A 115,343-nucleotide genomic window follows, 5' to 3' on the forward strand; every position below is an offset into this window, starting at 1 on the left:
GCGGGCCCCGGTGTGCCGCACGGCGTTCCCGACGAGTTCGGAGACGAGCAGGACGACGTCCTCGGTGAGCTTCGCGGAGAGGTGCCAGTGGCGCAGGACGACGACCTGGGCGAGGCGGCGCGCGATGGCGGCCGACTCCGGGCGCGAGGGCAGCGGCACTTCCGCGTCCGTCGGATTGCCGAACAACTCCAGCGCTTTCAGCGCGTGTTCGTCCTCCACCGCCGGCGACCAGCGTCCCGCGGTCGCACTCGGCTGCCGCCGCGGCCGTTCGTAACCCTCCAGCCCCGCCATCCCCCCATCATGGCCGCCCGGCGTGCCCGCCGGGGCCGTTCCGAAGGAATAAGCCCCCCGGAACCAACCGTTCCGGGGGGTTGAGTAGGCATATGCCAGCGGCAGAAATGAGCCGCGAGAGCGGCCCTGACCTGCGGCGACCGCCGCTCCTGGGTGATCCCTCGCGGCCTGGGCCGGAGGGAGAGGAGTTTTCGTCAGGGCACCCGCGAACCGCCCCTTAGAGGGACGGCCCGAGCTGACCGGGAAGACCCAACTGGGCGTAACAGAAAGGCAGTTCGAACGAAACCGCTCAGAGGAACTTCGCCTTGCCCGGCCCCTCCTCGACGAAGCTCCGCATGCCCCGCTCCCGGTCCTCGGTGGCGAACAGACCGGCGAACCACGTGCGTTCGATGGCCAGGCCCGTGTCGATGTCCGCCTCGAGACCCGCGTCGATGGACTCCTTGGCGGCGCGCAGCGCGATGGCCGGCCCGCGCGCGAGCCGCGCGGCCCAGGCGTGGGCCTGCTCGTACACCTCGGCGGCGGGCACCACGCGGTCCACCAGGCCGATGGCGAGTGCCTCGGCGGCCTTGACCTGGCGGCCGGTGAAGATGAGGTCCTTTGCCTTGGCCGGGCCGACCAGGCGGGCCAGGCGCTGGGTGCCGCCCGCGCCGGGGATGAGGCCGAGCAGGATCTCCGGCTGGCCGAGCTTGGCGTTGTCGGCGGCGATGCGGAAGTCCGCGCAGAGCGCCAGCTCGCAACCGCCGCCGAGCGCGTAGCCGTTGACCGCGGCGACGACGGGCTTGGGGATGCGGGCCACGGCGGTGAAGGACTCCTGGAGGGCCCCGGAGCGCGCGATCATCGCCGCGTGGTCCATGGCCTGCATCTCCTTGATGTCCGCGCCGGCGGCGAACACCTTCTCCCCGCCGAAGATCACCACGGCGCGCACGTCGTCACGGCGCGTGGCCTCGGCGGCCAGCTCCTTGAGGCGGTCCTGGGTGGCGATGTCCAGGGCGTTCATCGGGGGGCGGTCGAGGCGGATCGTGCCGACGCCTTCGGCGACTTCGAGGTGTGCAGTCATGACAGGCACGTTAGCGGCAGTTAACGCCGAGGGACCCGGTGCACTTGGTCACAGTGCGCCGGGCCCTCACTCACTCCGTAACGGGGGTGGCGTCAGGCCTTCCACTGCTCCCACGGCATGTTCCAGCCGTTGTAGCCGTTCTCGGGCTGGATGGTCTTGTCCGCGGAGTTCTTCACCACGACGACGTCACCGATCAGCGAGTTCTCGAAGAACCATCCGGCGGGCGTCTTCTTGCTGTAGCCGCCGCGCACGTCGCTCAGGCCGATGCAGCCGTGGCTGGCGTTGGTGTTGCCGAAGGCGCCGCCCGACCAGTAGTTGCCGTGGATGAACGTGCCGGAGGTCGACAGGCGCATCGCGTGCGGGACGTCCTTGATGTCGTACTCGCCGCCGAAGCCGACGGTCTCCCCGTTCATCCGGGTGACCTGGAGCTTCTCGCTGATGACCATCTGGCCGTTGTACGTGGTGGTGCCGGGCGCGCCCGCGGTGATCGGGATCTTCTTGATCTGCTCGCCGTCGCGGACGACCCTCATCTGGTGCGTCTTGGCGTCGACGGTGGAGACCTGGCTGCGGCCGATGGTGAACTTCAGCGTCTTGGTCTGCTCGCCGTAGACGCCGGGGCGGCCCTCGACGCCGTCGAGGTTGAGCTTGACGGTGACCTTCGTGCCGGCCTTCCAGTACTTCTCCGGGCGGAAGTCGAGGCGGTCGTTGCCGAACCAGTGGCCCTCGACCGGCACGGACGGCTCCGTCTTGATCTCGATGGCCTTCTCGACGGCCTCCGGTTCGGTGATGCCGCGCGTGAAGTTGACCGAGAACGGCATTCCGACGCCGACCTTCGAGCCGTCCTCCGGTGTGAACTGGCCGATGAAGGTGTTCTGCGGGGTGAGCGTGGTGAAGGTGGTGTCCTTGGCCGACGCGCGGCCCTCGGAGTCCTTCGCCACCGCGTGGACCTTGTACTTCGTGGCCGCCGCGAGGTGGTGCGCGGGCGTCCAGGCCGTGCCGCCCGAGGTGATCTTGCCGGGGACCGGGTTGCCCTTGCCGTCCTCGACCCGGACCTGGGAGAGCTTGCCCTTGTCGGCGGCTATCTTCAGGGCGCCGCTGGTGGCCACCGACTTCGAACCGTCCTTGGGGGCTATCGTCACGACGGCCGTCGACGGCGCGTTCTTGTCCGCCGCGTCCTTGCCGTCGCCGCCCGCGTCCGAGCCGCCTCCCCCGCCGCACGCCGCCACCATCAGCAGCGCCGCCCCCGACAGCGCCACCGTCAGGCCCCTGGCGCCCCTTCGCCGCGCGCGCGTGCGCGCGCCAACCGACGTCCCCGATATCGGTCGCCCGTTCACGATGTTGTCTCCCCTCGCACGGCCTGGATCCAGGCCCGCACCCCAGTGCACCTGCGCGTTTCGGACACGCGCAAGCGATAGATAACCACACGGCTCCGGGCGATGACTCCCCGCCAATGTCACCGTTGCGTTCCAACTGCGCGTGGGGTGCGGAGGGACCTCGTTCAGCCGTTGTTCACCCAGTCCTTCCACTCCATGTTCCAGCCGCCGAGGCCGTTGTCGGGAGCGACTTTCTTGTCATCGCTGTTGACCACCTCCACGACGTCCCCGATGAGGGTCCGGTCGAAGAACCAGCCCGCGGGGGTCTTGGAGCTGCCGCCCTTCACGTCGCGCAGGCCGACGCAGCCATGGCTGACGTTGGTCTCGCCGGGGGCCTCGGGCGCCCAGTAGTTGCCGTGCAGGAAGGTGCCGGAGCTCGTCAGGCGGATGGCGTGCGGCACGTCGGGGATGTTGTACTCGCCGCCGAAGCCGACGGTGCGGCTGTTCATGCGGGTCACCTCCAGCATCTCCGTCACCACCATCTTCCCGTTGTACGTGGGTGTCTTGGGGGCGCCCGCCGTGATCGGCACCGTGGAGATCAGCTCGCCGTCGCGGCGCACCTCCATGGTGTGCTCGGCGGCGTCGACCAGGGACTCCTGGTGGCGGCCGACGGTGAACGTGAACGTCTTGTCCTGGAGGCCGTAGACGCCGGGCGCGGCCTGGACGTCGCGCAGCCGCAGGCCGACGGTCACCTTGGTGCCGGGCTTCCAGTACTTCTCGGGGCGGAAGTCGACCCGGCTCCTGCCGAACCAGTGCGGGCGGATGTCGACCGCGGGGCGCGCGGTGACCTCGATGGCGCGCTGGACGGCCGCGCGGTCGACGACCTCCTGGTTGAACTCCAGGGAGATGATCATGCCGGTGCCGACCGTGGAGCGGTTCTCCGGCGACGCGTACGCGACGAAACGCTCGGCGGGGACGGCCGTGCGGAAGGTCGTGTGGCGCGCGGCGCGGCGGCCGTGGCCGTCCAGGGCGACGGCGTCGACCTTGTAGGTGGCGGCGGTCGCGAGCGGGCCCTTGTCCAGGGGCCGCCAGGTGGTGCCGTCGGCGTCGATGCGGCCGGGCACGTCGAACTGCCGCGCGTCCTGCGTCCGGACCACCTTGACCGACTCCAGGCGGCCGCCGGGCACCCGCACCTGGAGCCGTTCGTCGGGCTTGACCCCTTTGCTCTCGTCGTCGGGCGTCACCCGGATCACGTCCGCGGGCGAGCGCGGTTTGCCGAGGACCTCGTCGAACCCGCCGGCGCAGCCCGCCGCCCCGGCCAGCAGGCCTGCCCATGTCACCGCCGCGGCCAGCGCGGCCCCTGCGCGCCGTGCGCGCCTCGCAACCTGTCTCACGTGGGGCCCAACGACCGGCGCCGCCCGGGGAAACGTGAGTGCGACCCGCGCGCTGGGCAGAACAGTGGGGAGGACGACGTAGGGGGAGCCGCGGCCGGGACGCCGTATGCCCTTCTTCGAGCGTCGGCCGACGAGGCCGCGGGAGGCTGACAGGTGTCGAGCGCATCCGAGCAAGGGGCAGTGCGGGAGGCACGGGCGAAGGGGCGCGCCGCGCCCGAGCGGCCGGCGCCGGCGGTGAACGGGAACCGGCGGCCCACCGCGCGCGCGGTGCCCGCGCGGCCGGTGTGGCCGGGGGCGCCGACGCCGCTCGGTGCCCGGTTCCGGGTGGGGCCGGACGGGGTGGCGGGCACCAACTTCGCGCTGTGGGCGGGCGGGGCGGAGTCGGTGGAGCTGTGCCTGTTCGACGCCCGGGGCGGTGAGACACGCTGCCCGCTGACCGAGCTGACGCACGAGATCTGGCACGGCTTCGTGCCGGGGGTGCGGCCCGGGCAGCGGTACGGCTACCGGGTGCACGGCCGCTGGGACCCGTGGACGGGCGCCCGCTGGAACCCGGCGAAGCTGCTCCTGGACCCGTACGCGCGTGCGGTGGACGGGGACTTCACGCTGCCCGCCGAGGTGTACGGGCATGTGCGCGACTGGCCCCAGCAGCATGTGGCGGACACCGTGCGCGACGAGCGGGACTCGGCCCCGTACGTCCCCAAGGGCGTGGTGGTGCACGACGACGCGCCGGACGACGAGTGGGCGGACGACCGCCGGCCGAAGACGCCGTGGGCGGACTCGGTCATCTACGAGCTGCACGTACGGGGCTTCACCAAGCTGCATCCGGAGATTCCCGAGGAGCTGCGGGGCACGTACGCGGGTCTGGCGCACCCGGCGGCGCTGGAGCACCTCGTACGGCTCGGGGTGACGGCGGTCGAGCTGCTGCCCGTGCACCAGTTCGCGCACGAGGACCATCTGCTCCGGCGCGGCCTGCGGAACTACTGGGGCTACAACTCCATCGGCTACTTCGCGCCGCACGCGGCCTACGCGGCGTCGGGGACGACGGGGCAGCAGGTCGGCGAGTTCAAGCGGATGGTGCGGGCGCTGCACGGGGCGGGGATCGAGGTGATCCTCGACGTGGTCTACAACCACACGGCGGAGGCCGGTGAGCTGGGCCCGACGCTGTCGCTCAAGGGCATCGACAACCGCGGCTACTACCGGCTCCGGCCCAGCGACGCCCGGCGGTACACGGACTACACGGGCTGCGGGAACACGCTCCAGGTCGTGCAGCCGCACGTGCTGCGGCTGATCACGGACTCGCTGCGGTACTGGGTGACGGAGATGGGCGTGGACGGCTTCCGCTTCGATCTGGCGGCGGCCCTCGCGCGGTCCTTCCACGACGTCGACATGCTCTCGCCGTTCCTCGCGGTGATCGCGCAGGATCCGGTCCTGCGGCGCGTGAAGCTGATCGCCGAGCCGTGGGACGTGGGTTCGGGCGGCTACCAGGTGGGGGCGTTCCCTCCGCTGTGGACGGAGTGGAACGACCGTTACAGAGGTGCGGTGCGGGACTTCTGGCGGGGCGCGCTGCCCGACGTACGGGATCTGGGGTACCGGCTCTCGGGCTCCAGCGACCTGTACGCGTGGGGCGGGCGCAGGCCGTACGCGTCGGTGAACTTCGTGACGGCGCACGACGGTTTCACGCTGCGGGACCTGGTGACCTACGAGCGCAAGCACAACGAGGCCAACGGCGAGGGGAACCGGGACGGCTCCGACGACAACCGCTCCTGGAACTGCGGGGCGGAGGGCGAGAGCGACGACGCGGACGTCACCGCGCTGCGGCGGCGGCAGCTGCGCAATCTGATGACGACGCTGCTGCTGTCCACCGGGGTGCCGATGTTCGTCGCGGGCGACGAGATGGGGCGCACGCAGGCAGGCTCGAACAACGCGTACTGCCAGGACAACGCGACCAGCTGGGTGGACTGGGGGCTGCGGGAGGAGCCCGGCTGGCGCGAGCTGTTCGCGCTCACCGCCCGGCTGATCGAGCTGCGGCACCGGCACCCGGTGCTGCGGCGGCGGGCGTTCTTCTCCGGGCGCGCGCACTCGGCGGACGGCCTGCGGGACCTGGCCTGGTTCACGCCCCGGGGCACGGAGATGACGGAGGCCGACTGGTTCGCGCCGGCCGCGACGCTCGGCATGTATCTGTCCGGGCGGGACATACCCGGCCGGGACGCCCGGGGGGCGCCGGTGGTCGACGACAGCTTCCTGGCGGTCCTGCACGCGGGGGAGCGTCCGGCGTGCTTCGTGCTGCCGGGGCCGCCGTGGGCGTCGTCGTACGAGGTCGTCGTGGACACGTCGCTGGAGGAGCAGGGGGCGCCGCCGGGCACCGTGCACCGGGCGGGGGCCGCGGTGACGGTGCCGGGGCGGGCGGTGTGGCTGCTGCGGGTCCGCCCCACCTGACAGGGCTGGTCCGGACCTACGTATTGCCCAGGCGTCGCCCGCGCCCCCAAGCTCGGCTCATGGACCTGGAGTTGCGGCACCTCAAGACGATCCGGGCGATCGCCGACGCGGGCAGCCTCACCAAGGCGGCCACCGCGCTCGGGCTGGCCCAGCCGGCGCTGAGCGCCCAGCTGAAGCGCATCGAGCGCGCGCTCGGCGGGACGCTGTTCGAGCGGGGGCGGCAGGGGGTGCGGGCCACCGCGCTCGGCGAGTTCGTGCTGGCGCGGGCCCGGGTCGTGCTGCCCGCCGTGAGCGGGCTGCGGGAGGAGGCGCAGCGGCTCGCGCGGGCCTGGGAGGGCGGCGCGGGGTTCCGGCTCGGCGGGACGCACGGGCCGCTGCTCGGCGCCCTGGTGGACCGGCTCGCCGCCGCCCACCCCGGGGCGGCCCTCTCCACGCACACCTCCTGGTCGGAGCGGGAGATCGCGGCCCGCGCGGTGGCCGGGCGGCTGGACTTCGCGCTGGTGGGCACGTGCGGGGCGGCCGCGCCGCCGCAGAGCGAGCTGCTGAGGTGGCGCGAGGTGGGGCGCGATCCCGTCTTCGTGATGCTGCCCACCGGCCATCCGCTGGCCGGCCGCCCCGAGGTCGAGCTGGCGCAGCTCGCCGGCGAGGCGTGGACGGACGTGCCGGGGGACGGCTGCTTCGGGGACTGCTTCACCGCGGCGTGCGCGCGGGCGGGCTTCACGCCCTCGCGGGTGTACGAGACCGATGTCGCGTCCTGCGTCCATCTGGTGCAGGTGGGGCGGGCGGTGGGACTGTGCCGGGCGACGTTCCCGCCGACGCCGGGCCTGGTGACGAGGGCGCTCGCGGGTACGCCGCTGTACTGGCGTCATGTGCTCGGCTGGCATCCGGCGGGGCCGGCGCATGACCGTGCGGCGGGTGTCTTCGCGGAGGCGCGGGCGGCGCATGGGGAGGCGGTGGCCCGCAGTGACAGCTACGCGGCGTGGCTGGCGGCGCCGGCCCCTCGGGCGGGGGGCGGGGCGGGGTAGCCGGCCTCGCGCCGGGGCGGTTGGGCGGGTTGGCCTCGCCCCGGGGCGGTTGGGCGGGTGCCCTGGCCTCGCCCCGGGGCGGTTGGGCGGGTGCCCTGACCCGCCGCTTCGCGGCGGATATTTCCCACGCGGGCCGTCTCCGGGGGTGCGGGTGTCCCTGGCCCGCCGCTTCGCGGCGGATGTTTCCCACGGGGGCCGTCTCCGGGGGTGCGGGTGTCCCTGGCCCGCCGCTTCGCGGCGGATGTTTCCCACGGGGGCCGTCTCCGGGGGTGCGGGTGCCCCTGGCCCGCCGCTTCGCGGCGGATGTTTCCCACCCACCCACCCGTTGCTCCGCGTCGGGGGGTGGGCGTAGGGGCGGGGGGTTTTCCTGTGCTGGTTGATGCGGGGTAAACGGGTGGGTGGGTGGGAGATTCTGCCGCGGAGCGGCAGCAGGGCGGGCTCCCAGCCGGGCGGGAGGGGCATACGGAGCGGGGGCGGGACGGGCGCTCCCAGCCGGGCGGGAGGGGCACACGGAGCGGGAGCGGGGCGGGGGTCATAACGTCGGGTACCGGGGGTGATTGGCAGCTGGGCCAGGGAAGTTGAGCGCTCTACGGTGTGGGGCGAACCCCCGCACCCCCCTCCCCCCTCGCCCCGAGGAGTCCGCATGCTCCCCCTCCCCCACAGACGCGCCGCGACGGCCCTCGCGGGCACCGCCCTGGTGATCGCCGGCCTGCCCGGCCTCGCGGCCGCCCGGTCCGCTCCCGCCACCTCCCCGGCGTCTTCCCCCGCCGCGAGCGCCGCCGTCGGCACGACTTCTCCCGGCGTCCTGACGGCGATGCGGCGCGACCTCGGCCTCACGTCGGCGCAGGCCGAGGCCCGGCTGGCCCACGAGGCCGAGGCCGGCGCCGACGCGGGAGCCCTGCGGCTCGCACTCGGCCGCTCCTTCGCGGGCGCCTGGGTGCACGGCGCCACGTCCCGGACGCTCACCGTGGCCACCACCGACGCGGCGGACGTCCCCGCCATCGAGGCACGCGGGGCACGAGCGAGGGTCGTACCGCACTCCACCGCCGAACTCGACGCCGCGAAGGCCGCGTTGGACCGGGCCGCGAAGAAGAAGGACACGCGGGACGCGCCCGTCTGGTACGTCGACGTGCGTTCCAACGCGGTCGTGGTGCGTGCCGTCAGGACCGCCGCCGCCACCTCCCTCGTCTCCGCCGCCGGCGTGGACGCCGACCTCGTACGCGTGGAGAGGACCAAGGAGCGGCCCCGCCCGCTGTACGACCTCGTGGGCGGCGACGCCTACTACATGGGGGGTGGCCGCTGCTCCATCGGCTTCCCCGTCACCAAGGGCACGCAGCAGGGTTTCGCGACGGCGGGCCACTGCGGGCGCGCCGGCACCGCGACGACCGGCTACAACCGGGTGGCTCAGGGCACGTTCCAGGGGTCCGTCTTCCCCGGCAGGGACATGGCCTGGGTCGCCACGAACACCCAGTGGACCGCCACCCCGTACGTGAAGGGCCCGGGCGGCCAGCGGATCGGCGTCGGGGGCTCCACGCAGTCCCCGGTGGGTGCGTCGATCTGCCGGTCGGGCTCCACCACGGGGTGGCACTGCGGCACGATCTCGCAGCACAACACGAGCGTCACCTATCCCGAGGGCACCATCAACGGGGTGACCAGGACGACGGTCTGCGCCGAGCCCGGCGACTCGGGCGGCTCGTACATCTCGGGCAGCCAGGCGCAGGGCGTCACCTCGGGCGGCTCGGGCGACTGCTCCAGCGGCGGCACGACCTTCCACCAGCCGATCAACCCGCTGCTCCAGCAGTTCGGGCTCACGCTGCGGACCACGGGCGGCGGCGACCCGGGCCCCGGGCCCGGCGATCCCGAGCCGGGCGGCACCTGGGCGGCCGGGGAGGTGTACGCGGCGGGTGACACCGTCACGTACGGCGGCTCGACCTACACGTGCCTGCAGCCGCACCAGGCCCAGCCGGGCTGGGAGCCGCCGAACACGCCGGCGCTCTGGCAGCAGGCCTGAGGGCCGGCGGGGGCGTCGGACCCACCGGACTAGGACCAGCGAAGTAGCCGGTCCGGGCCGAAACTCGGTGGGCGCCGTCAGTGGCGATCCGTAGGCTCGCCCCTGATGCCGAAATCAGATGCCCCCACCACGGAACGCTCCGAACACTCCACCGTCCGGACGCTGTTGCGGCTGTGGCCGTACGTGCGACCGGTCCGGACCCGCCTGATCGTCGCGGCGCTCGTCGCGGTCGTCGCCTCCTGTACGGGACTGGTCTTCCCCCTCGTACTGAAGTGGCTGGTCGACGGCCCGGTGGCCGACGGCGACGGGGCGGGGGTGTGGTTCGGGGCGCTCCTGCTGCTCGGGCTCGGCGTGGCGGAGGCGCTGCTCTTCGGGCTGCGGCGGTGGCTCGTCGCCCGGCCGCTGGCGAGCGTGGAGGCGTCGATGCGGGCGGATCTCTACCGCCACCTCCAGCGGCTGCCGGTGGCCTTCCACGACCGGTGGCCCTCGGGGCAGTTGCTCTCGCGCGGCACGACGGACCTGATGCTGCTGCGCATGTTCCTCGCCTTCCCGCTGACGTTCCTGCTGGTCAACAGCGTGACGATTGTCGTCGGCGTGATCATCCTGCTCGGGCAGGACTTCACGCTCGGACTGGTCCTGCTCGCGCCCGTGGTGCCGATGGTCGTCGTCTGCGCGTACTACGAGGGGCGCTACACCGCGGTGGCGCGGCGCGCGCAGGACCAGGTCGGTGATCTGACGACGGTCGTCGAGGAGAGCGTGCTCGGCATCCGGATCATCAAGGGCTTCGGGCGCCACCGCAGTCAGGCGCGGGCGTTTCGCGAGCTGTCGCACACGCTGCGGGGCACGGAGCTGGCCAAGGCGCGGATCCTCGCGGCGATCTACGCGGTGATCATGTCGCTGCCCGAGGCCGCGATCGGGGCGGCACTCGTGCTCGGCACGGTGCGGGTCGCGGACGGCGACCTGTCGACGGGCACGCTGGTCGCCTTCCTGTCGACGGCGCTGGCGCTGCGCTGGCCGGTGGAGTCGATCGGCTTCCTGCTGGCGATGAGCCAGGAGTCGGCGACGGCCACGGAGCGGTACTTCGAGGTGATGGACGCCGAGCCGGAGGTGCCGGTGGCCCCGGAGCGGCCTTCCCCGGCGACCGCCGCCGCCCCTTCCCCTCTCCCCCCGCGCGCGTCCTCGGACGGGGGCGGGATGCGGTTCGAGGGGGTGGAGTTCCGGTATCCCGATGCCCCGCCGGACGCGCCCCCGGTGCTCAGCCGCGTCGACCTGCACATCCGGCCCGGCGAGACCATGGCCCTGGTCGGTGCGACGGGCAGCGGCAAGACGACGCTGACCGCGCTGGTGCCCCGGCTGCACGAGGTGAGCGGCGGGCGCGTGACGCTGGACGGCGAGGACATCGCGGCGATGGACCGCGAACGGCTGCGCACCCTGGTGGCGGTCGCCTTCGAGGAGCCGACCCTGTTCTCGGCGACCGTCGGGGAGAACGTCCTGATGGGGGCCGAAGAGGGCGCCGGTGACGCCGAGTTGCGCCATGCGCTGGGTGTCGCCCAGGCCGACTTCGCGCACGCCCTGCCCCAGGGCGTCGACACGCAGGTCGGTGAGCAGGGGCTGAGCCTGTCCGGCGGTCAGCGCCAGCGTCTCGCCCTGGCCCGCGCGGTGGTGGGCCGGCCCCGCTTCCTGGTCCTGGACGACCCGCTGTCCGCGCTGGACGTCCACACGGAGGCGCTGGTGGAGGCGGCGCTGCGGCGGGTCCTCGCCGACACGACCGCGCTGATCGTCGCCCACCGCCCCTCCACGGTGCAGCTGGCCGACCGGGTCGCCCTGCTGTCCGGCGGGCGCGTCGCCGCCGTCGGCACCCACCAGCAACTGCTGCGGGACAACGCGGAGTACGCCTGGCTGATGTCGGGCACCGAGGCCGGGGAGCCCGGCGCGGGCGCCGATGCGGCGTCCGGTACGCAGGCCGGTGCGGGAGACCCCGCGGAAACCGGCGGCAGGACCGTAGGGGAAACCCCGACAGACCCCGGCGGGAACCATGCCGACCACCCCATCGGCCACACTGCCGAGGAGGCTGCCCGATGACCACCTCGTCGACGTCCACGTCACGCGGCGCCGAGCCGGACCCGGAGGAGACACCGACACCGGGTCGGGCGGAACCCCAGCCGCAAGAACAGCCACAGTCACCAGCACAAGCCCAAGCACAGTCGCGGTCCTGGCCGCGGATTCGGCCGCGGGGCCGGGTGAAGGCACCGGCGTCCGGGACGGGCGGCGGCACCGGGGATCCCTTCGACCAGGACGACCTGCCCACACCGCCCCACGCCACCCGCGCGCTCCTGCGCTCCCTGCTCGCGCCGCTGCGCGCCCGCGTCGTCCTCGCCGCCGTGCTGCTGGTCGTACAGCAGGCCGTCGTGCAGGCGGGGCCGCTGCTCGTCGCGTACGCCATCGACCGCGGCGTACCGGCGGTGCGCGACGGCGACCACGGCCCGCTGATCGCGGTCGCCGTCGGCTATCTGCTCTGCGCGGGCGCCGCCGGCGCCCTCCAGTACGCCTTCATCGTCGCCTCGGCCCGCGTCAACCAGGACGTACTGCTCGACCTGCGGGGCCGCATCTTCCGGCACGCGCAGGCGCTCAGCGTCGACTTCCACGAGCGGTACACCTCGGGGCGGCTCATCTCCCGCTCGACCACCGACGTGGAGTCGCTGCGCGAACTGCTCGGCGAGGGGCTCCAGGAACTGGTCACCACCCTGCTGTCCTTCCTCTGCATCTCGGCGATGCTGCTCTGGCTGGACCTCGGTCTCGGCGCGCTCGCGGTGGCGTCGTTCGTGCCGCTCTACCTCCTCATCCGGCTCTACCAGCGCCGGGCCGGGGCGATGTTCCGCGTCCGCTCGACCGCCATCGCCGCCGTCATCGTGAAGTTCGCGGAGACCATGAACGGCATCCGGCCGGTGCGGGCCTTCCGCCGGGAGCGGGCCAACGACGCGGAGTTCGCGGTGCTCAACCGCCGCCACGAGCGGGCCAACGGCGACGCCATCCTGGAGATGGCCCGCTACGTCATCGGCTCCCGGCTCGTCGCGAACATCGCCGTCGCCGCGATCGTCCTGTGGGGCGCGCACCGCGTCGCGGACGGCGGGCTCGCGCTCGGTGTCCTCGCCGCGGCCGTGCTGTACCTGCGGCGGCTCTACGACCCGATCGACCGGCTCGGCATGTTCCTCAACTCCTACCAGTCGGCGGCCGCGTCCCTGGAGAAGATCGCGGGTCTGCTCGCCCAGACCCCGACCGTCCCCGAGCCGCCGGCGTCCCTCGCGCGTCCGCTGCCCGCGCTGCGCTCCGCGCGGCCGGGCCGCGAGGTCCGCTTCGACGGGGTGCGGTTCGCCTACCGCACCGGCGGCGAGGTGCTGCCCCGCTTCGATCTGACGCTGCCGGCCGGGCAGACGGTCGCGGTGGTCGGCTCGACCGGCGCGGGCAAGTCCACGCTGGCCAAGCTGCTCGCCCGGTTCTACGACCCGACGGAGGGCAGCGTCCTGCTCGACGGCGTGGACCTGCGGGAGCTTCCGGTCGCCGAGCTGCGGCGCGGGGTCGTCATGGTGACGCAGGAGGCGTTCCTGTTCTCCGGGACGGTCGCCGAGAACATCGCCATCGGCCGCCCCGACGCCACCCGCGAGGAGATCGAACGCGCCGCCGAGGCGATCGGCGCCCACGACTTCATCACCGCGCTGCCGGACGGCTACGACACCGACGTACGCAAGCGGGGCGGCCGCATCTCGGCCGGGCAGCGGCAGCTGGTGGCCTTCGCGCGGGCGCTGCTCGCCGACCCTGCGGTGCTGATCCTCGACGAGGCGACCAGTTCCCTGGACATCCCCGGCGAGCGGGCCGTGCAGCGCGCCATGCACACGGTGCTGCGCGGCCGCACCGCCGTGGTGATCGCCCATCGCCTCTCCACGGTGGAGATCGCCGACCGGGTGCTCGTCATGGAGCACGGCCGCGTCGTGGAGGACGGCACCCCGGACCAGCTCATCGCGGGCACGGGCTCGTTCGCGGACCTGCACCGCGCCTGGCGGGAGAGCGTGGTGAGCTGAGCGGCGGTCCGCGTCCCCCGCTCGCCGCGGCCGCTCCTCACCCCGGGGGCGGGGGCGGGAGCAGGCGTACGGCGATGGCGACGGTGTCGTCGTCGTGGAGGGTGTCGGCGAGCATGTCCGCGGCGATCGCGCTGGGCACGAGGCCGGTGGGGTGCGGGTGGTGGCGGCGGGCGGCCTCGACCAGGCGCACTTCTCCCTCCAGGGGGTCCCGTCGGCTCTCGGTGAGGCCGTCGGTGTAGAGCAGGAGCAGGTCGCCGGGGTGCAGCGTCGTGGTCAGGACGCGGTCGCTGCCCGGCGAGGGGTAGCCGACGCCGCGTCCGCGCACCTCCAGGTACTCGGCCGTCAGGTCCTCGCGGACGAGGAGCGCCGGCGGGTGGCTGCCGTTGGCGAGGCAGAGACGGCCGGTGGCGGGGTCGAGGCGGGCGAGGAGGAAGCACCTCCGGCGCCCCGTACTCCGCCGCCCCCGGCGCCCCGTACCGCACCGCCTCCAGCAGCGCCTCCTTCAGTGCCAGCACCGCCAGTGCCGTGGCCGTCGGCGTCGCTCCGGCTCGCACACGGCGCAGCGACAGCTCGGTCACCGCCTGCCGCAGGCCCGGATGCTCGGTCACCACCCGGTCCGCCGTCAGGTCGGTCTCGAGGCCGGCGCGCAGCTGGTCGACCAGCGCGTCCGCTTCCTCCCGAAGTTCGCCCTCGGTTATCCCCGAGCCCGGCATGGCCTGCTCCAGCTGAAGCTGCACCCAGTGGTCGGTGACCTTGTCGGCGTGCTCCCGCAACGCGGTGCCCACCTGCCGGCGGGCTGCACGCTCGTCGATGCGCATCCCCAGCCTCCACGATTATTGCCGTGCGGCAAATGTTAGCCGAGGGTAAATGAGCGACGGAAGGTCCGTCCCGCGTATGCGGTCGTCCGGGCGGGGCAGCAGCGAGAGGAAGAACACCCCGCACCCACGCGAAAGACCATGGGCGATACCGAGGCGGCACCACCACGCACGAGCGACCACACCATCTCGACGGAGGAGCAGCACGCCGCCGAGGTGGCCGCCATCCTGGTCGCCCTCACGGAGCGGGCCGCGCTGCGCACCCCCGACATGCCGCGCCTGACGGCGCTGGCGCTGAACACTGTCGAGGAGCGCGACCGCCCCTCCCTCGGCGAACTCGCCCGCGCGCTGCGCATCACGCCGGCCACGGCGAGCCGCCTGTGCGGACGCCTGGAGGCCACCGGCCTGCTCACCAAGCAGACCGACAGCCGCGATCACCGAAGGCTCGTCCTGGCCCTCACCCCCCGGGGCCGCGAGCGGCTGCACACCCACCGGACACAGTCCCTGCACGCCGTCGCCACGGCGCTGCGGCTCCCGGCGGGACGCCACGCCCCCCTCCTGCGGGCCCTCGCCATCCTGCGCGAGGAGCTGCTGCACCATCTGGACACCGGTGAGCCGTGACCCGAACCGCACTCGGTCCAACTTTTGCCTTCCGGCAATACTTTCCGTTTGACAACTGTGGAGGTCAGGAAAGAGTCTGATCCGGGCGCCGGCGGGCCGACCGGAGCCCCTGAAGCGCACTCAGGCCGTCACGCCGAAAGGAACGGTGCAGGTTGAACAGGCTGTCTCGCGGTCGAAGGGCCGGTCACGCGGTCCCCTGCGACCTGCCCGTTTCCCGTGTACGCGGCGCGAGGCGATCGGCGGCCCTGCCGAAGTCGACGAGGCCGCGGGTGAGGCTCGCACGGGCGGCGGGGTCCATGGCGGAGATCAGCTCGGTCAGCGCCGCTTCGCGGCGGGCCTGCAGGTCGGCCAGATAGGTCCGCCCGCGGCCCGTCAGGCGCAGGGTCACCTCACGCCGGCTGGTCGAACTGAGCGAACGCTCGATGAAGCCCAGCGCCTGAAGGCGGTCGCACATCCGGCTGGCCGACGAGGGCGCCGAGCCCAGCACCTCGCCCAACGTGCGCAGATTGATGCCCCCGGCGTGATCCAGCACATAAAGGGCTCTCAGCTGCGATGATGAAACAGGGGCCGTCGACACGGAATCCCGGCCCCGGTTCCAGAGCACTTCGAGCAGTTCGGTGACCTCGCGGACCATCTGGGCGGCGGCCTCCCGGTCATCGCCCACGGATTCGGAATGCGCGCTTTCCACTGGGATATCTGACAGCGGCCCCGTCAGACGCTGCGACATATGAGTCCGGCCCCCTCTTTTTACTTGCTTCCCGAATAGGCGGTAACCCGACGGTGGACAGAACCAGGGACATGGAGCGCGCACTGCGCAGAGCGGAGCCGCACGCTCTTCTCGAAGCGGCGCACGACCTGATCACCGACCTTTATGCTGCGGTCTCCGTCAACCTGCTCATGGCCGACTACGCGATGACCATACTGCAACCGGTCAATGCGCTCCCCTACACGGTGGAACCGATCCCCGTGAACGCCAGCGCCCCCGGCCGCGCATTCGGCGCGCAGGAGCCCTATGCCGAGACCGACCCGCTCTCCGCCCTGGTGAGCGTGCACCTGCCGGTCAGCGTGCGCGGGGACCGCATAGGGGTGCTCACCGTCCGCGTGCCCGCCGAACGCCACACTCCCGAGGCGGTGGCGGAGCTGCAGGACATCGCCGAGATCCTGGGGCACGCGATCGTCGTCGCCGAGCGGGACACCGACCTGTACCTCCAGGCCCGGCGCGCCAACCGGCTCACCCTCGCCGCCGAGATGCAGTGGCAGCTGCTCCCCGGGCGCTCCTGCGCCCGCCCCGCGTACGCCCTGGGCGCCCAGTTGGAGCCCGCGTACGCGATCTACGGCGACAACTTCGACTGGTCGGCGACCGCGAACCACCTCACCCTCACCCTCACCGACGGCATGGGCGAGGGCATCGAGGCCTCCTTGCTCACCAACCTCGCGGTCAACGCCCTGCGCAACGCCCGCCGCGCCGGACTCTCCCTGTCCGACCAGGCCTACCTGGCCGACCAGGCCGTCTACGGGCACTATCACGGCGCCGCCTACCTGGAGACGCTGCTCCTGCGCTTCGATCTCACCACCGGGGAAACCGAGATCGTCGACGCCGGCTCACCCAAGATGTGGCTCCTGCGGCAGGGGAAAGCCGAGCAGCTCGAACTGGAAGCGCAACTTCCGTTGGGGATGTTCGAAGACACTCCCTATAACGCCCAGCGCTTTTACGTCCAGCCCGGGGACCGTCTGCTCTTCGTCAGTGACGGCGTCTACGACGTCACCTCGCCCGGCGGGGAACGCTACAGCGAGAAAGCCCTCGTCCGCGCGATCCACGACACCCGGCTCCTGCCGCCCTCCCAGGTGCCCCGCGCCATTCTCCAGGAAGTGGTCGGACATCGCGCCTCTCCCGACGCCGAGGACGACGCCGTGGTCGTCTGCCTCGACTGGCACGGCCGACCGTGATCCGACCCAGCCGACCACAATCCCGCACGGCTGACCGTAATCTGACACGGCGACTGGTAACCCGAGCGGTCGACCGAAATCGGGGGGCGGCGGGCCGGAATCCGGGGTGACCGGCCGGAATCCAGGGCGGCCAGCTGAAATCCAGGGCGGTCAGCCGTAATCGGGCCACCGCAGTCGACGGGCCCCCGGCGCCGGACAACCCGGAGTGATATCGACGCGGGCGGATAACCGCCCGCCCTCACGCCCACGGCACAAGCCTCGGTGCGCCCACGGCACAAGCCCCGGTGCACGCACGGGCCGCGCGCCGCCTGACCCTCCCCCGCCGCCGGCGAGCCCCGCGCGCCCCGGCACACGGGGGACGCCTCCGCGCTCGTACGCCCGACAGGTCCCAGCCCCCGGCTGCACTCGGGCGCCGATCTTCGGCCACGGGAGCGGCTGATTCAAGCCGCTCCCGGGAAACCGTTTTCCCCCGGAGACCCCAAGGTCCGCCCCCACTCCGGATAGCGAACTCGCGCCACCGGCCAACGGACTGATTCCAGCCAACTCTTGATGCGCTCCTGACAGGAACCGGGCTCCGGTGTCACTCTTCCCCTCGACCGCCGCACGGCTTTCAACAAGGCGACGGTCTCTCTTCACGCAATACCTCTTGTGCACCGCCCAGTTCTGCGTACCGCCCCCGCACTGCCCGGACGGCGATCCAGCCGCCCGGTAGCTCTGGCCGCGCAACCCGCGGCCGCGCAGAAGGAGTCCGTGTTGCGAAACACCTCCCGCAGATCCGCTTCCCCCCGCCGCTCAGTCCGTACCCGCGCGACCGCCGTGGGCGCCCTCTCCGCCGTCGCCGCCCTGCTGGCCGTCGCCGTCCAGGCGGGCCCCGCCTCGGCCGACGACCCGCGGACGGCCGCGGCCAAGGCCCCCGTCCAGAAGCTCGGCAAGGTCGACCCCGGCGCGCTCGCCGTCAAGCTCTCCCCCGCCCAGCGCGCGGAGCTCATACGCACCGCCAACGCCACCAAGGCGGCCACCGCCAAGGACCTGGGCCTCGGCGGCAAGGAGAAGCTCGTCGTCCGCGACGTCACCAAGGACCGTGACGGCACGGTCCACACCCGCTACGAGCGCACCTACGCGGGCCTGCCCGTCCTCGGCGGCGACCTGGTCGTCGACACCGCGAAGTCGGGCAGGACCGAGGGCGTCACCAAGGCCGCCAAGGCGCAGCTCAAGGGCATCGACATGAGCGCCGAGGTCACGGCGGCGGCCGCGAAGAAGCAGGCGCTGAGCGCCGCGAAGGCCGAGGGCTCCAAGAAGACCGACACCGACCGGGCGCCGCGCAAGGTCGTGTGGCTGGCCAAGGGCGAGCCGGTCCTCGCCTACGAGACCGTGGTCGGCGGCCTGCAGCACGACGGCACGCCGAACGAGCTGCACGTCGTCACGGACGCCGCCACCGGCAAGAAGCTCTTCCAGTGGCAGGGCATCGAGAACGGCACGGGCAACACGCAGTACAGCGGCCAGGTCACGCTGGGCACCGCCCAGTCGGGGTCGAACTACACCCTGACCGACACCGGGCGCGGCGGCCACAAGACGTACAACCTGAACCACGGCACCTCCGGCACCGGCACCCTCTTCTCGGGCGCCGACGACGTGTGGGGCAACGGCTCGCCCTCCAACCTGGAGACGGCCGGCGCCGACGCCCACTACGGTGCCGCGCTGACCTGGGACTACTACAAGAACGTGCACGGCCGCAGCGGTATCCGCGGTGACGGCGTCGGCGCGTACTCCCGGGTCCACTACGGCAACAATTACGTCAACGCCTTCTGGGACGACGGCTGCTTCTGCATGACGTACGGCGACGGCTCGGGCAACTCCAAGCCGCTCACCTCGATCGACGTCGCGGCGCACGAGATGACGCACGGTGTCACCTCGGCGACCGGCAACATGACCTACAGCGGCGAGTCCGGCGGCCTGAACGAGGCCACCTCGGACATCTTCGCGGCGGCCGTCGAGTTCAACGCGAACAACGCGACGGACAAGGGCGACTACCTCGTCGGCGAAAAGATCGACATCAACAGCAACGGCACGCCGCTGCGCTACATGGACAAGCCGAGCAAGGACGGCGGCTCCAAGGACTCGTGGTACTCGGGCATCGGCAACATCGACGTCCACTACTCGTCCGGTGTCGCCAACCACTTCTACTACCTGCTCAGCGAGGGCAGCGGCCAGAAGGTGATCAACGGCGTCTCGTACGACTCGCCGACCTCCGACGGCCTGCCCGTGACCGGCATCGGCCGGGACAAGGCGTCGCTGATCTGGTACAAGGCGCTCACCACGAAGTTCACCAGCACGACGAACTACGCGGCGGCCCGCACCGGGACGCTCGCGGCGGCCGGTGAGCTGTACGGCACGACCAGCACCGAGTACAAGGCGGTCGCCCACGCCTGGGCCGCCGTGAACGTCGGCGCCCGCCCCGGCGGCGAGGAGCCCGGCGGCACGTCCTTCGAGAACACCGCGGACGTGGCCATCCCGGACAACGGCGCCGCGGTGACCTCGCCGGTCACCGTCACGGGCCGCACCGGCAACGCGCCGAGCACCCTGAAGGTCGGCGTCGACATCGTGCACACCTGGCGCGGTGACCTCCAGGTCGACCTGGTGGCCCCCGACGGCTCGATCTACCCGCTGAAGGCGACCAGCAGCTCGGACTCCGCCGACAACGTCAAGGAGACCTACACGGTCAACGCCTCCTCGGAGGTGGCCAACGGGACCTGGAAGCTGAAGGTCCAGGACAAGGCCGCGCAGGACACCGGCTACATCAACAGCTGGAAGGTCACCTTCCCGTAAGCCCTTCCCCCGCGGAGTGAGACTCCGCGTCGCACCGTGACACGCCGCCGCCCCGGGTGATCGACTCCCCGGGGCGGCGCGCGTGTTCCGGGCCGCACTTCGTCACGTTCTGTTCGCATTACGTATGTTGACCATCGCTCAACGGACGATTTCCGGCCAACATCCAGGCAGACCACTGACATGTACCTGGCCCAAATGGCACGCTTCGTGCCCTGGGGGGCCCTCCATGCCACCCAGGTCCCCACAGAAGGAGCCTGCGTGACATCCCGGATATCCGTTAAGCGTTCGACACTCGCGATCGCCACCGCCGTGGCCGCCGGAGCGCTGCTCACCACCGGACTGACCACCGGTGCCTCCGCCCAGACCGACCAGGACACCAAGTCCTCCGGTGCTCCCGGCGCCCTCTCGGCGTCGGCCCGCGCGGGCCTCCTCGCGGACGCGCACGCCGACAGATCGGCGACCGCCGAGCGGATCGGTCTCGGCGCCAAGGAGAAGCTCGTCGTCCGCGATGTCGTCAAGGACCCCGACGGCACCACCCACACCCGCTACGAGCGCACCTACGACGGCCTGCCCGTCCTCGGCGGCGACCTCGTCGTGCACACCGCCGCGAGCGGCAAGGTGAAGGGTGTCACCAAGGCGACCGAGGCGTCCGTCAAGGTCGCCTCCACGGACGCGCGCCTCAGCCGCTCCACGGTCGCCAAGTCCGCCGAGTCCACCGCCGCCAAGGCGAAGACGGCGCAGGCCGACGCGGGCACGCCCCGCAAGGTGATCTGGGCCGCGACGGGCAAGCCCGTCCTCGCGCACGAGACGGTCGTCACCGGTGTGCAGAAGGACGGCACGCCCAGCAGGCTGCACGTCATCACGGACGCCGCGACCGGCAAGAAGCTGTACGAGTACCAGGACATCGAGAACGGCACCGGCAACAGCCAGTACAGCGGCAAGGTCACCGTCGGCTCCAAGAAGACCGCGAGCGGCTACGAGCTGACCGACAAGGCCCGCGGCGGCCACCGCACCTTCGACCTGAAGCACGCGGAGAGCGGCGGCGGCAAGCTGTTCAAGGACGCCAACGACATCTGGGGCAACGGCAAGCCCACGAGCACGCAGACCGCGGCCGTCGACGCCGCCTACGGTGCCCAGCTGACCTGGGACTACTACAAGTCGGTGCACGGCCGCAGCGGCATCAACGGTGACGGCAAGGGTGCGACCTCGCGGGTCCACTTCAGCAACAACTACGTCAACGCCTTCTGGGACGACAGCTGCTTCTGCATGACGTACGGCGACGGCGAGGGCAACAAGAAGCCCCTCACCTCGATCGACGTCGCGGCCCACGAGATGACGCACGGCGTCACCTCGGCCACCGGCAACATGGAGTACAGCGGTGAGTCCGGCGGCCTCAACGAGGCCACCTCGGACATCTTCGCCACCGCCGTGGAGTTCAAGGCCAAGAACCCCAAGGACGTCGGCGACTACCTCATCGGCGAGAAGATCGACATCAACGGCGACGGCACGCCGCTGCGCTACATGGACAAGCCGAGCAAGGACGGCGGCTCCCTGGACAGCTGGAACTCCCGCGCCGGGAACGTGGACGTCCACTACTCCTCGGGCATCGCCAACCACTTCTTCTACCTGCTGTCCGAGGGCAGCGGCAAGAAGCGGATCAACGGCGTCACCTACAACTCGCCGACCTTCGACGGCTCCAAGGTCACGGGTATCGGGCGCGCCAAGGCCGAGAAGATCTGGTTCCGGGCTCTGACCAGGTACTTCACCTCGACCACCAACTACAAGGCGGCCCGCAAGGGCACGCTGAGCGCCGCGAAGGACCTGTACGGCGCGACCTCCACCGAGCACAAGCGCGTGGCGGCGGCCTGGGCCGGCGTCAACGTCAAGTAGCACTCCGGTGAACGGGGGCGGCATCCGGCGGGATGCCGCCCCCTTCCGCGTCACCTCACCTGCTTCCCCTCACCGCAGCAGGACCCCGGCCGCCTCGCCCGTGGCCTGCGAGGGCACCGCGACCAGCCCCAGCTCGGCGCCGCTCGCCAACAGCGGATGCGCCGGCAGGATGCGCACCGTGTAGCCGAACGAGCCCGTGCGGTCCAGGGCGAGCGGCCCTTCGTAGACGTGGCGGCCCTCCGTGTCGGTCCCGCCCGCCGGCTTCAGCGGCACCGGGGTGGCACCGGTGATGCGGTCCTCGGGGTCCACCCGGCCGGCGACCGCCTGGACCTCCACGTCCTCCGGGGCCAGCTCGCCCAGGTGCACGCGCACGCGCAGGGACAGGGTGGCGCCGAGCTCGGCGGTGGCGCCGCTGGCCGTCGCCTCCACGTGGTCGACGGCCACGCGCGGCCAGGCGGCGCGCACGCGGGCCTTCCAGGCGGCCAGTTCGGCGGCGGCCGTGAGGTCGAGCGCGCGGTGGGCGCGGGCGGCGGGGGCGTACAGCTCCTCGACGTACTCCCGGACCATGCGGCCCGCCAGGACCTTCGGGCCGAGCCGGGTGAGCGTCCTGCGGACCATCTCGATCCACCGGTCGGGCAGCCCGCCCGGGCCCCGCTCGTAGAAGCGGGGGGCGATGCGGCGCTCCAGGAGGTCGTAGAGCGCGGCGGCCTCCAGGTCGTCGCGGCGGTCCTCGTCGGTGGCGGCGCCGTCCGCCGTGGGGATGGCCCAGCCGAAGTCGGGCTCGAACCACTCGTCCCACCAGCCGTCCAGGACGGAGAGGTTGAGGCAGCCGTTGAGCGCCGCCTTCATGCCGCTCGTGCCGCACGCCTCCAGGGGCCGGAGCGGATTGTTCAGCCACACGTCGCAGCCCGGGTAGAGCTTCTGCGCCATCGCCATGCCGTAGTCCGGCAGGAACACCACGCGGTGGCGCACCCGGGGGTCGTCGGTGAAGCGCACCAGCTCCTGGATGAGCCGCTTGCCGCCGTCGTCCGCCGGATGGGCCTTGCCCGCGACGACGATCTGCAGGGGCCGCTCGGGGTGCAGGAGCAGCTCCATGAGCCGGTCCCGGTCGCGCAGCATGAGCGTCAGCCTCTTGTACGAGGGCACGCGGCGCGCGAAGCCGACGGTGAGGACGTCGGGGTCCAGGACGTCGTCGATCCAGCCCAGTTCGGCGGTGGCCGCGCCGCGCTGGCGCCAGGAGGCGTGCAGGCGCCGCCTGACCTCGTCGACGAGCTGCCCGCGCAGGGTGCGGCGCAGCTCCCAGATGTCGCCGTCCCGGATGTCGGCGACCGCGTCCCAGCGGTCGGAGCCGCCCACGGACAGGGCGTCCTCGGTGCGCCGTTCGCCGATCTGGCGGGCGCCGAGCGCGAGGACCTCGGGGGCGACCCAGGTGGGGGCGTGCACACCGTTGGTGACGGAGGTGATCGGGATCTCCTCGGGGTCGAACCCCGGCCACAGGCCCGCGAACATCTCGCGGCTCACCGCGCCGTGCAGGGTGGAGACGCCGTTGGCGCGGCTGCCCAGACGCAGGCCCATGACGGCCATGTTGAAGAGGTTGGGCTCGCCCCCGGGGTAGGTCTCCATGCCCAGGCGCAGGATGTCGCCGACGTCGATGCGGGGCAGTTCGGCGCCGGGCCCGAAGTGGCGGGCGACCAGCTCGCGGTCGAAGCGGTCGATGCCGGCGGGCACGGGGGTGTGGGTGGTGAAGACGGTGCCGGCGCGGACGGCTTCGAGCGCGGTGTCGAAGGCGGCGCCCTGGAAGGACAGTTCGTGGATGCGTTCGAGGCCGAGGAATCCGGCGTGCCCCTCGTTGGTGTGGAAGACCTCCGGCTCGGGGTGGCCGGTCAGCCGGCAGTACGCGCGTACGGCGCGTACGCCGCCGATTCCGAGGAGCATCTCCTGGAGCAGCCGGTGCTCGCTGCCGCCGCCGTAGAGCCGGTCGGTGACGTCGCGCTCGCCGGGCCCGTTCTCCTCCACGTCGGAATCGAGCAGCAGCAGGGGCACGCGCCCCACCTGGGCCTGCCACACATGGGCGAGGAGCGAGCCCCCGCCGGGCAGGGCGAGCGCCACCCGGGTGGGTGTGCCGTCGGCCTCGCGGAGCAGGGAGAGGGGCAGTTCGTTGGGGTCGAGGACCGGATAGTGCTCCTGCTGCCAGGCGTCGCGGGACAGGGTCTGGCGGAAGTAGCCGTGCCGGTAGAGCAGCCCGACGCCGATGAGCGGTACGCCGAGGTCGCTGGCGGCCTTGAGGTGGTCGCCGGCGAGGATGCCGAGGCCGCCGGAGTACTGGGGCAGGGCGGCGGTGATGCCGAACTCCGGTGAGAAGTAGGCGACGGCGCGCGGGAGCTGGTCGCACGCCCCCGCCCGCTCCTGGTACCAGCGCTCTCCGGTGACGTACTCGCGCAGCTCCTCGGCGGCCTCGTCCAGCCGGCGCAGGAAGTCCTCGTCGCGGGCCAGCTCGGCGAGCCGGGCCGGGGGAACGCCGCCGAGGAGGCGCACCGGGTCGCAGCCGGAGGCCTCCCACAGCGCCGGGTCGAGGGACCGGAACAGTTCACGGGTGCGCGGGTGCCAGGACCAGCGCAGATTGCGGGCCAGCTCGGCGAGCGCGCCGAGGGGGTCGGGAAGGACGGGACGGACGGTGAAACGACGGATTGCCTTCACGGTCTCCACCTTCGCGGGGATTCTCTGGGATGCACGGAGATACACGGGGATGGGGCACATGTCGACCTGCGCGACACGAAGGTAGCGGCGGCCCGCCGTGCACCACCACGGCGCAGGGGGCGCACGGAGCGGCGGCCCCCCGGCCGCGGGGCGGCGCCCGTGGTGATCCGCGGCCTGGTCGCGTCCTGTCTCTCACCCGCCCGGCCGATCGCCCGCGCGGGCGCCGACGCGTCGGGCCCCGAGGCCCCGGCACGGCCGTCGCGGACCGGCCCGATGGCCGCCGGTCCTGCCGCTCGGCGCCCCCGCCCGTTCACACCGCTGAACCCGAGGGTGCGTTTTCGGCCATCACGGACGCGTGCGCGCCGACCTGTCCCGAGCGGCCGAACACCCCTTCGGACAACCGCGCACGGCCACCCCTCCCCCGACCGGATGCGGCCGTTCAGGGCTCTCCCGCCCCTGGAATACCCGGGGCATATGCGCCTGGCCCGTACCAAAGAGTGTGTTTTCGGACCCGGTCCGCTCCGTCAGCCGAGGCCGGTCTTGCCCGTGCCGTTACGCACTAGTAGTTAACAAAGCGCCGGATTGCCCACCCGGAAGGGGTGGGAAGGCTCCTGCGGTACGCACTCCGGCCCACGCGGCCGGCACGCACCGCGGAACCTCTCCCCACCCCCGTATCCGTGCACGCGGACAGGAGCGGTCAGACATGCCACTTGGCTCGACCCCGCAACCCACCATCCCCGTTCTGGACGTCCGGCCGGCCGTCCACTGCGGCCGGAAACCGGCGAAGGCCGTGCCCGGCGAAACGTTCCAGGTGAGCGCCACGGTCTTCCGCGAAGGCCACGAGGCGGTCGCCGCCAACGTCGTCCTGCGAGACCCCGGGGGCCGCCCGGGACCCTGGACCCCGATGCGGGAGCTGGCACCCGGCACCGACCGGTGGGGCGCGGAGGTGACGCCGGACGCCGAGGGGCGCTGGACGTACGCCGTGGAGGCCTGGGGCGACCCGCTCACGACCTGGCGGCACCACGCGCGGATCAAGATACCGGCGGGCCTCGACACGGACCTGGTCCTGGAAGAGGGCGCCCGCCTCCACGAACGCGCCGCCGCGGGTGTCCCCCAGGCCGAACGGGCCACCGTGCTCGACGCGGCCCAGGCGCTGCGCGACACCGGCCGCCCCCCGGCCGCCCGCCTCGCGGCGGCCCTCACCCCCGAGGTGGACGCGGTCCTCGCCCGCCACCCGCTGCGCGAACTGGTCACCTCCTCACCGGAGTTCCCCCTGGTCGTGGAGCGGCGGCGGGCGCTGTTCGGCTCCTGGTACGAGTTCTTCCCGCGTTCGGAGGGTGCCGTCGTGCGGGAGGGCGCGCCGCCGGTGTCGGGGACGTTCCGCACGGCGGCCGAGCGGCTGCCGGCGATCGCGGACATGGGTTTCGACGTGGTGTACCTGCCGCCGATCCACCCGATCGGCAGCACCTTCCGCAAGGGCCCGAACAACTCGCTCTCCCCCGGCCCCCACGACGTGGGTGTGCCCTGGGCGATCGGTTCGCCCGAGGGCGGCCACGACGCGGTCCACCCCGACCTGGGGACCCTGGAGGACTTCGACGCGTTCGTGCGGCGCGCGGGCGAGCTGGGTCTGGAGGTCGCGCTGGACTTCGCGTTGCAGTGCTCGCCGGACCACCCGTGGGTGGACAAGCATCCGGAGTGGTTCCGGCAGCGGGCGGACGGTTCCATCGCGTACGCGGAGAACCCGCCGAAGAAGTACCAGGACATCTATCCGCTCGCCTTCGACCGGGATCTGCCGGGGCTGGTGGCGGAGACGGAGCGGCTGCTGCGGTTCTGGATGGGGCACGGGGTGCGGATCTTCCGCGTCGACAACCCCCACACCAAGCCGGTGGTGTTCTGGGAGGAGGTCATCGCCCGGATCAACGGCACCGATCCCGACGTCATCTTCCTCGCCGAGGCCTTCACCCGCCCCGCGATGCTGCACACCCTCGCGGCCATCGGCTTCCAGCAGTCCTACACCTACTTCACCTGGCGCAACACCAAGGAGGAACTCACCGACTACCTCACGGAGTTGGCGACGGAGTCCGCGCACTTCCTGCGTCCGAACCTCTTCGTGAACACCCCGGACATCCTGCACGCCTACCTCCAGGAGGGCGGGCGCCCGGCCTTCGAGGTGCGGGCCGTGCTCGCCGCCACCCTCTCGCCGACCTGGGGCCTCTACAGCGGCTTCGAGCTGTGCGAGAACACCGCGGCGGCGCCGGGCAGCGAGGAGTACCTGGACTCGGAGAAGTACCAACTCCGGCCGCGCAACTGGGAAACGGCGGTGCTGCGGGACGAGACGATCGCTCCCCTCATCACCTCGCTGAACCGGATCCGGCGGGCCAACCCCGCCCTCCAGCAACTGCGGGACCTGCACTTCCACGCCACGGACAAGGACGCGGTGATCGCCTACTCGAAGACCGCCGCGGACGCGCACGGTTCGAACACGGTTCTGGTGGTGGCCAACCTCGACCCCCACCACACCCAGGAGGCCACGGTGTCGTTGAACATGCCGCAACTCGGCCTCGACTGGCACGAGTCCGTGCCGGTGCGCGACGAGCTCACCGGCGAGACCTACCACTGGGGCAGGACCAACTATGTGCGCCTGGAGCCGGGCCGCGCACCCGCGCACGTCCTCCGCGTCCTGCGACCGTCCTCACCGCTGATCGGAGGGTCACCCACACCATGATCGTCAACGAGCCCGTCCAGGACACCTTCGAGGACACGCCCGCCAAGGACCGTCATCCCGACTGGTTCAAGAGCGCCGTGTTCTACGAGGTCCTCGTCCGCTCCTTCCAGGACAGCAACGGCGACGGCATCGGCGACCTGAAAGGCATCACCGCCAAGCTCGACTACCTGCAATGGCTGGGTGTGGACTGCCTGTGGCTGCCCCCCTTCTTCAAATCCCCTCTGCGTGACGGGGGTTACGACGTCTCGGACTACACGGCGGTGCTGCCCGAGTTCGGGGACCTGGCCGACTTCGTGGAGTTCGTCGACTCCGCGCACCAGCGCGGCATGCGCGTCATCATCGACTTCGTCATGAACCACACCAGCGACCAGCACCCGTGGTTCCAGGCCTCACGCACCGACCCCCAGGGCCCCTACGGCGACTACTACGTCTGGGCCGACGACGACAAGGCCTACAGCGACGCCCGCATCATCTTCGTGGACACCGAGGCCTCCAACTGGACCTTCGACCCGGTCCGCAAGCAGTACTACTGGCACCGCTTCTTCTCCCACCAGCCCGACCTCAACTACGACAACCCCGCCGTCCAGGAAGAGATCATCTCCGCCCTGCGCTTCTGGCTGGACCTGGGCATCGACGGATTCCGCCTGGACGCCGTGCCCTACCTCTACCAGGAGGAAGGCACCAACTGCGAGAACCTGCGCGCCACCCACCACTTCCTCAAACGCGTGCGCACCGAGATCGACGCCCACTACCCCGACACCGTCCTGCTCGCCGAGGCCAACCAGTGGCCCGAGGACGTCGTGGACTACTTCGGCGACTACACCAAGGGCGGCGACGAATGCCACATGGCGTTCCACTTCCCCGTCATGCCCCGCATCTTCATGGCCGTACGCCGCGAATCGCGCTACCCCGTCTCGGAGATCCTCGCCAAGACCCCCGCCATCCCCTCCGGCTGCCAGTGGGGCATCTTCCTGCGCAACCACGACGAGCTGACCCTGGAAATGGTCACCGACGAAGAGCGCGACTACATGTACGCGGAGTACGCCAAGGACCCGCGCATGCGCGCCAACATCGGCATCCGCCGCCGCCTGGCCCCCCTGCTGGACAACGACCGCAACCAGATCGAACTCTTCACCGCCCTGCTGCTGTCCCTGCCCGGCTCCCCGATCCTCTACTACGGCGACGAGATCGGCATGGGCGACAACATCTGGCTCGGCGACCGCGACGCCGTGCGCACCCCCATGCAGTGGACCCCCGACCGCAACGCCGGCTTCTCCTCCTGCGACCCCGGCCGCCTCTACCTCCCCACCATCATGGACCCCGTCTACGGCTACCAGGTCACCAACGTCGAGGCGTCCATGTCCTCCCCCTCCTCCCTCCTGCACTGGACCCGCAGGATGATCGAGATCCGCAAACAGAACCCCGCCTTCGGCCTGGGCACCTACACCGAACTCCCCTCCTCCAACCCCGCCGTCCTCGCCTTCCTCCGCGAAGCGCCCGCGACGCGGGAAGAGGGCGACGACCTCGTGCTGTGCGTGCACAACTTCTCGCGTTTCGCCCAGCCCACGGAGTTGGATCTACAAGCCTTCAACGGACGCCACCCGGTGGAGCTGATCGGCGGGGTGCGTTTCCCGGCCATCGGCGATCTCCCCTACCTCCTCACCCTGGCCGGGCACGGCTTCTACTGGTTCCGGCTGCGCCAGGAACCGTCGTAGGCCCGGGCGGCGCCACGCCCGCGCGGGGCGGTTTCCCCCGCCCCGCCCTGGGCACCCCTACGCACGACCGGCACCCCTACGCACGACCGGCACCCCCGCACCCTGCCTTGTCCGCCTCGCGGAAAGGACGCGACGCCATGTCGGAAGCCGCCACCCGCCCCACCGCGCACGCCACCGCGCTGCTCGCCTCGCTCGACCCACTGCTGCGCGAATGGCTGCCGCGACAGCGGTGGTTCGCCGGAAAAGGCCGCCCCATCAGCGACTTCGAGCCGGTCGCGGTCACCGAGCTGCTGCCGCACAGCTCACCGACCCGGCTGCTGCACGTGCTCCTGCGGGTGCGCCAACCCCTCGTCCCCCCGCAGGACGTCACCCCCTCCGGCGCGGCGGGCGGACGGCCCGGTGACTGCTACCAGCTGCTGATCGGCGTACGCGACGCCCTGCCGCCGCAGCTGGCCCAGGCCCTCATCGGGCACGTCACCGACGGGCCCCTGGCGGGCCGGACGGTGTACGAGGCGCTGCACGACCCGCATCTCGCGGCGCTGCTCCTGGAGCGGCTGCGGATACCCGGCCGGCACGGCGTGCTCCGCTTCGAACGCGACATGGCCACCGAGATAGCCTCCGGCCTGACCCCGCGCCTGCTCGCCGCCGAGCAGTCCAACTCCTCGGTCATATACGGCGATACGTTTATCCTGAAGCTGTTCCGTCGCGTCGTGCCCGGCGTCAACCCCGATCTGGAGCTGCCGCTGCACCTCGCCCGGCAGGGCTGCGAGCGGGTGCCCGCACCCGCCGCGTGGTTCCTCGCCGATCTGGCGTCCGGCGCGGGCGCGGCGGCCGGCGAGGCCTGCGGGCTCGGGGTGCTCCAGCCCTATCTCGCCGCCGCCGAGGACGGCTGGGAGCTGGCCCTGCGCATGCTCGCCAAGGGCGAGGAGTTCGTCGGCGAGGCCCGGGCCATCGGCCGGGCCACGGCGGAGGTGCACGCGGCGCTCGCCACCGCGCTGCCGACCGTCACCCTGGGCCGGGCCCAGGTGGAGGCTATCGCCGACGGCATGGCGCAGCGCCTGACGGCGGCCGCGCAGGCGGTGCCCGCGCTGCGGCCGTACGCTCCCGGGCTGCTCACCGCCTACAAGGCGCTCGCCGACCTCGGCGGCGAGGGCCAGTCGTGGACCGCCCAGCGCGTCCACGGCGATCTGCACCTGGGGCAGTGCCTGCGCTCCCCCGCCGGCCACTGGTCGCTCATCGACTTCGAGGGCGAGCCCGCGCGCCCGCTCGCCGAGCGCCGCATGCCGCAGCCCACGGCCCGCGACGTCGCCGGCATGCTCCGCTCCTTCGACTACGCGGCCTGCTCGCGCGAGCCGTGGGCCGCGCGGTGGGCCGCGGACTGCCGGGCCGCGTTCTGCGTCGGGTACGCGGAGGTCGCGGGCCGCGATCCCCGTACGGACCCGGTGCTGCTGCGCGCCCACGAGACGGACAAGGCGGTCTACGAAGTCCTCTACGAGGCCCGGCACCGCCCCGACTGGCTCCCCGTCCCGCTGGCCGCGGCCCGCCGGCTCGCCGGGGACGGACCCACCGACGCCGCGCACTGACCACCCCCTTCCGCCAGGAGGCTCCTCCCGTGACCCCCCGCTCCCGCAAACCGTCCGCCGACGCCGCAGCTCCCGCCCCGCCCCCGCCCCGCAGCCCGGAACCGGACCCCGCCGAGCGGACGACCGCCCCGAAGGGAACGCGGAAGGCGACGGCGAGGACCCCGGCCCAGAAGAAGGCGACGAGCGGCACGCGCCAGAAGAGCGACCCGAGCCGGAAGCCGGCCAAGACGACCAAGGCCGCGAAGGCGACCAAGACCGCGAAGACCGCGCAGGCGTCCAAGACCTCGCAGGCGGTGCCGAGTGGCGCGAAGAGTCCGCGGGCGCCGCGGAAGGCGGGGGCCCGTCCGGTCACCGCCGTCGCCGCGTCCCCCGTGCCGGACGAGGACCGCGCCCGCCTCCTGGCCGGCACCCACCACGACCCGCACGGCGTCCTCGGCGCCCATCCCGTGCCCGGCGGCACGGCCTTCCGGGCCCTGCGGCCCTACGCCAGGGCGGTCGCCGTGGTCTCCGAGGACCTGCGCGCCGAGCTGCGCGACGACGGCGACGGGTTCTTCTCCGCCGTACTGCCCCTTGCGGCCGCCCCCGAGGACTACCGGCTGCGCGTCACGTACGAGGAGGGGGAGCTGGAGATCCACGACGCGTACCGCCTCCTGCCCTCGCTCGGCGACTTCGACCTGCATCTGATCGGCGAGGGGCGGCACGAGCGGCTGTGGGAGGCCCTCGGCGCCCGGCCGATGGTCCACCAGGGCGTGAGCGGCACCCGCTTCGCCGTGTGGGCGCCCAACGCGCGGGGCGTACGGGTCGTCGGCGGCTTCAACTTCTGGGACGGCACCGGCTTCCCGATGCGTTCGCTCGGCGGGACCGGCGTCTGGGAGCTGTTCGCGCCCGGGGTCGGCGAGGGCGAGCCGTACAAGTTCGAGATCACCCGGCCCGACGGTTCGAAGACGCTGCGCGCCGACCCACTGGCCCGCCACACGGAGACCCCGCCCGCGAACTCCTCCGTCGTCCACGCCTCGCACCACGAGTGGCACGACGAGGAGTGGCTGGCGCACAGGGCGGAGCGTCCCGCGCATGAGGCGCCGTTCTCCGTGTACGAGGTGCATCTCGCGTCCTGGCGACCCGGCCTGACCTACCGACAGCTCGCCGAGCAGCTGCCCGCCTATGTGGCCGATCTCGGCTTCACCCACGTGGAGTTGATGCCCGTCGCCGAGCACCCCTTCGGCGGCTCCTGGGGGTACCAGGTCACCGGCTTCTACGCGCCGACGTCCCGGCTCGGCACCCCGGACGACTTCAAGTACCTGGTGGACGCGCTGCACCGGGCCGGGATCGGCGTCCTGATGGACTGGGTGCCCGCGCACTTCCCGCGCGACGACTGGGCGCTCGCCGAGTTCGACGGGCGGCCCCTGTACGAGCACGAGGACCCCGCCCGCGCCGCCCACCCCGACTGGGGCACCCTGGAGTTCGACTACGGCCGCAAGGAGGTGCGCAACTTCCTGGTGGCGAACGCCACTTACTGGTGCGAGGAGTTCCACATCGACGGGCTGCGCGTCGACGCCGTCGCCTCGATGCTCTACCTCGACTACTCCCGCGAGCACGGCCAGTGGACGCCGAACGTCCACGGAGGCCGCGAGAACCTCGACGCGGTCGCCTTCCTCCAGGAGATGAACGCCACCGTCTACCGCCGCAATCCCGGCGTCGTCACCATCGCCGAGGAGTCCACGGCCTGGGACGGCGTCACGCGCGCCACCCATCACCAGGGACCCGGCGGGTTCGGGGGGCTCGGCTTCGGGCTGAAGTGGAACATGGGGTGGATGCACGACTCCCTCGGCTACGTCTCGAAGGAGCCGGTGCACCGCAAGCACCACCACCACGACATGACGTTCTCGATGGTGTACGCCTACAGCGAGAACTACGTCCTGCCCATCTCCCACGACGAAGTGGTGCACGGCAAGCGGTCGCTGGTCTCCAAGATGCCCGGCGACTGGTGGCAGCAGCGCGCCACCCACCGCGCCTACCTGGCCTTCATGTGGGCCCACCCCGGCAAGCAACTCCTCTTCATGGGCCAGGAGTTCGCCCAGGGCGCCGAGTGGTCCGAGGCCCACGGCCCCGACTGGTGGCTGCTCGACCCGGCCTACGGCGCGGAGCCCGACCACCGGGGCGTACGGGACCTCGTGCGCGACCTCAACACGGTCTACCGCCGCGAGGGCGCCCTGTGGCAGCGCGACACCGACCCCGGCGGCTTCGCCTGGATCGAGGGCGACGCCGCCGAGGACAACGTCTTCGCCTTCCTGCGCCACGACGCCCAGGGCGTCCCGCTGCTCGCCGTCTCCCACTTCGCACCGGTCGTGCGGCACGCCTACCGCCTGGGCGTGCCCGACGAGTTCCCGGCCTGGCAGGAGATCCTGAACACGGACGACGCCCGCTACGGCGGCAGCGGCGTCACCCACCCCGACCCGCTGAAGCCGGAACCGGTGGCCTCGCACGGGCGTCCCGCGTCGCTGCGCCTCACCCTGCCGCCGCTGGCCACGGTGTGGCTGCGACCTGCTTGAGCGCGGCGGGCAGCTCCTCGGCGTGGAGCACGCCGAGGCGCTGCGTGGCCCGGGTCAGGGCCACGTACAGGTCGCTGGCGCCGTAGCGCGACGGTTCGACGACCAGGACCGTGTCGAACTCCAGGCCCTTGGCCTGCCGCGGGTCGAGCAGGACGACCGGCCGTGTCAGGTCGGGGCTCTCGCCGGCCGTCACGCCGGGCAGGCGCGGGGCGAGCCGCGGGTGGAGTTCGCGCGGGGCGATCACCGCGAGGCGGCCCTCCTTTCCGGCCTCGGCCGCGACCGCGTCCGCCACGGCGCCGGGGAGGTCGTCGGCGCGGTGCGCCCAGGGGCGTACGCCGGTGGAGCGCACCGAGCTGGGCGGCCGGAAGTCGACGTCGCCCGCGGCGCGCGGCACCTCGGCGGCCACCTCCATGATCTCCACCGGGGTGCGGTAGTTGACGCCGAGGCGGGTGTACTCCCAGCGGTCTTGGACGTACGGCCGCAAGATGGCCTCCCACGAGCCGCAGCCGCCGGCCTCCGCGGTCTGCGCGGGGTCGCCCACCAGGGTCATGGAGCGGGTCGGGCAGCGGCGCATGAGCAGCCGCCACGCCATCGCGGACAGTTCCTGCGCCTCGTCGACGATGATGTGCCCGAAGGCCCAGGTGCGGTCGGCCGCCGCGCGCTCGGCGGCGCTGCGGTGGTCGGCCTCCTCGTGCCGTTCGGCCATCCGCTCGGCGTCGATGATGTTGTGGGCGAGCAGGACCTCGGCGTCCTCCTCGTCCTTGTCCTCGAACTCGTGGGTGCGCGAGGCCCGCGACACGTCGAGGACGCCCTGGGCGTACGCGATCTCCTTGGCGCGCTCGGCCTCGGCGGCCGCCCGCTCGGCGCTGTCGTCGTGTCCGAGCAGCTCCGCCGCCTCGTCGAGCAGCGGGATGTCGGCGGGCGTCCAGGGCGCGTCGTGGGGCCGGCGGATCGCCTTCGCGTCCTGCTCGCTCAGCCCCGTCGGCTCCTCCAGGAAGTCGGCGACGAAGCCCTGCGGGGTCAGGGTGGGCCACAACTCCTCGATGGCGGCGTGCACTTCGGCGCTGGCCGCGATGGCCTTGCCGAGCTGGGCGATGTCGTCGGGGCCCAGGAAGTTCGGCCCGCCGTAGGGGTCGTGGCCGATGCGCTCGGCGAGCTGCGCGGTGAGCGCGTCGATGATCCGGAACGCGAAGTGCGGGCGGCCGAGGTTGTGCGGCACGTCCGCGGCGCGGGCCGCCTCGCGCGCCTGGTCGGCGATCGTCCAGTCCAGGATCAGGTCGCCGTCGTCGTGCCGGATGATCATCGCCGCACCCGGCTCGGGGGTCTGCTGCCGGTCGCGTACGGCGTCGGCGAGCACTTCCGCCATCTGAGCGCGGCCCTTCACCTCGGCCGCCTCCGGTGTGTCGGTGCCGGTGGCCCGCACGCCGGGGAACAGCTCGCCGACCGTGGAGAGCAGGACGCCCGTCTCGCCGAGCGCGGGCAGGACCTCGCCGATGTAGCCGAGGAAGGCGGGGTTGGGGCCGACGATCAGGACGGCCCGCTTGGCGAGCAGCTCGCGGTGGGCGTACAGCAGGTACGCGGCCCGGTGCAGCGCCACGACGGTCTTGCCGGTGCCCGGACCGCCCTCGACCACGAGGACGCCGCGGTGCGGGGCGCGGATGATGCGGTCCTGTTCGGCCTGGATGGTCTGCACGATGTCGTGCATGCGGCCGGTGCGCGCCGAGTCGAGCGCGGCGAGCAGCACCTCGTCGGCGTCGGCGCCCTCGTGCCCGGTGCGGGTCGGGTCGCCGAGGTCGAGGATCTCGTCGTGCAGCGCGGTCACCTCGCGCCCCTTGGTGGTGATGTGCCTGCGGCGCCGCAGGCCCATCGGCGTGTGGCCCGTCGCGAGATAGAAGGGGCGGGCGACATCGGCACGCCAGTCGATCACCAGCGGTGTGCGCTCGGGGTCGGCGTCACGGATTCCGATGCGTCCGATGTGGTGGTCGCGGCCGTCGCGGAATTCGAGTCTGCCGAAGCACAGACCGTTCTCCCCCGTGTCGAAGGCGGCGAGCAGTCCGGACTGCTCCGCCACCAGGACGTCACGTTCCAGACGCGCCTGGAGACCGTTGCCGACCTGCGACAACGAGGCCCGCACGGCCTCCTCGGCCTCCGCGCGCAGCGCGTCCAGGCGCGCGTACAGCCCGGAGACGAATTGCTGCTCTTCCCGCAATTCCTCGGTTGACAATTCAGCCCCTTGCCCGTTACAGTGCTCGTATAAAGCTTTTCGTGAAGTTGTCGCGCCCCAATGGCCAGAGCTTCGCGAAAGAGTCCAATATACGCAGAGAAATGCCCCGGACGTCAATTCGTCCGGGGCATTTCTCTTGTGCCTCAGAGCACGTCGGACAGTTCCGCCAGGAGCTTGCGCTTGGCCCGCGCGCCCACCAGCTGCTTCACGGGCTCACCGTCCCGGAAGACGATCATCGTCGGCGCGGCGAGCACCTGGTAGGCGATCGCGGCGCGCGGGCTGCGGTCCACGTCCAGCTGCACGATCTTGAGCCGGTCCGCCTCCTCCCGCGCCAGTTCGCCGAGCACCGGCGCCAGCTGCCGGCACGGGCCGCACCAGTCCGCCGTGAACTCCACGAGCACGGGGCGGTCCGCCTCCCGCAGCACCTCCGTCTCGAAGTCCGCGTCCGTCACCTCGGCCACACCTGCTGCCTTCACTTCGCCACACCCCTTGTCCTGTCGCTCCGCGTGCCGTTCATCCCGTCATCTCGCAGCGCGGCCCGAGGCCGCCTTCGAGCGCTGCCTCGGCGCGCGCCAACTGCGCGCCGACCTGTGCGCGCACCGCGTTCAACTCCCCGAGCAGCGCGTCCAGTTCGGTGAGCTTGCGGCGGTACACGGCGAGCGAGGCGGGGCAGGAGTCGCCCTCGGGGTGCCCCGAGCGCAGACACTCCAGGAAGGGCCGCGTCTCCTCCAGGTCGAAGCCGAAGCCCTGGAGCGTCCTGATCTGCTCCAGGAGCCGCACGTCGTCCTCGTCGTAGGTGCGGTAGCCGTTGCCGGTGCGCCGCGCGGGAAGCAGCCCGCGCGACTCGTAGTAGCGCAGCGTCCGCGTGGTCGTCCCCGCCCGCGCCGCGAGCTCGCCGATTCGCATGCCCCGACGGTAATCCTTGACGTGGGCGTCAAGGCCAGGGGCGGCGGGCGAGCGCCCGGCCGAAGGTCCCGGCCGGGCGCTCGCTCACTGTGCGGGTGTTCAGCAGGGGAGCGTGGTCTTGCCCGCGGCGCCGGTGGCGCCGATGGTGCCGTCCGCGGTCGCGGTGGCGGCGGTGCCGTCGCCGCCGGGCTTGCCGGGGCACACCGGGCTCGCCGCGCCGCCGGCGCCGCCCAGGCCGCCCTTGTGGCCGCCGCTCACGATGGCGGCGCCGCCGTTGCCGCCCTTGCCGCCGGCGATACCGGCGCCGGCGTCGCCGACCCCGCCCACGCCGCCCTTGCCGCCGGTGCCGCCGAGCTTGGCCTCTCCGCCATAGCCGCCGTTGCCGCCGTTGCCGTTGGCGCCGCCGGCGCCGCCCGTGCCGCCGGCTCCGCCGACGCTCGAGGTGCCGTTGGCGTTGCCGCCGGCGCCTCCGGTGCCGCCGTTGCCGTTGGCGCCCGCGGCGCCACCGGTGCCGCCCAGGCCGCCGATGCCTCCGGAGGTGCCGATCCCGTTGGCGCCGTTGGCGCCGGGGGCGCCGTAAGCGGTACGGGTCTGTGTGCCGCCCGAGCCCGGCTGGGCGGAGGCGAGGGCGGGGGTGAGAGCGAGGCCCGCGACAGCGATGGCCGCGACCAGGAAGGTTCGTGCGGTGTCCGTGGCGCGCATGGTGCGCATGGTGCACTTCCTTCGGTTTCCAGGGGGAGAGAATCTCCGCCCGGCACCCCCCAACGTAGGGACGAGCGAGGCTCCGCGCACACCAAAGGATGATCAAATGTCTGGAAATAGAGAGAATCGTCAAATTTTGGCTGCAAAGCAATGATTTTGTCTGCCGGCGAGGCGCTCCCGGTACGCACAGGTGTGTTAAACAGGGAGTAATCAAAGGGGTATTTTGCAGCAGCTCAAGCTCGGAATCATGTCGCACACCCGCAAAGAGAACGAGCACCGCCTGCCGATCCACCCGGCGCACTTCGAGCGCGTCGACGCCGATCTGCGGCCCAGCATCCACCTGCAGACCGGTTACGGGGAGCACTTCGGTGTCCCGGACCGGCAACTCGCCCCCTGGGTCGCCGGATTCCGCTCCCGCGAGGAGCTGATCGCGGAGTGTGACGTCATCCTGCTGGCCAAGCCCTCGCACGAGGATCTGGCGGAACTGCGGGACGGGCAGGTGCTGTGGGGGTGGCCGCACTGCGTGCAGGACGAGAAGGTCACCCAGGCCGCCATCGACCGCAGGCTCACGGTGATCGCCTTTGAGGCGATGAACCACTGGACCCGCGAGGGCGGCTTCAGCCTGCACGTCTTCCACAAGAACAACGAGCTGGCCGGCTACTCGTCGGTGCTGCACGCCATGCAGCTGATCGGGGCGACCGGTGACTACGGGCGCCGGCGGCGCGCCGTGGTGATCGGCTTCGGGGCCACCGCCCGCGGCGCGGTGACCGCGCTCAGCGCGCTGGGCGTGCACGACGTGGACGTGCTGACCGCGCGCGGCGTCACCGCCGTCAGCTCACCGATCCACTCCGCGCGGATCGTGCAGTTCGACCACGACGAGGCCGACGGCACCCTCGACCCGCGGCGCAGCGTCGTCCTGACCGAGGACGGCCCGCAGCCGCTGGCCGAGTTCCTCGCCGGGCACGACATCATCGTCAACTGCGTGCTCCAGGACACCGCGGCGCCGCTGATGTTCCTGATAGAGGAGGACCTGCCGAAGCTCGCGCCCGGCACCCTCGTCATCGACGTCTCCTGCGACGAGGGCATGGGCTTCGCCTGGGCCCGGCCCACGACCTTCGACGATCCGATGTTCACCGTCGGCGACCACGTCCACCACTACGCCGTGGACCACAGCCCCTCCTACCTGTGGGACGCGGCCACCTGGGAGAACAGCGAGGCGCTGATGCCGTTCCTGCGGACGGTCCTCGCGGGGCCGGCCGGCTGGGACGGCGACCACACGATCCGCCGGGCCATCGAGATCCGCGGCGGCACGGTCCAGAACCCGGCGATCCTGGCCTTCCAGGGCCGCGCCGAGCAGTACCCGCACACGGTTCGCCCCCAAGCGGGGTGAGCCGCGCGGCGCGCGACGGGCCCACGTACCCGCGTACCGCCGTGGTCAGCGCCGCCCGTCGGGCCGGCCCTGGTCGCTGCGGCCCGCCCTGACCAGCCCCGACTCGTAGGCGGCGATGACCGCCTGCGCGCGGTCGCGGACACCGAGCTTGGCGAAGAGGCCGGTGGCGTGGTTCTTCACGGTCTGGACGCCGATCGCCATGCGCCGCGCTATCTCGGCGTTGTCGAGGCCTACGGCGATCAGCCGCAGCACCTCGACCTCGCGCGGGGTGAGCCCGGAGAGGTCCCCGGCCGGCGGGTGCGCGGCCGGGGCCGGGGTCACGAAGGCGGCGAGCAGCCGGGTCAGCAGCCGGGGGGCGACGACGGCCTCGCCGCGGTGGACGGTGCGCAGCGCGGCCACCAGTTCCTCCGGGGAGACGTCCTTGGGCAGGAACCCGGACGCACCGGCCCGCAGGGCGCTGACCACGTGCTCGTCCATGTCGAAGGTGCTGAGCGCGAGGACCCGGCACCGGGGAAGTTCGGCGGCCAGGTGCTCGGTGGCCCGGACGCCGTCGAGGACCGGCATGCGGATGTCCATCAGGATGACGTCGGGGCGCAGTTCGCGGGCCGCCGCGATGGCCTGTTCGCCGTCGCCCACCTCGCCGACGACCTCGATGGCGGGGTCAGAGCGCAGGATCAGCGACAGGCCCCGGCGCACGAGCGGCTGGTCGTCCGCGATGAGCACGGTGATCCGCCCGGACGCCCCGCCCCACTCCGGCTGCGGCTCGGCCCCCGGGACGGCTTCGGTGGGTGGAGTCACGGCGTCCTGCCCTTCTCGCGTGTGTCGGTCACGTCTGTGTTCGGGTCGGCCCCGTTCGGGCCGAACGCGGACGGGTCGGCCCCGTTCGCGTCGGTGGGCAGTGGCACGCTCGCGGAGACCTCGAAGCCGCCTTCCGCGCGGCGGCCGACGCGCAGGGAACCGTCGTGCAGGGCGATGCGTTCCCGCATGCCGAGGAGACCGTATCCGCTGCCCTCGACCCCCGCGCCGGGGGCCCGGCCGGTCCCGGCGCCGTCGTCCGTCACCTCCACGGTGACGCGGTCCCGGAGGTAGGCGAGCCGCACGGTGGCGCGGGCGGGCCCCGCGTGCTTGCGGGCGTTGGTCAGCGCCTCCTGCACGACGCGGTAGAGGGTGAGCCCCACGGACATCGGCAGCGGGCGGGGCCGCCCGGTGACGTGGAGTTCGGCCGGCAGGCCCGCCGCCCGCGAGGCGGCGACGAGCCGTTCGATGCCGTCCACCCCGGGCTGGGGTTCCGACGGCGCCTCCTCCAGGGTGTCGGTGCTGCGCAGCACCCCGAGGAGCTGCCGCATCTCACGCAGCGCCGTGCGGCCGGACTCCTCCAGCGTCACCAGCGCCTCGCGGGCCGTCTCGGGGTCGCGGTCCAGGGTCGACCTGGCCCCGCCGGACATCAGGTACATGGTGGTGATGTGGTGGGCCACGATGTCGTGCAGCTCCCGCGCGATGCGGCGGCGCTCCTCGGTCACCGCGCGGTCGGCGAGCAGCTTGCGGTTGATGTCGAGCTGCCACTGCCACTGCCGTACGGCCAGGCCGACGGCGACGAGGAGGCAGGGCGTCACCAGGACGTCGGTGACGCCCATGCCGATGGAGCCCACGTCGTGGTGCCAGTACCGCGCGAGCTGCACCGGCGCGGTGGCCGCGACCCCCAGCGCCACGGCCCGCCGCCCGCTGTACTTGGCCACGGTGTAGAGCCCGACGGTGACGGCCGCGCCGTACGTGTTCGACATCGGCTCGCCCGGGTCGACGACGAGCCCCAGGTTGCCCGCCAGCTGCACCGCGAGGAGGGCGCCGAACGCCTGCCCGGGGTGGTGGCGCCGGAAGAGCAGCGGAACCAGGGCGACGGTGACCAGCAGGACGCCGAGCACGGTGACCGGTGCCCCCGTGGACTCCTCGCCGGGGGCGAAGTAGGCCAGCAGGTCGAGCGCCACGGCGAGGACGGCGACCACCGCGTCCCCCGGCGTCGGCCGCACCCCGCGCGTGGGCGGTACCGGCGGGAAGAAGTCACGGGCCATCCGGCCGCCTCCAGGTCGAGATTCCGTCGGGCCGCGATGTCCCGTCCCCGCACACCATTACACCCCGCCCGACGGCACCCGGATTCGGCGCGGTGGCCGTTCTTTCCCCCAGTACCGGAGTACTGCCCGCGGCCGGACACCGGACCACGGTCACGGGTGCGTCCCCTTCCCACGGCCGACGCCCCCAAGGGGCGCCGCGTGATGACCTTCTGGCATGATCCGCAAGCTCACCTCCTTCTCTGTCCGGCACCGCTGGATGACCATCGTCGTCTGGACGATTCTCGGAACGGCACTGTCGTTCGTGGGGAACGCGATGATGTACGACGTCACCGACTCCCGGGCCGGGGACTTCCTGCCGAAGACGTACGACTCGGCGGTGGCCCTCCGTGTCGCCGAGGAGGAATTCGGCGCGCGACCCGACCCCAACGCCCTGACCGTGCTCGTCGCCAGGGCCGACGGCGCACGGCTCACGGCGGGCGACCAGCGGCGCATCGCGGACACCGCCGCCGCTCTGGGCCGGGAGCGGATCGTCGCGGCGAAGCCCGAACCGCTGATGAAGGACCACTCCCAGACCCCGCGCGTCACGGCGGGGGCCGTGGCCCCCGACAGGAGTTTCCGGCTCCTCACCGTTTCCCTCGACGGAAATCCACAGGACCCGGGGGTGCAGGGCGTCTACAAGGGGTTCCGCGACGCCGCGAAGGACGCGTTCGCCGACGCGGATCTGCGGGCGGGGTTCACCGGCGGCATCGCCTCCGTCGTGGACGACACGGAGGCCGAGGAGGACACGGCGAAGATCGTTTCCGGCCTGACGATGGGCTTCATCGTCCTCCTGAACGTGCTGGTGTTCCGCTCCCCCGCGGCCGCGTTCGTGCCGCTGATCGCGGTGGCGCTGATCGGCGGGGTCGCCTCGGGCGCCGTGGTCGGCGCGGCGAAGCTCTTCGGCATCGGCCTCGACGCGTCGACGCCTTCGCTGATCGGCGTCGTACTCATCGGCATCGGCATCGACTACTTCCTCTTCCTCATGTTCCGCTTCCGGGAACAGCTGCGGGAGCACCCCGGGCAGGACGCCCGCACGGCCGTCGCCGAGACGACCGGGCGGGTGGGCGGCGCGATCACGTCGGCGGCGCTGACGATCGTGGCGGCCTTCGCGACCCTGGGGCTGGCCTCCTTCGGGCAGTTCCGGGTCCTCGGCCCGGCGATCGCCGTCTCCGTGCTCGTGATGCTCCTCGCCGGCCTCACGCTCATGCCCGCGCTCCTCGCCGTACTGGGGCGCGGCATGTTCTGGCCCGCGCGCGCCTGGAAGAAGGAGCGCGCCGGCGGCCTCGCCGCGCGCCTGGGACACGCGGTGAGCAGCCGGCCGCTGCGGTACGCCCTCGGCGCCCTGGTGCTGCTCGGCGCGCTGGGCGCGGGCGCGCTCGGCATGAAGATGAGCTACGACCAGCAGGGCGGGCACGAGACCGCCGCCGTCCGGACCGCCGAGCGGATCTCCCGCAGCCTGCCCGCCGGCGTGTCCGACCCGCACAGCGTGTACGTGCGCAGCACGAACGGCACGGAGATCAGGGGGGGTTCGCTCACCGGCATGACCCGCTCCCTGGCCGAGGCGGACGGTGTCGGCGAGGTGGGTGAGCCGGTGCTCAGCAAGGACCGCACGGCCGCGCGGGTCGACCTCTTCCTGACTGTCGGCTCCGATTCGCAGCAGGCGCGCGACCTGGTCTCGGGGCCCATCAGGGAGACGGCCGCGCGGACCGCCCCCAAGGGCACCGAGGCCTACGTCACGGGCACGGCCGCGGTCTTCGCCGACATCTCGACGGCCGTGGAGAAGGACCTGCGCCTGGTGTTCCCGGTCGCGGCCCTGCTCATCGCGGTGATCCTCTTCCTGCTGCTGCGCTCGCTGCTCGCCCCCGTCGTGCTGATGATCGCCGTGGGGCTCGGGTTCCTGGCCACGCTCGGCGCGAGCACGCTGCTCTTCCAGCACGGACTCGACCGGCCGGGTGTCTCGTTCACGCTGCCCCTGGTGCTCTTCCTCTTCGTCGTCGCCCTGGGCACGGACTACAACATCCTGATCACCGACCGGATCAGGGAGGAGATGCGCAAGCCGGTGCCGGCCCGGCGCGCGGTGGCCGAAGCGGTACGGCACACCGCGCCCGCCATCGCCACGGCCGGCCTCGTGCTGGCCGGTTCCTTCGCCGCCCTGGCGGCGAGCCCCGCGACCCGGGAGATCGGCTTCGCCACCGGGCTCGGCATCCTCCTGTCCGCGCTCGTGCTCTCCCTCGTGCTGGTGCCGGCCCTGGCCGCGATGCTGGGCCGCGGTCTGTGGTGGCCGCGCAGGTCGGGACGGACGCCGGACCACCACCACACTCCGGAGGAGCCGTACGAGCCGTACGCGCCGTACGAGCCGTACGCACCGGACGAGTCCCGCGTCACGGCCGGGCCGCACACCCCGGAGCAGCGCCACCAGCCGTATCCGCCGTACCAGCAGCCTCAGCCGCACCCGCAGCACCCGCCGTACGCGGCTGCCCCCACCCGGCCGGAGCACCGGCCGACCCGATGACCGCCGACCCGAGGCATCGCGGAGGACCGTCCGGGCGGCCACCGCCGGTGGTCCTCAGGTGAAGTCCGGCCGCCCGTAGTCCCGTTTGAACTCGTAGAAACTCTCCACGCCCGCCATCAGCACCACGCCGTCCCACAGCCGGCCCGCCGCCTCGCCCCGGGGGGCCGGTGACACGACGGGGCCGAACAGCGCCCCGACGCCGTCGACGGCGAGCACCGGGGTGCCGACGTCCTCGCCCACCAGGGCGATGCCCTCCTGGTGCGAGGCCCGTACGGCCGCGTCGTACTCCGTCGTCGTCGCGGCGGCCTCCAGGGCGGCCGGCAGGCCCGCCTCGGCGAGCGCGGCCGTCGTGCCCGACCAGTCCCGCCGCTCGTGGATGTGCCGGCCGAGGGCGTCGAAGTACCGCCCGAGCGCGGTGTTGCCGTGCTGTTCGCGCACCGCGGCGCACACCCTGCCGTGCGCCCGCAGGTACTCCCCGTACTGCCCCTCGGGGTCCTCCGGGTCGCTCTCCCGGCCCTCGTTCAGCACGGCCAGGCTCATCACCCGCCACCGCACGGAGACGTCCCGCACCCCTTCCACCTCGCGCAGCCAGCGCGAGGTGATCCAGGTGTACGGGCAGACGGGATCGAACCAGAAGTCGACGCTCACCCCTGCCGGGGCCGGATCGTCCAGGGCGCTCATCCGTCCACCGTACGCCCACGGAAAACCGGACGCCCACGGAAAGCCGTGCACCCATGGAAAGCCGTGCCCCTTCGGGAAGTTGACGCACCGTGGCCATTGACGCGCCGCCCGTCCACAACTACAAAACCAGCAGCATCATTCTGAGAGCGCTCTCACCGCCACACTCCCGCCCCCACGGAGGTGCCCGATGAGCACGACCCCCGCCCCGCGATCCTCGGCGGCCCACCGCGGCCGCAGACCGACCCCCCTCCTGGCCGCGCTGGCCGCCGTCGGACTGTGCGGGGCGCTCCTCCTGCCCGGGACGGCACGCGGTGACGCGGCCTCCGCCGCTCCCCGCTGGTCGCTGAAGTGGAGCGACGACTTCAACGGGCCCGCCGGCGCCGCACCCGCCGCCGACCGGTGGCAGGTCGACCTCGGCCACAACTACCCGGGCGGCCCCGACCGTTGGGGAACGGGCGAGATCCAGGAGTACACCGACTCCCCCGCCAATCTGAGCACCGACGGGACGGGCAACCTGCGGATCACCCCGCGCCGTGACGCCTCGGGCAAGTGGACCTCCGCCCGGATCGAGTCCCGGCGCTCCGACTTCAAGGCGCCGCCGGGCGGCACCCTGGCCATCGAGGCGCGCATCAGGATGCCGGACGTCTCCGGCGACAAGGCGCTCGGCTACTGGCCCGCCTTCTGGGCGCTGGGCTCGCCCTATCGCGGCAACTACCAGAACTGGCCCTCCATCGGTGAGTTCGACGTCATGGAGAACGTGAACGGCGTCAACTCCGTGTGGGGCGTGCTGCACTGCGGCGTCAATCCGGGCGGGGACTGCAATGAGACGCAGGGCCTGGGCGCCAACCGCCCCTGCCCCGGCACGAGTTGTCAGTCGGGCTTCCACACGTACCGCTTCGAGTGGGACCGCTCCGTGACCCCGAACCAACTGCGCTGGTATGTCGACGGCGAGCGCTACCACACCCTCGGCCAGAACCGCTTCTCGGCACGGACCTGGCAGGACATGACCGGGCACCAGGGCTACTTCCTCCTGCTGAACGTGGCGATGGGCGGCGGGTTCCCGGACGGCGTCGCGGGCCGGGCGACCCCGACGCCCACGACGGAACCGGGCCACTCGATGCTGGTCGACCGCGTGGCGGTGTGGACGCGGCCCTGACGCGTGGCGGTGTGGACGCGGCCCTAGCACGTGGCGCCACGGACGGTCCGAGGGTGGCGGGCGGTGCGCGCCGCCCCCGGGCCGGCCACAACGTCCTTACCCGTCCCCGGCATTGACGTATGCCCGTCCCGCTCCTACGGTCTGCTCGACCATACGAACTATGTACGAAATTTCGAACGTACGTGACCGCGATCCGCAGCCGAGGAATGAGACCCCCATGGCGCCCTCTCCCCGCCCCGCGTCCTCACCCGCCCGACGTGCCGTCCTGCGTGCCGCGGCCCTCGCGGCGGCGGCGCCCGCCCTGTCCTGCCTCGGCGCGGGCCGCGCCACGGCCGCCCCGGGAGCAGCGCCGGAGGTCGCGTCGGGCGTCGCGCCGGCCGCTCCCGCCGCCTGGGTGGTGCGGCCCTTCGCGCTCAAGGACGTGGCGTTGCGCGAGGGCGTCTTCACCGCCAAGCGCGCCCTGATGCTCGACCACGGCCGGGGCTACGACGTGGACCGGCTGCTCCAGGTCTTCCGCGCCAACGCCGGGCTCTCCACCCGCGGCGCCGTGGCCCCCGGGGGCTGGGAAGGCCTCGACGGCGAGGCGAACGGCAATCTGCGCGGCCACTACACCGGCCACTTCCTGACCATGCTCTCCCAGGCCTACGCCGGCACCGGCGACGCGGCGTACGCCGACAAGGTGCGGTACATGACCGGCGCGCTCATGGAGGTCCGCGCGGCGCTGCGCGCGGAGCCCGAACTCCTGCGCGGCGAGGGGAGGTTCGGCACGGCGCCGACGCATGTCCGAGGCTCCCACCAGTACGTCGACCTGCCCTCCGGGGTGCTGGGCGGTGGCCCGGCGCTCACCTTCTCGGCCTGGGTCAGGCCCGCGCACGACGCCGCCTGGGCCCGCGTCCTCGACTGCGGTGACGACACCACCCGCTACCTCTACCTGGCCGCCCGCAACGCCGAGGGCGTGCCCCGGTTCGCCGTCACGACCAGGGGCCCCGGCGGCGAGCAGTCCCTCGTCGGCACCGCGCCCCTGCCCCTGGGCCGGTGGAGCCACCTCGCGGTGACGCTCACCGGCGGCACCGGCAGGCTCTACGTCGACGGCGCGCAGGTCGCCGAGAACACCGCGATGACCCTCGGTCCGGCGGCGCTCGGCCCCCTGAAGGACCACTGGCTCGGGCGGTCCCACTTCCCCGGCGACCCCGTGTTCGCCGGCTCGTTCGACGCCGTCGACCTCTGGTCGCGGGCGCTGACCGCCGCCGAGATCGCCGCGCTCCAGGACGCCCCCGCCGCCCGGACCCCGGCCGGGCGCGGCGACCTCGCCTCGTACGCCTTCGACGAGAGCGGCGGCGGCAGGTTCGCCGACGCGTCCGGCCGCGACCGGACCGCCGCCTTGCGCCGCACCTGGGGCGGCCCGAGCCATCCCGGGTTCCTCGCGGCGTACCCCGAGACGCAGTTCATCACCCTGGAGTCGATGACCGGCCCCGACTACCACGTGGTGTGGGCGCCCTACTACACGGCCCACAAGATCCTGCGCGGGCTGCTCGACACGTACCTGCACGTCGGCGACGAGCGCGCCCTCGATCTCGCGTCCGGCCTGTGCGACTGGATGTACGCGCGGCTCTCCCCGCTGCCCGACGCCGTCCGGCAGCGGATGTGGGGCATCTTCTCCAGCGGGGAGTTCGGCGGGATCGTCGAGGCGATCTGCGATCTGTACGCGGTCACCGGCGAGGGCCGCCACCTCGCCCTGGCCCGCCTGTTCGACCTCGACAGGCTCATCGACGCCTGCGCGGCGGGCACCGACACCCTCGACGGGCTCCACGCCAACCAGCACATCCCCGTCTTCACCGGCCTGCTGCGGCTGTACGACGAGACCGGCGAGCGGCGCTACCTGGACGCCGCGCGGAACTTCTGGAAGATGGTCGTCCCGACCCGGATGTACGGGATCGGCGGTACCAGCACCGGGGAGTTCTGGAAGGCGCGCGGCGTCATCGCGGGCACGCTGAGCGACACCACCGCCGAGACGTGCTGCGCGTACAACCTGCTGAAGCTGGACCGCGCGCTGTTCTTCCACGAGCAGGACCCGGCATACATGGACCACTACGAACGGGCCCTGTACAACCAGATCCTGGGCTCCAAGCAGGACACGGCCGACGCCGAGAAGCCCCTGGTCACGTACTTCATCGGGCTGACGCCCGGCCAAGTGCGCGACTACACGCCCAAGCAGGGCACCACCTGCTGCGAGGGCACGGGCCTGGAGAGCGCCACCAAGTACCAGGACTCGATCTACTTCCAGCAGGCCGACGGCTCGGCCCTGTACGTCAACCTCTACAGCCCCTCGACGCTCACCTGGGCGGCCAAGGGCGTCACCGTCACCCAGAGCACCGACTTCCCTCGGGAGCAGGGCACCACCCTCACCGTCCGGGGCGCCACCGCCACCTTCGACCTGCGGCTGCGGGTGCCCGCGTGGGCGACGGGCGGGTTCGCCGTGTCCGTCAACGGCAGGAGGACGAAGACGACCGCGACGGCGGCGGGCGGCTACCGCTCCCTGTCGCGCACCTGGCGCGACGGCGACACCGTGCGCGTCACCGTCCCGTTCCGGCTGCGTACGGAAGCGTGCCCCGACGCCCCGGACATCCAGACCCTGTTCTACGGCCCCGTGAACCTCGTCGCCCGCGACCGGGGCAAGGACTACCTCCGGTTCGGCCTCTACCGCGGTGCCGCGCTCTCCGGGGACCTGCTGCCGACCTTCACGCCCGTCGCCGGGAAGCCACTCCATCTCACCCTGGACGGCGTGGAGTTCGCGCCGTTCCTCGAAGGCACCGAGGACCCGACGCACGCCTACTTCCGGCGGACCGAGCCCCACGTGGTGTTCGGCGGGACCGACTCGGGCGTCGCCAACCCGAAGGGACCCGACGGCACGACGCTCCTCGACGCCGTCTGGTCGGCGGCACCCTTCGCAAGCAAGACGGCGCTCGTCCGGCACGTCCGCGCCACCGTCGACTCCTGGGTGACCGCCGGGAGGCTGACCGCGGCGGACGGGGAGAAGGCGGTGGCCACGGCGAAGAGGGCGTCCTACGTCGCCTAGGGCGTGTTTCGAAAGTCCCGTCTACCTGGCGACGCCTGGCACGCACCCTCGCCGCGTTGTCGGGATCGCCCCGATACCACCAGTATCGGGGCGACCCTCCGCCTTGCGAGCGCACGCACCAGACGCCGCCAGGCCCGCCCTGCGGGCGGACGACGCTACTTTCGAAACACGCCCTAGTCCGCCGATGCTCTCCGCCCCCGACGAGCCGGCCGACGTCCTGCTCGCGGCGGCGGCGGGAGAGGGGCGCCGGCCGGAGACCGGTTCCGTCGGCTAGGCGGTCTCGCCCGGGGTGGTCTTGTCGTACGTGAGGAAGAGGGTGCCGCTGTCGAGGAGGACGGTGTCGGAGCGCTCGTACAGCGTGGGCTCGAAGGCGGTCTTCGCCGAGAACAGCGGCGTGCCCGAGCCCAGGGTCAGCGGGGCCAGCTTGACGACCAGGCGGTCGATCTCGCCGCGCAGCGCCCCGGCGAGTTCGCCGCCGCCGCACAGCCAGATGTCCTTGCCCTCCTCGCGCTTGAGCTCGCGGACCTTGGCGACGGGGTCGGTGGCGACGAGTTCGACGGCGGGGTCGGGGCTCTCGGTGAGGGTGCGGGTGAAGACGTAGTGCTTCAGGTGCGGGTAGCAGTCGGGGAAGCCGGCGTCCACGCCGATCATGTACGTCCTGCGGCCTTCGAGGATCGTGTCGAAGTGCTCCCCCTCGGCGGTGATGCCGAGCGCCTGCCTCGCCTGGACGGGGAGGGTCTCGGGGTACGTCTGCGCGAGGTGCTGGACGTAGTCCTGGCTGACGGGCCAGAAGCCGTCGGGGCCGGTGGGGTCGGACCCGTCGGGCCCGGCGATGAATCCGTCGAGGCTGACGGCGATGAAGTAGACGAGCTTGCGCAAGTGGGCTCCTGGGGCGCGGTGGCGGCGGGTCGAGGTGAGCACGATGTTCGTTGTACTGCGACTGAAGTGGTTAGAACGTAGTACTCCACCCGGAGTGGTGTCAACGAATTTCAGCGACGACTTCGAACGAAGCTCCCGCTCAGCCCCCGAGGACCCCTCGCACCCGCGCACAGAACGCCTCCACGACGTCGGGGAGGGGAGCCGTGCCGTCGGTCAGCGCGCAGGCCGGGCACCGGGTGCCGGAGGGCATGGCTAGCCGTCCAGGAGGGTCAGTTGGTCGAGTGCCTTGCGTACGCGGGCGGTGAGGTCGGCCTCGCCCACCTCGTGGTGGGCGACCGCGAACGTGCGCGACGGGGGCTTCCTCGACCACTCGAACGTGGAGCGGGCCGCGCGTCGCACGTACACGAGGGCGCCGACGACGTTCTGGAGGAAGACGACCTCCAGCTCCCCGAAGCGGCCCGTGCCCGGGGCGGGGGCGCTCAGGAAGAAGACCTGGTGCAGGCCCCTGCGCGCCTCGACGTCGGGGATGTACTCGTCGAGCAACTGCGAGCCGTCGACCAGATATCCCGCCTCGCCGAACGCGTCCAGGACCGCCTCGTACACCGGCGGCGCCGAGATGTGCAGGAAGTCGACGTCCCTGACCGGTGACTCCGACTCCCACGCCAGGCGGGTGGTCAGCGACACGTCGACGCCGAGGGCCTGGCCCCGGAGTTCGGTGACCGGGCACTCCCAGGGCAGGGTGCCGCTGAAGGGCACCCGCTCCTCGGTGCCGGGCGCCACGGTCATCTCGTAGCGGCCCGTGGTCAGGCTGGTCACCTCGTCGTCCGTGACCGTGCCGTCGTAGTAGTAACCCTTGGCGACCACATCGAGGTTGAGGTGGTCGATCTTCAGCCCGTGGCCGCCGCCCTTGAGGAAGACCTCCCCCTCGACGGACCGGCCGGGCGTCACCGCGACCGTGGTGATCTGCGTGTCGATCTCCGGCGGCTCCTGGTCGCCGTCCCTGCTCCCCCACGCGAACAGCCTGCGAAATCCCATGACGCGTCCCCTCCCCATGTACGTGCGGCGCAGCATAACTCCTGACCACAGCCCTCTTCGGGCGTCATGGAACACGCCGCCGGGGCGGGGAGGTGTGTCTCCCCGCCCCGGCGGCGGTGTCCTTCTCCGGCGAGCGGCCGGCGGTGGCGCTACTTCTTCGCGCCCGCCCCGGCGGTGGCGGGCTCGGCCGCCGCCTCGTCGGTCCGCGCCGGCGCGTCCCGGTCCTTGCGCGGCAGCAGCACCGCCACGAGGACCGTGCCGACGCCGAGGATCACCGCGCCGACCATGCTGGTGTGCGCCACCGCGTCGGAGAACGCGGAGCCGACCGCGTCGGCCATCTTGTGCGCGCCCTGGGCCAGTTGCTCGGCCTGCCCCTTGAGCTGGGCCGCCTGCTGCTGGGAGCCGGCGTGGGCCGCCCGCTCCGCTGTCGCGTGCGCCTTGTCGCCGATGCCCTGGGCGACCGCGTAGCCCGCGCCGACCGAGTCCTGGGCGGTGTCCAGCGTGCCGGCGGGCAGCTTGGTGCCGGACGCGGCGGCCGCGTCCTCCAGCTTGGCGGAGTACGAACTGGCCAGCACCGAGCCGAGGATGGCGATGCCGAGCGAGCCGCCCAGCTCCAGGGAGGTGTCGTTGACCGCGCCGCCGACGCCCAGTTCGGCCTCCGGGAACGCCCCCATGATCGCGTCGGTGCAGGGCGAGAGCGCGAGGCCGATGGCCAGGCCGAGGACGATGAGCGGGGCCACGAAGTCCCCGTACGAGGACGTCGCGTCGACCCGGGTGAGCAGCGCGAGCGCCACCGTGCCCGCGACCATGCCCGCCGACACCGTGATCTTCATGCCGACGCGCGGGGTCAACAGGCCGGTGAGCGCCGAGCCGACGAAGACCGCGCCGGCGAGCGGCAGCATGCGCACGCCGGTCTCCAGCGGGTTGTAGCCGAGCACGAACTGGAGGTGCTGCGTGAGGTAGTAGAACGCGCCGAAGACCGCGAGGAAGAACAGTGCCACCGCGAGGTTCGAGCCGGCGAAGCGGCGGTCGAGGAAGCGGCGGACGTTCAGGATGGGGTGCGGGTGGCGCAGCTCCCAGGCGACGAAGGCCAGCAGGCCCACGCCCGCGACGACCGCCGCGGAGATCGCCTTGGCGTCCCAGCCGAAGTGCGGTCCCTGGATGATCATGTAGACGAGCGCGCCGGTCCACACGACGGAGAGCAGACCGCCGACGTAGTCGATGCGGTCGTGGTGCCCGGCCTTGGACGGCGGGATGAGCACGAAGGCGCCGACGATGGCGAGGGCGGCCACCGGCACGTTGATCAGGAAGGTGGAGGACCAGCCGTGGTCCTCCAGGAGCGCGCCCGCGACCAGCGGACCCGCGGCGATCGCGAGGCCGGCGGTGGCGGTCCACAGCACGATGGCCTTGGCCCGCTCCCCCTTGGGGAAGGTCGCCGCGAGCAGCGACAGGGTGGCCGGCATGATCATGGCCGCGCCGAGCCCCATGACGGCACGGGCCGCGATGACCCCGCCGGAGCTGTCGACGAGCGAGCCCGCGACGGCTCCGCCGCCGAAGACGACGAGGCCGAGGACGAGCGCGCCGCGCCGGCTGTACTTGTCGCCGATGGCGCCGAGCAGCAGCATCAACGCCGCGTACGGCACGGTGTAGCCGTCGATGACCCACTGGAGGTCGGAGCTGGAGAGGCCGAGGTCCTTGGTCATGTCGGGGGCGGCGACGGTCAGCGCCGTGTTCGCCATGACGATGATCAGCAGGCTCAGGCAGAGCACCCCCAGCGCCCACCAGCGGCGCGCGTACGGCCCCTTCATCTCCTCGACCGGTTGCTTCATGACTAGAGCCACCGAAGTCTCACCCTTCCCTGCCGCTGTGCGTCTCTTGCTTTCCGGTGACCTTGCACAGCACTGTGCAATTACACACCCATGTGCAATTTACGCCATTGCACACAGCTGTGCAAAACGGCCGCGGGTCCGCCGTCGCCGGGCCGCGTGCAAAATGGAGCCCATGAGCCGAGCCGACGCCAACCGCCGCCGCATCCTGGAGGTCGCCCTCGCCGAACTCCTCCGCGATCCGGACGCGTCCATGGACCAGATCGCGCGCGCCGCGGGCGTCGTGCGCAGGACCGTGTACGGGCACTTCCCCAGCCGGGAGGCCCTGGTCGGCGCGCTCCTCGACGGCGCCGTCGAGGCGGTCGCCGCCGCCCACGCCTCCGGGCGGGCCCAGTCGGAGGACCCCGCCGCGTCCCTCGCCCACTCCATGGTCGCCGTCTGGGAGATCGCCGACGGCTACCGCCTGCTGGTCGGCCTCGCCCAGCGCAGCGTGGCGATGGAGGGCATCCGCCAGCGGCTCGCCCCGGTCCGCAAGGAGTGCGTGAACGTCCTGCGGGCGGGCCTGTCGGACGGCTCCTTCACCTCGTCCCTGCCGCCCGCCGCCCTCGCCTACGTCCACGAACAGCAGCTCTTCGGCCTGATGGAGGCCGTCAACGACGGCCTCCTCGACCCCGGGGACGCGGGCCGGGCCGCCGCGTCGACGGCCCTGCTCTCGGCGGGCGTCCCGGTGGAGCGCGCGCGGGAGATCATCGCGCATCTGCCGTAGGCCGCGCCGCGGTTCCCGTCGCCGGTGAGTCCGCCCTCCGAGACCCGTCCCTGGCCCGGTCGCGGACTCCTGCCGGTGGAGCCCGCGTACCGCTCTCGTTGTACAACCGGCCCGGCTGATACGTGGGTTGCGCAGGTACATCAACCCGCTGCGGGACGACCCGGCCGGCCCCTTCGCCATAGCGTCTCGGCACACACACCGCGGCTTCCGCGGAAGTGCCGATGACCGGAAAGGTGAAGTGGTCCCATGTCTCGTCTCTTCTCCACCCGCACCCGACTGCGCCGCGCCGCCGTGGCGGCGGGCGCCCTGATGGCCCTGACGACGGCGGTGGGCGCGGCCCAGGCGTCCCCCGCCGCCGACCAGGGCCGGGTCAAGGCGACCGCGGCCCCGGCGGACTGTCCGAAGTACTACTTCTGCGGCTACAAGGACGCGAACTTCAAGCGCCTGGCGTTCAAGTTCAAGGACTGCTACATGCAGGAGATCCCCGACGGGCTGAACAGCGGCGGCTCCTGGTACAACAACCAGTCCGCCGGCACCAAGGCGAAGATGTACAACAAGGCCAAGCAGCTCATCTACACCACCCCGGGTGCGCCCTCGAAGGACGCGTACGGCGACTGGGGCCCCGTCTGGTACGTGGACGCCTGCTAGCTCCCCGCACCGGGGCACGCGTCACCGCCCGCCGGCAGCCCGCGTGACGGGCCGCCGGCGGGCGGTCGCCCCGGTCACACCGTCGCCGGCTCCTTGCCGCCCTCGCTGCGCCGCTCCGGCGCCGAGGGTTCCGGGGAGCGCGGGTCGGGGCCGTCGTGGCCGTCGTAGTCGTGGCGGCCATCGTGGCCGTCGTCCACCAACGTACGCTCGTCGAAGGGGAGTTGCCCGGCGAGGACGGCCGTGACCCGCTCCTTGTCGACCTCCTTGGTCCACGTGCCGATCAGCAGCGTGGCCACCGCGTTGCCCGCGAAGTTGGTGAGGGCGCGGGCCTCGCTCATGAAGCGGTCGACGCCGATGATCAGGCCCACCCCGTCGACCAGGGCGGGCTTGTGCGACTGGAGGCCGCTCGCGAGGACCGCGATGCCCGAACCGGACACGCCCGCCGCGCCCTTGGACGCGATCATCATGAACAGCAGCAGCGAGATCTGCTCCCCGATGCCGAGCGGCTGGTCCATGGCGTCGGCGATGAAGAGGGAGGCCATGGTCAGGTAGATCATGGTGCCGTCGAGGTTGAAGGAGTAGCCGGTCGGGACGGTGATGCCGACGACCGGACGGCTGACCCCGAGGTGCTCCATCTTCGCGATGAGCCGCGGCAGCGCGGACTCCGAGGACGAGGTCGACAGGATCAGCAGGAACTCGCGGCCCAGGTACTTCAGGAGCTTGAAGAGGTTGACCCCGGCCACCAGGCGCACCAGCGTGCCGAGGACGAGCACGATGAACAGGGCGCAGGTGACGTAGAACCCGACCATGATCGTGGCGAGCGCCTTGAGCGCGTCCACGCCGGTCTCGCCGACGACGGCGGCCATCGCACCGAACGCGCCGACGGGCGCGGCCCACATGATCATGCCGAGCACGCGGAAGACCAGCTTCTGGATGTGCTCGATGCCGCGCAGCACCGGCGCGCCCGAGCGCCCCATGGCCTGCAGGGCGAAGCCCACGAGCAGCGCGACGAGCAGCGTCTGGAGCACCTCGCCCTGGGTGAAGGCGGACACCAGCGTCTTGGGGATGATGCCGAGCGCGAAGTCGACGAGGCCCTTGTCCGCCTCGTCGGCCGCGCTGTGGCCGGCGCCCTTCACGGACTCGGTGAGGTCCATGCCCGAGCCCGGGTGGAGGATGTTGCCGACGACGAGGCCGATGGCGAGCGCCACGACCGACATGGCGAGGAAGTACGCGAGCGCGAGCCCGCCCACCTTGCCGACCTTGGCGGCCTTGCGGACCGAGCCGACGCCGAGCACGATCGTGCAGAAGATGATCGGCGAGATCATCATCTTGATGAGGTTCACGAAGCCGGCGCCGACCGGCTTCAGCTCCTTGGCGAAGTCCGGCCAGATGAAGCCGACGGCGATGCCGAGCAGCACGGCGCCGATGACGGCGATGTAGAGGTAGTGCGTGCGGTCCCGCCGGGCGGGGGGTGCCATGTGCGGGTCGGCCGTGCTGGTCACGGGGCCCTCCTTGAACGACGACGTCGGCGTTGTGGTGCCCGCAGTGCGTGCGGCTCACGTCCTGGGATCCCGGCGACTATCTCCCGGCCTGTGAGGGCGGTCACCCTTGCGTTCATTTAGTTCGCACTTATACGACGGCGGGGCGACGAGGCAGACTGGCACCATGCCCCGCACTCGCCCACCCCGTCGGCGCCGCCTGCCGCGCAGCCTGGCGGGCCAGCTCTTCGCGATGCAGATCGTGCTGGTCACGGCCGTGGTCGCCGGGTGCGCGCTCTTCACCTATCTGAGCGACAAGCGCCAGGCGGAGGACGCGGCGCGCCACCAGGCGACCGCGGCGGCCCGGGCGGTCGCGGACTCTCCCTCGGTACGAGAGGCCATACGCGAGGACGACGAGCCCTCGAAGCGGCTCCAGCCGTACGCGAGCCGGGTGCAGCGGCACACGGACGTCGACTTCGTGACGATCATGGATCCGCGCGGCATCCGCTGGACGCACCCCGACGAGCGGCGCATCGGCGAGCGTTTCCTCGGCCACACGGCGCGGGCGCTGCGCGGCGAGACCTTCGCGGAGACCTACACCGGCACCCTCGGCCCCTCCGTGCGGGTGGTCACGCCGATCCGGGCGGGCGAGGCGGGCGAGGGGCGCGTCATCGGCCTGGTCTCCGCGGGCATCACCATCGAGGAGATCACCGAGAAGGCGCGCGGCCAGCTCCTCGCCCTGCTCGGTGTCGCGGCGGCCGCGCTCGTCCTCGGCGGCATCGGCACGTACGTCGTCAACGCGCGCCTGCGCCGCAGCACGCACGGCATGAACGCGGCCGAGCTGAGCCGGATGCACGACTACCACGAGGCGGCGCTGCACGCGGTGCGCGAGGGACTGCTGATGCTCGACGGGCAGCGGCGCATCGCGCTGATCAACGACGCCGGCCGGGAGCTGCTCGGCGTCCCCGGCGACACCGTGGGCCGCAATGTCGCCGAGCTGGGGCTGCCCGCGCCCCTCACGGGAGCGCTGCTGGCCTCCGAGCCCCGGGTGGACGAGCTGCATCTGACCGCCGACCGCGTGGTGGTCGTCAACACCTCCCCCGTCTCGGGCGGCGAGCGCAGGGGCACGGTCGTCACCTTGCGCGACCACACGGAACTCCAGGCGCTCACCGGCGAGTTGGACTCGGAGCGCGGCTTCACGCGGGCGCTGCGCTCGCAGGCCCACGAGGCGGCGAACCGGCTGCACACCGTCGTCTCCCTCATCGAGCTGGGCCGCGCCGAGGAGGCCGTCGACTTCGCCACCGCCGAGCTGGAACTGGCGCAGGCGCTGACCGACCAGGTGGTGGCCGCCGTCAGCGAGCCGGTCCTCGCGGCACTGCTCCTCGGCAAGGCGGCGCAGGCCAACGAGCACGGCGTGGAGCTGGTCGTCTCCGCCGACAGCAGCATCGACGACGGCATGCTCCCGGCATCCCTGTCCTCCCGCGACCTGGTGACGGTCCTCGGCAACCTCATCGACAACGCGGTCGACGCGGCGCAGGGCTCCCCGGCCGCCCGGGTCACGGTGACGGCACGCGCCGACGGAACGGGCCTCCTGCTGCGCGTCGCGGACACGGGCCCCGGCGTCGACCCCGGCCTGCGGGAGGCGGTCTTCGAGCGGGGCTGGTCGACCAAGGCGGCGACGGGCCGCGGCCTCGGCCTCGCCCTGGTCCACCAGACGGTGACACGCAACGGCGGCACGCTGACCCTGCGGGGTTCCGCGGAGGGCGGCGCCGAATTCGAGGTGACGCTGGCGTTTGGGGCGGACGGGGTCGCTGGGGCTGCCGGGCCGGCCGGGGGCACTGTGTCATCCGGGGCCGCCGTGTCGTCCGGAGCGGACGTGCCTGCCGGGACCACTGGGGCGAACGGGGCCGCTGGGGCGGTCGTGCCTGCCGGGGCTGCCGGGGTTGCCGTGCCTGCCGGGGCTGCCGGGACCACCGGAGCTGCCGTGCCTGCCGGGGTGGCCGGGACCACCGGGGCTGCCGTGCCTGCAAGGGCGGCCGGGACTGCCAGGGCCGCTGGGGCACCCGGAGCACCCGGAGCACCCGGGTCAGCCGTGCCGCCGTCCGAGGTCGAGCTCGGCAGTCGGGGAGGTGCGGGGCGGTGATTCGCGTACTGGTGGTCGAGGACGATCCCGTCGCGGCCGACGCCCATGTCCTGTACGTCAACCGCGTGTCCGGGTTCGAGGCCGTCGCGAGGCCCGCCCACTCCGCCGCCGAGGCCCGCCGCGTCCTGGACCGCACCCCCGTCGACCTGATCCTGCTGGACCTGCACCTGCCCGACGGGCACGGCCTCCAACTGGCCCGCTCCCTGCGCGCCGCGGGCCACCCCGCGGACGTGATCGCGGTGACCTCGGCCCGCGATCTCGCCGTGGTCCGCGAGGGCGTGTCCCTCGGCGTCGTCCAGTACGTCCTCAAACCGTTCACCTTCGCCACCCTCCGCGACCGCCTCACCCGGTACGCGGAGTTCCGCACGGCCGCCGCCGAGGGCGAGGCGACCGGTCAGGACGAGGTGGACCGCGCGCTCGCCACGCTGCGCGCCCCGGGCCCGGCCGCGCTGCCGAAGGGCCTCAGCGGACCCACCCTGGAACGCGTCATACGCACCCTGCGGGCCGCCCCCGAGGGCCTGACCGCCACCGCGGCCGCCCAGGCGGCGGGCCTGTCCCGCATCACCGCGCGGCGCTACCTGGAACACCTGGTCGACACCGCCCGCGCGGCCCGCAGCCCGCAGTACGGCCATGTCGGGCGCCCGGAGCTGGTGTACCGGTGGCTCACGGCGACGGAGCGGCCTCCCGCTCCGGGCGCGTCGCCGACGTAGTCCTATAACAACGTTGTCAGGTGGATGACGGGCGTCAACGCCCATCCGTGGCACGGGCATTGACCTTGCTCCGAGCGCGCCCTTACGTTCACCGGGCAGCTCCGCGTTGCACCCCGCGCTGTAGGAGGTCGTGCCCGTGCGTCCCACCACCACCCCGCTGCTGCTCACCGCCACCGCCCTGCTGGCCGCCGGCACCCTCACCGCGTGCGGCGGCGGCGCCGACGACGACCCCGACACGGTGAAGGTCTCGTACAAGCAGTCCACGGACAACGAGATCCGGGTCATGGACACGTTCCTGACGGACGTCAAGAAGCAGTTCGAGAAGGCGAACCCCGGCAAGAAGGTCGAGCTGGTGCCCATCAAGGCGCCGGACTCGGAGTACTACACGAAGCTCCAGCAGATGCTGCGCTCCCCCAAGACCGCGCCCGACCTGGTGTACGAGGACACGTTCCTCATCAACTCCGACATCACGAGCGGGTACTTGAAGCCGCTGGACCCCTATCTCGACAAGTGGGACGACTGGGACCAGTTCATCGACACGGCCAAGGCGGCGGCGAAGGCGGCCGACGGGAAGACGTACGGCGTGCCGGACGGCACGGACACGCGCGGCCTGTGGTTCAGCAGGGCGATCTTCAAGAAGGCGGGGCTGCCGCAGGACTGGCGGCCGAAGAACTGGGACGAGGTCCTCGACGCGGCCCGCACGATCAAGAAGAAGGTCCCGGGCGTCACCCCTTTGAACGTCTACACCGGGAAGCCGGCCGGCGAGGCGGCGACCATGCAGGGCTTCCAGATGCTCGCCTACGGGACGGGCGAGGACCCGCTGTACGACCCGAAGGCGAAGAAGTGGGTCACCGGCGGCAAGGGCTTCAAGGACTCCCTGAAGTTCGTGGAGACGGTCTACGACGAGAAGCTCGGCCCCGACGTCTCCGACGCCCTCGACCCCAACTTCGCGACGCGCGTGCGCGGTGAGCTGCTGCCCGAGGGCAAGCTGGGCATCGCCCTCGACGGCTCGTGGCTGCCGCAGGACTGGGGCAAGGGCGCGGGGCACGAGTGGCCCGCGTGGTCGCGTGAGCTGGGCCTGGCCCCCATGCCGACGCAGCACGGCCAGGCGCCCGGCAAGGTGAGCATGTCCGGCGGCTGGACCTGGGCCATCCCGGCCAGGGCGAGCAACCCCGACCTGGCCTTCGCGTTCATCGAGACGATGCAGACCAAGGCCAACGCCAAGAAGTGGTACGTCGCCAACTCGGGCATCGCGGTCCGCGAGGACGTCGCGAACGACCCCTCGTACGTGAAGGCGCAGCCCGGCATCAAGTTCTTCACCGACCTGGTCGCCACGACCCACTACCGGCCCGCGTATCCCGCGTACCCGAAGGTCTCGACCGCGATCCAGGAGGCGATGGAGTCGGTGACGACGGGCGACAGCTCGGTGGAGGAGGCGGCGAACGGCTACGACGAGGAGGTCGAGTCGGCGACGGACGGCGAGGTCATCGAGAAGTAGCGCCGCCCCCCGACCGCCCCGACGCCGGGCCGCCCTGACGCCCGCCGTCCGGGCACCCGGCTGCCGGGCACCCCGCCGGTAGCGCCGGCGCGAAGAACCGTGCCGCCCACCCCGGCGAACGGGTCACCGGTGCCGGCACCGCACGCCATCCCTCCCGTGACCGCCCGCCACCGGTACCAGAGAGCGAGTGCCCGTACATGACCACCGTGCCCCCCGCTCCCCCCGGTGGCGTCGCCAAGACGGCGCCGGGGCCGGACGCGCCACCACCACCGCCGCCGCCCGTCCGCCGCACAGGCGCCCGTACCCGGCGGGGCCTGCTCAGGGCCCTGCCCGTCTCCCCCGCCGTCGTCCTGCTCGCCCTGTTCCTCGCGGGGCCGATCGCGTACTGCGCCTACATCGCCTTCACCGACCTCCAGCTGACCGGCCAGGCCGAGTCGAGCTTCGTCGGGTTCGACAACTTCCGGGAGGCGTTCGGCGACGAACGGTTCCTCAACGCGGTCTGGCTCACCCTCGTCTTCACGGTCCTGTCCTCCCTCATCGGCCAGAACACGCTGGGCCTGGCCCTCGCCTCCCTGATGCAGCGCGCGTCGAAGCCGGTCCGCACCCTCACGGGCGCGATCGTCGTCACGGCCTGGGTGCTGCCGGAGGTCGTCGCGGGCTTCCTCCTCTACGCCTTCTTCCGCCGCGAGGGCACCCTCAACGCCGTCCTGGACTTCCTCCATCTGCCGTCCCAGAACTGGCTGTTCACCCTGCCGATCCTCGCCGTCTCGTTCGCGAACGTATGGCGCGGGACGGCCTTCTCGATGCTGGTCTACTCCGCCGCCCTCAACGAGATCCCCCAGGAAATCACCGAGGCGGCGCAGATGGACGGCGCGAGCGGCTGGCGCCGCATGTGGCACATCACGCTGCCGATGATCCGCCGCTCGATCGGCACGAACCTCATGCTCAACACCCTCCAGACGCTCTCCGTGTTCGGTCTGATCTGGGTGATGACACGCGGCGGCCCGGGAAACCGCAGCCAGACCCTGCCGCTGTTCATGTACGAGCAGGCCTTCCAGAAGAGCATGATCGGGTACGGCACGGCGGTGGCCCTGCTCCTGCTCCTGGTCGGCTCGCTGTTCTCCCTCGTCTACATGCGCCTGTTGCGTACGGAGGTCTGAGTGGCCCTCACCAAGCGTGCGAGCACCGCGCGTTCGCGGCGCAGGAAGCACCGTCTCGCGGCCGACGCGGGCCTGCTGGTCGTGGCGGCGGCGTTCGTGCTGCCCCTCGCCTGGGTGGTCCTGTCCTCCTTCGACCCGGAGGCGGACCTGCGGGTACGCCTCCCCGACGGCCTCACCCCGGACAACTACGACAAGGTCCTGACCCCCGAGATCACCTTCACGCCGCTCCTCAACAGCCTCCTCCTGTGCGGGGGCGGCACGCTGCTCACGGTGGTCTGCGCGGCCCTCGCCGCCTATCCCCTCTCGCGCTACCGCTCCCGCCTGAACCGCCCCTTCATGCTGACGGTCCTCTTCGCGACGAGCCTGCCGATCACCGCGATCATGGTCCCGGTGTACGCGTTGTTCGTCCAGGTCGACCTGATCGACACGATGCAGGGCACGATCTTCTTCTTCGCCGCGTCCCAACTCCCCTTCGCCATCTGGCTGATGAAGAACTTCATGGACGGCGTCCCCAAGGAGCTGGAGGAGGCGGCGTGGACGGACGGCGCCTCGTCCCTCCAGTCCCTGCTGCGGATCGTCCTCCCCCTGATGGGCCCCGGGGTGGCGGTCGTGACGGTCTTCTCGTTCGTCATGATGTGGGGCAACTTCTTCGTCCCCTTCATGCTCCTGCTCACCCCCGAGCAGATGCCGGCGTCGGTCAGCATCAACGACTTCTTCGGCAACAAGGGGACGGTCGTCTACGGCCAGCTGGCCGCGTTCTCCGTCCTCTACTCGACCCCGGTGATCCTCTTGTACGTCCTCGTCTCGCGCCGCCTGGGCGGGGGCTTCGCGCTGGGCGGGGCGGTGAAGGGCTGAGGGCGGGCACAGAACTGTGACATCCCTTCGCTCCGATACGTCCCTCGCGCCCCATTCGTGACGGCACATCTCCCTGGTATCGGGCCCCGCCCCGCACTAGCGTGCTGAGCCCGCGCCCCCCTCCCCCACCTGCCAGGAGCCGACAGTGAACCGCCCCTTCCGCCTCGCGACGGCCGCGCTCACCACGACCGCGGCCCTGCTGCTGACGTCCTGCGGCGGCGACGAGAAACCCTCCGGGGACGACGACAAGATCGCCGGGGCGGAGCAGGGGGGCGAGAAGAAGTCCGCGCCCCCGAGCGAGCCCGCGGACGCGGCGGCGAAGCGGCCGGAGATCGAGCTGCCCGCGGATCTGACGTACGAGTTCGAGTGGGCCAAGACGGGCGACAAGAACAAGGACGCGGTGCTGGCCGACACCGAGCAGTACGTGAAGGCCGTCGACATGGCCATCGCCGAGCAGGACCCGCTGCACAGGGCCTACCGCTTCTACTCCGAGGGCGACGCGGCGGCCGGCAGCCAGAAGTTCGTCGAGGAGTACGTCGAGTACAAGGACCGGATCACCGGCGTGAAGCGTTTCTACAACGCGCGGGTGGACGTGACGGGCAGCAGGACGGCAGGCCTCGTCTACTGCGAGGACCAGCGCAAGGCGCACAACAAGAGCCTCAAGACGGGGAAGACCGCCGAGGCAGCCGCGCCTTCCAGGGACGACTTCGTGCTCTACAGCAGCCGACTGCACAGGAACGATCAAGGCGTCTGGATCACCGAGACGACCACATCCGACCGGGGGAACGCCACATGCCAGCCGTGAGAAGGGCACCGCTCATAGCCGCCGGGACCATGGTGCTGGCCGCGGCGCTGCTCCTGCCGGGACCCGCGTCAGCGCGCACGGGCCACGGCGGCACCACCAACGGCAGCGCCCAGGGCCCCACCGAGGACGGTGGTGACGGCTCACTGACGGCCACCGCCGGCGGCATCAGTTACGACGAGTCCAAGAACGGTTCCGGACCCAGGTCCGGAACCATCGCCCCGACGGGCGACTACAGCCCGCCCCCCTGCTGGTACGGGCCGGCCTACACGCCCGCGCAGTTCAAGAAGGAGCGCGAGGCGGTCTGGGCGGTGGACTCCACGGGCCACTCGTGGGACCTGGAGCAGCGCAAGCGGTACGTCGAGGGCGGCCCGTACAAGAACTTCAACCTCGACAAGGCCGGCAAGGGCTACTGGTGGACGGGCTTCCCCAACAAGACGTACCCGCCCGGCTGGGACAAGTGCAACAAGGAGACCTTCTGGGTCGACGAGAACGAGCCGCCCCCCGCCGGCCTCCCCACCATCGACCCGGAGCTCCTGGCGAAGCTGGCCTACGCGAGGATCCGCGTCCCCGGCACCAAGGTGTCCCTGGCCCCAGAGGCCGGGACGAAGGTGAACCTGCCGACGTGGGCGTGGCTGGACGGCACCGAGTTCAAGCCGGTGTCGGTGACGGCCCGGGTCCAGGTGCTCAATATCCAGGCCACGACCACCGCCGAACCCGTCTCCCTCAGGATCGACCCCGGCACACCGGACGCGGAGACCTATCCCGCGTCCGGCGTCTGCGACCTCGTGGGCGACAAGATCGGCACCCCGTACGCCAAGGGCAGGGCCGAGGAGACCCCGCCCTGCGGTGTGAAGTACCTGCGGTCGTCGGGAGACGGTTCGTACCCGTTGAAAGCGACGGTCACCTGGAAGATCCGCTGGACGGGGACGGGCGTGGACGGCGAACGACCGCTCCCGGACGGCGAGTTCGGCGCGGAGCAGGACGTGGTCGTCCAGGAGATCCAGTCCGTCAACCGGTAGGGGGAACGGCCGCCGTTAGGATCATCGGCGTCGAAGGGGGAACGCCGTGCGGGGACGGTTGCTGAACGGCCGGTACGAGCTGCTCGCGCCGATCGGCGCGGGCGGCATGGGCCAGGTCTGGCGGGCCCGGGACCGGAGCCTGAACCGCGAGGTGGCGGTCAAGCTCCTCGTGCCGTCCGCGTCGGCGGACGAGGGCGAGCGGGCGCAGCTCCTGGCCCGTTTCCGCCAGGAGGCCCGCGCCGCCGCCGCCCTGGACAGCCCGCACATCGTCGCCGTGCACGACCACGGCGCGGACGGCGACGGCACCCCGTACCTGGTGATGGCCCTGGTGCAGGGCCGCTCGCTCGACCAGATCCTGCGCGAACGCGTGCGCGTACCGGTGGCGGAGGCACTGCGCTGGGCGGCGGACGTGTGCCGCGCCCTGGACGTGGCGCACACGGCGGGCGTCGTGCACCGCGACATCAAGCCCGGCAATGTGGTGGTCGCGCGGGACGGCACGGCGAAAGTCGTGGACTTCGGCATCGCGACGTTCGTCGAGCGGGCGGCGGGCGACTCGCGCCTGACGCACACGGGGCAGCTGCCGTTCGGCAGCGTGCCGTATCTGGCGCCGGAGCGGTTCCGCCAGGAGGCGGGCGACGGCCGCACCGACCTGTACGCGCTCGGCTGCGTGCTCCACGAACTCCTCGTCGGCGGGCCCCCGTTCACCGGTACGGCGGCCGGTGTGATGTACCAGCACGTCAACGACGCGCCGCCGCGTCCGAGCGCGGCGCGCCCCGAGGTGACGCGGCCCGTGGAGCGCCTCGTCCTCGACCTCCTCGCCAAGGACCCCGATGACCGCCCGGCGGACGCGGCGACGACGCTCGACCGGATCCTGACGGCGGCGCGGTCGCTGCCGCCGGACGCGGAGGCGGCCTCGCAGAAGGCACCGGCACCGGAGAGGGGCCCGGAGGGTGCCGGGTCACCCGCCCACGCCGACGCGGCGCCGTCGGGTCTGGTGCCGTTCGACTCGTCATCCCACGCTGACGTGCGGCCACCGGGCCCGGACGCCGCCGAAGGCGGGCCCTCCGCGCCCTGGGACTCGGTCCCTACGTCGTCCTCGCCCCGAACCCCGACCGTGCGGGTCCAGGACCCGGGCCCGCGACCGGCGGCACCGCCCTCACTCGCGACCGCGCACACCCGGCCCGCGCTCCCTCGCGCGCAGCGGTCCGCGTCCCTCGGGAAGACCTCCACCCCGCTCGGGCAGACCACCGTCCCCTTCGCGCCCGGCCCCGGCCGCCGCTCCCGCAGGCGTCTGTTGCTCACCTCGGCCCTGATTCTCGCGGTCGGCATCCCGGTGGGCTTCGGCGTGCAGGCCCTCACCGCGTCGGACGCCGGTTCGACGTCGGGGACGCCCTTGGGCGCCGACGGCAAAGAGGCGGTCCTCGAGATCGGCGTCGCCCACAGCTACCGGCACGTGGGCAACCCCCGGGGGACGGACGCGGGCCCGGACCCGGACTCGTACGAGAAGGCGGAGCTGGACGCCTTCAGGACCCAGCAGCTGCGTACGGTCAAGTCGGCCCTCACCGAGACCCTCGGCGCCAAGGGGGCCGCGCGCTTCCGTGTCGTGCCGGTGACGGCGGGCCCGGACACCACCTCGCGCGAGCTGCTCGCCGGCCACCCGGGCATGCTCGCCGTCGTCGGCGACACCGCGGACTTCGCCTGGGTGCACGACACGGACGAGGCGTTCCTGCCGGAGATCAGCACGTGCGCGGAGTACGCCCATGCCGACGGGGCGTTCGCGATCCCGGCGGACGAGGCCCGCCAGGGCGAGGCGATGGCCCGCTATCTGCGCGCGGAGACGACGGCGCGCCGGGTGCTCCTGGCGCAGGGCAAGCTGTGGGCGGACCGCGAGGACGGCATCGGCACCGCGCTGCGCAGGGGCGGGCTCACCACGAAGGCGCTGGACGTCGAGCCCGGCAAGGTGAAGGCGGCGCGGATCCCCGCCGTGGTCGCGGCGGCGCGGGCGGACGCGGTCGTGGTGCCCACCGGTACGCGGGCCGACGTCTGGGCCAAGGCGCTGCGGGCCGACGGCTTCAAGGGCCCCGTCCTCACGCAGGCCGACCCGGAGGGCACCTGCGCCGACTCCGAGGACCGGGCCAGGGCCAAGGCGCGGGACAAGGACGTCCCGGCCGGCGTCCTGCGCACCCGCAACTACACGGGCGAACCGGACGACAACCTCCCCGCGCGGGGCAACCAGGAGCTGTACGACGGCGCCACGGCGCTGGCCGCGGCCCTCGCAAAGCTCCCGCCCGCCGACACCTCGGCCACCTCGGCCACCTCGGCCGTCTCGCTGCGCCACACCCTGGACCGCGAGATCCAGCACGTCTCCGTGAACGGTGTCCTCGACGACGTCTCCTTCGAGAAGCGCCGCTCGGCACGGCAGCGCCCGGTGTGGTTCGACCGCCGCGAGGGAGCCGAGTGGGCCGAAGTCGGCAAGGTGGACGCGGGCTTCGAACCGACGCGCCGGTGACGGTGCCCGCACGGCGCCCCGCCCCGAGCTTCACGACCGCACTCGCATTCGATAGTTTCGTCCGAGCGTGTGGTTGCTGAAGTCACGGCAGGTACGGGGGACATCACGTGGGGGGTCATCGACCGAAGGACTGGCATGTCCTGGATCTGGAGAAGGATCCGACGCCGGGTGATCCGCACCGGGTGCGCAAGCTGGCCAAGGACCTGCACGACTTCTCCGACGACGTCGGCAGGGTGCTGCGGGACATCAAGGGCATGGCGGGCGAGGACGCGATCCTCACCTGGGCGGGCAAGACGGCCGAGGCCTTCACGGAGAAGTTCGAGAAGGCCCCCGAGAAGCTGAAGAAGCTCAAGAAGTCCTACGGCATGGCCGGGGACGCGCTCGCCGCGTACTGGCCACAGCTGGAGCGCGCCCAGGCCCTGGCCGACAAGGCCCTGGTCAAGGGCCGCGAGGCCCAGGCCGACCTGTCCTCCGCCACGTCCCGCCTCACCTCGGCCGACTCCTGGATGGACAAGGCGGGCAAGGAGGCCGACAAGTACAAGGACGACAAGGGCGCGGGCAAGGACGTGCCCCAGCCCGACCCGGACAAGGTCAAGGCCGCCACCCGCAACGCCGCCTCCGCCGAGAAGGCCCAGAAGTCCGCGCAGGGGGATGTCGACGCGGCCAAGAGCGCGTTGGAGGCGGCGAAGAAGATGGCCGCCGACGCGCGCAAGATGCGCGAGGAGGCGGCCGGGGCGGCCAAGCGGAAGATCGACGAGGCGTCCGACGCCGGTATCCGCAACCGCAAGTGGTGGGAGGAGATCGGCGACTGGGTCTCGGACAACTGGGACAGCATCGTCGCGGTCTGCAAGGTCGTCGTCGCCGTGGTCGGCATCATCGCGATGATCGTCGGCGGCCCCATCCTCGCCGCGATCGTCATCATCGCCGGCGCGATCGTCCTGGCCGACACCCTCAACAAATACCGAAAAGGCCAAGCAGGCCTGATGGACGTGGCCTTCGCCGCCATGGACTGCGTCCCCGGCATGAAGGGCATCACCACCGCCGCCAAACTCGCCAAGGGGATGAAGGGCCTCAAGGCGATGGGCCTCAAGGGGATGGCCAACGGTGTCCGCGGACTCGCCAAGTCCGGCCGCACGACGCTCACCAACGGCGCGAAGGGCGCCTACAACCGGGTCAAGAGCAAGGTCAAGGGTTGCGGCGACCCGGTCGACGCGGCCACCGGACAGATGTTCCTGACGCAGACCGACATCGACCTCCCCGGCACCCTCCCCTTCGCGTTCACCCGCCGCGCCGCCTCCGACTACCGCAGCGGCCATTGGTTCGGCCCGTCCTGGTCCTCCACCCTCGACCAACATCTCGAAGTCGACGAGGAGGGCATCGTCTTCCTCACCGAGGACGGCCTGCTCCTCGCCTATCCCCACCCCGGCTCGCCCGATCAGCCCGTCCTGCCCGAGTCCGGCCCCCGACGTCCTCTGACGCGGCTACCAGACGGGGGTTTCCGGATCGAGGACCCCCTGGTCGGACTCCACCACCGATTCTCCGTCCCCGAAGGCGGTGTCGCGCTCATCGAGCGCGTCAGCGACCGCAATGGAAACGCCGTCGACTTCGAATACGACGACCACGGCACTCCGTCGGCTTTGCGCCATTCCGGGGGCTATCACCTCAAGTTGCGGGTGGAGGACGGACGTCTCACGGAGCTCCGCCTCGCGGGTGGCGGCACCGACGGCGCGGACGCCGTCGTCAAGAAGTACGGATACACCGACGGCAACCTCACGGAGGTCGTCAACTCGTCGGGCAAGCCACAGCGGTTCACCTACGACGAGCGGTTGCGCATCACCTCGTGGACCGACACCAACCACAGCCGCTACGACTACACCTATGACCACCGGGACCGCTGCGTGGCCCAGGGCGGCCAGGCGGGGCACCTCACCCATACGTTCGCCTACGACGGCGCCGACCCCGCCTGGCCCGGCCTCCGCGTCACCACCGTGACCTCCGCCCAGGGCACCGTCAGCCGCTTCCTCGTCAACAGCAACAGCCAGGTCGTCGGAGAGATCGACGGGAACGGCGCGGTCACGCGGAGCACGTACGACGAGCACCACCACCTGCTGTCCCGGACCGACCCGCTCGGCAACACCACGTCCTTCACCAACAACGCCTACGGACAGCCCCTCACGGTCACCCGTGCCGACGGCACCGAGGCCCACGCCGAGTACAACGAACTGTGCCTGCCCGTAAGGGTGGTGACGACCGATGGCGCATGCTGGGAGCACGTGTACGACGAGCGGGGCAACCGTCTCGAACTCGTCGGCCCCGACGGCGCGACCACGCGGTTCACCTATGACGAGACCGGCGGCCCTACCTCGGTCACCGATCCGCTCGGCGCCACCACCACCGTCCGGTGCAACGCCGCCGGACTGCACGCGGAGATCACCAGCGCGCTCGGAGAACGCGCCCACCGCACCTACGACGCGTTCGGCCGCCTCACCCGGACCACCGACGCGATGGGCGCGACGACCCGCATGTGGTGGACCGTCGAGGGCCGCATATCCCGCGTGCTGGCCCCCGACGGCTCTCAGGAATCGTGGGAGTACGACGGGGAGGGCAACTGTGTCCGCCACACGAACGCGGACGGCGCGACCACCACGTACGAATACACGCACTTCGACCTGGTCCGCGCGCGCACCGGCCCGGACGGAGTGCGGCACGAATTCGGCCACGACGCCTCGCTGAGGCTCGTCCAGGTCACCAACCCCCTGGGCCTCACCTGGGACTACACCTATGACGCCGCCGGGCATCTGGTGGCCGAGAGCGACTTCGACGACCGGCTGACCCGCTACACGCGAGATGCGGCGGGTCGTCTGGTCGAGCGGACGAACCCGGCCGGGCAGACAGTCGCTCTCTCCTATGACGCGCTGGGCCGGCCGCTGGCCAAGAACGTCGACGGGCAGGTCAGCACCTTCGCCTACGACCCGGCGGGCCGTCTGGTCCGAGCCGTGGGACCCGATTGCGAGGTGACCTGGGAGCACGACAGGAACGGCCGGGTACTGACCGAGCGCGTCAACGGCCGAGCGCTCTCCTTCGCCTACGACGCCATGGGACGGCGTGTGCGGCGCACCACGCCGACGGGCGCCCTGGCCCACCACAGCCATGACGCGGTGGGCCGGCCACGCGCGTTGGACTCGTCGGGCCATGCCATGGCGTTCTCGTACGACGCGTGCGGCCGCGAGACCGGACGCGTCATGGGCGATTCCCTGGCGATCACCCAGACCTGGGACGCACTCGGCCGACCGCTCGAACAGACGGTGGCCGCCCAGGACAGCACCGTCCTGCGCCGCGGCTACGACTACCGCCCGGACCGTCACCTCGTCGGCGTCACCGATCCGTACCTCGGCGAGGTCACCCTGGGGCTCGACGCGGCCGGCCGGGTCACCGGAGTCCGGGCACAGGACTGGACGGAGACGTACGCGTACGACGAGGCAGGCCGCCAGTCGGCGGCCGACTGGCCCGACCACCACCCCGGTCAAGAGGCGCGGGGGGCCCGCGCCCATGCGGGCAACCGCCTCACCGGCGCGGGGTCGGTGCGCTACGAGTACGACGAAGCCGGCCGTGTGGTGCTCCGCCGCAAGACCCGGCTGTCGCGCAAACCCGACGTCTGGCACTACACCTGGGACGCCGAGGACCGGCTGACCTCGGTGACCACGCCCGACGGAACGGTCTGGCGCTATGCGTACGACCCGCTGGGCCGGCGCACCGCGAAAGTGCGCCTGGCCGACGGCGGTACGGACGTGGTGGAGCGGACCGACTTCACCTGGGACGGCCCGCTCGTCGCCGAACAGCTCACCACTGTCCGGGGTGTGCCGCACCATGTCGCTCTGACCTGGGACTACGACGGGTTGCGGCCGATCGCCCAGACGGAGCGGCTCATCGACCCGACCGACCAGGCGGAGATCGACTCCCGCTTCTTCGCCATCGTCACCGACCTCGTCGGCACGCCTACGGAACTGGTCGACGAACAAGGGACGACCGCGTGGCAGGCCCGCAGGACCGTCTGGGGCCTCACCACTTGGCCGGCCCGCAGCAGTGCGTACACGCCGCTGCGCTTTCCCGGCCAGTACTTCGACCCGGAATCGGGGCTGCACTACAACTATCAGCGCTATTACGACCCGGAAACCGCCCGCTACAGCACGCTCGATCCACTCGGCCTGGCACCGGCACCCGACCCTTACGGGTACGTCACCAATCCGTTCCGGCAAATCGACCCGTTCGGCCTCTCGGGTTGCGACACCGTCGTCCTTTACCACGGCTCGCAGAACTGGCACGGGGATCAGTTCTCTCTGCCCCAGTCCATCAGGGATCAGCGCGATTACACGCCGGACGCGGGTGTCTATCTGACCGACGACTTCAACAGGGCCGCCACCCAGTACGCGGGCCCTTCCGGCCATGTCGTACGGGTCGAGGTCCCGCGGGAGTTCGCCGACAGTGTGCTGCGCAACCACAGCGGGCCCGCCGGTAACCTGCCGGAGTACTTTGTGAACACCCCCGAGGGCGTGGACGTCCTCAACAACGGCGGGCCACGCGTGCTGCCGCAGGGGGAGGCGATCATGCAGCACTTCATGGGTAACTTCTGAGTCGGGCAGGGTAGTTGAGGTTGAACATGTCGGAAAGCGTCCTGGGCCGTGCCGTCTTCGGGCCACTCGGTGGGATCATCGAGATCGGCGCGGTCGCCGCGACGGGGACCTGGTCGCTCGCGGACGTCTCCGTGGGCGAGTTCGTGTCGGAGCGGCAGGACGACGTGACGCGTCTGCTGGAGACGATCCGGGACGTCGGTGACTTCACGCAGCCGGTCATGGCGCTCTTCGATGAGCTGGGATATACGAGGGATCACCCCGTGGCGGCTCCGTCCCTGCTGATGTGGTCCGCCGGGTACGAAGAGGTGTCCGCTCGGCTCGAAGAGCCCGCCGCGGTGCGGCGGATGAGCCGCGTCGGCGCGGATCTGCAGCTGGCCCGGCTTCTCCAGGCGCTGGTCGACGCGGCGATCGCGCGGGGCCCCGAGGTCGCGCGGGGCGCGGGATCGATCGCCGAGGCGTTGCGGATCGCGACGGGACTGGTCGCGGGGGCGCTGGACGGCGATGCGGACACCGCCACGCGAGCCGTGTACAGGATGTGGCGGGTCGCTTTCCTGGCCGGTCTCCTGCTGCCCGATTCACCTGCCCGCCCGGAGGCACGCCCCCGCTTCCGCGAGTACGGGCATGCGCTGGAGCACCTGCTCGGGGCGTGATCGCGGCGACCCGAGGGCCGGGGAACGTCGCTTTTCGTCCGTGCGGCACCTCTGCGGCAATGTGCCCGTTGCAAGGCACGGCCGACCCCGTACCTTCCCACCAATCCGCAACCTCGTAGGAACGCACCGTAGTCGCCACCCCCGCAGGCGCCTACGGTGTGCCCCGTGCAATCGAGCCAACCGAGCCAGTCAGCGCACCAGCCCACGCCCCCCTTCAACTTCCCCGCCGCCCGGCGCCTGCGTGAGGCGCTGGGGATGGCGCACGGGCATGTCGCGTACGGGATGCGGGCCGGTTACGGGCTCACGCACGTCACGGCCGACACCGTCGCCGCCTGGGAGCGCGGGCTCGCCTCGCCCAGTTCCGTCGAGCTGAGCGCGCTGGCGGCCACGCTCTGGTGCTCGCCCGGTGAGCTGATGGGCGCAGCGCGCACCCTGCGGGAGCACCGGCTCGCGCGCGGGCTCGCGCCGGAGGACCTCGCGCGGCAGGCCGGCGTGGAGATCCAGGCGTATCTGCGGATGGAGGAGACCGGCAGCTGGCGCGGCAACGAACGGCAGTCCGCCGCCCTCGCCCGCGTCCTGGAGCTCGAACTGCCCGACTTCGTGACCGTGACCGGACGCTCCGAGCACCTCGCCGAGCTGCTGCGCAGCGCGGTCACCGCCCGCTGGCAGGGGTACGTACGGCCCGTCGCCAAGCTGCTGGCGGTGGAGCGGCGGCCCGTCGAGGGCGCGCTGCGGCAGATGTACGACGACTACCAGTCCCGGATGGCGCGGACGCTGAACTGGGGCGGCGGCGCCGGCTCGGACGCCTCCGGCGAGGCCGGCCGGGACTACCTGGACCGCGTCCTGGAGCACTTCTGGCCCCTGGTCCGCCCCGGGCACCGCAAGGACTGACCCCGGCACCCCCAAACCGACGGCGCAAGGACCGCCCCTGTCACCCCACCCACGCCGCCCGGCGAGACCGCGCGACTAGAACACCGACTCCGCCTCGTCCATCCGGTCCTTCGGCACCGTCTTCAGCTCCGTGACCGCCTCCGCGAGCGGCACCATCTGGATGTCGGTGCCGCGCAGCGCCGTCATCTTGCCGTACTCCCCGCGGTGCACCGCCTCCACCGCGTGCCAGCCGAAGCGCGTCGCGAGGACGCGGTCGTAGGCGGTGGGGGTGCCGCCACGCTGGACGTGGCCGAGGATGACCGGCTTGGCCTCCTTGCCGAGGCGGGCCTCCAGCTCGTACGCCAGCGCGGTGCCGATGCCCTGGAAGCGCTCGTGGCCGAACTGGTCGATCGCGCCCTTGCCGTAGTTCATCGTGCCGTCCAGCGGGTGCGCGCCCTCGGCCACGCAGATCACCGCGAACTTCTTGCCGCGCGAGAACCGCTCCTCGACCAGCGCGACCAGGTCGGCGGGGTCGAAGGGGCGCTCGGGCAGGCAGATGCCGTGGGCGCCGCCGGCCATGCCGGACTCCAGGGCGATCCAGCCGGCGTGCCGGCCCATGACCTCGACGACCATCACGCGCTGGTGGGACTCGGCGGTCGTCTTCAGGCGGTCCATGGCCTCCGTGGCCACGCCAACCGCCGTGTCGAAGCCGAAGGTGCGGTCCGTGGAGGAGATGTCGTTGTCGATCGTCTTGGGGACGCCGACGACCGGCACGCCCGCGTCGGCGAGCATGCCCGCCGCGGTGAGGGTGCCCTCGCCGCCGATCGGGATGAGCGCGTCGAAGCCGCTCTTCTCGATGAGCTCCTTGGCGTTGTCGCAGGCGGCGCGGAAGCGGCCGCGCTCCAGGCGCGAGGAGCCGAGGATCGTGCCGCCGCGGGCCAGGATGCCGCTCACGGCGTTCAGGTCGAGGGGCCGGTAGCGTCCGTCGAGCAGGCCCGCGTAGCCGTCCTCGAAGCCGATGACCTCGTCGCCGTAGTGCGTCACGGCGCGGTGCACGACCGACCGGATCACTGCGTTGAGGCCGGGGCAGTCGCCGCCCGCGGTGAGAATTCCGATACGCATCGCGCTGTGTCTCCTGCTCGCTGTTGGTACTTGTGAGCCGGTCCGATTGTTCCACGGCCGGAAGGGGGACGCCGCTCACACCTGTCCGACGCACGCCCGTGCGATAGGGCGGCGATACGGGGGCAGGGGCGGGGAAGAGGCCCCACGCCCCCCGCCGGCGGGCCCTCGGTCCGGCGGGCGGCTTAGCCAGCCGCGGAGGTATTGTCAAGAGGGCACAGCCGCGATATCAGGTAATTTGTCCAGCTCACTCGGGGTACCCCACAGATCCCCGGCGGACGGCGACGAGCAGGCAGCGAAGAAGGGGAGAGCACGCGTGACGCGCAGCGTGTACGTGACCGGGATCGACCGCGGCGACGGCCGCCAGGTCGTCGAGCTGGGAGTCATGGAGCTCCTGACGCGCCAGGTCGACCGGGTCGGCGTCTTCAGGCCGCTCGTGCACGACGGTCCCGACCGCCTCTTCGACCTGCTGCGGGCCCGCTACCGCCTCTCGCAGGACGCCGCGACCGTCTACGGCATGGACTACCACGAGGCGTCCGCGCTCCAGGCCGAGCGCGGCACCGACGAGCTGGTCTCGCGGATCGTCGACCGCTTCCACCGGGTCGCCGCGGAGTACGAGGTGGTCCTGGTCCTCGGCACGGACTTCGCCGACACCCAGCTCCCCGACGAGCTGGCGCTCAACGCCCGCCTCGCCAACGAGTTCGGCGCCTCGGTGCTGCCCGTGGTCGGCGGCAAGAACCAGACCGCGGAGTCGGTGCACGCCGAGACGCGCAACGCCCACCGCGCCTACGACAGCCTGGGCTGCGACGTCCTCGCCATGATCACCAACCGGGTGGCCCCCGCCGACCGCGACGAGATCCACGAGCGGCTGAAGGCCGCGCTGCCCGTGCCCTGCTACGTCCTGCCCGACGAGGCCGCGCTCTCCGCGCCGACGGTCGCGCAGATCACCCACGCCCTCGGCGGCCGGGTCCTGCTCGGCGACGACGCGGGGCTGGCCCGCGACGCCCTGGACTTCGTCTTCGGCGGCGCCATGCTGCCGAACTTCCTCAACGCCCTGACCCCGGGCTGCCTGGTCGTCACCCCCGGTGACCGCGCCGACCTCGTGGTGGGCTCCCTCGCCGCGCACAGCGCCGGCACGCCGCCCATCGCGGGCGTCCTGCTGACCCTGAACGAGCAGCCCGGCCAGGAGATCCTCACCCTCGCCGACCGCCTCGCGCCCGGCACCCCGGTGGTCGCCGTCTCCGGCGGCTCCTTCCCGACGGCCGCCGAGCTGTTCGCCCTGGAGGGCAAGCTGAACGCGGCGACGCCCCGCAAGGCGGAGACCGCCCTCGGCCTCTTCGAGCGGTACGTCGACACCGCCGACCTGCTGGGGCGCGTCTCCACGCCGAGCAGCGGCCGCGTCACGCCGATGATGTTCGAGCACAAGCTCCTGGAGCGGGCCCGCGCCGACCGGCGCCGCGTCGTGCTGCCCGAGGGCACCGAGGAGCGCGTGCTGCGCGCCGCCGACGTACTGCTGCGCCGGGGCGTGTGCGACCTGACGCTGCTCGGGCCCGTGGAGCAGATCCGCAAGAAGGCCGCGGACCTCGGGGTGGACCTCGCCGACTCCGAGCTGATCGACCCGCAGACCTCCGAGCTGCGGGACCGTTTCGCCGGGAAGTACGCGCAGCTGCGCGCCCACAAGGGCGTCACCGTCGAGCTGGCGTACGACGTGGTGGCCGACGTCAACTACTTCGGCACGCTGATGGTCCAGGAGGGTCTGGCCGACGGCATGGTGTCGGGCTCCGTGCACTCCACGGCCGCGACCATCCGCCCCGCCTTCGAGATCATCAAGACCAAGCCGGACGCCTCGATCGTGTCGTCGGTCTTCTTCATGTGCCTGGCCGACAAGGTCCTCGTCTACGGCGACTGCGCGGTGAACCCGGACCCGAACGCCGAGCAGCTCGCCGACATCGCCGTGCAGGCGGCGGCCACCGCCGCGCAGTTCGGGGTCGAGCCGCGGATCGCGATGCTCTCGTACTCGACGGGCACCTCCGGTTCGGGCGCCGACGTCGACAAGGTGCGCGAGGCCACCGAGAAGGTGCGGGCCGGCCGCCCGGACCTGAAGATCGAGGGCCCGATCCAGTACGACGCCGCCGTGGAGCCGTCGGTCGCGGCCACCAAGCTGCCGGGCTCCGACGTCGCGGGCCAGGCCAGCGTGCTGATCTTCCCGGACCTCAACACCGGCAACAACACCTACAAGGCCGTGCAGCGCTCGGCCGGCGCGATCGCCGTCGGCCCGGTCCTCCAGGGCCTGCGCAAGCCGGTCAACGACCTGTCCAGGGGCGCGCTCGTCCAGGACATCGTGAACACCGTCGCCATCACGGCGATCCAGTCCCAGACCCCGGCCGCCGGCTGACCCCCACAGAAAGCACTCGAAATCCGTGACTGCTACGCGCGTCCTCGTCCTCAACTCCGGCTCGTCGTCGGTGAAGTACCAGCTGCTCGACATGCGCGACAGCTCACGCCTGGCCGTCGGCCTCGTCGAGCGGATCGGCGAGGAGACCTCGCGGCTCAAGCACACCCCGCTGACCGGCGACGGCGAGCCCCGCGAGCGCGAGGAGCCGATCGCCGACCACGAGGCGGCGCTGAAGGCCGTCGCCGGGGAGCTGGCCGCCGACGGGCTCGGCCTGGACTCCCCCGAGCTGGCCGCGATAGGCCACCGGGTGGTGCACGGCGGTCTGAAGTTCTCCGCGCCGACCGTGATCACCGACGAGGTGCTCCAGGAGATCGAGCGGCTGGTGCCGGTGGCGCCGCTGCACAACCCCGCCAACATCACGGGCATCCGCACCGCGCAGGCGCTCCGTCCCGACCTGCCCCAGGTCGCCGTCTTCGACACCGCGTTCCACACGACGATGCCGGAGTCCGCGGCGCGCTACGCGATCGACGTGCGGACCGCCGACGAGCACCGCGTGCGGCGCTACGGCTTCCACGGCACCTCGCACGCGTACGTCTCGCGCAAGACCGCCCAGCTGCTGGGCAAGGCCCCCGAGGACGTCAACGTCATCGTGCTGCACCTGGGCAACGGCGCCTCGGCGACGGCCGTGCGGGCCGGCGAGTGCGTGGACACCTCGATGGGGCTCACGCCGCTGGAGGGGCTGGTGATGGGCACCCGTTCCGGTGACCTGGACCCGGCGGTCATCTTCCATCTGGCGCGGGTCGGCGGGATGTCCGTGGACGAGATCGACGTGCTGCTCAACAAGAAGAGCGGCCTGATCGGCCTCTGCGGCGACAACGACATGCGTGAGATCCGGCGCCGCGTGGACGCGGGCGACCAGGAGGCCGCGCTCGCCTTCGACATCTACATCCACCGCCTGAAGAAGTACATCGGCGCCTACTACGCCGTGCTCGGCCGCGTGGACGCCGTGGTGTTCACGGCGGGCGTCGGCGAGAACGCGGCGCCGGTCCGCGAGGCGGCCGTGGCGGGCCTGGAGGAGCTGGGGCTCGCGGTCGACGGGGAGCTGAATTCCGTACGTTCCGACGAAGCGCGGCTCATTTCACCCGAGTACGCGCGTGTGGCGGTCGCCGTGGTCCCCACGGACGAGGAACTGGAGATCGCCGATCAGACATACGCGCTGGTGGGAAAGGGTTCGGCGGAATAATGCGGACTCCGCGCCGAAACACCGCAACGACTGAGCGCGCTTCCGCCCATTTGTAGATTCCACCAGACGGAATATTCCGAAGCGAAACAAACCGATAGGATCGTCCCCATGCGCCGTTCCAAAATCGTCTGCACGCTGGGCCCCGCCGTCGACTCCGAAGAGCAGCTCGTCTCGCTGATCGAGGCCGGCATGAACGTGGCCCGCTTCAACTTCAGCCACGGCACGCACGCCGAGCACCAGGGCCGGTACGACCGCGTCCGCTCGGCCGCCGCGAAGACCGGCCGGGCCATCGGCGTCCTCGCCGACCTCCAGGGCCCGAAGATCCGTCTGGAGACCTTCGCCGAGGGCCCCGTCGAGCTGGTGCGCGGTGACGAGTTCACCATCACCACCGAGGACGTGCCCGGCGACAAGTCGATCTGCGGCACCACCTACAAGGGCCTGCCGGGCGATGTCTCCAAGGGCGACCAGATCCTCATCAACGACGGCAACGTCGAGCTGCGCGTCGTCGAGGTGGACGGCCCGCGCGTGAAGACGATCGTGGTCGAGGGCGGTGTCATCTCCGACCACAAGGGCATCAACCTGCCCGGCGCGGCCGTGAACGTGCCCGCGCTGTCCGAGAAGGACATCGAGGACCTGCGCTTCGCCCTGAAGATGGGCTGCGACATGGTCGCCCTGTCCTTCGTGCGCGACGCCCACGACGTGAAGGACGTCCACAAGGTGATGGACGAGGAGGGCCGCCGGGTCCCCGTCATCGCCAAGGTGGAGAAGCCGCAGGCCGTCGCCAACATGGAGGGCGTCGTCGCGGCGTTCGACGCCGTGATGGTGGCCCGCGGCGACCTCGCGGTCGAGTACCCGCTCGAGAAGGTCCCGATGGTGCAGAAGCGCCTCGTGGAGATGTGCCGCCGCAACGCCAAGCCGGTGATCGTCGCGACCCAGATGATGGAGTCGATGATCACCAACTCGCGCCCCACGCGCGCCGAGGCGTCCGACGTCGCCAACGCGATCCTGGACGGCGCGGACGCGGTCATGCTGTCGGCCGAGTCGAGTGTCGGCGCGTACCCGATCGAGACCGTCAAGACGATGTCGAAGATCGTCGTGGCGGCCGAGGAGGAGCTGCTCTCCAAGGGTCTGCAGCCGCTCGTGCCCGGCAAGAAGCCGCGCACGCAGGGCGGTTCGGTGGCCCGTGCCGCCGCCGAGATCGCCGACTTCCTCGGCGGCAAGGCGCTGGTGGCCTTCACCCAGTCCGGTGACACCGCCCGCCGGCTGTCCCGCTACCGCGCGGCCCAGCCGATCCTCGCCTTCACCACCGACGAGTCGACCCGCAACCAGCTCACGCTGAGCTGGGGCGTGGACACCTACGTCGTGCCGCACGTCGACAACACCGACGCGATGGTGGAGCTGGTCGACGCCGAGCTGATCAAGCTCAACCGCTTCAACGACGGCGACACGGTCGTCATCACCGCGGGCTCGCCCCCCGGCGTCCCCGGCACCACCAACATGGTGCGGGTGCACCACCTGGGCGGCATCGACCGCGACTGACGGTCCGTACCCCCGTACGAAATGAGGGCGCCCCCTGCGACAGGGGGCGCCCTCATCTGCGTACGGCTCAGTCGGTGATCGACTGGTGGAGACCGGGGATGGTCAGGTCACCGCCGAACTGGCCCGCCTGCTGGACCTTCACATCCGTGAAGTAGATCAGCGGGATGTTCAGCGGCGGCGGGTGCTCGGGGTCGAAGGTGATCGGGATGAGCCCGAACAGCTTGCCCGAGATCCGCTCGGTGTACATCGTCGTCGCGCCGTTGCGGATGGTGGACTTGGAGCCCTTGGCGGCCTCGACGTGGTACGTCCTGCCGCCCGGCCCCTCGACGATCTGGTGCAGGTCCACGATGTCCGTCTTCTGGACGACGTACTTCAGCGCCTGCTTGGTTCTGCCGTTCGCCATCGTGAGGTTCACGACGCCCTGGTAGTCGGCGTCCATGAGCTTGAGCGAGGTGGCCTCCAGGTGCCACGGCTGGTTCGGGATCGGCACGGGCGTCTGCTCGGCCTCGCCGTCGACCTTCTTCTCGACCACGCACGGGAACGGCTTCTTGCCGTTCGCGTCCGGCGCCATCGGGTCCTCGGGCTCGTCCTTCGCCTCGTCGTCCGCCGGGTCGTCCGCGGTCTCGTCCGCCGCCTCGCCGGTGGTGCCCTCGGCCTTCTTCGTGCCGTCCTTCGTGCCGTCCTCGACGCCGTCCTCGACCTTGTCGGCGGCGTCCTTGACCGGGTCCTTGTCCGTGCCCTTGGCCGGGTCCTCGGCAGACGTGGTCTTGTCCGGGGTCGGGGTCGGGGCCGGGGCATCCGGGACCGACGCGTCGGAGTCCGGCTCCTTCGCGGCGGGCCCGTCGGACTCGTCGGACGCGTCGGGCGTGAAGACGTCCTTGAGGGCGTCGCCGAGACCCAGCGGGTCCCATGGGTTCCGGGTCTTGCCCGGCTCGGGCTCGGACCGCGGGCCGGACTCGGGGGCCGGCTTCGGGGCGGGCTTGTCGGCCTCGTCCTTCTCGCCGCCGGTCGACGGCGTGGGCACCGGCTCGGTCCTGTCGTCCGCGCCCCGGTCGCCGGGAGTCCGGTCACCGGAACCCTGATCGCCGGAACCCTCGTCACCGGTGGTGGGCGACCCGGGCGCGGGCGGCTCGCCGGAGCCCTTCCCGTCCTTGTCCGCGTCGTCCTTCGCGGGGTCGTCCTTCGCCGAGTCGTCCTTCGCCTTGTCCTCGGTGTCCTCGGCGTCCTGGCCGGCTTTGTCGTCCGCGTCCGCTTCCTTGTCCGGCGCCGTGACGCACGGGCCGTCCTGGAAGGGGTTCTCGGGCACCCCGGGCCTCGCCTGCGCGAGCGTCGGGGTCAGCCCCATGCCCATCAGGACCGCGGTGGGCATCGCGGCGATCGCGATCGCCTTGCCCGCGGGCACCTGGAGGCGGGTCAGCAGCGGCTTCCTGGGCGCCGCGTGACGCGGCCCTCTCGCCCGGGGCTCCTCCGCGAAACCCTCGTGGCGCGCCTCGTCAGCCGGCACGGTGCCTCCCGTTCGTGACGCTCGCCGGGCTGGTACCCGGCAGCTCGTGCTGCTCGTCGCTCCCCCCGCCCGCGGCCTTCCCGCCCGGGGCCACCGCGGCGGCGGGCCGTGCGGGCGCCCAGGAGACGCCGAGGGCGCCGCCGAGCAGGGCGAGCAGGAAGCCGATGACGAAGCCGCCGAAGTTGGAGACCACCAGGGAGACCAGGGCGAGCAGGATCGCCGCGACGCCCGCGAAGATCCGGGAGTGCGGCTGGAACCACATGGTCAGGCCGAGCACGACCAACAGCACGCCGATGATCAGGGATCCGGCGCCGGCGGTGGTCGCCATCCGGATGGTCATCGTGCCGAGCGTGAGGTTCGCGTAAGGGAAGTACATGATCGGGAGGCCGCCGAGCATCGTCAGCAGACCACCCCAGAACGGGCGCCGGCCGCGCCACCCCCAAAACGATCGGCGCGTCCGGCCGAGCATCTCGCCCAGTCCCACTTGCGCTTCGGCGCTCATGTCGTACAGCTCCTCGGGAATGGCTTGGTCCTGTGTGTCATGCGGATGCGGGCACGGGGACGGCTCCGTCGATGTGCCGTCGCGCCCCCGCGCCCGGCCGTTCATAGCAGCGAGTGCCTACCGGAACGCATGTCCCCTATCGGGGTGCCAACGGCCCTAGTAGCACTCGTGCTTGCCCTTTTTGACCGACATGTCGAGACCGGAGAGCTTGAAGGTGCCGGCCGTGGTCGCCCACGCGCGCTGGCGGACATCGGTGAACTTCACCGACTCCGCCTGCTGCGCGAACGAGTCCTCGACGTAGTGGTCGCCCTTCGCCGGGCCCGGCCCCTTGGTGGTCTGGTCGATCGAGACACCGATGTCGACCTTGTGGAAGGTCGCGTTGGCCTTCAGGTCGTCGGCGTCGATGTACAGCTTCTTGGCGATGACCTTCGGGGAACCGGTCTGGCCGGCCCTGAGGGTCATCGACACGTCGCCGAAGACCGGGACGGGCACGACCACCGACTGACACAGGTTGGTGATCTTGGCCGAGTCGAGACCGACGACGGCCACCGGATGCTTGCCCGACTTGCCCACGTCCAAGGCGCCGTACTGGACGAACCCCTTGCCGTTGAGTTCGTCGGCGGTCACCTTGAACTGCTGACCCGACACACTGAACGATGCCGCGAGCGCGCCCTGGGACAGGGCGACGCCTATCGCGGCGGTAGCCGCGACGCTCGGCACCATGACCACGGCGAACCGCTTCCATCTGGTTCCGCCACGAGCCACGGATTCCATGACTTTCCTCCTTCTCGGACGTACATCTCCGGCCCTGACTGCGCCCGCTCGGACGGGACAGCCGGGCAGGGATGGGAGAAGTGCTACGTCCTCGGGAAGGAGAGCGCCCGCATGGCAGGGCGCGAACCGCACCACGCATCACCGGCGATCACCCCCGAGCGACAACCACTGGTCGCGCCTGACGCACATCACGCACAACCTCGATGGACAGGCCCTGCCGGGGACGGCAGAGACCCCCCTGTCCCCGACCGGCGACGGCGTCGCCGGTCCGCTCGGTGGGGACCCGAAGCGCCCGCTCCCGACTGGCTGTCGGACTGCGGGTCATCGGACCGAGCGTCGCCGATCGTGGTGCATTCTCGGCCCCCGCACAAGGGGCGTCATTACTGGCTAGTAACGGCCCGATAACCGATCCGCGACCGCCCGGTATCGGTCGGCCACGGACGGTGGCTCCACGGCGGGGAGCAGAACGGGGCATGAACGGGCGAACCCGCCCAGAGGAACACCCCCGACTTACTCCAAGTAACAGTGGCCGTGATTTACCAAGTTTTGGCAAATCACGGCCACTGTCGTGTCCTGGGGAGGGAGTTCTCAGCTGGGGCGAGGGGTACGGATCAGAAGAGCACCCTGGCCAGCGCGGTGCGCGCCGACGTCACCCGGGGGTCGTCGGCGCCCACGACCTCGAAGAGTTCCAGCAGCCGCACCCGGGCGGCGTCGCGGTCGTCGCCCGCCGTGCGCCGCACCGTGTCGATGAGCCGCCCGAAGGCGTCCTCGACGTGACCGCCCACCAGGTCCAGGTCGGCCGCGGCGATCTGCGCCGCCACATCGGCGGGCCGGTCGGCCGCGTCCTTGCGGACCTGCTGCGCGTCCAGACCCTGGACGCGCTGGAGCAGTTCGGCCTGCGCGAGGCCGAGCTTGGCCTCCGTGTTGGCCGGATCGTCGCTGAGCACGTTCTTGTACGCCTGTACGGCACCGGCCAGATCGCCGGCGTCCAGCGCCTGGACGGCCGATTCGAGCAGGGCGTCGTAAGGACCGGCGGGCACCTCGGCGGGGGCGGCGGCCTGCGGGCCCTCGGCGCCCGGGTCGACCGTGAGGCCGGTCAGGCCGAAGCGCTCCTCGCCGACCTGGATGAGCTGGTCCAGGGTCTGGCGGATCTGCGCCTCGGGGGCGGCACCCTGGAAAAGCGGCAGGGCCTGGCCGGCCACCACCGCGAAGACAGCCGGGATGCCCTGGATCCCGAACTGCTGCATCAACATCTGGTTCGCGTCGACATCGATCTTGGCGAGCAGGAAACGGCCGTTGTACTCCTCGGCGAGCCGCTCCAGCAGGGGGCCGAGCTGCTTGCACGGCTCGCACCACTCGGCCCAGAAGTCGATGACGACGGGGACCTCGGTGGAGCGCTGGAGGACCTCGCGTTCGAAGCCCGCCTCGTCGACGTCGATGACCAGGCTCGACGCGGACACCGCGGCACCCGCCGCGCCTCCGCCCTGCCGGGCCGCTTCGGCGCGCGCCTGCTCCGCCTTCGCCTTGGCCTCCTGGGCCGCCTTGACGGCGGCGAGGTCGACGACTCCGCTCATGGACATGTTCCGTGGCTGCATGAGTACATCCTCCCCCAAGCCGTACGGGAACCACGCCCGTCCGTGGCCCCCCGCCGGATTGCGGGGCCACAGGGGGCACGGTCCAAGGTCCGCAGGAGGACCGTCGGTTGGCGCGGGGTCCCCACCCCGGGCCGGTCGTGCGTTCGTGCGTGCTGCGTGGTTGTCGCTCGTGGCGCTCGCTGACGGGGGGTACGAGGTCCGGTCTGCGCCGCTCGTCCTCGCCCTCGCCCCGTCAGCTTTCGCTACGGGTCGTAGCGTAACCGCCGAGCCTTGGCCATGGGTAGCGGGCGCCGGTGATCTCCCTCACTGCCGTGTGCACGGGGCTCCCCGACGGGGCCGTACCCACCGGTATGGTCGCCGCCATGCAGAGCCGTACGCCCACCACCGCCGCCGCCGCCCGCACCGGCGGGCGCCCTCGCAGCGCCACCGCCGACGCCGCGATCCTGGAGGCGACCCGGCAGGGCCTCGTCGAGCTGGGCTGGTCCAAGCTGACGCTCGGCGACGTCGCCACGCGCGCGGGAGTCGCCAAGACGACCCTGTACCGGCGCTGGGCGGGCAAGAGCGAACTGGTCGTGGACGCGGTCGCGGAACTCTTCGACGAGCTGGAACTGCCGGACCGGGGCAGCCTGGCCGCCGACATCGAGGGCGTCGTCCTGCAGTTCGCCCTGCTGCTCGGCCGGCCCGAGACGAAGACGGCACTGATGGCGGTGGTCGCCGAATCCACGACGGACGAGCCGCTGCGGGCCCGCATCCGGGCGTCCATCGTCGACCGCCAGAAGCGGCTGGTCCTCGCGGGGCGGGAGCGGGCGCAGGCGCGGGGCGAACTCCCGGCCGAGCCCGACGCGGACTCCGCCGGCCGCACGGCCGACCTCATCTTCGACGTGATCGCCGGTGCGGTGGTGCATCGGGCGCTGGTCAGCGCGGAGCCCGTCGACGAGGAGTGGGCCCGCCGCTTCACCCTCCTCCTCCTGAGCGGCCTCTCAGCGGCGACCGGGTCTGGCCGGTGGCCCTGACCCCCTTTCTGGCCCGCCGCTTCGCGGCGGATGCTTTCCCACCCACCCACCCGTTACCCCGCATCGGACGGTGACCGCCCGGGGCGGACGCCCGCTGCCACAGGGGATAACGCCGGGAAACGGGCGGGTGGGCGGGAAACATCCGCCGCGAAGCGGCGGCCCAGGAGATAACGCCGGGCAAACGGGTGGGTGGGCGGGAAACATCCGCCGCGAAGCGGCGGGGCAGGGGATGACCTCGGGCACCGGAGTCAGAGGCAGCACAGGTACCCGGAACAGGCGCCCCGCCAGAACAGGCGCCCCGCCAGAACCCTCAGACCTGATACCTCCCCACCCCGAACAGCCCAAGATTCCCGGCGACCCACGCAGAGGTACGACGCAACCCCTCCCCGAGGGACACCTCCGGCACCCACCCCACCCACTCCCGCGCCCGCCGATTGTCGGACAGCAACCGCTCGACCTCACTCCCGGACGGCCGCACCCGCGCCGGATCGACGACCACGGACGCCTCCCGCCCGGACGCCGCGATCAGCGCCTGCGCCAGCTCCCCGATGGAGATCTCCCGCCCGACCCCGAGATTGACCGCGTGCCCGAGCGCCCGGTCGCACTCCGCCATCGCCACGAACCCCCGCGCCGTGTCGGTGACGTACGTGAAGTCCCGCGTGGGCGTCAGCGACCCGAGCCTGATCTCCCGTACCCCCGAGTGGAGTTGGGCGAGGATCGTCGGGATGACGGCCCGCGCCGACTGCCGCGGGCCGTACGTGTTGAAGGGACGTACGACCGTCACCGGCAGCTCGAAGGCGTGCCAGTGCGAGAGCGCCACCATGTCGGCGCCGATCTTCGACGCGGAGTACGGCGACTGCGGCTGGAGCGGGTGCGATTCGGCGATGGGCGCCGTCAGCGCCGTCCCGTACACCTCGCTGGTGGAGGTGTGGACCAGCCGCCGCACGGAGTGCCTCCGGCAGGCTTCGGCGACGTTCTCGGTGCCGACGACGTTCGTCTGGACGTACGCGCCCGGCGAGTCGTAGGAGTACGGGATGCCGATCAGCGCGGCCAGGTGGAAGACGGTGTCGCACCCGGCGACCGCGTCCATCACGCGCCCCGCGTCCCGCACGTCCCCGGCGATCATCTCGACACGCGGATCGGCGAGGAGACGCGCCAGGTTCCCCTTCTCCGCGTACGGCTTGTAATGCGCGAAGGCGCGGACCTTCGCACCCCGGGCGAGCAGCAGGTCGACGAGGGTCGACCCGATGAAGCCCTCGGCCCCGGTGACGAGGACGGCGCGGTCGTGCCAGGAGAAGGCGGTGGGCGTGGTCATGCGTGCTCCAGGTGAGGGGTGGGGAGGGCGAGGCGCAGGACCCGCTCGGCGAGCAGGTCGGCGGCGCGGGCGTGCGGCCCGGGGTCCGCGGCGCCGCTCATGGCGGCGAGCCGCACCGGGTCGGCGAGCAGCGGCCCGATGAGGGCGGCGAGCCGGTCGGCCGTCGTCTCGGCGTCGGGCAGCAGCAGTCCGGCGCCCGCGTCGGTCAGGACCCGGGCGTTGTGGGTCTGGTGGTCGCCGGGCGCGTGCGGGTAGGGCACGAGGACGGCGGGGACGCCGGTGGCGGCCAGTTCGGCGACGGTCGCCGAGCCCGCGCGGCACACGACGAGGTCGGCGGCGGCGTAGCAGAGGTCCATGCGGTCGAGGTAGGGGACGGCGCGGGCGACGGCGTCGCCGCCCGTCGAGGCGAGCCGCGCCCGGGTCTTGGCGAGGGCCGCCGGGCCGGTCTTGATCAGGAGGTGTACGTCATGACGTCCTCGCTCCCGCCACCGCTCCGCGAGTCCGGCCGCCGCCTCGGTGAGCCGTGCCGCACCGAGGCTGCCGCCGTTGAAGAGGACGAGCCGGGCCCCGGCCGGTACGCCGAGCGCGTGCCGCGCCTCGTCGCGCAGCGCGGCCCGGTCGAGCGCGGCCAGCGGCGCGGCGATGGGCATGCCGGTGGTGTGCGCGCGGTCGCCGCCGGGCAGGTGGGCGCGGCTGCGGTCGAAGGCCACCGCGATGTTCGGGGTGAGGCGGGCGGCGAACCGGTTGGCGCGGCCCGGTACGGCGTTGGACTCGTGGATGAGGCTCGGCAGCCCGGCCAGGCGGGCGCCGACGATGACGGGGGCGCTGGGGTAGCCGCCCATGCCGACGGCGATCCGCGCGCCCTGCTCGCGCAGGATGGTCCGGCACTGGGCGCCGGACTTGAGCAGCGCGGCGGGCAGCAGGTAGCGGCGGGCGCCGAGCGAAGGGTCGAAGGGGATCATGTCGACGGTGTGCAGGCGGTATCCGGCGTCCGGTATCAGCCGGCTCTCCAGGCCCCGTTCGGTGCCGACGAAGGAGATCACGGCGCCCGGCACGGCGCGGCGCAGCGCGTCGGCGAGGGCGAGGCCCGGGTAGATGTGCCCCCCGGTGCCGCCCGCCCCGATCACCACGGAGAGGTCGGCGCGGGCGGGGGGCGCGGCGCGGCCGGAGTGAGAGGTTCGCATGGCAGTGGAGCATCGCGAGGGCGTCTAAGAGGGTTTTAAGAGCCGCGTTTGGCACCGTGGGTCCATGAGCTTCACGAGCCTGACCAGCAGAGGTGGCCCGCCGGGCGCGAGTGAGCCGGTGCCGCACAAGATCCTGGTGGTGGACGACGACCCCGAGGTCCGGGCCGCCGTCGAGGACGCCCTGACGGTCGAGGGCCATCTGGTGCACGGCGCCGCCGACGGGCATCGCGCGCTCACGGCGGTGGCCCGCTGGGAGCCGGACCTGGTCGTCCTCGACGTGCTGATGCCCGTCATGGACGGCCTCGCCGTCTGCCGAAGGCTGCGCGCCGCGGGCGATCGCACGCCGGTGCTCGTCCTGACCGCCCTGGACTCGGTGAGCGAGCGGGTGGACGGCCTGGACGCGGGCGCCGACGACTATCTGGTCAAGCCTTTCGCGCTGGACGAGCTGGTGGCCCGCGTACGGGCGCTGCTGCGGCGCGCGTCACCGGAGCCGCCCGCGGGCGACGGCGACGACCTGAGGTACGACGATCTCGTCCTGGACCCGGCCACCCGCACCGGCCGCCGGGGCGGGCGCCGCGTCGAGTTCAGCCGCACGGAGGCCGTCCTCCTGGAGCTGCTGCTGCGCAACGCCGGGCAGGTCCTGCCGCGCGAGCTGATCCAACGGGCGGTGTGGGGCCGCGACTTCGGCCCGGACTCCAACTCCCTGGCGGTGTATGTCGGTTATCTGCGCCGCAAGCTGGAGTCGGGCGGCGAGCCGCGGCTGGTCCACACCGTGCACGGGGTCGGCTACCGGCTGGGCTCCCCGTGAGCGCCCGGCGCGGGCTCGGTGCGCGCTGGCGCCGCCGCAGGCCGCTGCGCACCCGGCTCGCGGTGGCCGCGGCGGCGGCCGTGGCGCTGGTGGCGGTCGGGGTGTGCGTCGCCGCGTTCGTGGTGATCCGCTTCAAGCTGTATCAGCAGCTCGACCAGAACCTCGCCCAGTCGGCGACGCTCATCGCCCAGCAGAACCGCGACGAGGGCCCCGGCGTGCTGACCGGCCAGTGCCGGTTCCTCGGCGCGCCCGCGTGTTCGCAGATCGTCCCCGCGGACTCCGCCGAGGACCCGGGTGAGGCTTATCTGCTGCCCGTGTCCGGGGCGACGCGCGCGGTCGCGTCGGGGCGGCGGGCCCCGTACTACGCGAACTTCACGCTGCCCGGCGGGAAGCCGGGCCGGATGTACACGACCACCTTCGGCTCGGGCGTGGCGGTGCAGGTGGCGTCGCGGGCCGACATCGCCGAGCGCGGGGTGCGCCAGGCGGCGGGGCTGCTGCTCGCGGTGGGCGGCGCAGGCGTCCTGCTCTCGGCGGTCGGCGGCTACTGGGTCTCGCGCACCGGCCTGGCCCCGATCACCCGGCTCACCGCCACGGCCGAACGCATCGCCGCCACGCGGGACGCCCGGCACCGCATCGAGCTGCCGCCCGGCCCGCCGACCCGCGAGGGCCGCCGCAAGGGCCGCAAGGGCCGTACCGGTCGGGAGGACGAGGTCACGCGGCTGGCCGCCACGTTCAACACGATGCTCGGCGAGCTGGAGGAGTCGGTCGCGGCCCGGCGCCGGCTCGTCGCGGACGCCTCCCACGAGCTGCGCACGCCGCTGACCGCGCTGCGGACGAACGCCGAACTCCTCGCCCGCGCCGACCGGTTGACGGCCGCTCAGCGGGAGCGGGCGGCCGGGGCGCTCGGCCGGCAGCTGCGGGAAGTCACCGGCCTGGTCAACGACTTGATCGAGCTGGCCAGGGACGAGGAGCCGCAGCCCCTGGTGGAGGAGGTGCGGCTCGCCCCGCTGGCCGCGCACGCGGTGGAGGCGGCGCGCGAGCACTGGCCCGCGATCCCCTTCACCCTCCACGTCGCCCCCGAGGCGGCGGACCTCTGCGTCCCCGGCGTACCGGCGCGGCTGTCCCGGCTGCTCACCAACATCCTCGACAACGCGGCCAAGTTCAGCCCGCCGGGCAGCCCCGTGGAGCTGTCCCTGCGCGCCACGGAGTTGACCGTGCGCGATCACGGCCCGGGTATCGCGGAGGAGGACCTGCCGCACGTCTTCGACCGCTTCTACCGCGCCGAGAGGGCCCGCGCGCTGCCGGGCTCTGGCCTGGGGCTCGCGATGGCCCGCCAGATCGCGCACGCGCACGGCGCGGAACTGACGGCGGAACGGGCCCCGGGCGGCGGCGCCCTGTTCCGCCTCGCCCTGCCCGCGCCGTAGCCCCACCCGTCGCCCGGGCAGAAGACCTGGCCCGCCCGCCGTCACGCCGCGCCCGGCTGCGGCTAGAACCCGGGCGGTTCCGTGTAGACGCCCCACTCGTCCCGCAGCACCCCGCAGATCTCCCCGAGAGTCGCCTCCGCGCGTACCGCCTCCAGCATGGGGGCGATCATGTTGGAGCCGTCCCGCGCGGCGGCCAGCATGGCGTCGAGCGACGCCCGCACCCGCGCGTCGTCCCGTCCGGCCTTGCGCTCCGCCAGCTCCCGCACCTGCTCCCGCTCGACCTCGTGGCTGACCCGCAGGATCTCCAGGTCGCCGGTGACGGAACCCTCGTGGCAGTTGACGCCGACGACGCGCTTGTCGCCCTTCTCCAGGGACCGCTGGTACTGGAAGGCGGACTCGGCGATCTCGCCGGTGAACCAGCCGTCCTCGATGCCGCGCAGGATGCCCGAGGTGATCGGCCCGACGGGGTGCTGCCCGTCGGGGCGGGCCCGTCGGCCCCGCTCCTTGATCTGTTCGAAGATCTTCTCGGCGTCGGCCTCGATGCGGTCGGTGAGCTGCTCGACGTACCAGGAGCCGCCGAGCGGGTCCGCGACGTTGGCGACGCCGGTCTCCTCCATCAGGACCTGCTGGGTGCGCAGCGCGATCTCGGCGGCCTGCTCGCTGGGCAGGGCGAGCGTCTCGTCGAGGGCGTTGGTGTGCAGGGAGTTCGTCCCGCCGAGGACCGCGGCGAGGGCCTCGACGGCGGTGCGGACGACGTTGTTGTACGGCTGCTGGGCGGTGAGGGAGACCCCGGCGGTCTGCGTGTGGAAGCGCAGCCACTGGGCCTTCTCGGTGCGCGCCCCGTACTCGTCGCGCAGCCAGCGGGCCCAGATGCGGCGCGCGGCGCGGAACTTGGCGATCTCCTCGAAGAAGTCGACGTGCGCGTCGAAGAAGAAGGAGAGGCCGGGCGCGAAGACGTCGACGTCGAGTCCGCGGCTGAGGCCCAGCTCCACGTACCCGAAGCCGTCCGCCAGGGTGTACGCGAGCTCCTGCGCGGCCGTCGCCCCGGCCTCCCGGATGTGGTAGCCGGAGACGGACAGGGGCTTGTACGCGGGGATGTCGCGCGCGCAGTGCTCCATCAGGTCGCCGATGAGGCGCAGGTGCGGCTCGGGCTGGAAGAGCCACTCCTTCTGCGCGATGTACTCCTTGAAGATGTCGGTCTGGAGCGTGCCGTTGAGCACGCCCGGGTCGACGCCCTGGCGCTCGGCCGCGACGAGGTACATGCAGAAGACGGGCACGGCGGGCCCGCTGATCGTCATGGAGGTCGTGACGTCGCCGAGCGGGATGTCCTTGAAGAGGACCTCCATGTCGGCGGCCGAGTCGATGGCGACGCCGCAGTGGCCGACCTCGCCGAGCGAGCGGGGGTCGTCGGAGTCGCGGCCCATGAGGGTCGGCATGTCGAAGGCGACGGAGAGCCCGCCGCCGCCGTTGGCCAGGATCATCTTGTAGCGCTCGTTCGTCTGCTCGGCGTTGCCGAAGCCGGCGAACTGACGGATGGTCCACGTCCTGCCCCGGTACCCGGTGGCGTACAGGCCGCGGGTGTAGGGGTACTCCCCGGGCCAGCCGATCCGCTCGAAGCCCTCGTACGTGTCGCCGGGGCGCGGCCCGTAGACGGGCTCGACCGGGTCGCCGGAGAGCGTGGTGAAGTCCGCGTCACGCTTGCGGGCCTTGTCGTAGCGGGCCTGCCAGCGGAGGCGGCCTTCCTCGATCGCTTCAGCGTCCATACCCCCGAATTTACTAGGACGTCCTAGTAAATGTCGATGGCTGACCGCCACGGGTTGCCCGTGGCGGCGGGGATCAGGCCTTCGCGGTGAGCGGCGAGCCGTCGGCGATCAGCGGCTCGACCTCGCGGACGACCTTGCGCTCGACGAAGAACGCGGCCGTCGGGATCGTGCCGGAGACCAGCACCCACAGGAGCTTGCCGAACGGCCACTTCGCCTTGGAGCCGAGGTCGAAGGCGAAGATCAGGTAGATGATGTACAGCACGCCGTGGATCTGCGACACGACGAGCGTCAGACCCTCGCCCTTGTCGAAGCCGTACTTGAAGATCATGCACGCGCACAGCACGAGCAGCATCACGGCGGTGACGTAGGCCATCACCCGGTAGCGGGTCAGCACGCTGGATTTCATGCCTCCGAGCGTAACCGCCCGATTTGCGCGATCTTCGCCGACCCCGCCGCTCCTACTTCTCCTCGAAGTCCCGCGCCGCCACCCGCAGCGGCCGCAGCATCGCGAAGATCTCCCCGCACTCCTCCGCGTCGTACACCCCGAGCCCGAAGTCCATCGCCATCAGCTCGCGCGTGGCTGCCTCGACGACCTCGCGGCCCTTCGGCGTGATGGAGGCGAGGGTGCCCCGCCCGTCGTTCGGGTTCGGCCGCTTGTCGACGAGGCCGGAGCGCACGAGCCGGTCGACGGTGTTCGTCACGGACGTCGGGTGCACCATGAGCCGCTCGCCGATCTTGGACATCGGCAGCTCGCCGGCCTGCGAGAAGGTGAGCAGCACCAGTGCCTCGTACCGCGCGAAGGTCAGTCCGTAGGGCTTGACGACCGCGTCGACCTCGGCGAGCAGGATCTGGTGCGCCCGCATGATCGAGGTGATCGCGCCCATGGCCGGGACCGATCCCCAGCGCTGCTTCCAGAGCTCGTCGGCGCGGGCGATGGGATCGAAGGGAAGGCTGAGCGGCTTCGGCACGCCAAAGACCTTACCCGCCGGTCATATGCTGGTCAGCCCCGTCTCGCGATTCGGTCATATGTTCCCCCGCACCCTCCGGCGTACGGCTGCGGGCCTGCTCCCCCGGGTCCCGCGTGCGCCGCACCTCCAGCGCCAGGAGGAGACAGCAGAGGGTGCCGATGACCCCGGCGCCCGCGACGACCGTGCTCACCGCGCTGAACTCGGCCGCCAGACCCGCGAGCGCCATGCCGACGCCCTGGATCGTCATGAGGCCCGCCGTGTGCACCGTCATCGCGCGCCCGCGCAACTCCTCGGGCACGGCCTCGACGAACCATCGGTCCAGGCCGAGCGTGTACGCCGATCCGGCCCCGGCGAGCGCGAGCGCGGCCAGCGCCGGGACCATGCCGGGCGTGGCCGCGTACACGGTCAGCGGGACCAGCGTGAGCGAGGCGAACGGCAGGACGAGGCGGGCGCGCGCCGCGGCGGACAGCACCGACCCGGCCCAGAGCTCGCCCGCGACCGTGCCCACCGGCAGGGCGCACATGAGCAGTCCGACACCACCGGCCCCGACGCCGATCTCGTCCGCGTAGGGGGCGGCGAGCGCCTCCGGGGCGACCAGGAACAGGGGCGGCACCCAGAAGAGCAGCAGCAGGGCCCGCACCCGCCGGTCGCCGAGCACCTGCCGGGCGCCGCCCAGCGAGTACCGCACGAGCGCCCCGCCGCCCCGGGTGCGCGCGGGCCGCCGCCGCGTCCCGCACCGCAGCACCAGCGCCGAGCACACGAACGTGCAGAGCGTGACGGCGAGGGCACCCCGCGGGGACACCAGGGTGAGGAGCACGCCGCCGAGGCCGAACCCGACCAGGACCGCGCTCTGCGAGACGATCCGCAGCAGGGAGCGCCCGAGCACGAACAGGTCGCCGTCGCCGAGGATGTCGGTGAGCGTCGCCATCCGGGTGCCGTTGAAGACGGGCGCGACGAGGGCGATGGCGCAGCGCAGCGCGAGCAGCGCGGCGACAGGGGTGGCGGGCAGCGCCATCAGTCCCGCGCACCCCGCACACACCGCGTCGCACAGGACGAGCACCCGCCGCGGCGGACACCGGTCGGCGATCCCGGCAAGCAGCGTGCCGCCCAGGAGGTACGGCAGCAGGCCGAGGGCGAAGGTGAGTGCGCCGAGCAGCGGTGATCCGGTCAGTCCGTAGACGAGGACGGTCAGCGCGATCTCGCTGACGACGACACCGAGCAGCGAGAACGCGTGCGCGACGAAGACGGCGCGGAACTCGGTCACGGCGAGCACCCGGAGGTAGCCGGCGGACCCGGCCGTGGTCGGGGGCGGGGTCGGGGGCGCAGGCGGGGGCGGGAGCGGAGGCGGGGGCGGGGGCGGTTCAGGGGCCATGGCCGCAGCCTCACGCGGGGACGCGCGCTGCCCTAGAGTTTCGGGCCCGGACGAATCTTCGGCGCGCGGGACGCGTGGGGTGTCCGGGACCGCGTCGTCGGCGCCCGAAGACGCGTCGTCGGCGCCCGGGGAGGGGTTCGCGTGCCGTTCCATCTGCACTTCGGTCAGGACGACCTGCTGCGCTGCCGGTTCGCGGTGTCGCCGCTGTGGGAGACCCAGGAGGCCGTCCGCACCCTCAAGCGTCCCGAGCGCCACGCCTACCACCCGCAGTGGCTGCGCGAGATCCGCGCGGCGAGCCGGGAGATCGACCTGAGCGCGCTGTGGCTCCTGATGCCCCGGCGCGGGCACGCCCCGGACTTCCTCGGGCCGCCCCCGATCGGTCCCGCCGCCCGCTTCGACGAGGAGATCGCGGGCGTCCGCGCGACCGGCCCCGAGGCGGCGGCGGAGGACATGGCGCGGGCACTCGCCTGCACCCCGGGCGCCGCCGCGTCGCCGAAGGGCCGGGCGCTGCTGGCCGATCCGGCGGGCGCCGTGCGGGAGCTCGCGGACGTCATGGAGACCGCCTGGCACACGCTGGTCGAGCCGGTCTGGCCGAGGCTGCGCGCGCTCCTGGAGGCCGACGTCGCCCACCACTCGCGGCGGCTCGCGGAGGTCGGCCTCGGCGGGCTGCTCCCGGAGCTGGACCGGCGGCTGTCGTGGGACGCCGGCACGCTCACCGTGGAGTGGCGCGACGAGCATGTGCGGGATCTGTCGGGGCAGGGTCTCGTGCTGATCCCGAGCGTCTTCTCCTGGCCGGACGTGGTGAGCGGCTTCGATCCGCCGTGGCAGCCGACGGTGGCGTACCCGGTGCGGGGCATCGCGGGGCTGTGGGCCGAGCCGGCCAGCCGTACGCCCGCCTCGCTGGTGCGGCTCCTCGGCCGCGGCCGGGCGGCCGTCCTCACCGCGCTCGCCACCCCGGACACCACCTCGGGCCTGGCGGAGCGGCTCGGGCTCGCGCCGTCGTCGGTGTCGGCGCACCTGGCGGCGCTGCGGGATGCCGGGCTGCTGGTGTCGCGCCGGTACGGGCACCGGGTGGTCTACACGTGCACGCCGCTCGGGACCGCGCTCAGCGCCGGGGGCGGTGTGGCACAAGAGCGTGAATAGTTCTTTATGTCACGATTGCCGGGCTGACTGATCGTCACCGTCGCCCAAGGGGTCTGGATGCATCGGCTGCTCCGCACGTTCACCGCGCTCACGGCTCTCGCCGCCATCGGGCTCACGGCGGGCTGCTCGTCCGGGTCCGGGTCCGGGGCGGACTCCGCCAGGTCCGCGGGCGCCGACGCCTCCGGCCCCTCCACCGCCCGGGCGAAGCGGGCGCCGCACTCCTTCTGGGTCGACCCCGACAGCCCCGCCGCGCGCCAGGTCGCGGAGTGGGAACGCCAGGGCCGGACCCAGGACGCCGAGGCGCTCAGACGGATCGCCGAGCAGCCCGTGGCGGTGTGGCCGGCCGGGGACGACCCGGCGCACGACATCACCGAGGCGACCCGGGGCGCGGCCAAGGAGGGCCGTACCGCCGTCCTCGTCGCCTACAACATCCCCCACCGCGACTGCGGTCAGCACTCCGCGGGCGGCGCGAGCAGCGCCGACTCCTACCGGAGCTGGGTGGACGCCTTCGCCGACGCGATCGGCTCCGCCCCCGCCCTGGTCGTCCTGGAGCCCGACGCCGTCCCGCACATCGTGGACGGCTGCACCCCGGCCGAGTACCACGCCGACCGCTACCAGCTGCTCTCCGAGGCGATCCAGCGGTTGAAGCGGCAGCCGAAGGTCAAGGTGTACCTCGACGCGGGGAACCCCGGCTGGATCACCGAGGCGCACAAACTGTCCGAGCCGCTGCTCCAGGCGGGTGTCGCCCAGGCCGACGGCTTCTCGCTGAACGTCTCGAACTTCCAGAGCGACGAGGTCACCAAGGCGTACGGCCGCACGCTGTCGGCGACCGTCGGTGACAAGCACTTCGTCATGGACACCAGCCGCAACGGCCGGGGCCCGCTGGCCGGCGGCCGCCGGGACGCGTGGTGCAACCCGCCGGGGCGGGGCCTCGGCACCCCGCCCACCGACCGCACGGGCGATCCGCTCCTGGACGCCGTCCTGTGGATCAAGCGGCCGGGCGACTCGGACGGCCCGTGCCGGGGCGGCCCGGCGGCGGGGCAGTGGTGGCCGGACTACGCCCTCGGCCTCGCGCGCAACGCGAAGAAGAAGGAGGCGTGAGCCGCCCGCTCAGGCGTGAGCCGTCCGCTCGGGCGTGAGCCCCCGCTCAGACGTGAGCCGTCCGCTCGCGCATGATCCACCCGGTCAGCCCTTCGGGCCCACGTGGATCCACTTCGCCTCCGAGGACGTGCCGTCCGTGTCGGTGACGAACAGCATGTACCAGCCCGGCGGCACCAGGGCCGCGTCCCCGCGGGGCACGTCCACCGTCACCGCCCCCTTGGCCTTGGTCACGCCCAGTGCGATCGAGCGCTGCTCGACGTCGGTCGTGTGCGTGACCGCGCTCGGCCGCATGAGCCGGGCGGAGGCGATGGTCTCGGGGCGGTCGGTGCGGAACGTGGCGCGGCCGTCCGGCGGCAGCTGCGCGGGTCCGTCCGCGAGCACCGGGCGGTTCTTGCCGCCCCGGTGCAGCGCGGGCGGGGTGAAGACCTCCATGCGCTGCTCGAAGTGGCCGAGTTTGGTGTTCTGCTGGTTGTCGAAGAGCGGGTCCGAGCCGAAGGTGACGACCCGGCCGTCGGGCAGGAGCAGCGCCTCCGAGTGGTAGTTGCGGCCCACCCTGGGCGCGGCCGCCTCGCGGAAGGCGTTCTGCTTCGGGTCGTAGAACTGCGCCTTGAGGATGTTGCTGGCGCCGCGGCCCCGGTAGTCGGAGGAGCCGTTGGAGGTGAACACCGTGTCGTCCGGCATGAGCACGCTGTTCAGGTAGCGGGTGCCCTGGGGCAGGCGCGGCCCGGTCTTGAAGGACGGGTTCTCCTCCTTGAGGTCGATCACGGCCGTGCGGCGCGTCGCCTTGTCGGATTCGCCCACGCCCCCGCCGCCCATGATCATCACCTTCTGGTCCTGCGCGGGCGGCAGCAGCACGGACGCGGACGTCTCGGTCTGGTCGGTGTCGGTCAGTCCCGGCACCTTCTCGAACTTGTTCGTCCGCAGGTCCCACAGGCCCGGCTCACGGCCCTGGTCTGCGGGGCCGTAGCCGGCGTTGGACGCCGGGTAGAAGAGCTTGCCGCCCTTGGTGAGGAAGAGCGCGGGGTAGGTCGGGAAGTACCGCTTGGGGCCGTCCGTCCACTTCTTCGTCCGCGGGTCGTAGATCTCGTTGTCCCCGGGGTCGATCACGCCCACGTCGTCGAGCCCGGAGACGGCGAGCACCTTGCCGTCGTCCAGACCGACCAGCGTCGGGTACCAGCGGGCCTTCTTCATCGGGTCGACCTGGATGTACCGCTCGGCCCTCGGGTCGAACTCGTACGCCGCCTTGATGCCCTGGAAGTCCTGCTTCTCCATGTCGAGCTTCTCGGCGATGCCGTACGTGTTGTCGGCCTCCTTGCCGGTCAGGCCCTCGATCTCGTACTGCGCCGACTTCTCGTTGACCGACTGCTCGCCCGGCCTGACCGCCTCGACGAAGACGCGCGCCTCGCTCGCCTTGACCTTCGTCTTCCACGGCTGCATCACACCGGACTTTGAGTACGTGATCTCGTAGTTCCGCTTGGCCCTCGGGACCTCGACGTCGAACTTGCTGACGTACTCGATGCCGGACGGCGAGCGGAACTTGGTGCCCTTCTTCAGGCGTATGCCCTTGTCGGGGTTCTCGTTCTTCACGCGCATGCCGCCGCCGGCCCGCTCCACCTCGCCGTCGAGCAGTTCATAGCGCGCGGTGCCGCCCGCCACCAGGAGACGTCCGTCGGGGAGCTGGGCGTGTCCGGAGCAGAAGAAGTCCTCGGGGGTCTCGATCTTCTTGAACGTGTCGTTCTTCGGGTCCCACAGGACCGTGTCGAACGACCCGGCGTCGAACTTCTTCTGCTCGTTGCCCGAGCCCGCGACGATCAGCACCTTGCCGGTGTGCAGGAGGGCGGCGTGGATGGCGTTGGTACGGAACTCCTTGGGGATGTCGACCTGCTTCCAGGAGCCGTACTTCGCCTTGTAACCGGGCCGGGAGATCTTGTACTCGTAGTACTGCTCCTCGGCGAAGGAGAGCGCCGCCGGGGCGTTCAGTCCGACGAGCAGCGCGCCCGCGCCGACTCCGATGAGTGTCTTCCTCGTACGCCTTGAGGGCCGGTAGGCCATGGCTCAGTTCCCTCCTGTCGTCGTGCCGGTCGCGAACGCCGGCTCGCCCTCGGCGTCCGGCGCGGGCTGCCCGGCCTCCAGCCGCTCCTCGCGCTCCGGACCGGCCTGGCGGGCCGCCCTGCGCTCCTTGACGACCGTGCCGATCCACACCGCGACCGGTGCCAGGGAGATGGCCATCGCGAGGACGGCCCAGGTGCGCATCGCCGCGTGCGTGTGGCCGAGCACGAAGGAGGCGGCCAGCGAACCCGCCAGGAGCACCGCCCAGAACAGGTGGATGCGGAAGGTCAGCAGCCGGTCGGGGCTCGCGTCGCCGCCCTTGGGCGTGACCACGAAGCGGCTCGGGCGGCGGACCAGGGCCGCGCCGAGCGACTTGGCGTAGATGGGCGCGGAGAGCGCCGACATCGCCATCCCGGCGAGGCCTCCGGAGCCCTCCGGCTCGTGCGGGGAGACGTTGTGGCGGCGGTTCCACAGGTAGAGGCCGATCTGGAGGGCGGCCGCGTCGCTGTAGAGCATCATCCAGACGGAGGCCGCGACCTGGGTGCCGGACGCCCCGAACCACAGGAACAGGACGCAGCTGAGGATGCCCAGCAGCCAGTTGACGGCCGTCATCGGGTAGTACACGAGCATCAGCGTGTACGAGAACAGCCGCCCCGGCGGCATGGTGAAGGGCGCCTTCCAGTACTGCTTGAAGAGCGTCTCGTAGGTGCCGCGCGACCAGCGCATCTGCTGGGTGAAGAAGTCCGTCCAGGACGCCGGGCCCTCGCCGACGGCCAGCACGTCGGGGGTGTAGACCGAACGCCAGTGCTTCTGGGTGGCCGGATTGCGGCGCCGGTGCAGTTCGAAGCCCGTCGCCATGTCCTCGGTGATCGAGTCGTACAGGCCGCCCACCTGGGTGAGCGCGCTGACGCGTACGACGTTGTTGGTGCCGACGAACATGGGCGCCCGGTAGCGGTTGCCCGCGCGCTGGATGAGCGCGTGGAAGAGGAACTGCTGGGACTCGGCGGCCTTGGTCACCGGCGTCTCGTAGTTGCCGTAGACCTGCGGTCCGACGACGAACGCCACGTCCGGGTCGCGGAAGTAGCCCATCATCCGCTCCAGGAAGTTGGGCAGCGGCACGTGGTCGGTGTCGACGGAGGCGAAGAAGTCGTACTCCGCGTGGTGCATCGCGAGCCACGCGTTGTAGTTGCCGTGCTTGGTGCGGGCCTTGTGGGGGCCCTTGTCGCGGTTCCACTCCGGTACGCCGAGGCGGGTGAAGTGGCGCACCCCCAGCTCTTCGCACAGGGCCTTCGCGGCGGGGTCGTCGCCCTCGTCCAGGAGCCAGACGTGGAGGGGGCCCCTGTGGTGTATCCGGACGGCGCCCTCAAGAGTGGCCCGGACCATGGAGAGGGGCTCCTTGCCGGGGACGTACGTGGTGAGGAAGGCGACGCGGGTGCCTTCTTCGGGGGTCACCGGTATCGGGTCGCGGGCGACCATCGTGGCGTGCGCGATCGATACGACGTTGACCAGCATGAAGAGCTCGATCAGGCCGATCGCCACGAGCATGGTGATGTCGAGGCCGATGAGCCAGCGTTCGCCGCCCTCGCGTTCGGTCCAGTGCGTCGGCCACACGAGGTAGACGAGCAGCAGGCCGGTGAGCAGGGGCGCCAGCGTCATCAGGAGCACGGCGCGTATTCGGTGAGGCTCACTGGAGAGGAGCTTGCGGTACTGCACCCGGTAACCGCCGCCCTCGCCGTTCCCGCCGCCGCCCGGGGGCTCGGTGAGCGGTCCGGCGAGCGTGCTGTGGGTGTCGTAGTCGTAGCCCTCCGGCTGCCGCACAGCGCCCTCCAGTGTTCTGGTGATCGAGCCGATACCCCCACAAAAGGGGAATTCCACCGGGGTGTCGACCTGGACGCGTCCGTGCGAGGGGTTTCCGGGCGGGCGGGGGAGGCTGCGGAGGCGTTCGCCCCTACGTGACCGACCCGACGCGGGGAAACACCCACCCGCTTGCTCCAACGTGGCCGGCAGGACGCGGGGATACACCCACCCGCTGCCCCTACGTGGCCGACCCGACGCCGGGATACGGGTGGGTGGGTGGGAAACATCCGCCGCGAAGCGGCGGCCCAGAAAGACCGAACCCACCACACAGGCAAGCGGAGAAGAGGGAGAAGAGACTAGGCCCGCGCAGACCGACGAAGCCGATGCCGAACGGCCCGCTGCGCAAGAGGCCCAAGCTCCTCAACGGCACTCACCAAAAGGGCCAACTGCTCCAACGCGGCCAACGCCCGCTCCGTACCCTCCGCATCAACCCCCTCATACAGCTCAAGCCCCACGAACGACGCCCCGACCGCCCGCGCGAGCCCGACAGGGTCGGTGAACTCCCCGAGGGGCGACGCGGAGAGGACCCGCGTCAGCACCTTCTCGATCTCCTCGATCCAGAGCGCGAGCCCCGCCGCCGTCGCCACGGCCAGCCGCGCCTGCGTCTGCGCCCCGGCGAGCAACTGCCCGAGAACGGCGACGTGCCCGGCGTCCCGCTCCTCCTCGTGCATCTCCCGCCCGAAGGCGAGCAGCCCGGCGAGGGAGTCGATCCCGGCGAGCCGGTCGCGGTAGCGGGCCACCCGCTGCTCGGTCCCGTGCCGACACGCCTGCGCGAGCAGGTCGTCGACGGAACCGAAGTGGTAGAAGACCAGCGCCTGGTTGACGCCCGCCGCAGCGGCGATGTTCCGCGCCGACGCTTTGGCGATGCCCTGCTCCGTGAGCGTCCGCAACGCCCCTTCGAGCAGCTTCTCCCGAGTTTCCTGCCCTTTGACGGAGTCCTTGACGGGGTCCTTGACGGGGTCCTTGACGGGGTCCTTGGCGGGGTCCTTGGCGGAGCCTTTCGCAGAGCCCGCCACGGGGTCCTTGCCCGCGCTCACGCCCGCGCCTCCTCACGGACGGGCCGCAGCCCGGCCCGCACCCCACACACACGGACGTCCGTGTACGCGGCCCGGAAGGACCCCTCGTAGCCGAAAAGCGGCCCGAAGTGCCGGTTCACGACCCGGACGCGGATCCGGAAACACTCGGCCTTGTCGTCGTAGGATTCCCGCACCTCGGCGTCCGCGCCGATCAACGACGGGACACGGCAGTCCACCGGCCCTTCCCGGAAGCGGTGCTCTCCGGAGCGGATCACCAGCGAACCGTCGGCCTCGGCCGAGAAGTACAGGTCGCTGGCGAGGTGCTGGTGCGTGCCGAGATAGTCGAGCACCCGGTCCCCCTTGGGGCTCAGGACCATCTGGGCGTCGAAGCGGCGGGGCCCGCCGGGCAGGTCGAAGGTGCGCACGAAGCTCACCGTCTCACGGCCGTACGTGTCGACGTACGGCACGTTCTCGATCACGAAGGGCACGTCGCGGCCCTGGCGCGGGACGAGGATGTTGCGGGTGCCGCCGGCCGCGAGGAACGGCTTCACGAAACCCCGGCCGTGCCAGACGCGCTCCATGACGCCCCGCCCGACGCAGGCCTCGCCGCTCGCCAGGCCCACGGAGAAGCGGCGGCGCAGCTGCGGGTGGAGCCGGTGGAAGTCGTCGCCCAGCACCGTCTCGAAGATCGACGTCATGACGGCTCCTTGACGGTGGCGAGGGGAGAGAGGGTGGAGAGGGTGGAGAGCACGCGGGGCGCACGCGTGCGTGCCGGTGGGGTTCGCAGGCAGCGGCGGGCCGCCGGGGTAGTCGGCAGCGGCGGCAGGATCACCGCGAGCGCGGCGGCCGCGAGGGCCGTCATGGGGGCGAACAGGACGGCCGCCGTCACGCCCAGCAGGCGCAGGGCGACGTCGGCGACGGCGTTCAGGAGGGCGCGTTCCGGGGTGATGCCGCGCTCCAGCCAGAGCCTGAGCCGGTCGAAGGACCAGGCCGTGGCCCAGCCCATCAGCGGCCGGAAGGCGGCGCGGTCGGCGAGCGCCCCGAGCCGGCCCCAGCGCGGACGGTAGTCGTACCCGGTGAGGAAGCGGATGCCGTCCGCCTCATGGCCCTCCCCCTGGCCCTCCTCCGGTACGTAGCGCCAGTAGCCGCTGCCCTCTTCGAGGAGGGAGAGCGGGTGCGGGCACGCGAAGCGCAGCGCGGAGGTGCGGGTGCCGTCGGCGCGTCGTTTCTCCCCGGCGCTGACACCGGTGCCGGCGATCGTGAGGAAGGGCAGCACGCGCGTGGCGTACCGGAAGTGCTGGGGCTCGCCGTCCGCGCACGGCAGGTAGGTGATCTCGGTGAAACGCAGATCCCAGCGCTGATGGAGAGCCGGCTCCTGGGTGTGCTTCCAGAGGTCTTCCAGATCGGCGCGTATCCGTGCCTCGATGTACAGGCTCACGGTAATCCCCCACGTCAGCGCATTATTGAGCGAGTGCTCAACTGAAGGTACAGCTGTTTGAGCAGTCGCTCAAGTCAGCGGGCAGGGAAAAGCCCCCACCCGTAGGGCGGGGGCTTCGTGGCGCGCGCGGGCACCGGCAGGGCAGGGGTCAGGCGGAGAGTTGGCGCTCCACCGTCTCGACCTTGGAGGTGAGGCCGTCGCTCACCCCGGGGCGGATGTCCGCCTTCAGAACGACGGAGACGCGGGGCGCTCGTGCCTCCACGGCGGCGACCGCCCGCTTGACGACGTCCATCACCTCGTCCCACTCGCCCTCGATGGAGGTGAACATGGCATCGGTCCGGTTGGGCAGGCCCGACTCGCGGACGACGCGGACGGCGTCGGCGACGTACTCGCCGACGTCCTCACCGACGCCGAGCGGGGTCACGGAGAACGCGACGATCATGCGTTGACGATCCCTTCCTTGCGGGCGCGCGAGGCGATGACCGCGGACTCGGCCTCGCGCTTCAGCTTGCGCTCGGCGAAGAACCCGCCGGTCGGCAGGACGGAGAGGACGAAGTACAGGGCGGCGGTCTTCAGGTCCCACTTCGCGCGGTTCCAGGCGTCCAGCCAGAAGACCACGTACAGCACGAAGAGCACGCCGTGGATCATGCCCATCGCCGGCACGGCGTTGAACTCCGTCGTCCGCTTGAGCACCGAGCAGACGAGCAGCAGCAGGAAGGAGACGGCCTCGGGGGCCGAGACCAGGCGGAGGCGGCGGAGTGCGGAAGCGGTCTTGATGTCCACGGGTCACCTTCGGTGAGGGGGGCGGCGGGCGGGCTGCGCGCTCGGCGGCGCCGATCTTGTGAACGCGCGCACAAGCGACCCCCATTGTGACATCGGGGAAGTCTCGGGGTTCGCTCAGGGGCCTTCACCCTGTTCTGGGTGGGTACGCGGGGGCTACCGTCGATTCGTGGCTACATTCCGGCTCCAGGGGAGCAGAGTGCTCGCCGTCGACATGACCGGCGACGCGGTGAAGGCGAAGAACGGCTCGATGGTCGCCCATGACGGCCAGATGGCCTTCAAAAAGCTGTCCGGCGGCGGCGAGGGCATACGCGGCATGGTGACGCGTCGCGTCACCGGCGAGCAGATGACGGTGATGGAGGTGAAGGGACACGGCACGTGCTGGTTCGCCGACCGGGCCACGGAGATCAATGTGGTGCGGCTGCGCGGCGAGAAGCTCTACGTCGAGGCGAGCAATCTGCTGTGCACCGACGCCGGCCTGCGCACGGGCACCAGCTTCACGGGCCTGCGCGGCGCGACGCAGGGCAACGGCCTGTTCACGACGACCGTCGAGGGCACGGGGCAGGCGGCGATCGTCTCCGACGGGCCGGCCGTGGTGCTGCGCGTCTCGCGGGAGTATCCGCTCACCGTCGACCCGGGGGCGTACATCGCGCACCAGGGCGACCTGCGCCAGAGCTTCCAGTCCGGGGTCACGTTCCGCACCTTCCTGGGCGAGGGCGGCGGCGAGGCCTTCCAGATCCGCTTCGAGGGCGACGGCCTGGTCTACGTCCAGCCCAGTGAGCGCACGACGATCGCGGGGGACGTCTGACATGCCCTTCCGGGAGATCAATTCCAAGATGGTCGAGGCGACGGTGCGGCCGGGCGCCACGATCTTCAGCCAGCGCGGCGCCATGCTCGCCTACCGGGGAGATGTCTCTTTCACGCCCAACCTCCAGGGCGGTCAGGGCGGTCTGGCGTCCATGATCGGGCGCCGGGTCGCGGGCGAGGCGACGCCGCTGATGACCGTGGACGGCAGCGGCACGGTCCTCTTCGGGCACGGCGGCCACCACATACAGGTGATCGGCCTCACCGGGGACACGCTGTACGTGGAGGCGGACCGGCTGCTCGCCTTCGACGGCACCCTTCAGCAGGGCACCATGTTCATGGGCTCCCAGGGCGGCGTCATGGGCATGGTCCGCGGCCAGGTCACCGGCCAGGGCCTGTTCACCACGACCCTGAAGGGGCACGGCCAGGTCGCCGTCATGGCGCACGGCGGGGTGATCGAGGTGCCGATCAGCCCGCAGCGCCCGGTCCACGTCGACCCTCAGGCGTATGTCGCGCACCACGGCGACGTGCGCAACAAGCTCTCCGCGGCGCTCGGCTGGCGCGACATGGTGGGCCGCGGCTCCGGAGAGGCGTTCCAGCTGGAGCTGTCGGGCAGCGGCGCGGTGTACGTCCAGGCCTCGGAGGAGAAGCTGTGAACGGCAATGTCTCGACCCCGGCGGGCGAGCCCGCGGTCTTCGACCCCACGACGCTGCCGAGCGACGACAACGTCAACGCGTACACCTTCTGCGTGGAGCTCAAGGGCAGCCAGTGGTTCCTGCAGAAGGGGAAGATGATCGCCTACTACGGGCGGATCGACTTCAACGGCATCGGGCACGGCCGGCTCGACCGGCTGGTCCGGACCAGTTTTCATTCGCCGCTGCACGCAAGTAACTGGGTCGTGGCGGAGGGCCAAGGCAAGATGCTCCTCGCCGACCGGGCCTTCGACGTGAATTCGTATGACTTGAATGAGGGCAACCTGACCATTCGCTCGGGCAACCTCCTCGCTTTTCAGCCAACTCTCGCGCTGAAGCAATCGATCGTTCCGGGCTTTCTGACGCTCATCGGGACCGGGAAGTTCGTGGCCGCCTCGAATGGTCCGGTGGTGTTCATGGAGCCGCCGATCCGGGTCGATCCACAGGCCCTCGTGGGCTGGGCCGACTGCCCCTCACCGTGCCATCACTACGACCACGGATACCTCACGGGGGTGATCGGGGGCGTGCGGGCACTGACCGGCATCGGTGGCACCTCCGGGGAGGAGCATCAATTCGAGTTCGTGGGCGCCGGCACGGTGCTGCTCCAGTCCAGCGAGGCGCTCGTGCCCGAGCAGGTCACAGGAGGGGTCCCGGACCAGGCGGGGGTGCCGGGAGGGAGGAGCGCTCCCATCCAACCGGGCCCTCAGCCGGGCGTACCGCGTCTTCCCGGACAACTGGGGGACCTCCAGCGTCGCTTCGGGCTGTGAGCGGTAGTCTGCGGAGTGTGACGGCGAACGCCTGTGCCCCTCCCGTGACCAGGGGAGGCAAGGTGCGTCACATCCCACCATTCGTTCACCTTTCAACTTCTTAGGTAGAATCGATTCCATGGAGACCGAGACGGCCCCGCAGTGGCTGACCGACGAGGAACAGTGCGCCTGGCGCATCCACGTGGAGGTCAACCGGATGCTGACATATCAGCTCGAAAAGGACCTTCAGCCGTTCAACCTGACCATGAACGACTACGACATTCTCGTGCATCTCTCAGAATCGGAAGACCTGCGGATGCGCATGAGCGATCTCGCCAGCGCCACCCTGCAGTCCAAGAGCCGCCTGTCCCACCAGATCACCCGCATGGAGAACGCGGGCCTGGTGCGCCGCGAGAACTGCGAGTCCGACCGGCGCGGCCTCTACACCGTCCTCACCCAGGAGGGCATGGAGACCATGCGGAAGGTGGCCCCGCACCACGTCGCCTCCGTCCGGCGGCACTTCGTCGACCTGGTCTCCCCCGAGGCCCTCGGCGAGCTGCACAAGGCCCTGACCCCGATCGCGGAACACCTGCGCTCCCAGCGCGGCAAGCCCTGACCCGCTCCGCTCCGCCCGGCGCTTCCGTCGCTCAATCCGCCGACGCCTGAGGGCTCGGCAGCCGGAGCTCGAAGAGCGCACCCCCCGACGGCGCCCGCTCCACCCCGAGCGTGCCGCCGTGCCGCGCCGCCACATCCCGCGCGATCGCGAGGCCCAGACCGGCCCCGCCCTCGTCGCGGGTCCGCGCGTCGTCAAGCCGTACGAACCGCTCGAAGATCCGCTCCCGCTCCTTCGGGGGCACTCCGCTGCCGTCATCGGACACCAGAAGGACCGCCCACGCGCCCTCGGCGCGGGTGGTGACCGTGACCCGGGAGCGGGCGTGCCGCTGCGCGTTGTCCAGGAGGTTGCCGAGCACCCGCGCCAACTGGTTGCGGGAGCCCGTGACCTCCACGCTCCCGAGGTCCAGCTCCACGTCGTGGGGGTCGCCCGTGCGCTGCGAGAGCTCCTCGCGCACGAAGGCGGCCAGCTCGACCCGGGCCTCGCCGGGCCGCTCGCCCGCGTCGAGCCGGGCGAGCAGGAGCAGATCGGCGGCGAGTTCCTGGAGCCGCACGGTGTCCTCGACGGCGCCGTCGACGTCCAGCAGCTCCGGATGCGCGGCGCCCACTTCGAGCTGCGTGCGGAGCGAGGCGATGGGGCTGCGCAGTTCGTGCGAGGCGTCCGCCACGAAGCGCCGCTGGCGCTCCACGGACGTCTGCAGGGCGGTGAGCGTCTCGTTCGTGGTGCGGGCGAGCCGGGCGATCTCGTCGTGCGTGTCCGGTTCGGGCACGCGGCGCGCGAGATCCTCCGACGCGGTGATCGCCGACATCTCCGCGGTGATGGCGGCCACCGGGCGCAGCGCGCGGCGCGTCACCAGCCAGGTGACGCCCGCGACGACGGCGAGCAGCAGGGGGAAGCCGATCAGCATGGACGTCAGCGCCGTCGACACGGCGCTGCGCTCGTCGGCGAGCGAGCCACCGGCGTAGACGGTGAGGTCGCCCCTGGTGGGCGTGCTCACCTCGACGGCGGCGAAGCGGTAGTCGGCGCTCTCGCCGTCGACGGTCGCGGAGCCGTCGGTGTACTCGGCGTCGTCGTCGATCTCACCCGGCTCCCCCGGCTCCCCCGGCTCACCCGTCTCACCCCGCTCACCCCTCTCCCCCGGCTCCGGCTTCTTTCCGCCGCTGTCGGCCGTGCGGGTCGCGGGGCCGGGCCCGACCGCGTCGGTCCCGGTGCCGCTGATCCGCTCCAGGTCCTCGCCGGCCGCCACCACCTCACCGTCCTCATTGACGACCTGGACCGGTGACTCGTCGGCGTCCGGCAGGTCGAGATCGTCGTAGGGGCGGCCGGCCACGAGTTGCGCGGCGACCTCGCGGGCGGCGGCGTCCGCCCGGCCGTCGGCCTGGCCGGTGAGGTTGGCGCGCAGCGAGAAGAGCACGGCGGCGCCGGCCGCCACCAGGGCGAGGGCGACGACCAGGCTCGCGCCCAGCGTGGCGCGGGCGCGCACGGAGCCGAAGAGCCGTCTCATCGCGGGGCCTCCAGGCGGTAACCGGCGCCGCGCACCGTCGTGATGAGGCGCGCGCCCAGCTTGCGGCGCAGGGTGCTCACGTACACCTCGACGATGTTCGGGTCCCCCTCGTACGCGAAGTCCCAGACGTGCTCCAGGATGTCGCCCTTGGAGACGACCTCCCCGGCCCGCAGCACCAGCTGCTCCAGGACCGCGAACTCCTTGGCCGTCAAGGTGACTTCGTCCTCGCCGCGGAAGACGCGGCGCGCGGCCGTGTCGACCTTGAGGTCGCCCAGGACGTGGACCGGCGAGGGGCCCGCGTTGCCCCGGCGGCGCAGCAGTGCCTTCACGCGGGCCACCAGCACGACGTACGAGAACGGCTTGGTGAGGTAGTCGTCGGCGCCGGTGTCCAGGCCCTCCGCCTCGTCGTACTCGCCGTCCTTGGCGGTGAGCATCAGGATGGGTACGTCGTTGCCGGCCGCGCGCAGGGTCGAGCAGACGCGGTAGCCGTTCATGCCGGGCAGCATGATGTCGAGGATGACCAGGTCGTACGCGCCCTCGCTCGCGCGGTGCAGACCGTCGGTGCCGTCATGGACGACGTCGACGGCGTAGCCCTCTGCGGTCAGGCCCTTGGCGAGGGACAGGGCCAGCCGCTTCTCGTCCTCGACGATCAACAAACGCATGCGTTCAGGGTGGCAGAGCGAACCTGAAGAGTTCTTCAGGCGGCTTCAGCTCCGGTTCAGGGTCGGTCGGCCAGATTGGTCCTCATCGAAAGCGAACGGCAGCGGCCCCGGCCGCCGCCACACTCGCCCACCGTCTCGGGAGGAACTCCATGAAGCGCAACATCGTCATCGCCACCGTCGCCGCCGCGGCCCTGGTCACCGGCGGTACCGCCACCGCCCTCGCGACCACCGGTGACGACGAGAGCGCCGCGCAGCGGTCGAGCGTCCGGCTGACGGACCACGACCGCAAGGACGACAACAAGAGCGACGACGACAAGAGCGACGACCGCAAGGACGACGACCGCCGCGACGACGCCGAGGACGCGGCCGAGAACACCGCCGAGGCCAAGGCCGCCAAGGTGACCGCCGCCGACGCGATCAGGGCGGCCCTCGCGAAGACCCCCGGCACCGCGGTCTCCGCCGAACTGGACGAGGAGGACGGCGCCCTGGTCTGGGGCGTCGACATCCTGAAGGGCGACACCTGGCACGACGTCGAGGTGGACCCGGGCACCGGCAAGGTCCTCGGCTCCTGGATCGACCGCGACGATGACGGGGATGACGCGGCCGACGCCGCCCGGGTGAACGCCGCGCTCAAGGGCGCGTCCACCAGCGCCGAGGACGCCGCGCGCGCCGGTGCCGCCAAGGGCAAGGTGACCTCCGTCGACCTGGACGACGACGGCAAGGCGGGTGCCTGGGGCGTCGAGACGACGGGCGCCAAGGGCGCGGAGTCCCAGTGGCACGTCGACCTGAAGACCGGCAAGGTCACCGCGGACCGCCACGACGACGACCGTGACGACCAGGACGCCGACGGCTCGGACGACTGACACGCGGACACATGCAAACGCCCCGGGTACGCCGCCCCCGGGGCGTTTCCGCGCCACCGCCGGATGTGCGCCCACCGCCGGATGCGGGGCGGGCACCTGTCGCTGGGCGGCGACCCGTTACGGGGCGCACGCGGAAGTGGACGGCGTCCCCCGCGCCGCGGCGGCCTCGCTCACCCCGAGGTGACCCCCGCGACCAGCTCGTCCGCCGCCGCGTACGGATCGAGCTCCCCCGCCACGATCCGCTCCGCCAGCGAGGACAGCCGCCGGTCCCCCCGCAGGGAGCCGACCCGTTCCCGCAGCGCGGTGACCGCGATCGTCTCGACCTCCCGGGCGGCGCGGGAGACCCGCCGCTCGGCGAGCACCCCCCGCTCCTCCATCCACGCGCGGTGCTTCTCCAGCGCCTCGACGACCTCGTCGATGCCCTCGCCGCGCGCCGCGACCGTCTTCACGATGGGCGGCCGCCAGTCCCCGGGCCCCCGGGACTCCCCGAGGCCGAGCATGTGGTTCAGCTCCCGCGCCGTCGCGTCCGCGCCGTCGCGGTCCGCCTTGTTGACGACGTACACGTCGCCGATCTCCAGGATTCCGGCCTTCGCCGCCTGGATGCCGTCGCCCATGCCGGGCGCGAGGAGGACCACCGAGGTGTCCGCCTGCGAGGCGATGTCGACCTCGGACTGCCCGACGCCGACGGTCTCCACCAGGACGACGTCGCAGCCCGCCGCGTCCAGTACGCGGATCGCCTGCGGGGCGGCCCACGCGAGCCCGCCCAGGTGGCCGCGGGTGGCCATGGAGCGGATGTAGACGCCGGGGTCGGAGGCGTGGTCCGACATGCGCACCCGGTCGCCGAGGAGCGCGCCGCCGGAGAAGGGCGACGAGGGGTCGACCGCGAGCACGCCGACCCGCTTGCCGGCGCGCCGGTAGGCGCTCACGAGGGCGGACGTCGACGTCGACTTGCCGACACCGGGTGACCCGGTGAGCCCGACCACGTACGCGTGTCCGGCCAGGGGAGCGAGCGCCGCCATCACTTCGCGCAGCTGCGGCGACGCCCCCTCGACCAGTGAGATCAGCCGGGCCACGGCCCGCGGCCGGCCCTCGCGGGCCTGCGCCACCAGGGAGGGGACGTCCTGCATGAGACAGCTCCGTTCGCTACGTACGGGACACCGGGCCGCGGGCCCGCGGACCCGGGGCCATCTCGCGGATCCCGGGACTCAGCCCTTGGCCACCTTGACGATGAGGGCGTCGCCCTGACCGCCGCCACCGCACAGGGCGGCCGCGCCCACACCGCCGCCGCGCCGCTTCAGCTCCAGGGCGAGGTGCAGCACCAGGCGTGCGCCGGACATCCCGATCGGGTGACCCAGCGCGATGGCCCCGCCGTTGACGTTCACCTTTTCCGTGGACACGCCGAGGTCCTTCATTGACTGCACCGCGACGGCGGCGAAGGCCTCGTTGATCTCGATGAGATCCAGGTCGGAGACCTCCAGGCCCTCCTTCTTCAGGGCGTGCAGGATGGCGTTGGACGGCTGGGACTGCAGGGAGTTGTCCGGGCCGGCCACATTGCCGTGGGCGCCGATCTCGGCGATCCAGTCGAGGCCCAGCTCCTCGGCCTTGGCCTTGGACATGACGACGACCGCGGCGGCGCCGTCGGAGATCTGCGAGGCGGAGCCCGCCGTGATGGTGCCGTCCTTGGCGAAGGCGGGGCGCAGCTTGCCGAGGGACTCGGCGGTGGTCTCCGGGCGGATGCCCTCGTCCTTGGCGAAGAGCACCGGGTCGCCCTTGCGCTGCGGGATCTCGATCGGGGTGATCTCCGCCTCGAACAGGCCGTTCTTCTGCGCGGCGGCGGCCCGCTGGTGCGAGAGGGCGGCGATCTCGTCCTGCTCCGGACGGGCGATGCCGAGGCGGCCGTTGTGCTTCTCGGTCGACTCGCCCATCGCGACGCCCTCGAAGGAGTCGGTCAGGCCGTCCAGGGCCATGGAGTCGAGCATCTCGATGGCGCCGTACTTGTGGCCCTCGCGGGAGCCGGGGAGCAGGTGCGGGGCGTTGGTCATCGACTCCTGGCCGCCGGCGACGACGACGTCGAACTCGCCGGCGCGGATCAGCTGGTCGGCGAGCGCGATCGCGTCGAGGCCCGAGAGGCACACCTTGTTGACGGTGAGCGCGGGGACGTTCATGGGGATGCCGGCCTTGACGGCGGCCTGGCGCGCCGGGATCTGCCCCGCCCCGGCCTGGAGCACCTGACCCATGATCACGTACTGGACCTGGTCGCCGCCGATGCCCGCGCGGTCCAGCGCGGCCTTGATCGCGAAGCCGCCCAGGTCCGCACCCGAGAAGGACTTCAGGGAGCCGAGGAGGCGGCCCATGGGCGTGCGGGCGCCCGCGACGATCACTGAGGTGGTACCGGACGTTCGAGACATGTGCCACGGCCCCTTGGGAGGAGAGGTTAACGAGGGTTTATCTGAATGTACTGAGCGGTACCCCGCACGTCATCGGGGTGCGGGTGTGATCGCGCGCACGTTGCGTAATCACCCCGTCAAGCGCTGCACTTGAACCATGCTGACGCGAATCGACCACATCGGGATCGCCTGTTTCGACCTCGACAAGACCGTCGAGTTCTACCGGGAGACGTACGGATTCACCGTCTTCCACACCGAGGTCAACGAAGAGCAGGGCGTGCGCGAGGCCATGCTGAAGATCAACGAGACGAGTGACGGGGGCGCCTCCTACCTCCAGCTCCTGGAGCCCACGCGGGACGACTCGGCGGTGGGCAAGTGGCTGGCCAAGAACGGTGAGGGCGTGCACCACATCGCCTTCGGCACGGCCGACGTGGACGGCGACGCCGCCGCCATCAAGGACAAGGGTGTGCGGGTGCTGTACGAGGAGCCGCGCGTCGGTTCCATGGGGTCGCGGATCACCTTCCTCCACCCCAAGGACTGCCACGGAGTCCTCACCGAACTCGTCACTTCGGCGCCCTCGGAGTCACCGACGCACTGACCTCCGTATATCCGGCCCGGTAGGGTTAGTGACCGGCCGTCCGAAGTCGGGGCGGCAGGCTGCCCGAAAGCTGGGCGGCCGCATACCGGGGTCCGGGTTTCGGGGGGCGAGCGTGGGGGCGACGACCCCTGCTCCGCCGTTGATCTGACACCATTCCCCCGGGGGCCTCGTTCGGCGGATGAACGAGGCTCGTTGGAGAGACTTGCGACCAGGAGTGGGGCCTCCCCTGCTCGAGCGCAGCCAAGAGCTCGGGGAAGGATGGGACCGCGCAGTGCGGGGCTACGAACGCCAGGAGAACTCGCGGGCTGAGACCGACAGTCTTTCGCGGTTCGAGGCCGAGATGGACCGGCTGAGGACCGAGCGGGAGAAAGCCGTCCAGCACGCCGAGGATCTCGGCTACCAGGTCGAGGTGTTGCGCGCCAAGCTGCACGAGGCGCGCCGCAACCTCGCGTCCCGCCCTGCCTACGACAGCGCGGACATCGGCTACCAGGCCGAGCAGTTGCTGCGCAACGCGCAGATCCAGGCCGAGCAGCTGCGCGCGGACGCCGAGCGCGAGCTGCGCGACGCGCGCGCGCAGACCCAGCGCATCCTCCAGGAGCACGCCGAGCAGCAGGCCCGGCTCCAGGCCGAACTGCACGCCGAGGCCGTGGCCCGCCGCCAGCAGCTCGACCAGGAGCTGTCCGAGCGCCGGCAGACCGTCGAGTCGCACGTCAACGAGAACGTGGCGTGGGCCGAGCAGCTGCGGGCCCGCACCGAGCAGCAGGCCCGCCGTCTCCTGGACGAGTCGCGCGCCGAGGCCGAGCAGGCGCTGGCCGCCGCCCGCGCCGAGGCCGAGCGAGTCGCCGAGCAGGCCCGCCGCCGCCTGGCGAGTGACGCCGAGTCCGCCCGCGCCGAGGCCGAGGCGATCCTGCGCCGGGCCCGCTCCGACGCCGAGCGCCTGCTGACCGCCGCCTCCACCCAGGCCCAGGAGGCCACCGACCACGCCGAGCAGCTGCGCTCCACCACGGCGACCGAGTCCGAGCAGGCCCGCCGGCAGGCCGCCGAGGCGAGCCGGGCCGCCGAGCAGCGCATGGCCGACGCCGACACGGCGCTGCGCGAGGCGCGGGCCGAGGCCGACAAGCTGCTGGCCGAGGCCAAGGAGAGCGCCGGCAAGCAGCTCGCGGCCGCCGAGGCCGCGGGCGAGCAGCGCACCCGCACCGCCAAGGAGCAGGTCGCCCGCCTCGTCAGCGAGGCCACCAAGGAGGCCGAGTCCGCCAAGTCCGAGGCGCAGCAGCTGATCGCCGACGCCCGCGCGCAGGCCGAGAAGCTCATCGCGGACGCCGCCGAGAAGGCGCGCACGCTCGCCGCCGAGGAGACCGCGGGCCAGCTCGCCAAGGCGGCGCGGACGGCCGAGGAGGTCCTCGACAAGGCCTCCAAGAACGCCAAGGAGACCACGCGGGCCGCCACCGAGGAGGCCGAGCGGATCCGCTCCGAGGCCGAGACGGAGGCCGACCGGCTGCGCGCCGAGGCGCACGACATCGCCGAGGAGCTCAAGGGCGCGGCGAAGGACGACACCAAGGAGTACCGCGCCAAGACCGTCGAGCTGCAGGAGGAGGCGCGCAGGCTGCGCGGCGAGGCCGAGCAGCTGCGGGCCGAGGCGGTCTCCGAGGGCGAGCGCATCCGGGGCGAGGCGCGGCGCGAGGCCCTCAAGGAGATCGAGGAGGCCGCGAAGTCCGCCGAGGAGCTGCTCGCCAAGGCGAAGGCGGACGCCGAGGAGCTGCGTACGGCCGCGACCGCCGACAGCGAGCGGCTGCGCGGCGAGGCGCAGGAGCGGGCGACGAGCCTGCGCGCGCAGGCCGAGGAGACCCTGGAGCGCACCCGCGCGGAGGCCGAGCGGCACCGCGAGGAGGCCGCCGAGCAGGCCGCGAGCACCAGGGCCGAGGCCGAGGAGGCCGCCCGGACGCTGCGCGCGGAGAGCGAGCGGGCCATCGCGGCCCGCCAGGCCGAGGCGGCCGAGGAGCTGACCCGGCTGCACGCGGAGGCCGAGGAGCGTCTGGCCGCCGCCGAGCAGGCGCTGGCCGACGCGCGTTCCGAGGCCGCGCGCATGCGCAAGGAGGCCAAGGAGGAGACGGACCGGCTGCGGGCGGAGTCCGCCGAGCGGATCCGCGCGCTCCAGGCGCAGGCCGAGGCGGAGGCGGAGCGGCTGCGCGACGAGGCCGCCGCCGACGCCTCGCAGGCCCGCGCGGAGGGCGAGGCCCTCGCGGTCCGGCTGCGTTCGGAGGCCGCGGCCGAGGCCGAGCGGCTCAGGACCGAGGCGCAGGAGTCCGCCGACCGCGTGCGCGCGGAGGCCGCGGCCGCCGCCGAGCGGGTGGGCGCGGAGGCCGCCGAGGAGCTGGCCGCCGCCCAGGAGGAGGCCGCCCGGCGCCGCCGCGAGGCCGAGGAGACCCTGGGCTCGGCGCGCGCGGAGGCAGGTCAGGAGCGCGAGCGGGCCCGTGAGCAGAGCGAGGAGCTGCTTGCCTCCGCCCGTAAGCGGGTCGAGGAGGCGCAGGCCGAGGCCGTGCGCCTGGTCGAGGAGGCCGACCGCCGCGCGACGGAGATGGTCTCGGCCGCCGAGCAGACCGCCCAGTCCGTACGGGATTCCGTCGCCGGCCTGCACGAGGCGGCGCAGGAAGAGGTCGCGGGCCTGCGTTCGGCGGCGGAGCACGCCGCGGAGCGCACGAGGACGGAGGCGCAGGAGGAGGCGGACCGGGTCCGCGCCGACGCCCACGCCGAGCGGGAGCGCGCCGCCGAGGACGCCAGCCGCACGCGGCGTGAGGCGGCGGAGGCCTCGGAGGCGGCCAAGGCCCTCGCCGAGCGCACGGTCTCGGACGCGATCGCGGAGGCCGAGCGGATGCGCTCGGACGCCTCGGAGCACGCCCAGCGGGTGCGCACGGAGGCCTCCGACACCATCGCGCAGGCCGAGCAGGACGCCGCCCGCACCCGGGCCGACGCCCGTGAGGACGCCAACCGCATCCGCAGCGACGCGGCCGGGCAGGCCGACACCCTGATCGGTGAGGCCCGCAGCGAGGCCGAGCTGCTGCAGAACGAGACGATCGCGGAGGCCGAGCGGCTCAAGGCGGAGTCCACGGCGCAGGCCGAGCGGCTGCTCGCCGAGTCGACGGAGCGCGCGGAGCGGCTCAAGGCGGAGTCGACCGCCGAGGCCGAGCGGCTGCACGCGGAGTCGACGGAGCGGGCGAAGCGGCTCGAGGCGGAGTCGACCGCGGAGGCCGAGCGGCTCAGGGCCGAGTCGAGCGCCGAGGCCGAGCGGGTCCGCGCGGAGTCGGTGGCCAAGGCGGAGAAGCTCATCTCGGACGCCTCCGGCGACGCGGAGCGGCTGCGCGCGGAGGCCGCCGAGTCGGTCAACTCCGCCCAGCAGCACGCCGAGCGGATCCGCGCCGAGGCCGAGCGGCTCAAGGCGGACGCGGCGCGGGAGGCCGAGCGGCTCACGTCCGAGGCGCGCGAGGAGGCCGAGCGCACCCTGGACGAGGCGCGCCGGGCCGCCAACAAGCGCCGCCAGGAGGCCGCCGAGCAGGTCGACACGCTCATCACCAAGGCGACGGCCGAGGCCGAGAAGGTGACGTCGGACGCCCAGGAGAAGGCGCTGAAGGCGACCACGGACGCCGAGGCGCAGGCCGACACGATGGTCGGCGCGGCCCGCAAGGAGGCCGAGCGGCTGGTCGCCCAGGCGACGGTCGAGGGCAACACGCTGGTGGAGAAGGCCCGTACGGACGCGGACGAGCTGCTCATCGGCGCCCGGCGCGACGCGACCGCCATAAGGGAGCGCTCGGAGGAGCAGCGCGACCGGCTGACCACCGAGATCGAGGAGCTGCACGAGCGCGCGCGCCGGGAGTCGGCCGAGGCGATGAAGTCTGCCGGTGAGCGCTGCGACGCGCTGGTGAAGGCGGCCGAGGAGCAGCTCGCCGAGGCTCAGGCGAAGGCGAAGGAGCTGGTTTCGGACGCCGATTCCGAGGCGGGCAAGGTGCGTATCGCCGCGGTGAAGAAGGCCGAGGCGCTACTGAAGGAGGCCGAGACCAAGAAGGCCTCGCTGGTCGGCGAGGCCGAGCGGATCAAGGCCGAGGCCGAGGCCGAGGCGACGCGCACGGTCGAGGAGGGCAAGCGTGAGCTGGAGGTCCTGATGCGGCGCCGCGAGGACATCAACGCGGAGATCTCCCGTGTCCAGGACGTGCTGGAGGCGTTGGAATCCTTTGAGGCCCCGACGGGCGGGGCGAAGTCCTCGTCGGGCGGCGGCTCCGGTGGGGGCGGCGTCAAGGCGGCGGCCGCGGCCGGATCTACTCGTTCGGGTGGCAAGACGTCAGAGGGGTAGCGAAAGAGGGCCTACCGTGCTTGTGAGGACCTTCGGCCCTGTCGCTGGCAAGTCCTCTGACGTCTTGCCACTCAAAAGGGGTGTCATTCTCCAGATCAAACAGGCATCTGCTCGATGACACGCCGCCTGGACCCCTAGGATTCCCTCTATCACCTCACCGGTCTCATTCGACAGGAACCCCATGAGCGACACTTCCCCCTACGGCTTCGAGCTTGTGCGGCGTGGGTACGACCGCGCTCAGGTGGACGAACGTATCTCCAAGCTCGTCTCCGACCGTGACAACGCTCTCGCCCGTATCACTGCTCTGGAAAAGCGCATCGAGGAGCTGCACCTCGAAACGCAGAACGCCCAGGCCCAGGTCGCCGACGCCGAGCCGTCGTACGCCGGACTCGGGGCGCGCGTCGAGAAGATCCTCCGTCTCGCGGAGGAGGAGGCGAAGGACCTGCGCGAGGAGGCCCGTCGCGCGGCCGAACAGCACCGCGAGCTGGCCGAGTCCGCGGCGCAGCAGGTGCGCAACGACGCCGAGTCGTTCGCCTCCGAGCGCAAGGCGAAGGCCGAGGACGAGGGCGTCCGGATCGTCGAGAAGGCCAAGGGCGAGGCGAACACCCTGCGGGCCGAGGCCCAGAAGGACGCGCAGTCCAAGCGGGAGGAGGCGGACGCCCTCTTCGAGGAGACGCGCGCCAAGGCCGCCCAGGCCGCCGCCGACTTCGAGACGAATCTCGCCAAGCGGCGCGACCAGTCCGAGCGCGACCTGGCCTCCCGTCAGGCCAAGGCGGAAAAGCGCCTCGCGGAGATCGAGCACCGTGCGGAGCAGCTGCGCCTTGAGGCGGAGAAGCTGCGGACCGACGCCGAGCGTCGCGCCCGGCAGACGGTGGAGACGGCGCAGCGTCAGGCCGAGGACATCGTCGCCGACGCCAACGCCAAGGCGGACCGCATCCGCTCGGAGTCCGAGCGGGAGCTCGCGGCGCTCACCAACCGGCGCGACTCCATCAACGCGCAGCTCACCAATGTGCGGGAGATGCTGG

At 72.0% G+C, this 115,343-nt stretch carries 84 protein-coding genes and 2 pseudogenes (2 of these 86 cut by a window edge); 46 read left to right on the plus strand and 40 right to left on the minus strand.

Going from position 1 to position 115,343, the window contains the following annotated elements; genetic code table 11:
- The 4 genes from ACZ516_RS21760 to ACZ516_RS21775 all read right to left on the minus strand — a co-directional run.
- Nucleotides 1–396: the 5' portion of an ATP-binding protein gene (locus ACZ516_RS21760; protein ID WP_469011603.1), read on the minus strand. 213 nt of this gene lie to the left of the window's left edge; 396 of the gene's 609 nt are visible here — the first part of the coding sequence; its start codon is at nt 394–396; its stop codon lies beyond the left edge, outside the window.
- A 184-nt stretch (nt 397–580) separates the two neighbouring features.
- Nucleotides 581–1,348 carry an enoyl-CoA hydratase/isomerase family protein gene (locus ACZ516_RS21765; protein WP_358582371.1) on the minus strand — a complete coding sequence of 256 codons (768 nt, stop codon included), beginning with the start codon at nt 1,346–1,348 and terminating at the stop codon, nt 581–583.
- A 92-nt stretch (nt 1,349–1,440) separates the two neighbouring features.
- On the minus strand, nt 1,441–2,682 hold the full coding sequence (locus ACZ516_RS21770) for a L,D-transpeptidase (RefSeq protein ID WP_361086263.1): 1,242 nt from the start codon (nt 2,680–2,682) through the stop codon (nt 1,441–1,443).
- A 164-nt stretch (nt 2,683–2,846) separates the two neighbouring features.
- Complete coding sequence (locus ACZ516_RS21775) at nt 2,847–4,001, minus strand: L,D-transpeptidase (RefSeq protein WP_361086260.1); 1,155 nt, start codon at nt 3,999–4,001, stop codon at nt 2,847–2,849.
- A 207-nt stretch (nt 4,002–4,208) separates the two neighbouring features.
- Between ACZ516_RS21775 and glgX the strand changes: the two genes are divergently transcribed.
- The 5 genes from glgX to ACZ516_RS21800 all read left to right on the plus strand — a co-directional run bounded on the left by glgX (nt 4,209) and on the right by ACZ516_RS21800 (nt 13,603).
- Nucleotides 4,209–6,491 (plus strand): glycogen debranching protein GlgX, encoded by a 2,283-nt coding sequence (glgX, locus tag ACZ516_RS21780; protein WP_361086257.1) that lies wholly within the window; start codon nt 4,209–4,211, stop codon nt 6,489–6,491.
- 59 nt (nt 6,492–6,550) lie between these two features.
- Nucleotides 6,551–7,516, plus strand: coding sequence for a LysR family transcriptional regulator (locus tag ACZ516_RS21785; RefSeq protein ID WP_361086254.1), 966 nt, complete (start codon nt 6,551–6,553; stop codon nt 7,514–7,516).
- A 643-nt stretch (nt 7,517–8,159) separates the two neighbouring features.
- Complete coding sequence (locus ACZ516_RS21790) at nt 8,160–9,527, plus strand: carbohydrate-binding protein (protein ID WP_469011409.1); 1,368 nt, start codon at nt 8,160–8,162, stop codon at nt 9,525–9,527.
- 105 nt (nt 9,528–9,632) lie between these two features.
- Entirely contained in the window at nt 9,633–11,609 is a 1,977-nt protein-coding gene (locus ACZ516_RS21795; protein ID WP_469011410.1) for an ABC transporter ATP-binding protein, read from the plus strand.
- Nucleotides 11,606–13,603, plus strand: coding sequence for an ABC transporter ATP-binding protein (locus tag ACZ516_RS21800; RefSeq protein ID WP_469011411.1), 1,998 nt, complete (start codon nt 11,606–11,608; stop codon nt 13,601–13,603). The genes ACZ516_RS21795 and ACZ516_RS21800 overlap by 4 nt, the downstream gene beginning before the upstream one ends.
- A gap of 37 nt (nt 13,604–13,640) precedes the next feature.
- Here ACZ516_RS21800 and ACZ516_RS21805 read toward each other — a convergent pair.
- A pseudogene (locus tag ACZ516_RS21805) lies at nt 13,641–14,033 on the minus strand (PP2C family protein-serine/threonine phosphatase); the annotation flags it as partial.
- Nucleotides 14,034–14,559: 526 nt separating this feature from the next.
- Here ACZ516_RS21805 and ACZ516_RS21810 point away from each other — a divergent pair.
- Nucleotides 14,560–15,039, plus strand: coding sequence for a MarR family winged helix-turn-helix transcriptional regulator (locus ACZ516_RS21810; RefSeq protein WP_469011412.1), 480 nt, complete (start codon nt 14,560–14,562; stop codon nt 15,037–15,039).
- 184 nt (nt 15,040–15,223) lie between these two features.
- Here the strand turns inward: ACZ516_RS21810 and ACZ516_RS21815 are convergent, their stop codons facing one another.
- A complete protein-coding gene (locus tag ACZ516_RS21815) occupies nt 15,224–15,766 on the minus strand; it encodes a MarR family winged helix-turn-helix transcriptional regulator (protein WP_469011413.1) in 543 nt (180 codons plus the stop codon).
- 53 nt (nt 15,767–15,819) lie between these two features.
- Between ACZ516_RS21815 and ACZ516_RS21820 the strand changes: the two genes are divergently transcribed.
- The 3 genes from ACZ516_RS21820 to ACZ516_RS21830 all read left to right on the plus strand — a co-directional run bounded on the left by ACZ516_RS21820 (nt 15,820) and on the right by ACZ516_RS21830 (nt 21,702).
- Nucleotides 15,820–16,986 carry a PP2C family protein-serine/threonine phosphatase gene (locus ACZ516_RS21820; RefSeq protein ID WP_469011414.1) on the plus strand — a complete coding sequence of 389 codons (1,167 nt, stop codon included), beginning with the start codon at nt 15,820–15,822 and terminating at the stop codon, nt 16,984–16,986.
- A gap of 750 nt (nt 16,987–17,736) precedes the next feature.
- On the plus strand, nt 17,737–19,812 hold the full coding sequence (locus tag ACZ516_RS21825) for a M4 family metallopeptidase (RefSeq protein WP_467465274.1): 2,076 nt from the start codon (nt 17,737–17,739) through the stop codon (nt 19,810–19,812).
- A 258-nt stretch (nt 19,813–20,070) separates the two neighbouring features.
- Entirely contained in the window at nt 20,071–21,702 is a 1,632-nt protein-coding gene (locus ACZ516_RS21830; RefSeq protein WP_469011415.1) for a M4 family metallopeptidase, read from the plus strand.
- Nucleotides 21,703–21,771: 69 nt separating this feature from the next.
- Here the strand turns inward: ACZ516_RS21830 and glgP are convergent, their stop codons facing one another.
- Nucleotides 21,772–24,399, minus strand: a complete 2,628-nt coding sequence (glgP, locus tag ACZ516_RS21835; RefSeq protein ID WP_361086229.1) for an alpha-glucan family phosphorylase — start codon at nt 24,397–24,399, stop codon at nt 21,772–21,774.
- Nucleotides 24,400–25,102: 703 nt separating this feature from the next.
- Between glgP and ACZ516_RS21840 the strand changes: the two genes are divergently transcribed.
- The 4 genes from ACZ516_RS21840 to glgB all read left to right on the plus strand — a co-directional run bounded on the left by ACZ516_RS21840 (nt 25,103) and on the right by glgB (nt 32,971).
- Nucleotides 25,103–27,124 carry an alpha-1,4-glucan--maltose-1-phosphate maltosyltransferase gene (locus ACZ516_RS21840; RefSeq protein ID WP_469011416.1) on the plus strand — a complete coding sequence of 674 codons (2,022 nt, stop codon included), beginning with the start codon at nt 25,103–25,105 and terminating at the stop codon, nt 27,122–27,124.
- Complete coding sequence (gene treS / locus ACZ516_RS21845; RefSeq protein ID WP_469011417.1) at nt 27,121–28,839, plus strand: maltose alpha-D-glucosyltransferase; 1,719 nt, start codon at nt 27,121–27,123, stop codon at nt 28,837–28,839. Before ACZ516_RS21840 ends, treS begins: the two co-directional genes overlap by 4 nt.
- Nucleotides 28,840–28,976: 137 nt before the next feature.
- Entirely contained in the window at nt 28,977–30,422 is a 1,446-nt protein-coding gene (locus ACZ516_RS21850) for a maltokinase N-terminal cap-like domain-containing protein (RefSeq protein ID WP_469011418.1), read from the plus strand.
- A 29-nt stretch (nt 30,423–30,451) separates the two neighbouring features.
- A complete protein-coding gene (glgB, locus tag ACZ516_RS21855; protein ID WP_469011419.1) occupies nt 30,452–32,971 on the plus strand; it encodes a 1,4-alpha-glucan branching enzyme in 2,520 nt (839 codons plus the stop codon).
- Here glgB and ACZ516_RS21860 read toward each other — a convergent pair.
- The 4 genes from ACZ516_RS21860 to ACZ516_RS21875 form a co-directional block, all read right to left on the minus strand.
- Complete coding sequence (locus tag ACZ516_RS21860) at nt 32,928–35,195, minus strand: HelD family protein (RefSeq protein ID WP_469011420.1); 2,268 nt, start codon at nt 35,193–35,195, stop codon at nt 32,928–32,930. The two genes, glgB and ACZ516_RS21860, sit on opposite strands and share 44 nt — an antisense overlap.
- A gap of 143 nt (nt 35,196–35,338) precedes the next feature.
- Nucleotides 35,339–35,671, minus strand: coding sequence for a thioredoxin (trxA, locus tag ACZ516_RS21865; protein ID WP_361088453.1), 333 nt, complete (start codon nt 35,669–35,671; stop codon nt 35,339–35,341).
- A gap of 37 nt (nt 35,672–35,708) precedes the next feature.
- Entirely contained in the window at nt 35,709–36,101 is a 393-nt protein-coding gene (locus ACZ516_RS21870; RefSeq protein WP_361088456.1) for a MerR family transcriptional regulator, read from the minus strand.
- Between the two features lie 99 nt (nt 36,102–36,200).
- On the minus strand, nt 36,201–36,812 hold the full coding sequence (locus ACZ516_RS21875; protein WP_469011421.1) for a hypothetical protein: 612 nt from the start codon (nt 36,810–36,812) through the stop codon (nt 36,201–36,203).
- 214 nt (nt 36,813–37,026) lie between these two features.
- Here ACZ516_RS21875 and ACZ516_RS21880 point away from each other — a divergent pair, with 214 nt between their 5' ends.
- The gene (locus ACZ516_RS21880; protein ID WP_361088462.1) at nt 37,027–38,193 is read left to right on the plus strand and encodes a N(5)-(carboxyethyl)ornithine synthase; all 1,167 of its coding nucleotides are present in this window, start codon (nt 37,027–37,029) and stop codon (nt 38,191–38,193) included.
- Nucleotides 38,194–38,238: 45 nt separating this feature from the next.
- On the opposite strand, the gene ACZ516_RS21885 is transcribed toward ACZ516_RS21880, so the two are convergent.
- Together ACZ516_RS21885 and ACZ516_RS21890 are read right to left on the minus strand one after the other, a co-directional pair.
- Nucleotides 38,239–38,922, minus strand: a complete 684-nt coding sequence (locus ACZ516_RS21885) for a response regulator transcription factor (protein ID WP_358587962.1) — start codon at nt 38,920–38,922, stop codon at nt 38,239–38,241.
- Between the two features lie 65 nt (nt 38,923–38,987).
- Nucleotides 38,988–40,259, minus strand: coding sequence for a sensor histidine kinase (locus ACZ516_RS21890; protein ID WP_469011422.1), 1,272 nt, complete (start codon nt 40,257–40,259; stop codon nt 38,988–38,990).
- 214 nt (nt 40,260–40,473) lie between these two features.
- Between ACZ516_RS21890 and ACZ516_RS21895 the strand changes: the two genes are divergently transcribed.
- Nucleotides 40,474–42,810 (plus strand): MMPL family transporter, encoded by a 2,337-nt coding sequence (locus ACZ516_RS21895; RefSeq protein WP_469011423.1) that lies wholly within the window; start codon nt 40,474–40,476, stop codon nt 42,808–42,810.
- A gap of 54 nt (nt 42,811–42,864) precedes the next feature.
- Here ACZ516_RS21895 and ACZ516_RS21900 read toward each other — a convergent pair whose 3' ends face one another.
- Nucleotides 42,865–43,491, minus strand: a complete 627-nt coding sequence (locus ACZ516_RS21900) for a mycothiol-dependent nitroreductase Rv2466c family protein (RefSeq protein WP_361088471.1) — start codon at nt 43,489–43,491, stop codon at nt 42,865–42,867.
- Between the two features lie 187 nt (nt 43,492–43,678).
- Here ACZ516_RS21900 and ACZ516_RS21905 point away from each other — a divergent pair.
- Both ACZ516_RS21905 and ACZ516_RS21910 read left to right on the plus strand, forming a co-directional pair.
- Nucleotides 43,679–44,641: pseudogene (locus tag ACZ516_RS21905) on the plus strand (glycoside hydrolase family 16 protein); the annotation flags it as partial.
- Between the two features lie 223 nt (nt 44,642–44,864).
- On the plus strand, nt 44,865–47,723 hold the full coding sequence (locus tag ACZ516_RS21910; RefSeq protein ID WP_469011424.1) for a beta-L-arabinofuranosidase domain-containing protein: 2,859 nt from the start codon (nt 44,865–44,867) through the stop codon (nt 47,721–47,723).
- Between the two features lie 270 nt (nt 47,724–47,993).
- Here the strand turns inward: ACZ516_RS21910 and ACZ516_RS21915 are convergent, their stop codons facing one another.
- The 3 genes from ACZ516_RS21915 to ACZ516_RS21925 form a co-directional block, all read right to left on the minus strand.
- Nucleotides 47,994–48,602 carry a dihydrofolate reductase family protein gene (locus ACZ516_RS21915; protein ID WP_469011604.1) on the minus strand — a complete coding sequence of 203 codons (609 nt, stop codon included), beginning with the start codon at nt 48,600–48,602 and terminating at the stop codon, nt 47,994–47,996.
- Between the two features lie 252 nt (nt 48,603–48,854).
- Nucleotides 48,855–49,637, minus strand: a complete 783-nt coding sequence (locus ACZ516_RS21920) for a sporulation protein (protein ID WP_469011425.1) — start codon at nt 49,635–49,637, stop codon at nt 48,855–48,857.
- A 149-nt stretch (nt 49,638–49,786) separates the two neighbouring features.
- Nucleotides 49,787–51,478, minus strand: a complete 1,692-nt coding sequence (locus tag ACZ516_RS21925; RefSeq protein ID WP_467464661.1) for an MFS transporter — start codon at nt 51,476–51,478, stop codon at nt 49,787–49,789.
- A gap of 151 nt (nt 51,479–51,629) precedes the next feature.
- On the opposite strand from ACZ516_RS21925, the gene ACZ516_RS21930 reads away from it, so the two are divergent.
- Together ACZ516_RS21930 and ACZ516_RS21935 are read left to right on the plus strand one after the other, a co-directional pair.
- Entirely contained in the window at nt 51,630–52,229 is a 600-nt protein-coding gene (locus ACZ516_RS21930) for a TetR/AcrR family transcriptional regulator (RefSeq protein WP_467464659.1), read from the plus strand.
- A 246-nt stretch (nt 52,230–52,475) separates the two neighbouring features.
- Nucleotides 52,476–52,877 carry a hypothetical protein gene (locus tag ACZ516_RS21935; protein ID WP_358587960.1) on the plus strand — a complete coding sequence of 134 codons (402 nt, stop codon included), beginning with the start codon at nt 52,476–52,478 and terminating at the stop codon, nt 52,875–52,877.
- Nucleotides 52,878–52,951: 74 nt separating this feature from the next.
- On the opposite strand, the gene ACZ516_RS21940 is transcribed toward ACZ516_RS21935, so the two are convergent.
- Nucleotides 52,952–54,355 carry a cation:dicarboxylate symporter family transporter gene (locus ACZ516_RS21940; RefSeq protein ID WP_469011605.1) on the minus strand — a complete coding sequence of 468 codons (1,404 nt, stop codon included), beginning with the start codon at nt 54,353–54,355 and terminating at the stop codon, nt 52,952–52,954.
- Nucleotides 54,356–54,608: 253 nt separating this feature from the next.
- Between ACZ516_RS21940 and ACZ516_RS21945 the strand changes: the two genes are divergently transcribed.
- The 11 genes from ACZ516_RS21945 (at nt 54,609) to ACZ516_RS21995 (ending at nt 71,226) form a co-directional block, all read left to right on the plus strand.
- Nucleotides 54,609–56,498, plus strand: coding sequence for a sensor histidine kinase (locus ACZ516_RS21945; protein ID WP_469011606.1), 1,890 nt, complete (start codon nt 54,609–54,611; stop codon nt 56,496–56,498).
- Nucleotides 56,495–57,208, plus strand: a complete 714-nt coding sequence (locus tag ACZ516_RS21950; protein WP_358589022.1) for a response regulator — start codon at nt 56,495–56,497, stop codon at nt 57,206–57,208. The genes ACZ516_RS21945 and ACZ516_RS21950 overlap by 4 nt, the downstream gene beginning before the upstream one ends.
- A gap of 130 nt (nt 57,209–57,338) precedes the next feature.
- Entirely contained in the window at nt 57,339–58,706 is a 1,368-nt protein-coding gene (locus tag ACZ516_RS21955; protein ID WP_469011426.1) for an extracellular solute-binding protein, read from the plus strand.
- A 197-nt stretch (nt 58,707–58,903) separates the two neighbouring features.
- Nucleotides 58,904–59,866, plus strand: coding sequence for a carbohydrate ABC transporter permease (locus ACZ516_RS21960; RefSeq protein ID WP_469011427.1), 963 nt, complete (start codon nt 58,904–58,906; stop codon nt 59,864–59,866).
- Nucleotides 59,867–60,721, plus strand: a complete 855-nt coding sequence (locus tag ACZ516_RS21965; RefSeq protein ID WP_469011428.1) for a carbohydrate ABC transporter permease — start codon at nt 59,867–59,869, stop codon at nt 60,719–60,721.
- 145 nt (nt 60,722–60,866) lie between these two features.
- A complete protein-coding gene (locus tag ACZ516_RS21970) occupies nt 60,867–61,526 on the plus strand; it encodes a hypothetical protein (protein ID WP_469011429.1) in 660 nt (219 codons plus the stop codon).
- Nucleotides 61,514–62,545 carry a hypothetical protein gene (locus ACZ516_RS21975; protein ID WP_469011430.1) on the plus strand — a complete coding sequence of 344 codons (1,032 nt, stop codon included), beginning with the start codon at nt 61,514–61,516 and terminating at the stop codon, nt 62,543–62,545. The genes ACZ516_RS21970 and ACZ516_RS21975 overlap by 13 nt, the downstream gene beginning before the upstream one ends.
- Before the next feature lie 46 nt (nt 62,546–62,591).
- Nucleotides 62,592–65,054, plus strand: a complete 2,463-nt coding sequence (locus ACZ516_RS21980; protein ID WP_469011431.1) for a protein kinase domain-containing protein — start codon at nt 62,592–62,594, stop codon at nt 65,052–65,054.
- A 107-nt stretch (nt 65,055–65,161) separates the two neighbouring features.
- Nucleotides 65,162–69,685 (plus strand): DUF6531 domain-containing protein, encoded by a 4,524-nt coding sequence (locus ACZ516_RS21985; RefSeq protein WP_469011432.1) that lies wholly within the window; start codon nt 65,162–65,164, stop codon nt 69,683–69,685.
- Nucleotides 69,686–69,711: 26 nt separating this feature from the next.
- Nucleotides 69,712–70,335, plus strand: coding sequence for a hypothetical protein (locus ACZ516_RS21990; protein ID WP_469011433.1), 624 nt, complete (start codon nt 69,712–69,714; stop codon nt 70,333–70,335).
- 255 nt (nt 70,336–70,590) lie between these two features.
- On the plus strand, nt 70,591–71,226 hold the full coding sequence (locus tag ACZ516_RS21995; RefSeq protein WP_469011607.1) for an XRE family transcriptional regulator: 636 nt from the start codon (nt 70,591–70,593) through the stop codon (nt 71,224–71,226).
- 75 nt (nt 71,227–71,301) lie between these two features.
- Here ACZ516_RS21995 and ACZ516_RS22000 read toward each other — a convergent pair whose 3' ends face one another.
- Entirely contained in the window at nt 71,302–72,327 is a 1,026-nt protein-coding gene (locus ACZ516_RS22000; protein WP_358583890.1) for a 6-phosphofructokinase, read from the minus strand.
- A gap of 313 nt (nt 72,328–72,640) precedes the next feature.
- On the opposite strand from ACZ516_RS22000, the gene pta reads away from it, so the two are divergent.
- The 3 genes from pta (at nt 72,641) to pyk (ending at nt 77,501) form a co-directional block, all read left to right on the plus strand.
- Nucleotides 72,641–74,719, plus strand: a complete 2,079-nt coding sequence (pta, locus tag ACZ516_RS22005; RefSeq protein WP_469011434.1) for a phosphate acetyltransferase — start codon at nt 72,641–72,643, stop codon at nt 74,717–74,719.
- 25 nt (nt 74,720–74,744) lie between these two features.
- The gene (locus tag ACZ516_RS22010) at nt 74,745–75,962 is read left to right on the plus strand and encodes an acetate kinase (RefSeq protein WP_358583894.1); all 1,218 of its coding nucleotides are present in this window, start codon (nt 74,745–74,747) and stop codon (nt 75,960–75,962) included.
- Between the two features lie 108 nt (nt 75,963–76,070).
- Complete coding sequence (pyk, locus tag ACZ516_RS22015; RefSeq protein ID WP_358583896.1) at nt 76,071–77,501, plus strand: pyruvate kinase; 1,431 nt, start codon at nt 76,071–76,073, stop codon at nt 77,499–77,501.
- A 67-nt stretch (nt 77,502–77,568) separates the two neighbouring features.
- On the opposite strand, the gene ACZ516_RS22020 is transcribed toward pyk, so the two are convergent.
- The 4 genes from ACZ516_RS22020 to ACZ516_RS22035 all read right to left on the minus strand — a co-directional run bounded on the left by ACZ516_RS22020 (nt 77,569) and on the right by ACZ516_RS22035 (nt 81,876).
- Nucleotides 77,569–79,005, minus strand: coding sequence for a hypothetical protein (locus tag ACZ516_RS22020; protein WP_469011435.1), 1,437 nt, complete (start codon nt 79,003–79,005; stop codon nt 77,569–77,571).
- Nucleotides 78,995–79,507 carry a DUF6114 domain-containing protein gene (locus tag ACZ516_RS22025; RefSeq protein WP_358583899.1) on the minus strand — a complete coding sequence of 171 codons (513 nt, stop codon included), beginning with the start codon at nt 79,505–79,507 and terminating at the stop codon, nt 78,995–78,997. Before ACZ516_RS22025 ends, ACZ516_RS22020 begins: the two co-directional genes overlap by 11 nt.
- Before the next feature lie 156 nt (nt 79,508–79,663).
- Complete coding sequence (locus ACZ516_RS22030; protein WP_358583901.1) at nt 79,664–80,281, minus strand: DUF6230 family protein; 618 nt, start codon at nt 80,279–80,281, stop codon at nt 79,664–79,666.
- A 611-nt stretch (nt 80,282–80,892) separates the two neighbouring features.
- The gene (locus tag ACZ516_RS22035; protein WP_358699131.1) at nt 80,893–81,876 is read right to left on the minus strand and encodes a tetratricopeptide repeat protein; all 984 of its coding nucleotides are present in this window, start codon (nt 81,874–81,876) and stop codon (nt 80,893–80,895) included.
- A gap of 362 nt (nt 81,877–82,238) precedes the next feature.
- Here ACZ516_RS22035 and ACZ516_RS22040 point away from each other — a divergent pair, with 362 nt between their 5' ends.
- Nucleotides 82,239–82,889 carry a TetR/AcrR family transcriptional regulator gene (locus ACZ516_RS22040; protein ID WP_469011436.1) on the plus strand — a complete coding sequence of 217 codons (651 nt, stop codon included), beginning with the start codon at nt 82,239–82,241 and terminating at the stop codon, nt 82,887–82,889.
- Between the two features lie 310 nt (nt 82,890–83,199).
- Here the strand turns inward: ACZ516_RS22040 and ACZ516_RS22045 are convergent, their stop codons facing one another.
- Together ACZ516_RS22045 and ACZ516_RS22050 are read right to left on the minus strand one after the other, a co-directional pair.
- Entirely contained in the window at nt 83,200–84,204 is a 1,005-nt protein-coding gene (locus tag ACZ516_RS22045; RefSeq protein ID WP_469011437.1) for a GDP-mannose 4,6-dehydratase, read from the minus strand.
- A complete protein-coding gene (locus tag ACZ516_RS22050; RefSeq protein ID WP_469011438.1) occupies nt 84,201–85,388 on the minus strand; it encodes a UDP-N-acetylglucosamine--N-acetylmuramyl-(pentapeptide) pyrophosphoryl-undecaprenol N-acetylglucosamine transferase in 1,188 nt (395 codons plus the stop codon). The genes ACZ516_RS22045 and ACZ516_RS22050 overlap by 4 nt, the downstream gene beginning before the upstream one ends.
- Before the next feature lie 64 nt (nt 85,389–85,452).
- Between ACZ516_RS22050 and ACZ516_RS22055 the strand changes: the two genes are divergently transcribed.
- Both ACZ516_RS22055 and ACZ516_RS22060 read left to right on the plus strand, forming a co-directional pair.
- Entirely contained in the window at nt 85,453–86,196 is a 744-nt protein-coding gene (locus tag ACZ516_RS22055; RefSeq protein WP_469011439.1) for a response regulator transcription factor, read from the plus strand.
- Nucleotides 86,193–87,620 (plus strand): sensor histidine kinase, encoded by a 1,428-nt coding sequence (locus ACZ516_RS22060; RefSeq protein WP_469011440.1) that lies wholly within the window; start codon nt 86,193–86,195, stop codon nt 87,618–87,620. Before ACZ516_RS22055 ends, ACZ516_RS22060 begins: the two co-directional genes overlap by 4 nt.
- Before the next feature lie 62 nt (nt 87,621–87,682).
- On the opposite strand, the gene ACZ516_RS22065 is transcribed toward ACZ516_RS22060, so the two are convergent.
- The 4 genes from ACZ516_RS22065 to ACZ516_RS22080 form a co-directional block, all read right to left on the minus strand.
- The gene (locus ACZ516_RS22065) at nt 87,683–89,383 is read right to left on the minus strand and encodes an acyl-CoA mutase large subunit family protein (RefSeq protein WP_358583912.1); all 1,701 of its coding nucleotides are present in this window, start codon (nt 89,381–89,383) and stop codon (nt 87,683–87,685) included.
- Nucleotides 89,384–89,456: 73 nt separating this feature from the next.
- Entirely contained in the window at nt 89,457–89,789 is a 333-nt protein-coding gene (locus ACZ516_RS22070) for a DUF3817 domain-containing protein (RefSeq protein ID WP_358583913.1), read from the minus strand.
- 52 nt (nt 89,790–89,841) lie between these two features.
- Nucleotides 89,842–90,351: a MarR family winged helix-turn-helix transcriptional regulator gene (locus tag ACZ516_RS22075; protein WP_358583914.1), complete on the minus strand. Its 510-nt coding sequence runs from the start codon at nt 90,349–90,351 to the stop codon at nt 89,842–89,844.
- A 10-nt stretch (nt 90,352–90,361) separates the two neighbouring features.
- Nucleotides 90,362–91,723, minus strand: coding sequence for an MFS transporter (locus ACZ516_RS22080; RefSeq protein WP_469011441.1), 1,362 nt, complete (start codon nt 91,721–91,723; stop codon nt 90,362–90,364).
- 141 nt (nt 91,724–91,864) lie between these two features.
- On the opposite strand from ACZ516_RS22080, the gene ACZ516_RS22085 reads away from it, so the two are divergent.
- Together ACZ516_RS22085 and ACZ516_RS22090 are read left to right on the plus strand one after the other, a co-directional pair.
- Complete coding sequence (locus tag ACZ516_RS22085; protein WP_469011442.1) at nt 91,865–92,866, plus strand: ArsR/SmtB family transcription factor; 1,002 nt, start codon at nt 91,865–91,867, stop codon at nt 92,864–92,866.
- 57 nt (nt 92,867–92,923) lie between these two features.
- Nucleotides 92,924–93,967, plus strand: coding sequence for a glycoside hydrolase family 6 protein (locus ACZ516_RS22090; RefSeq protein ID WP_469011443.1), 1,044 nt, complete (start codon nt 92,924–92,926; stop codon nt 93,965–93,967).
- 84 nt (nt 93,968–94,051) lie between these two features.
- Here ACZ516_RS22090 and glxA read toward each other — a convergent pair whose 3' ends face one another.
- The 7 genes from glxA to ACZ516_RS22125 form a co-directional block, all read right to left on the minus strand.
- A complete protein-coding gene (glxA, locus tag ACZ516_RS22095; RefSeq protein ID WP_469011444.1) occupies nt 94,052–96,019 on the minus strand; it encodes a radical copper oxidase GlxA in 1,968 nt (655 codons plus the stop codon).
- A 3-nt stretch (nt 96,020–96,022) separates the two neighbouring features.
- The gene (locus tag ACZ516_RS22100; protein WP_358911717.1) at nt 96,023–97,834 is read right to left on the minus strand and encodes a glycosyltransferase family 2 protein; all 1,812 of its coding nucleotides are present in this window, start codon (nt 97,832–97,834) and stop codon (nt 96,023–96,025) included.
- Nucleotides 97,835–98,169: 335 nt separating this feature from the next.
- Nucleotides 98,170–98,778 carry a TetR family transcriptional regulator gene (locus ACZ516_RS22105; protein ID WP_358583940.1) on the minus strand — a complete coding sequence of 203 codons (609 nt, stop codon included), beginning with the start codon at nt 98,776–98,778 and terminating at the stop codon, nt 98,170–98,172.
- A 128-nt stretch (nt 98,779–98,906) separates the two neighbouring features.
- A complete protein-coding gene (locus ACZ516_RS22110; protein WP_469011445.1) occupies nt 98,907–99,587 on the minus strand; it encodes a DUF4166 domain-containing protein in 681 nt (226 codons plus the stop codon).
- The gene (locus ACZ516_RS22115) at nt 99,584–100,327 is read right to left on the minus strand and encodes a hypothetical protein (RefSeq protein ID WP_361079328.1); all 744 of its coding nucleotides are present in this window, start codon (nt 100,325–100,327) and stop codon (nt 99,584–99,586) included. The genes ACZ516_RS22110 and ACZ516_RS22115 overlap by 4 nt, the downstream gene beginning before the upstream one ends.
- Before the next feature lie 148 nt (nt 100,328–100,475).
- Nucleotides 100,476–100,769: an MTH1187 family thiamine-binding protein gene (locus ACZ516_RS22120; RefSeq protein WP_469011446.1), complete on the minus strand. Its 294-nt coding sequence runs from the start codon at nt 100,767–100,769 to the stop codon at nt 100,476–100,478.
- Complete coding sequence (locus ACZ516_RS22125) at nt 100,766–101,110, minus strand: DUF3817 domain-containing protein (RefSeq protein ID WP_358583928.1); 345 nt, start codon at nt 101,108–101,110, stop codon at nt 100,766–100,768. Before ACZ516_RS22125 ends, ACZ516_RS22120 begins: the two co-directional genes overlap by 4 nt.
- Before the next feature lie 166 nt (nt 101,111–101,276).
- Here ACZ516_RS22125 and ACZ516_RS22130 point away from each other — a divergent pair, with 166 nt between their 5' ends.
- The 4 genes from ACZ516_RS22130 (at nt 101,277) to ACZ516_RS22145 (ending at nt 103,965) form a co-directional block, all read left to right on the plus strand.
- On the plus strand, nt 101,277–101,915 hold the full coding sequence (locus ACZ516_RS22130; protein WP_358583930.1) for an AIM24 family protein: 639 nt from the start codon (nt 101,277–101,279) through the stop codon (nt 101,913–101,915).
- A 1-nt stretch (nt 101,916) separates the two neighbouring features.
- Nucleotides 101,917–102,567 (plus strand): AIM24 family protein, encoded by a 651-nt coding sequence (locus ACZ516_RS22135; RefSeq protein WP_358699645.1) that lies wholly within the window; start codon nt 101,917–101,919, stop codon nt 102,565–102,567.
- The gene (locus ACZ516_RS22140; RefSeq protein WP_469011447.1) at nt 102,564–103,370 is read left to right on the plus strand and encodes an AIM24 family protein; all 807 of its coding nucleotides are present in this window, start codon (nt 102,564–102,566) and stop codon (nt 103,368–103,370) included. Before ACZ516_RS22135 ends, ACZ516_RS22140 begins: the two co-directional genes overlap by 4 nt.
- Nucleotides 103,371–103,488: 118 nt before the next feature.
- Nucleotides 103,489–103,965 (plus strand): MarR family winged helix-turn-helix transcriptional regulator, encoded by a 477-nt coding sequence (locus ACZ516_RS22145; protein WP_358583936.1) that lies wholly within the window; start codon nt 103,489–103,491, stop codon nt 103,963–103,965.
- A 31-nt stretch (nt 103,966–103,996) separates the two neighbouring features.
- Here the strand turns inward: ACZ516_RS22145 and ACZ516_RS22150 are convergent, their stop codons facing one another.
- Nucleotides 103,997–105,466, minus strand: coding sequence for a sensor histidine kinase (locus tag ACZ516_RS22150; RefSeq protein ID WP_469011448.1), 1,470 nt, complete (start codon nt 105,464–105,466; stop codon nt 103,997–103,999).
- Nucleotides 105,463–106,128: a response regulator transcription factor gene (locus ACZ516_RS22155; protein ID WP_358701054.1), complete on the minus strand. Its 666-nt coding sequence runs from the start codon at nt 106,126–106,128 to the stop codon at nt 105,463–105,465. Before ACZ516_RS22155 ends, ACZ516_RS22150 begins: the two co-directional genes overlap by 4 nt.
- 149 nt (nt 106,129–106,277) lie before the next feature.
- On the opposite strand from ACZ516_RS22155, the gene ACZ516_RS22160 reads away from it, so the two are divergent.
- A complete protein-coding gene (locus ACZ516_RS22160) occupies nt 106,278–106,991 on the plus strand; it encodes a PepSY domain-containing protein (protein ID WP_469011449.1) in 714 nt (237 codons plus the stop codon).
- Between the two features lie 170 nt (nt 106,992–107,161).
- On the opposite strand, the gene meaB is transcribed toward ACZ516_RS22160, so the two are convergent.
- Both meaB and ACZ516_RS22170 read right to left on the minus strand, forming a co-directional pair.
- Nucleotides 107,162–108,118: a methylmalonyl Co-A mutase-associated GTPase MeaB gene (gene meaB / locus ACZ516_RS22165; RefSeq protein ID WP_358590051.1), complete on the minus strand. Its 957-nt coding sequence runs from the start codon at nt 108,116–108,118 to the stop codon at nt 107,162–107,164.
- 78 nt (nt 108,119–108,196) lie between these two features.
- Nucleotides 108,197–109,399, minus strand: coding sequence for an acetyl-CoA C-acetyltransferase (locus ACZ516_RS22170; RefSeq protein WP_358590049.1), 1,203 nt, complete (start codon nt 109,397–109,399; stop codon nt 108,197–108,199).
- A 136-nt stretch (nt 109,400–109,535) separates the two neighbouring features.
- Here ACZ516_RS22170 and mce point away from each other — a divergent pair, with 136 nt between their 5' ends.
- The 3 genes from mce to ACZ516_RS22185 all read left to right on the plus strand — a co-directional run.
- Nucleotides 109,536–109,976, plus strand: a complete 441-nt coding sequence (mce, locus tag ACZ516_RS22175) for a methylmalonyl-CoA epimerase (RefSeq protein WP_358590046.1) — start codon at nt 109,536–109,538, stop codon at nt 109,974–109,976.
- 271 nt (nt 109,977–110,247) lie between these two features.
- Nucleotides 110,248–114,318 carry a polarized growth protein Scy gene (gene scy, locus ACZ516_RS22180; protein WP_469011450.1) on the plus strand — a complete coding sequence of 1,357 codons (4,071 nt, stop codon included), beginning with the start codon at nt 110,248–110,250 and terminating at the stop codon, nt 114,316–114,318.
- 181 nt (nt 114,319–114,499) lie between these two features.
- Nucleotides 114,500–115,343, plus strand: partial view of a coiled-coil domain-containing protein gene (locus tag ACZ516_RS22185; RefSeq protein ID WP_358589423.1) — the 5' portion only. The gene runs 92 nt beyond the window's last position; the window shows 844 of its 936 coding nt (coding positions 1–844); the start codon lies at nt 114,500–114,502; its stop codon lies off the right edge, out of view.

The organism is Streptomyces sp. NPDC034037, assembly GCF_055575715.1.

Excerpts from the sequence above, each read along its gene's own strand:
- ACZ516_RS21765 (WP_358582371.1), bottom strand. The coding sequence starts at position 1,348 with ATGACTGCACACCTCGAAGTCGCCGAAGGCGTCGGCACGATCCGCCTC.
- ACZ516_RS21785 (WP_361086254.1), top strand. The coding sequence starts at position 6,551 with ATGGACCTGGAGTTGCGGCACCTCAAGACGATCCGGGCGATCGCCGAC.
- ACZ516_RS21790 (WP_469011409.1), top strand. The coding sequence starts at position 8,160 with ATGCTCCCCCTCCCCCACAGACGCGCCGCGACGGCCCTCGCGGGCACC.
- ACZ516_RS21795 (WP_469011410.1), top strand. The coding sequence starts at position 9,633 with ATGCCGAAATCAGATGCCCCCACCACGGAACGCTCCGAACACTCCACC.
- ACZ516_RS21800 (WP_469011411.1), top strand. The coding sequence starts at position 11,606 with ATGACCACCTCGTCGACGTCCACGTCACGCGGCGCCGAGCCGGACCCG.
- ACZ516_RS21810 (WP_469011412.1), top strand. The coding sequence starts at position 14,560 with ATGGGCGATACCGAGGCGGCACCACCACGCACGAGCGACCACACCATC.
- ACZ516_RS21815 (WP_469011413.1), bottom strand. The coding sequence starts at position 15,766 with ATGTCGCAGCGTCTGACGGGGCCGCTGTCAGATATCCCAGTGGAAAGC.
- ACZ516_RS21840 (WP_469011416.1), top strand. The coding sequence starts at position 25,103 with ATGCCACTTGGCTCGACCCCGCAACCCACCATCCCCGTTCTGGACGTC.
- treS (WP_469011417.1), top strand. The coding sequence starts at position 27,121 with ATGATCGTCAACGAGCCCGTCCAGGACACCTTCGAGGACACGCCCGCC.
- ACZ516_RS21850 (WP_469011418.1), top strand. The coding sequence starts at position 28,977 with ATGTCGGAAGCCGCCACCCGCCCCACCGCGCACGCCACCGCGCTGCTC.
- ACZ516_RS21870 (WP_361088456.1), bottom strand. The coding sequence starts at position 36,101 with ATGCGAATCGGCGAGCTCGCGGCGCGGGCGGGGACGACCACGCGGACG.
- ACZ516_RS21875 (WP_469011421.1), bottom strand. The coding sequence starts at position 36,812 with ATGCGCACCATGCGCGCCACGGACACCGCACGAACCTTCCTGGTCGCG.
- ACZ516_RS21890 (WP_469011422.1), bottom strand. The coding sequence starts at position 40,259 with ATGGCCCGTGACTTCTTCCCGCCGGTACCGCCCACGCGCGGGGTGCGG.
- ACZ516_RS21895 (WP_469011423.1), top strand. The coding sequence starts at position 40,474 with ATGATCCGCAAGCTCACCTCCTTCTCTGTCCGGCACCGCTGGATGACC.
- ACZ516_RS21900 (WP_361088471.1), bottom strand. The coding sequence starts at position 43,491 with ATGAGCGCCCTGGACGATCCGGCCCCGGCAGGGGTGAGCGTCGACTTC.
- ACZ516_RS21910 (WP_469011424.1), top strand. The coding sequence starts at position 44,865 with ATGGCGCCCTCTCCCCGCCCCGCGTCCTCACCCGCCCGACGTGCCGTC.
- ACZ516_RS21920 (WP_469011425.1), bottom strand. The coding sequence starts at position 49,637 with ATGGGATTTCGCAGGCTGTTCGCGTGGGGGAGCAGGGACGGCGACCAG.
- ACZ516_RS21930 (WP_467464659.1), top strand. The coding sequence starts at position 51,630 with ATGGAGCCCATGAGCCGAGCCGACGCCAACCGCCGCCGCATCCTGGAG.
- ACZ516_RS21935 (WP_358587960.1), top strand. The coding sequence starts at position 52,476 with ATGTCTCGTCTCTTCTCCACCCGCACCCGACTGCGCCGCGCCGCCGTG.
- ACZ516_RS21940 (WP_469011605.1), bottom strand. The coding sequence starts at position 54,355 with ATGGCACCCCCCGCCCGGCGGGACCGCACGCACTACCTCTACATCGCC.
- ACZ516_RS21945 (WP_469011606.1), top strand. The coding sequence starts at position 54,609 with ATGCAGATCGTGCTGGTCACGGCCGTGGTCGCCGGGTGCGCGCTCTTC.
- ACZ516_RS21960 (WP_469011427.1), top strand. The coding sequence starts at position 58,904 with ATGACCACCGTGCCCCCCGCTCCCCCCGGTGGCGTCGCCAAGACGGCG.
- ACZ516_RS21975 (WP_469011430.1), top strand. The coding sequence starts at position 61,514 with ATGCCAGCCGTGAGAAGGGCACCGCTCATAGCCGCCGGGACCATGGTG.
- ACZ516_RS21990 (WP_469011433.1), top strand. The coding sequence starts at position 69,712 with ATGTCGGAAAGCGTCCTGGGCCGTGCCGTCTTCGGGCCACTCGGTGGG.
- ACZ516_RS21995 (WP_469011607.1), top strand. The coding sequence starts at position 70,591 with ATGGCGCACGGGCATGTCGCGTACGGGATGCGGGCCGGTTACGGGCTC.
- ACZ516_RS22000 (WP_358583890.1), bottom strand. The coding sequence starts at position 72,327 with ATGCGTATCGGAATTCTCACCGCGGGCGGCGACTGCCCCGGCCTCAAC.
- pyk (WP_358583896.1), top strand. The coding sequence starts at position 76,071 with ATGCGCCGTTCCAAAATCGTCTGCACGCTGGGCCCCGCCGTCGACTCC.
- ACZ516_RS22025 (WP_358583899.1), bottom strand. The coding sequence starts at position 79,507 with ATGAGCGCCGAAGCGCAAGTGGGACTGGGCGAGATGCTCGGCCGGACG.
- ACZ516_RS22030 (WP_358583901.1), bottom strand. The coding sequence starts at position 80,281 with ATGGAATCCGTGGCTCGTGGCGGAACCAGATGGAAGCGGTTCGCCGTG.
- ACZ516_RS22035 (WP_358699131.1), bottom strand. The coding sequence starts at position 81,876 with ATGCAGCCACGGAACATGTCCATGAGCGGAGTCGTCGACCTCGCCGCC.
- ACZ516_RS22040 (WP_469011436.1), top strand. The coding sequence starts at position 82,239 with ATGCAGAGCCGTACGCCCACCACCGCCGCCGCCGCCCGCACCGGCGGG.
- ACZ516_RS22045 (WP_469011437.1), bottom strand. The coding sequence starts at position 84,204 with ATGACCACGCCCACCGCCTTCTCCTGGCACGACCGCGCCGTCCTCGTC.
- ACZ516_RS22050 (WP_469011438.1), bottom strand. The coding sequence starts at position 85,388 with ATGCGAACCTCTCACTCCGGCCGCGCCGCGCCCCCCGCCCGCGCCGAC.
- ACZ516_RS22055 (WP_469011439.1), top strand. The coding sequence starts at position 85,453 with ATGAGCTTCACGAGCCTGACCAGCAGAGGTGGCCCGCCGGGCGCGAGT.
- ACZ516_RS22065 (WP_358583912.1), bottom strand. The coding sequence starts at position 89,383 with ATGGACGCTGAAGCGATCGAGGAAGGCCGCCTCCGCTGGCAGGCCCGC.
- ACZ516_RS22070 (WP_358583913.1), bottom strand. The coding sequence starts at position 89,789 with ATGAAATCCAGCGTGCTGACCCGCTACCGGGTGATGGCCTACGTCACC.
- ACZ516_RS22080 (WP_469011441.1), bottom strand. The coding sequence starts at position 91,723 with ATGGCCCCTGAACCGCCCCCGCCCCCGCCTCCGCTCCCGCCCCCGCCT.
- ACZ516_RS22090 (WP_469011443.1), top strand. The coding sequence starts at position 92,924 with ATGCATCGGCTGCTCCGCACGTTCACCGCGCTCACGGCTCTCGCCGCC.
- glxA (WP_469011444.1), bottom strand. The coding sequence starts at position 96,019 with ATGGCCTACCGGCCCTCAAGGCGTACGAGGAAGACACTCATCGGAGTC.
- ACZ516_RS22110 (WP_469011445.1), bottom strand. The coding sequence starts at position 99,587 with ATGACGTCGATCTTCGAGACGGTGCTGGGCGACGACTTCCACCGGCTC.
- ACZ516_RS22120 (WP_469011446.1), bottom strand. The coding sequence starts at position 100,769 with ATGATCGTCGCGTTCTCCGTGACCCCGCTCGGCGTCGGTGAGGACGTC.
- ACZ516_RS22135 (WP_358699645.1), top strand. The coding sequence starts at position 101,917 with ATGCCCTTCCGGGAGATCAATTCCAAGATGGTCGAGGCGACGGTGCGG.
- ACZ516_RS22145 (WP_358583936.1), top strand. The coding sequence starts at position 103,489 with ATGGAGACCGAGACGGCCCCGCAGTGGCTGACCGACGAGGAACAGTGC.
- ACZ516_RS22150 (WP_469011448.1), bottom strand. The coding sequence starts at position 105,466 with ATGAGACGGCTCTTCGGCTCCGTGCGCGCCCGCGCCACGCTGGGCGCG.
- ACZ516_RS22155 (WP_358701054.1), bottom strand. The coding sequence starts at position 106,128 with ATGCGTTTGTTGATCGTCGAGGACGAGAAGCGGCTGGCCCTGTCCCTC.
- ACZ516_RS22160 (WP_469011449.1), top strand. The coding sequence starts at position 106,278 with ATGAAGCGCAACATCGTCATCGCCACCGTCGCCGCCGCGGCCCTGGTC.
- meaB (WP_358590051.1), bottom strand. The coding sequence starts at position 108,118 with ATGCAGGACGTCCCCTCCCTGGTGGCGCAGGCCCGCGAGGGCCGGCCG.
- ACZ516_RS22170 (WP_358590049.1), bottom strand. The coding sequence starts at position 109,399 with ATGTCTCGAACGTCCGGTACCACCTCAGTGATCGTCGCGGGCGCCCGC.
- mce (WP_358590046.1), top strand. The coding sequence starts at position 109,536 with ATGCTGACGCGAATCGACCACATCGGGATCGCCTGTTTCGACCTCGAC.